The sequence below is a fragment of the Nitrosospira sp. Nsp1 genome (assembly GCF_900100985.1).
GTDB lineage: Bacteria > Pseudomonadota > Gammaproteobacteria > Burkholderiales > Nitrosomonadaceae > Nitrosospira.
Genome location: NZ_FMUF01000004.1, coordinates 1 through 115,343, shown reverse-complemented (window position 1 = coordinate 115,343; position 115,343 = coordinate 1). Strand labels below are relative to the sequence as shown.

90 protein-coding genes, 3 tRNA genes and 1 pseudogene (1 of these 94 running past the window's edge) are annotated in these 115,343 nt (G+C 53.5%); 48 read left to right on the top strand and 46 right to left on the bottom strand.

Annotation, left to right across the window (positions count from 1 at the left end; all coding sequences use genetic code 11):
- From egtD to BLP78_RS03785, 4 genes are all read left to right on the top strand, one after another.
- On the top strand, positions 1-359 hold the final stretch of the coding sequence (gene egtD / locus BLP78_RS03800) for an L-histidine N(alpha)-methyltransferase (RefSeq protein ID WP_090456663.1). The gene continues 628 nt to the left of window position 1, outside the view; the window shows 359 of its 987 coding nt (coding positions 629-987); the start codon falls outside the window, past its left edge; it ends in the stop codon at positions 357-359.
- Between the two features lie 172 nt (positions 360-531).
- The gene (locus tag BLP78_RS03795; protein ID WP_090456661.1) at positions 532-1,281 is read left to right on the top strand and encodes a TerC family protein; all 750 of its coding nucleotides are present in this window, start codon (positions 532-534) and stop codon (positions 1,279-1,281) included.
- 184 nt (positions 1,282-1,465) lie between these two features.
- Complete coding sequence (gene mnmC, locus BLP78_RS03790; protein ID WP_090456659.1) at positions 1,466-3,352, top strand: bifunctional tRNA (5-methylaminomethyl-2-thiouridine)(34)-methyltransferase MnmC2/FAD-dependent 5-carboxymethylaminomethyl-2-thiouridine(34) oxidoreductase MnmC1; 1,887 nt, start codon at positions 1,466-1,468, stop codon at positions 3,350-3,352.
- A gap of 227 nt (positions 3,353-3,579) precedes the next feature.
- On the top strand, positions 3,580-3,963 hold the full coding sequence (locus BLP78_RS03785) for a hypothetical protein (protein WP_090456657.1): 384 nt from the start codon (positions 3,580-3,582) through the stop codon (positions 3,961-3,963).
- Between the two features lie 216 nt (positions 3,964-4,179).
- On the opposite strand, the gene BLP78_RS15135 is transcribed toward BLP78_RS03785, so the two are convergent.
- Together BLP78_RS15135 and BLP78_RS15905 are read right to left on the bottom strand one after the other, a co-directional pair.
- Entirely contained in the window at positions 4,180-4,395 is a 216-nt protein-coding gene (locus BLP78_RS15135; RefSeq protein WP_025041609.1) for a hypothetical protein, read from the bottom strand.
- A gap of 797 nt (positions 4,396-5,192) precedes the next feature.
- Positions 5,193-5,327, bottom strand: a complete 135-nt coding sequence (locus BLP78_RS15905; RefSeq protein ID WP_256330016.1) for a hypothetical protein — start codon at positions 5,325-5,327, stop codon at positions 5,193-5,195.
- Between the two features lie 185 nt (positions 5,328-5,512).
- On the opposite strand from BLP78_RS15905, the gene BLP78_RS03780 reads away from it, so the two are divergent.
- The 5 genes from BLP78_RS03780 (at position 5,513) to BLP78_RS03765 (ending at position 8,295) form a co-directional block, all read left to right on the top strand.
- On the top strand, positions 5,513-5,710 hold the full coding sequence (locus BLP78_RS03780) for a hypothetical protein (RefSeq protein ID WP_090456655.1): 198 nt from the start codon (positions 5,513-5,515) through the stop codon (positions 5,708-5,710).
- Positions 5,707-6,369 carry an ATP-binding protein gene (locus BLP78_RS15760; RefSeq protein ID WP_218118913.1) on the top strand — a complete coding sequence of 221 codons (663 nt, stop codon included), beginning with the start codon at positions 5,707-5,709 and terminating at the stop codon, positions 6,367-6,369. The genes BLP78_RS03780 and BLP78_RS15760 overlap by 4 nt, the downstream gene beginning before the upstream one ends.
- Before the next feature lie 11 nt (positions 6,370-6,380).
- Positions 6,381-7,472, top strand: coding sequence for a DUF4263 domain-containing protein (locus BLP78_RS15755; protein WP_218118912.1), 1,092 nt, complete (start codon positions 6,381-6,383; stop codon positions 7,470-7,472).
- A gap of 239 nt (positions 7,473-7,711) precedes the next feature.
- Positions 7,712-7,972: a type II toxin-antitoxin system Phd/YefM family antitoxin gene (locus BLP78_RS03770; RefSeq protein ID WP_090456653.1), complete on the top strand. Its 261-nt coding sequence runs from the start codon at positions 7,712-7,714 to the stop codon at positions 7,970-7,972.
- Complete coding sequence (locus BLP78_RS03765; protein ID WP_090456651.1) at positions 7,972-8,295, top strand: type II toxin-antitoxin system RelE/ParE family toxin; 324 nt, start codon at positions 7,972-7,974, stop codon at positions 8,293-8,295. The genes BLP78_RS03770 and BLP78_RS03765 overlap by 1 nt, the downstream gene beginning before the upstream one ends.
- Positions 8,296-8,599: 304 nt before the next feature.
- Here BLP78_RS03765 and BLP78_RS03755 read toward each other — a convergent pair whose 3' ends face one another.
- Positions 8,600-9,253 carry a PEP-CTERM sorting domain-containing protein gene (locus BLP78_RS03755; protein WP_090456647.1) on the bottom strand — a complete coding sequence of 218 codons (654 nt, stop codon included), beginning with the start codon at positions 9,251-9,253 and terminating at the stop codon, positions 8,600-8,602.
- A gap of 658 nt (positions 9,254-9,911) precedes the next feature.
- A tRNA-Arg gene (locus tag BLP78_RS03745) sits at positions 9,912-9,988 on the bottom strand.
- 345 nt (positions 9,989-10,333) lie between these two features.
- On the opposite strand from BLP78_RS03745, the gene BLP78_RS03740 reads away from it, so the two are divergent.
- Entirely contained in the window at positions 10,334-10,690 is a 357-nt protein-coding gene (locus tag BLP78_RS03740) for a DsrE family protein (RefSeq protein WP_090456643.1), read from the top strand.
- A 52-nt stretch (positions 10,691-10,742) separates the two neighbouring features.
- Here the strand turns inward: BLP78_RS03740 and BLP78_RS03735 are convergent, their stop codons facing one another.
- The 8 genes and pseudogenes from BLP78_RS03735 to BLP78_RS03700 form a co-directional block, all read right to left on the bottom strand.
- Positions 10,743-11,753: a zinc-dependent alcohol dehydrogenase family protein gene (locus tag BLP78_RS03735; RefSeq protein WP_090456641.1), complete on the bottom strand. Its 1,011-nt coding sequence runs from the start codon at positions 11,751-11,753 to the stop codon at positions 10,743-10,745.
- 110 nt (positions 11,754-11,863) lie between these two features.
- Positions 11,864-12,025 (bottom strand): annotated as a pseudogene (locus tag BLP78_RS03730) (ATP-binding protein); the annotation flags it as partial.
- 87 nt (positions 12,026-12,112) lie between these two features.
- Complete coding sequence (locus BLP78_RS03725; protein ID WP_090456639.1) at positions 12,113-13,063, bottom strand: efflux RND transporter periplasmic adaptor subunit; 951 nt, start codon at positions 13,061-13,063, stop codon at positions 12,113-12,115.
- A 26-nt stretch (positions 13,064-13,089) separates the two neighbouring features.
- Entirely contained in the window at positions 13,090-15,090 is a 2,001-nt protein-coding gene (locus tag BLP78_RS03720; RefSeq protein ID WP_176752775.1) for a preprotein translocase subunit SecA, read from the bottom strand.
- Complete coding sequence (locus BLP78_RS03715) at positions 15,083-17,230, bottom strand: PqqD family peptide modification chaperone (RefSeq protein ID WP_090456634.1); 2,148 nt, start codon at positions 17,228-17,230, stop codon at positions 15,083-15,085. The genes BLP78_RS03720 and BLP78_RS03715 overlap by 8 nt, the downstream gene beginning before the upstream one ends.
- 24 nt (positions 17,231-17,254) lie before the next feature.
- On the bottom strand, positions 17,255-19,105 hold the full coding sequence (locus BLP78_RS03710) for a GAF domain-containing protein (protein ID WP_143002885.1): 1,851 nt from the start codon (positions 19,103-19,105) through the stop codon (positions 17,255-17,257).
- Positions 19,106-19,219: 114 nt separating this feature from the next.
- Entirely contained in the window at positions 19,220-35,530 is a 16,311-nt protein-coding gene (locus BLP78_RS03705; RefSeq protein ID WP_143002884.1) for an Ig-like domain-containing protein, read from the bottom strand.
- A 115-nt stretch (positions 35,531-35,645) separates the two neighbouring features.
- Positions 35,646-36,164 (bottom strand): PEP-CTERM sorting domain-containing protein, encoded by a 519-nt coding sequence (locus BLP78_RS03700; RefSeq protein WP_090456628.1) that lies wholly within the window; start codon positions 36,162-36,164, stop codon positions 35,646-35,648.
- A 454-nt stretch (positions 36,165-36,618) separates the two neighbouring features.
- On the opposite strand from BLP78_RS03700, the gene BLP78_RS15130 reads away from it, so the two are divergent.
- Positions 36,619-36,996, top strand: a complete 378-nt coding sequence (locus tag BLP78_RS15130) for a hypothetical protein (RefSeq protein WP_143002883.1) — start codon at positions 36,619-36,621, stop codon at positions 36,994-36,996.
- Positions 36,997-37,232: 236 nt separating this feature from the next.
- Here the strand turns inward: BLP78_RS15130 and BLP78_RS03690 are convergent.
- A tRNA-Ser gene (locus tag BLP78_RS03690) sits at positions 37,233-37,325 on the bottom strand.
- A 116-nt stretch (positions 37,326-37,441) separates the two neighbouring features.
- A complete protein-coding gene (locus BLP78_RS03685; RefSeq protein ID WP_090456624.1) occupies positions 37,442-38,671 on the bottom strand; it encodes an aspartate kinase in 1,230 nt (409 codons plus the stop codon).
- A gap of 597 nt (positions 38,672-39,268) precedes the next feature.
- Between BLP78_RS03685 and BLP78_RS03680 the strand changes: the two genes are divergently transcribed.
- On the top strand, positions 39,269-39,553 hold the full coding sequence (locus BLP78_RS03680) for a helix-turn-helix domain-containing protein (protein ID WP_025041617.1): 285 nt from the start codon (positions 39,269-39,271) through the stop codon (positions 39,551-39,553).
- A 95-nt stretch (positions 39,554-39,648) separates the two neighbouring features.
- Here the strand turns inward: BLP78_RS03680 and BLP78_RS03675 are convergent, their stop codons facing one another.
- Positions 39,649-40,452, bottom strand: a complete 804-nt coding sequence (locus BLP78_RS03675) for a radical SAM protein (RefSeq protein ID WP_090456884.1) — start codon at positions 40,450-40,452, stop codon at positions 39,649-39,651.
- A gap of 311 nt (positions 40,453-40,763) precedes the next feature.
- Here BLP78_RS03675 and queD point away from each other — a divergent pair, with 311 nt between their 5' ends.
- The 3 genes from queD to BLP78_RS03660 all read left to right on the top strand — a co-directional run bounded on the left by queD (position 40,764) and on the right by BLP78_RS03660 (position 43,238).
- Positions 40,764-41,225, top strand: coding sequence for a 6-carboxytetrahydropterin synthase QueD (queD, locus tag BLP78_RS03670; RefSeq protein ID WP_025041620.1), 462 nt, complete (start codon positions 40,764-40,766; stop codon positions 41,223-41,225).
- Positions 41,226-41,326: 101 nt separating this feature from the next.
- A complete protein-coding gene (locus BLP78_RS03665; protein WP_090456621.1) occupies positions 41,327-41,803 on the top strand; it encodes a peroxiredoxin in 477 nt (158 codons plus the stop codon).
- Positions 41,793-43,238 (top strand): PhoH family protein, encoded by a 1,446-nt coding sequence (locus tag BLP78_RS03660; RefSeq protein WP_090456618.1) that lies wholly within the window; start codon positions 41,793-41,795, stop codon positions 43,236-43,238. Before BLP78_RS03665 ends, BLP78_RS03660 begins: the two co-directional genes overlap by 11 nt.
- A gap of 131 nt (positions 43,239-43,369) precedes the next feature.
- On the opposite strand, the gene dnaB is transcribed toward BLP78_RS03660, so the two are convergent.
- The 7 genes from dnaB to rnr all read right to left on the bottom strand — a co-directional run bounded on the left by dnaB (position 43,370) and on the right by rnr (position 49,683).
- Complete coding sequence (dnaB, locus tag BLP78_RS03655) at positions 43,370-44,758, bottom strand: replicative DNA helicase (protein WP_090456616.1); 1,389 nt, start codon at positions 44,756-44,758, stop codon at positions 43,370-43,372.
- Positions 44,759-44,990: 232 nt separating this feature from the next.
- Positions 44,991-45,446, bottom strand: a complete 456-nt coding sequence (gene rplI / locus BLP78_RS03650; RefSeq protein ID WP_090456614.1) for a 50S ribosomal protein L9 — start codon at positions 45,444-45,446, stop codon at positions 44,991-44,993.
- An 11-nt stretch (positions 45,447-45,457) separates the two neighbouring features.
- Positions 45,458-45,742: a 30S ribosomal protein S18 gene (gene rpsR, locus BLP78_RS03645; protein ID WP_090456612.1), complete on the bottom strand. Its 285-nt coding sequence runs from the start codon at positions 45,740-45,742 to the stop codon at positions 45,458-45,460.
- A gap of 35 nt (positions 45,743-45,777) precedes the next feature.
- Complete coding sequence (priB, locus tag BLP78_RS03640) at positions 45,778-46,074, bottom strand: primosomal replication protein N (protein ID WP_025041626.1); 297 nt, start codon at positions 46,072-46,074, stop codon at positions 45,778-45,780.
- Between the two features lie 12 nt (positions 46,075-46,086).
- Entirely contained in the window at positions 46,087-46,464 is a 378-nt protein-coding gene (gene rpsF / locus BLP78_RS03635; protein WP_025041627.1) for a 30S ribosomal protein S6, read from the bottom strand.
- 140 nt (positions 46,465-46,604) lie between these two features.
- Positions 46,605-47,390 carry a 23S rRNA (guanosine(2251)-2'-O)-methyltransferase RlmB gene (gene rlmB, locus BLP78_RS03630; protein ID WP_090456610.1) on the bottom strand — a complete coding sequence of 262 codons (786 nt, stop codon included), beginning with the start codon at positions 47,388-47,390 and terminating at the stop codon, positions 46,605-46,607.
- A gap of 97 nt (positions 47,391-47,487) precedes the next feature.
- Positions 47,488-49,683: a ribonuclease R gene (gene rnr / locus BLP78_RS03625; protein WP_090456608.1), complete on the bottom strand. Its 2,196-nt coding sequence runs from the start codon at positions 49,681-49,683 to the stop codon at positions 47,488-47,490.
- An 80-nt stretch (positions 49,684-49,763) separates the two neighbouring features.
- On the opposite strand from rnr, the gene BLP78_RS03620 reads away from it, so the two are divergent.
- The 5 genes from BLP78_RS03620 (at position 49,764) to BLP78_RS03600 (ending at position 56,669) form a co-directional block, all read left to right on the top strand.
- A tRNA-Leu gene (locus BLP78_RS03620) sits at positions 49,764-49,850 on the top strand.
- A 1,296-nt stretch (positions 49,851-51,146) separates the two neighbouring features.
- Entirely contained in the window at positions 51,147-51,920 is a 774-nt protein-coding gene (locus BLP78_RS03615; RefSeq protein ID WP_090456606.1) for a PEP-CTERM/exosortase system-associated acyltransferase, read from the top strand.
- A 163-nt stretch (positions 51,921-52,083) separates the two neighbouring features.
- On the top strand, positions 52,084-52,533 hold the full coding sequence (locus tag BLP78_RS03610; RefSeq protein ID WP_256330014.1) for a substrate-binding domain-containing protein: 450 nt from the start codon (positions 52,084-52,086) through the stop codon (positions 52,531-52,533).
- A 79-nt stretch (positions 52,534-52,612) separates the two neighbouring features.
- Positions 52,613-53,749, top strand: coding sequence for an OprO/OprP family phosphate-selective porin (locus BLP78_RS03605; protein ID WP_256330013.1), 1,137 nt, complete (start codon positions 52,613-52,615; stop codon positions 53,747-53,749).
- A gap of 28 nt (positions 53,750-53,777) precedes the next feature.
- Complete coding sequence (locus BLP78_RS03600; RefSeq protein WP_256330012.1) at positions 53,778-56,669, top strand: bifunctional diguanylate cyclase/phosphodiesterase; 2,892 nt, start codon at positions 53,778-53,780, stop codon at positions 56,667-56,669.
- A gap of 182 nt (positions 56,670-56,851) precedes the next feature.
- On the opposite strand, the gene aroC is transcribed toward BLP78_RS03600, so the two are convergent.
- Positions 56,852-58,024 (bottom strand): chorismate synthase, encoded by a 1,173-nt coding sequence (aroC, locus tag BLP78_RS03595; protein WP_090456880.1) that lies wholly within the window; start codon positions 58,022-58,024, stop codon positions 56,852-56,854.
- A 78-nt stretch (positions 58,025-58,102) separates the two neighbouring features.
- On the opposite strand from aroC, the gene BLP78_RS03590 reads away from it, so the two are divergent.
- The 3 genes from BLP78_RS03590 to BLP78_RS03585 are packed head-to-tail and all read left to right on the top strand — an operon-like array spanning position 58,103 to position 59,290.
- The gene (locus BLP78_RS03590; RefSeq protein ID WP_090456600.1) at positions 58,103-58,291 is read left to right on the top strand and encodes a hypothetical protein; all 189 of its coding nucleotides are present in this window, start codon (positions 58,103-58,105) and stop codon (positions 58,289-58,291) included.
- 11 nt (positions 58,292-58,302) lie between these two features.
- A complete protein-coding gene (locus tag BLP78_RS15900; RefSeq protein ID WP_256330011.1) occupies positions 58,303-58,560 on the top strand; it encodes an alcohol dehydrogenase catalytic domain-containing protein in 258 nt (85 codons plus the stop codon).
- On the top strand, positions 58,538-59,290 hold the full coding sequence (locus BLP78_RS03585; RefSeq protein WP_256330010.1) for a zinc-binding dehydrogenase: 753 nt from the start codon (positions 58,538-58,540) through the stop codon (positions 59,288-59,290). Before BLP78_RS15900 ends, BLP78_RS03585 begins: the two co-directional genes overlap by 23 nt.
- A gap of 74 nt (positions 59,291-59,364) precedes the next feature.
- Here BLP78_RS03585 and BLP78_RS03580 read toward each other — a convergent pair whose 3' ends face one another.
- Positions 59,365-60,834, bottom strand: a complete 1,470-nt coding sequence (locus BLP78_RS03580) for a M17 family metallopeptidase (RefSeq protein WP_090456598.1) — start codon at positions 60,832-60,834, stop codon at positions 59,365-59,367.
- A 304-nt stretch (positions 60,835-61,138) separates the two neighbouring features.
- Here BLP78_RS03580 and BLP78_RS03575 point away from each other — a divergent pair, with 304 nt between their 5' ends.
- Both BLP78_RS03575 and BLP78_RS03570 read left to right on the top strand, forming a co-directional pair.
- Positions 61,139-61,933, top strand: a complete 795-nt coding sequence (locus tag BLP78_RS03575) for a thymidylate synthase (protein WP_090456596.1) — start codon at positions 61,139-61,141, stop codon at positions 61,931-61,933.
- Positions 61,930-62,490 carry a dihydrofolate reductase gene (locus tag BLP78_RS03570; protein ID WP_090456594.1) on the top strand — a complete coding sequence of 187 codons (561 nt, stop codon included), beginning with the start codon at positions 61,930-61,932 and terminating at the stop codon, positions 62,488-62,490. Before BLP78_RS03575 ends, BLP78_RS03570 begins: the two co-directional genes overlap by 4 nt.
- A gap of 62 nt (positions 62,491-62,552) precedes the next feature.
- Here BLP78_RS03570 and BLP78_RS03565 read toward each other — a convergent pair whose 3' ends face one another.
- From BLP78_RS03565 to apbC, 3 genes are all read right to left on the bottom strand, one after another.
- Positions 62,553-63,728, bottom strand: coding sequence for a type III PLP-dependent enzyme (locus BLP78_RS03565; RefSeq protein ID WP_090456592.1), 1,176 nt, complete (start codon positions 63,726-63,728; stop codon positions 62,553-62,555).
- Positions 63,729-64,138: 410 nt separating this feature from the next.
- A complete protein-coding gene (gene dcd / locus BLP78_RS03560) occupies positions 64,139-64,705 on the bottom strand; it encodes a dCTP deaminase (protein WP_025041641.1) in 567 nt (188 codons plus the stop codon).
- A gap of 103 nt (positions 64,706-64,808) precedes the next feature.
- Positions 64,809-65,897, bottom strand: a complete 1,089-nt coding sequence (gene apbC / locus BLP78_RS03555) for an iron-sulfur cluster carrier protein ApbC (protein WP_090456878.1) — start codon at positions 65,895-65,897, stop codon at positions 64,809-64,811.
- Positions 65,898-66,147: 250 nt separating this feature from the next.
- Between apbC and metG the strand changes: the two genes are divergently transcribed.
- The 11 genes from metG (at position 66,148) to BLP78_RS03495 (ending at position 82,100) form a co-directional block, all read left to right on the top strand.
- On the top strand, positions 66,148-68,340 hold the full coding sequence (metG, locus tag BLP78_RS03545) for a methionine--tRNA ligase (RefSeq protein ID WP_090456588.1): 2,193 nt from the start codon (positions 66,148-66,150) through the stop codon (positions 68,338-68,340).
- Positions 68,341-69,137: 797 nt separating this feature from the next.
- Positions 69,138-71,012 (top strand): TonB-dependent receptor, encoded by a 1,875-nt coding sequence (locus tag BLP78_RS03540; protein WP_256330007.1) that lies wholly within the window; start codon positions 69,138-69,140, stop codon positions 71,010-71,012.
- Between the two features lie 77 nt (positions 71,013-71,089).
- Positions 71,090-72,262: a molybdopterin-synthase adenylyltransferase MoeB gene (moeB, locus tag BLP78_RS03535; RefSeq protein WP_090456585.1), complete on the top strand. Its 1,173-nt coding sequence runs from the start codon at positions 71,090-71,092 to the stop codon at positions 72,260-72,262.
- A 185-nt stretch (positions 72,263-72,447) separates the two neighbouring features.
- The gene (locus BLP78_RS03530) at positions 72,448-72,891 is read left to right on the top strand and encodes a M67 family metallopeptidase (RefSeq protein ID WP_090456583.1); all 444 of its coding nucleotides are present in this window, start codon (positions 72,448-72,450) and stop codon (positions 72,889-72,891) included.
- A 116-nt stretch (positions 72,892-73,007) separates the two neighbouring features.
- Complete coding sequence (locus BLP78_RS03525; protein WP_090456873.1) at positions 73,008-73,283, top strand: MoaD/ThiS family protein; 276 nt, start codon at positions 73,008-73,010, stop codon at positions 73,281-73,283.
- Between the two features lie 31 nt (positions 73,284-73,314).
- Positions 73,315-75,201, top strand: a complete 1,887-nt coding sequence (locus tag BLP78_RS03520) for a CoA transferase (protein ID WP_218118911.1) — start codon at positions 73,315-73,317, stop codon at positions 75,199-75,201.
- Positions 75,198-76,871: a class I adenylate-forming enzyme family protein gene (locus BLP78_RS03515; RefSeq protein WP_090456579.1), complete on the top strand. Its 1,674-nt coding sequence runs from the start codon at positions 75,198-75,200 to the stop codon at positions 76,869-76,871. The genes BLP78_RS03520 and BLP78_RS03515 overlap by 4 nt, the downstream gene beginning before the upstream one ends.
- The gene (locus tag BLP78_RS03510) at positions 76,865-78,067 is read left to right on the top strand and encodes an acyl-CoA dehydrogenase family protein (protein ID WP_090456577.1); all 1,203 of its coding nucleotides are present in this window, start codon (positions 76,865-76,867) and stop codon (positions 78,065-78,067) included. The genes BLP78_RS03515 and BLP78_RS03510 overlap by 7 nt, the downstream gene beginning before the upstream one ends.
- A 373-nt stretch (positions 78,068-78,440) precedes the next feature.
- Positions 78,441-79,646: an MFS transporter gene (locus BLP78_RS03505; protein ID WP_090456575.1), complete on the top strand. Its 1,206-nt coding sequence runs from the start codon at positions 78,441-78,443 to the stop codon at positions 79,644-79,646.
- Positions 79,640-80,788, top strand: coding sequence for a glucuronyl hydrolase (locus BLP78_RS03500; RefSeq protein WP_256330006.1), 1,149 nt, complete (start codon positions 79,640-79,642; stop codon positions 80,786-80,788). Before BLP78_RS03505 ends, BLP78_RS03500 begins: the two co-directional genes overlap by 7 nt.
- Positions 80,789-80,810: 22 nt before the next feature.
- Positions 80,811-82,100: an amidohydrolase family protein gene (locus BLP78_RS03495; RefSeq protein ID WP_218118910.1), complete on the top strand. Its 1,290-nt coding sequence runs from the start codon at positions 80,811-80,813 to the stop codon at positions 82,098-82,100.
- 6 nt (positions 82,101-82,106) lie between these two features.
- Here the strand turns inward: BLP78_RS03495 and BLP78_RS03490 are convergent, their stop codons facing one another.
- From BLP78_RS03490 to BLP78_RS03480, 3 genes are all read right to left on the bottom strand, one after another.
- Complete coding sequence (locus tag BLP78_RS03490; RefSeq protein WP_090456573.1) at positions 82,107-85,199, bottom strand: efflux RND transporter permease subunit; 3,093 nt, start codon at positions 85,197-85,199, stop codon at positions 82,107-82,109.
- Positions 85,200-85,258: 59 nt separating this feature from the next.
- On the bottom strand, positions 85,259-86,464 hold the full coding sequence (locus BLP78_RS03485) for an efflux RND transporter periplasmic adaptor subunit (RefSeq protein ID WP_090456571.1): 1,206 nt from the start codon (positions 86,462-86,464) through the stop codon (positions 85,259-85,261).
- A gap of 107 nt (positions 86,465-86,571) precedes the next feature.
- The gene (locus BLP78_RS03480) at positions 86,572-87,258 is read right to left on the bottom strand and encodes an ABC transporter ATP-binding protein (protein ID WP_090456569.1); all 687 of its coding nucleotides are present in this window, start codon (positions 87,256-87,258) and stop codon (positions 86,572-86,574) included.
- On the opposite strand from BLP78_RS03480, the gene BLP78_RS03475 reads away from it, so the two are divergent.
- Both BLP78_RS03475 and BLP78_RS03470 read left to right on the top strand, forming a co-directional pair.
- The gene (locus tag BLP78_RS03475; RefSeq protein ID WP_090456567.1) at positions 87,257-87,940 is read left to right on the top strand and encodes an arylesterase; all 684 of its coding nucleotides are present in this window, start codon (positions 87,257-87,259) and stop codon (positions 87,938-87,940) included. The genes BLP78_RS03480 and BLP78_RS03475 overlap by 2 nt on opposite strands.
- Positions 87,941-88,239: 299 nt before the next feature.
- Entirely contained in the window at positions 88,240-88,737 is a 498-nt protein-coding gene (locus tag BLP78_RS03470; protein ID WP_090456565.1) for a universal stress protein, read from the top strand.
- Positions 88,738-88,796: 59 nt separating this feature from the next.
- Here BLP78_RS03470 and BLP78_RS03465 read toward each other — a convergent pair whose 3' ends face one another.
- Positions 88,797-89,597 carry an outer membrane protein assembly factor BamD gene (locus tag BLP78_RS03465; protein WP_090456563.1) on the bottom strand — a complete coding sequence of 267 codons (801 nt, stop codon included), beginning with the start codon at positions 89,595-89,597 and terminating at the stop codon, positions 88,797-88,799.
- A 1-nt stretch (position 89,598) separates the two neighbouring features.
- Here BLP78_RS03465 and rluD point away from each other — a divergent pair, with 1 nt between their 5' ends.
- From rluD to BLP78_RS03420, 9 genes are all read left to right on the top strand, one after another.
- Entirely contained in the window at positions 89,599-90,597 is a 999-nt protein-coding gene (gene rluD, locus BLP78_RS03460) for a 23S rRNA pseudouridine(1911/1915/1917) synthase RluD (protein WP_256330043.1), read from the top strand.
- Positions 90,598-90,613: 16 nt separating this feature from the next.
- Entirely contained in the window at positions 90,614-91,348 is a 735-nt protein-coding gene (pgeF, locus tag BLP78_RS03455; RefSeq protein ID WP_090456867.1) for a peptidoglycan editing factor PgeF, read from the top strand.
- A 143-nt stretch (positions 91,349-91,491) separates the two neighbouring features.
- Complete coding sequence (locus BLP78_RS03450; RefSeq protein WP_090456559.1) at positions 91,492-92,298, top strand: ZIP family metal transporter; 807 nt, start codon at positions 91,492-91,494, stop codon at positions 92,296-92,298.
- Between the two features lie 109 nt (positions 92,299-92,407).
- The gene (gene rimO, locus BLP78_RS03445; protein ID WP_090456557.1) at positions 92,408-93,751 is read left to right on the top strand and encodes a 30S ribosomal protein S12 methylthiotransferase RimO; all 1,344 of its coding nucleotides are present in this window, start codon (positions 92,408-92,410) and stop codon (positions 93,749-93,751) included.
- A 186-nt stretch (positions 93,752-93,937) separates the two neighbouring features.
- Complete coding sequence (locus BLP78_RS03440; RefSeq protein WP_090456555.1) at positions 93,938-94,417, top strand: cytochrome c; 480 nt, start codon at positions 93,938-93,940, stop codon at positions 94,415-94,417.
- A gap of 716 nt (positions 94,418-95,133) precedes the next feature.
- Complete coding sequence (locus BLP78_RS03435) at positions 95,134-96,270, top strand: ABC transporter permease (RefSeq protein WP_090456553.1); 1,137 nt, start codon at positions 95,134-95,136, stop codon at positions 96,268-96,270.
- Between the two features lie 11 nt (positions 96,271-96,281).
- Positions 96,282-97,064 (top strand): ABC transporter ATP-binding protein, encoded by a 783-nt coding sequence (locus BLP78_RS03430; protein ID WP_090456551.1) that lies wholly within the window; start codon positions 96,282-96,284, stop codon positions 97,062-97,064.
- Between the two features lie 9 nt (positions 97,065-97,073).
- Complete coding sequence (locus BLP78_RS03425; protein ID WP_090456549.1) at positions 97,074-97,979, top strand: MlaD family protein; 906 nt, start codon at positions 97,074-97,076, stop codon at positions 97,977-97,979.
- A gap of 1 nt (position 97,980) precedes the next feature.
- On the top strand, positions 97,981-98,622 hold the full coding sequence (locus BLP78_RS03420) for an ABC-type transport auxiliary lipoprotein family protein (RefSeq protein WP_090456547.1): 642 nt from the start codon (positions 97,981-97,983) through the stop codon (positions 98,620-98,622).
- An 85-nt stretch (positions 98,623-98,707) separates the two neighbouring features.
- Here BLP78_RS03420 and BLP78_RS03415 read toward each other — a convergent pair whose 3' ends face one another.
- The 12 genes from BLP78_RS03415 to BLP78_RS03360 all read right to left on the bottom strand — a co-directional run bounded on the left by BLP78_RS03415 (position 98,708) and on the right by BLP78_RS03360 (position 110,209).
- A complete protein-coding gene (locus BLP78_RS03415) occupies positions 98,708-99,388 on the bottom strand; it encodes a DUF4197 domain-containing protein (RefSeq protein WP_090456545.1) in 681 nt (226 codons plus the stop codon).
- A gap of 84 nt (positions 99,389-99,472) precedes the next feature.
- Positions 99,473-100,417 (bottom strand): lipoyl synthase, encoded by a 945-nt coding sequence (lipA, locus tag BLP78_RS03410; RefSeq protein ID WP_090456543.1) that lies wholly within the window; start codon positions 100,415-100,417, stop codon positions 99,473-99,475.
- 163 nt (positions 100,418-100,580) lie between these two features.
- On the bottom strand, positions 100,581-101,255 hold the full coding sequence (lipB, locus tag BLP78_RS03405) for a lipoyl(octanoyl) transferase LipB (protein WP_090456541.1): 675 nt from the start codon (positions 101,253-101,255) through the stop codon (positions 100,581-100,583).
- A gap of 41 nt (positions 101,256-101,296) precedes the next feature.
- A complete protein-coding gene (locus tag BLP78_RS03400) occupies positions 101,297-101,617 on the bottom strand; it encodes a YbeD family protein (protein ID WP_090456538.1) in 321 nt (106 codons plus the stop codon).
- 162 nt (positions 101,618-101,779) lie between these two features.
- Positions 101,780-102,655, bottom strand: a complete 876-nt coding sequence (locus tag BLP78_RS03395) for a D-amino acid aminotransferase (RefSeq protein ID WP_090456536.1) — start codon at positions 102,653-102,655, stop codon at positions 101,780-101,782.
- 98 nt (positions 102,656-102,753) lie between these two features.
- Complete coding sequence (locus BLP78_RS03390) at positions 102,754-103,893, bottom strand: D-alanyl-D-alanine carboxypeptidase family protein (protein WP_090456534.1); 1,140 nt, start codon at positions 103,891-103,893, stop codon at positions 102,754-102,756.
- 88 nt (positions 103,894-103,981) lie between these two features.
- Positions 103,982-104,257 (bottom strand): hypothetical protein, encoded by a 276-nt coding sequence (locus BLP78_RS03385; RefSeq protein ID WP_256329998.1) that lies wholly within the window; start codon positions 104,255-104,257, stop codon positions 103,982-103,984.
- A gap of 201 nt (positions 104,258-104,458) precedes the next feature.
- The gene (locus BLP78_RS03380; RefSeq protein ID WP_090456532.1) at positions 104,459-105,982 is read right to left on the bottom strand and encodes a helicase HerA-like C-terminal domain-containing protein; all 1,524 of its coding nucleotides are present in this window, start codon (positions 105,980-105,982) and stop codon (positions 104,459-104,461) included.
- Between the two features lie 95 nt (positions 105,983-106,077).
- A complete protein-coding gene (locus tag BLP78_RS03375; RefSeq protein ID WP_090456530.1) occupies positions 106,078-106,989 on the bottom strand; it encodes a CobD/CbiB family protein in 912 nt (303 codons plus the stop codon).
- A gap of 208 nt (positions 106,990-107,197) precedes the next feature.
- Entirely contained in the window at positions 107,198-108,076 is an 879-nt protein-coding gene (gene sucD / locus BLP78_RS03370; protein WP_090456527.1) for a succinate--CoA ligase subunit alpha, read from the bottom strand.
- A gap of 1 nt (position 108,077) precedes the next feature.
- On the bottom strand, positions 108,078-109,277 hold the full coding sequence (gene sucC, locus BLP78_RS03365; RefSeq protein ID WP_090456525.1) for an ADP-forming succinate--CoA ligase subunit beta: 1,200 nt from the start codon (positions 109,275-109,277) through the stop codon (positions 108,078-108,080).
- A gap of 146 nt (positions 109,278-109,423) precedes the next feature.
- Positions 109,424-110,209, bottom strand: a complete 786-nt coding sequence (locus BLP78_RS03360; protein ID WP_090456523.1) for a Stp1/IreP family PP2C-type Ser/Thr phosphatase — start codon at positions 110,207-110,209, stop codon at positions 109,424-109,426.
- Positions 110,210-110,407: 198 nt separating this feature from the next.
- Here BLP78_RS03360 and nirK point away from each other — a divergent pair, with 198 nt between their 5' ends.
- A complete protein-coding gene (nirK, locus tag BLP78_RS03355) occupies positions 110,408-111,799 on the top strand; it encodes a copper-containing nitrite reductase (RefSeq protein ID WP_176752773.1) in 1,392 nt (463 codons plus the stop codon).
- A gap of 66 nt (positions 111,800-111,865) precedes the next feature.
- On the opposite strand, the gene BLP78_RS03350 is transcribed toward nirK, so the two are convergent.
- The 3 genes from BLP78_RS03350 to BLP78_RS03340 form a co-directional block, all read right to left on the bottom strand.
- Positions 111,866-112,759 (bottom strand): hypothetical protein, encoded by an 894-nt coding sequence (locus tag BLP78_RS03350; RefSeq protein WP_090456520.1) that lies wholly within the window; start codon positions 112,757-112,759, stop codon positions 111,866-111,868.
- A gap of 328 nt (positions 112,760-113,087) precedes the next feature.
- The gene (gene pepA, locus BLP78_RS03345) at positions 113,088-113,903 is read right to left on the bottom strand and encodes a flocculation-associated PEP-CTERM protein PepA (RefSeq protein WP_090456518.1); all 816 of its coding nucleotides are present in this window, start codon (positions 113,901-113,903) and stop codon (positions 113,088-113,090) included.
- A 707-nt stretch (positions 113,904-114,610) separates the two neighbouring features.
- Positions 114,611-114,859 (bottom strand): hypothetical protein, encoded by a 249-nt coding sequence (locus BLP78_RS03340; RefSeq protein WP_090456516.1) that lies wholly within the window; start codon positions 114,857-114,859, stop codon positions 114,611-114,613.
- Positions 114,860-115,343: the final 484 nt, after the last annotated feature.

The following is a 115,343-nucleotide window of genomic DNA, read 5'->3' as shown; positions in this document are numbered from 1 at the left end:
CGGCGTATAATGACAGCGCTGGAATAACCGCTTCGTTCAACAAGAATCTTCTCGTGAGAATCAACCGCGAACTTGGCGGCCAATTCGAACCGGATTCTTTTAGCCATGTATCTTTTTGGAACCGCAAAGCCTCCCGCATCGAATTGCATCTGGAAAGCACACGTCCCCAATCCGTCAGAGTCGACGCGCTGGATACCACGTTGCAGTTCTATCAAGGTGAGCGCATTCATACGGAAAATAGCTATAAGTATACAATTGAGCGCCTGAAAGACCTGCTCCAGTGCGGCGGCTTCGAGGTGGAACATACCTGGACCGATCCTCATTGCTGGTTCGCGGTAAGCCTGGGCGTGATAATATAAACGGCATTTTTTGGCTGTTTCCCGCGCTGTAATAAGCGCTCCGCAGTATAGCGATCAGAAAAATCAGCGTAATAAGCTAGCGATGAACTTCATGATGACACCCAGCAAAAGCCGGGCAGCAAAATAGTGCGCCAATCAAGGCCGGCATTAACCATGACCATGAGGGAAATTGATGCTTGAGTGGGTAACGAGTCCCGAGTCGTGGGTAGCATTGTTGACGTTAACTGCGCTGGAAATTGTTTTAGGCATAGACAACATTATTTTCATTTCGATTCTTGTCGGTCGTCTTCCTGAAGCTCAGCGTAATTTCGCAAGAAGAATGGGGCTGGGCTTGGCAATGCTTACCCGTCTTGGCTTACTGTTCTCCATTACATGGGTAATGGGTTTGACTGAACCGTGGTTTACCGTACTTGGCAATTCGGTTTCCGGCCGGGATATCGTGCTGATCGGGGGGGGGATGTTCCTGCTGTTCAAAGCGACGCATGAAATCCATAACAGTCTCGAGGGCGCAGGGGATAACGCCAAAAATATCGCCGTTACCAGCATGGGCATGGTGCTGATACAGATTGCCATCCTGGACATTGTATTTTCGCTGGACTCGGTCATTACCGCTGTCGGGCTGGTGGAACATATCACATTGATGGCCATTGCCATCATTCTGGCAGTGCTGGTAATGTTGATGGCGGCTAAGCCCATCGGTGATTTTGTCGAGGATCACCCGACCATCAAGATTCTTGCTCTTTCGTTCTTGATACTGGTAGGGATGACGCTCATCGTCGAAGGTTTCGATGTCCATATCCCGAAGGGTTATATTTATTTTGCGATGGCATTTTCGGTCGGTGTGGAATTTCTCAACCTTCGAATGCGTAAAAAAACTGCGGAGACGATAAAATTGCACAGGCAGATAGATAACATCGAGTGATTGCCGAATCTGGTATGTAAGTACCGCGTATCGTTTGATCTTTATATTTTCTGCGTTTCCGCTTACGCCATCCGTTGATGTGATAACTGACCTGGCCAAGTTATGTTGAATCCGGCTAATCATTCCCTTCAGCGCAATCCATTCAAGCTCGCAGCTTGAATGGATATTTAAACTCCTTCCGCTGATGCTCGATTGGCAGAACGGCCAACCGTTTTCTTCCCGCTTCGGCGACATCTATTTCTCAAGAGATTCCGGTGTGGCGGAAAAACGCCACGTTTTTCTGGAAGGCAACCGCCTGGCTGAGCGTTTTGCATCATTGCCAAGCGGGGATGGATTTGCCGTCGGCGAGACAGGGTTCGGCACGGGATTGAGTTTTTTATGTACGTGGCAGCTATTCGACGAAGTTATCCCATTCCCATCCAGACGCAGCCTGGATTTTTTCAGCGTCGAAAAATATCCGCTCTCTGAGCGGGAGCTGAACGACGCATTGGCACAATGGCCGGCGCTGCAAGGCTATGCCAACGAACTCATCAAGCGCTGGCGGCGCCGCGTACCTGGCTGGAATCGGTGGAGCTTCGGCGAAGGCCGAGTACGCCTCACGTTGGTAGTGGACGATGTCGCCAAGGCGCTGCCTGAAATCTGCGGCGGGATCGACGCATGGTTTCTGGATGGCTTTTCACCCGCCCGTAATCCCGAAATGTGGACTCAGCAGGTATTCCAGGGCATCGTGCAGGCCTCCCGGCCAGGTGCGACGTTTGCCACCTATACCTGCGCCGGCCACGTACGGCGCGGCTTGGAGCAAGCCGGGTTCCAGGTAAGCAAATCACCCGGCTTCGGCCTGAAACGTGAAATGCTGCAGGGCGGCCTTCCTGGGTCGCCCCCTGCTCGATCCATTCCGGCAACAGCCATCGTCATCGGCGGGGGTGTGGCCGGTTGTGCCGCTGCTTCAGCGCTGGCGATGCGCGGCGTCTCCGTTAAGCTGATCGAGCGATCGCCTGCGCTGGCCGCAGGGGCATCGGGCAACCCCAGCGGCATACTGCACACCCGTCTGGCCGCCGGTATGAACTCGCTGCAACGCTTCGTTCTGGCCTCCTATGGGCATGCTCTCGCCCTGCTCGATGAAAAGCTGCCCATAGATGGCATCGTCCGGGCTGAATGTGGAGAACTGCAACTGGCATTTTCAGCGGAAGAAGCCAAACGTATCGACAAACTAGCGGCACTCGATTGGCCGCCACATGTATTGCGGCGCGTAGATGCGGCTGAAGCGTCGCTGCTGGCGGGCATCGAGCTGGCATGTGGAGGGCTGTGGTTCCCCGCCGGAGGCTGGGTGGTTCCACCGCGGATGTGCGCGGCATTGGCGTCGAACCCAGCCATCGCTCACTTCACCGCCCATCGTGTCGAATCATTGACAGCGGTGGATGCCGGCTGGCGTGTGGAGGGGAAGAACCAGCGTGAACAGGCTTGGTGCCATGAGGCTCAGCTAGTGGTCGTTTGCACTGGATATGAGGTGAAATCGTTTGCTCCGTTGGCAAGCCTGCCGCTGACGCCGGTACGGGGGCAAATCACCGCATTACCCGCGACATCGCATAGCCGTAATCTGCGAACCATCGTTTGTACCGGCGGCTATCTGCTCCCCTCAATTGCAGGCGTACATATGATGGGTGCGACGCACAGCTTCAATGATGAAACAATTGATTTGCGCATAGCCGACCATGCCAAAAATTTATCCCGATTGACAGAAATATCCGCAGTATTAGCCAGATCGATGAATACGGATTCGTTGGACATTAGTCAGCTTGACGGCCGTGCATCGGTAAGAGCCTCTCTCCCCGGCGCAATGCCGCTGGTGGGAAAATTGTCGCCTGGGCTATATACCAGCCTGGGCCATGGCACTCGCGGCCTGATAAGCGCGGGACTTTCCGCCGAATTGATCGCATCGGCATCCTGTGAACAGTTGCTGCCCCTGCCATTGGCTGTGGTTAATGCGCTTGCTCCTGTCGCAAAGCGTGCAAGAGAGACTTCACGCCATATAGCCAGCCCAACGATCGGGATACGCTCATCGGGAACTTGAATAATCTGCCTTGGGTTTGCGACTGGCGGCTGGCGATAGCGGGAGGTGTACTTTGGTCCAATGGGCAACGCACTTTAAAACCCTTAAAATACGCATATCTCTCCCGGACATGCTATGGCATTTGGACAGTTCCGCCTGAACTTACACCAGGAACCAGGACCTGATCTCAGCCATTCCGCCGATCTGCGACGGGAGAGCAGTTCTAACCCCGCTTACAGAGGAGCCTTATGAAAGCCAAACCCAAGCGTGAATCGCCGCAAGCCGCACAAACCCTTCAGGCAGCACAACCGCTTATACCGATCAGTTACTGGACGAGTGCCGCCATTGGCATTACAGCCTATGTATTTGAAGAGTCCGAAGCCGCCATACACCAGTCCGGCCTGGTGCCTGAATGGGTGAGTTATCCGGCAGAACGCGCGGGCAACGGAATTGCTGTACCGGCACATCATCTTTTTCCCAATTACCTGAAGCTTCTGAGGCTGGAAAGCGGGCGATTACGCCTCATAATCGACGTCCGCGCCGTACTGAAAAAAGATATGAGCTTCCAGTGCTTTCTTGGAGGCTTGCTGGCAGATACCAATCTTACTTTAGTCAAGAAAGAATCTGCATGAGCCGGACACGACTATAAATCAAATACGCATTCGAGCTAATTCAACGCTTAAAAAAGGGGTCAGGCTTTTGCCTGACCCCTTTTGATTTGAAGACCCAGCAGATTCGAACCTGCTATCCACGATTTATAGCCGGCAAACGTCCGCTGCCTTGCTTTTCAATTAATTATCTATATCGACTCAACAATTACCAGCTAAAGCTGGTAATCGTTGAGTTGTTTATTCTTTCAATGTCATCCTGATTCTCGCCTGGGCGTCTGCCTTATTAAGGGCCGAAATCTGCCGCCCGAAAGCATCGCGGGTTTTTCTGTCGGCCTGGGCGCTCTTGATGCTGCGCTCGCAGCGCCATCGCTTGCCCGTCTTCGTAACGACCAATCGCATTTCGCTGCGGTCATGGGGAATGTGGCAGTGGTAGCAATAAATGGATGTAGGCATGGTTGAATATGAAGGTTATTGGAAGTGTCGCTCTGAGGAACGCCGCTAGCCCAAAAAAATCAGGGATTAGGCAACATGCCTAATCCCTTGTTATGGCTCTTGGGATTCAGACCACGAATACCTTGGTTCGCACCCAGCTCGGCTGCTATATAATAGCTATTATATATCAATAACTTATATAATAGCAAATGCACCATGGATTTCCGGATGATGATATGTAAGCTATTGATATATAAATATTTCCATGCGGTGAATAGTATAGCAAAAACCGTATTGCCGGAAAATTTTGAAAGACGTCTGCAGTAGCTAAAGCTGATCAAATAAATAAAAAAGTGACATAAAAACGCACCCCCACTACCTGTATGTTGGCCGATTTCATGGTTCGGGCAGCCACTAACACTTTAGAACCGTAAGCGACTGGCGACGTACAGATTATTGAACACGTGGACAGGATTGCTTGTACCCTGCATGGGCACATTCCGCACTACGCAAACGGGGCGGTGGTTCGGTCAGTTTATTGGCGAGACTACTCTCTTCCGGTTATTTTCTATGTACTATGTAATTTTTGATTTTAAAAGAATTACAAGGAAATACCTTTCTGCACAGACGCTTTACAGGCCGCCTCAGCCGCAAAACTCCGCCATTTCGATTCCGCATCGCAGCAAGGATGTAGCAGTCATCCCAAATCTAATTGGTTGTCTAGATAAGCTCTAGCTTGTTGTCGTGCGCGGGTTTAAGATGGTTCTCCCCGGAGTGCGAATGGAGCGATGGTTTAAAGCGCATCCACCAGTTTTTGGTTAGTCATCATGTACTGCTTCTTTGGCTATCGGCTTTCTCAACATGTAATCGATCAAATGGTTGTCGAGATGACAGACCACTAAAAAGAAACAGGTCGCACGGAATTTGGAGCGGGCAGCGGGGATTGTTTTCATCACATATCGTTCAGTACTTGGTTTATTGGATGGTTCTAAAAAATTCAGATCCTTATAGCATTTTAATAATGACATTCCAATCAGTGCCACTGCGACACTGACCTAATTAGGTCAGTGTTAACGCTATACCAGTAGAATAATATGACTCATGTTCTTTAATTGAAAATTCCCCGAAGGCGCGGGAGATGAATGCTTTTCAAACGTACAGCGCCAAGGGTATTTTTTGCTCTGGTTTCTGGTTCAGATGGAAGGCATGGAAAACAGGACTGAAAGAGCATAAACAAATGAAAGAAGCCAAAACAATTCAAAAATTAGCTTTCGGTTTCGAGAATATTAGCATTGGAATTCACGCTGTTTACTGTATCCAGGGAACATGCCAATGAGTCAATCTGATCTGCACTTTCGAGTGGATTCCCGCTTGGCCACGTTACTCAGCCAAGAGTATTCGTCATCCGAAAGAGCTCTGAAAGAACTGATCGACAATGCTTGGGATGCCGATGCCGAGCAAGTCTCGGTGACATTACCAAAGCCATTGAGCGATGCGCCCATCATCATCTCGGATGATGGTTGCGGCATGACCGAAGAAGAATTGCGTCGCCACTATCTTTTCATCGCGAGGGATCCTCGTTCACGTCGTGGCGACCGAACCGTTGGCAAGAAACGTTTGATCAAGGGGCGCAAGGGTATCGGGAAGTTCGCGGGCTTGATGGCGTCATCAGTGATGACGTTGGAAACGCGAGCACGAGGTCGCCTTTGTAGCTTTACCTTGCGTCTGGAGGATCTTACACAGGCTGATGATATCGAACATTTGAACATCGCCTTTCGGAGCGAATCGTGTTACGAACAATTACATGACACCACCATCACACTGACGCACCTCCATCAGGGGATGGCATTTCCTGATGCCAACAAACTGCGTCAGGTATTACTCCAGGACTATGGTCGCCAAAACGACTTCCAGATTACCGTGGACGGCAAGCGCCTTGATGTGGACGATGTATCGGGTAGTTTTTCGAAGTTGAACAGGAGTTGCCAAAGGTAGGGAAAGTTAAGTTGCGATTTGCCATCAGTGACGGGAATGCCGGCTTGCGGCAGCCCGGGATCATCCTGCGTGTGGATGGCAAGTCCGTTGGCAAGCCAGGTTTCTTTGGTCTTGATAAGCGTGACGACTTTCCACCGAGGTTGTTGCGCAAACTCTACGGAGAGGTGAATGCCGATGGCCTGCGCGACCACATTACTGCTGGATGGGATGCACCGGTTGAGAACAGCGAACTTTTAATGGCAGTAGAGGCGTATGTACAACCCATTCTCCAGCAAGCTTTCGAACAGCAATACCGGCGCGACATGCAGTTGGCCCAGGCGCGGCTACAGAAGGCGATTCAGACTCGCTTGGCGGAATTACCGGAACACAAAAGACAATTTGCCGATCGTGCAATCAGAAAGGTACTCGACAAATACTACGGGGAACCAGACAGCAAGGTTGAGCCTATCGTCTTTGTATTGCTGGAAGCACTGGAGCGTTCCGACTATCGCCTACTGCTGGAGCACATTGCAGATTCGCGGCCACGCGATGTCGCGGCAATTGCGGAAGGGTTGAATGACTTTGGGCTCGCCGAAATGGCGTATCTGGTCGAACAGGCTAGCGCACGCTCGATGTTCTTGGATCAGCTTGAGCAACTGGCTTTGAATACTGCGACTTCCGAAGCAATCATGCACAAAGCATTGGAACGCAACTTATGGGTATTCGGTCCGGAATTTTCGCTTTTTAGCACCAACATCACTTTGAAACGCCAGATAGAGGAATACCTTCAAAAAAAATATGTAGGCAATAAAGCTGATCAGCGGCCCGATTTGCTACTTAATCAGAATCTGAATGGCGAGTATTTACTGATTGAGTTCAAACGACCAAGCCATTCTCTGAATCATGACGACTATATTCAAGCCATTGCCTATCGGCATGATCTTGGAAAACATATTAGCGCGACGATACGAGTACTTTTGATCGGGGGCCGTCGTTCGCCAGACTTTCCGCAGATCAACCGTGAACCCGACGTCAATGTTGCGGTGTTTGACCAACTAATTGCAACTGCTCGAAACCAGTTGCAATGGCTGTTGCGCGATAAGACTGGAATTGCACCGACGTAGTCGCTCCTGAAATACCTTCCGGACCCGCATAGATGTTGATGTTTTGGTATTCAAAAGGCGGGGGATTTGTCGGAATCAAGGCTGCCATCCACTGATTTCTGGTGAATTCTGATGAAACCGAAGAAGCAAGAACGCAGCGGTTGTGATGATCTTTTCCAAGATGCGGCTGGAGCAGATAAAGGGGTTTGATCATAATGATCAAATAAATTATAATGATCGAAATTAGGAGGAGAATTGCAGTGGACACAATTGCGGCTGCCGATGCAAAAACCAATTTCGGTGCTCTGCTCGATAAGGCGCAACGCGAACCCGTGACGATTTCCAAGAACGGTCGCGCCGTTGCTGTCGTCATGTCGGCCACAGCCTTCGAGGACCATCAGCGGCTTAGGCTCGAATTCTTGCGCCAGGAAGTGCGCAAAGGCCTTGATGAGGCGGAACGAGGAAGCGTCATATCAGGCGAGCAGGCCTTTGCGGAACTCGATAGAGAGCTTGTGGATTAATGCCCCGCTTTGAGTTCACCGCAAAAGCTGTTGAAGATTTAAGAGAGATTGGCCGCTATACGAAACAGGCCTGGGGTATTGCTCAGGCACGCCGTTACCGGGAAGAACTCGAACTTGCTCTGAGAAAACTGAGCCTGTCTCCACGCGTCGGGCTTGAACGGGACGAGATAGCGCCGGAAGTGCGCTCCTTTACCGTCGCTTCCCATATTGCTTTCTACCTTCCTCGGAAAGATGGGATTACTGTTCTGCGGTTATTGCACCCGAACATGGATGTCGAACGCGCTTTTGATCTCCGCACTGAAAAATCACAGGAGCGCGCGTGATAATTTCCAGTATGTGTCTTGAGGACCTGCCAGGAAGGCGTCGATGATATCAAGCACACTTTCGAACACCAGAGCGAGAGCAAAAGCCCCGACGAGCTTGTTCCCCTCACACAACATTGCCCGGGTATGCGCCCCTGCACGAAGGGCAATTCAGTCAGGTCGAAGGCCGACTTGAAAGCATCAAACCCGCCGAAGCGGGTCTGTATGCGGCTATCCTGCAAAGTGCAGGGTTATATCTTGAGTTGCAACAATCCATGCACCGCGAACCGGTGCCGGGAGCTCAACGACAGCGGGGATACACCGACTAAACGTCGTGCTTCGTGTTTCTACGTCGTACTATAGCACCCATCAACCCAAGCCCTGCAAGCAGCATGGCGTAGGTTTCCGGTTCAGGAACCGGGCTAACCGTCGGTGTCTGGGTAATGGTAAAGGTGTAAGTGTTGCCAGTACCCGGGTCGAACGGTTTCAGGCTGAAACTCGCATTCGCGGTCTCTCCTACCGCCAGGGTTCCGGTAAAGTTAAGGTCGCGTGGCCCACTCGAATTGAAGGGAGAGGATTGATTCACGGAAGGCGAGTCGAGCGTGAAACCACCCAGGGTTGATGAGTTGAAGCTGGTGAAAATCACGCCGTTGCCTGGGATATTCGTGGGTTGCGCAATGCTGAGGTGGAAGTCGCTAAAAGCAGTTGACGTATTATTGGTGATCGACTCGATAATGTTATAAGAACCGCCATTGCCAACAGAGTGAGCAACGGTAAAAGTCAACGTAATCGGGTTGACGCTGCCAAATACTTTGGAAAGATCAAGGCCTTTGTCATCGGTGGAACTGGCAAGGAAGGAAAAGGAGCCCAAACCGGATCCGCTCGCGGTGATGTCAGTTATGACAGCAGATGCAGAGGCAGTGGAAATTGATCCACCAAAGATCAGGGCAGCGATAACTGATTTTGTTCGTATGTTCATTTGCTTCTCCATGAAGAATTAAGACAATCACCCTCCCGGGCGAACCCAGGGTACGTTCCTGACTCCCTCGGATCAGTTGCAGTAATTCTGCGCTTTAATCAAAGAATTAAAATAGCCCAACTGGTTCTAGCATATAGCTCTGTTGAGCTACGCCGAGCGTTCTGCCATCGATATTCTTTATGGGAATAAAGTTGCACGCAGCTCTGCTGGAGAACTACTGGGCGCGGTAGTGGAGATAAAGAGCTAATAGCATTGGGCTTCTGGATATTGCCGTGAAGATTTGCCACGAACGGGATGGCAAGGATGAAAAAAACAGGCTGACGAACTGGATCTGGATTATTGACACACCTGCTGACGGAAGAAGAATGGTGCAGGGCGGAAACGCAATTGGGAGTATTTGCTCGAAGCGGCGCTGCGTGAGGGAGAGCCTATTGAGGCAGATGAATAGCTTTGGAAAGATGGGATGCTGAAGCTATGGCAAGGATCGAAGCGCGAAAAAGAATCTCGACCTGAGCTCGAATCAGGGACCTGGATTTAACAGTCCTTAAACTATAAGTCGATGCTAATCCAGCAATTTCTTGGCTTACCCATAAGTTTATCCATGAAAATACAAAGAAAAAATGGATTAGAGCGGTGTGGCTCTAATCCATTGATTTTATGGCGCGCCCGGCAGGATTCGAACCCACGACCCCTTGGTTCGTAGCCAAGTACTCTATCCAACTGAGCTACGGGCGCTGAAGCTGATCATTTGCGCGGAAGATTGGCGATTCGCGTCGCCATATTTCCATTTCCGTGCGTGAACTGATTTATTATACCAGAGCGATATACCCTCAGGTCAAAGCTATTTTTTACTGACCCCGAGTTTGATGGGTCGCAAACCCATTCGGAGTTGGCGCCTGAAACGCTCGGGGCTTATATAGGCTAAATACAGCAGCAATCAAGCGATAGCCGATAACAAATACGCCAGCCAATATCTTCTTTAACGGTATGTTTTGCCTGATCACGCTCATGCTAAAGTATCGGAACGAACGCTGCCTGACCCCAAGGTTTTTGAACCGCTACGAATAAAAGGATATCTTTATGCAATTCATCATCTCTGGAAGTCACGGAACCGACGATCCGACCATGGCAACCCTGCCTTTCATGGCTGCAAAAGCCGCACGGGAGCAAGGACATGACGTAATTCTATTTCTGTGGAATGAGGCCGTGACGCTTGCGCGCCCTGGGATCGGCGATCACATAACGGGTGTAAATTTGCCGCCGCTAAAAGATACTTTAGTGGCTATACAAACGGCAGGCGTCCCCATCTGGGTGTGCGGTGCTTGCGCTGTTGCGCGAAAGATTGGCGAACCCGATCTTGTAACCGGCGCGCTGATCAAAAACATGGGAGACTATATCAAGGCCGTGGCCGAGCGTGATAAGTGTGTCGCTTTCTGATGTTCTTTCTGATGTTGTAAGCCGGACGACAACGCAACTCATCCTGATGGACCTAAAATTCGGGAATGAGCACCGCCGCACCGGTTAGCTTTCCTTCACGCAGCCTCGTTAATGCTGTATTCGCCTGGCTGAGCGGCAACGATTCCGTGGTTACCCTGATTGGCACTTCTGGCGCCAGCGCCAGAAATTCTTCGGCATCCCTGCGGGTAAGATTGGCGACCGAGACCAGACGCTTTTCACGCCATAGAATATCGTAGGGAAAACTGGGGATGTCGCTCATATGGATACCCCCACAAACGACAATCCCACCCGGACGAACCGCTCGCAACGCGGCAGGCACCAGCGCGCCTACCGGTGCAAAAATGATAGCCGCATCGAGCGCTTCGGGTGGCACCATGTCCGAGTTGCCTGCCCACTCAGCACCCATCCTCCCGGCGAAATCCTGCGCCACAATATCCCCAGGACGCGTGAATGCAAACAATTTCCGCCGCTGATGAATCAGAATCTGGGCCACGATATGGGCGGCGGCGCCAAATCCATAAATTCCGACCCGTTCCGCATCTTCCGTCATCCTGAGCGCACGGTAGCCGATTAGTCCGGCACACATCAGGGGCGCCGCTTCGACATCGCTATAAACGCTAGGTATGCGAAAACAATAACGCGCGTCGGCGACAGTGTACTCGGCATACCCGCCATCGATCTGATAACCCGTGAATTTGGCGGTAATACATAAATTCTCCTGCCCACTGCGACAGTACCGACAATGGCCGCAGGTCCATCCCAGCCAAGGGATGCCGATCCGTTCGCCGATAGAAAAATTATGAACATTTGCGCCACAAGCCACCACTCGACCGATAATTTCATGCCCCGGAATAATAGGTAATTTTGGATCGGGCAATTCGCCGTCAACCACATGCAAATCAGTGCGGCAAACAGCACAGGCTGCAATCTTGACAAGCAGCTCATCAGGACCTGGTTGTGGGCGAGGCAAGCAGCGCATCTGAACCGCTTGGCCCGGCCCCTCCAGAACCATTGCATGCATGGAATCGTTTAGCGTAGACATGTCAATATCAACTATCAATGCCAAATATCGATGATGAGCTTCTGTCGAGCCCGGCCATTACTGATCCAACCAAGCCTCTTTGGTCGGCGGTACAAGCACGCGACCAGTAGGCCGAACGTCAAATTACTGGTAACAATCAAGCTGCCCTTCTCGTAGCGGGCTGCGATCACCTGGAAGAACAGATTGGCTTGTTCACGGTTCATGGGCAGATAGCCGATCTCGTCGATGATGAGCAGGCGATAACTGTTGATGGCCCGGTGCATGACGCCCTTGAGTTGATTTAAGTTTGGTAAAGTGCCTGTGAAGACCAACCCCGAGGAAGCGCACGGCGCGAGCGCCGTGGCTGATTTGAATACCGCTCATGGGCTATTTGTAGCTCCAAAAATCGATTGTTTTCGTTCCATAGTTCGCTGGTGAACAGCCTGACCTGCAACACGCGGGTTTACTCCTGGCAAACTCACTTTGCACTTTATGCCAGCGGGTAGCTTGGAATCTCCATTGGGAATTTCCATTCGCACTCCAAATGTGCCGCTAGCTGTATCTATGACTTTATCTACGATTTTCACTTTAGCTTTGTATGAACTTCCCATAGATGGTGCTTCTGGAAACACCTCTAGTAATTGTCCTGGTTTTATCTTTCCATAGGCTTCGAGTGGCAAAAGCGCTTCTACATGCAAAACAGTAATATCCGCCACTCGTAATATGACTTTTCGGTTTTCACTCCTCGCATCCGTCAACTCTCCGGGGTGCATCATGCGATCGACTACTACTCCATTGAATGGGCTCTTTACAGTCCGTAGCCGTAGCTGTTCGCTGGCGCGTCGATATTCCAGCTCCGCTACCCGTTTATTATCGAGCGCCTCACGCAGTTCTGCCTCAGCTAGCCGCTTCTCCGTCGCTGCTTCATCACGATCCTGTACCGATACAAATTTTTGTGCAAGTAATTGTTCGCGACGACTATGTTTTAGTGATGCATACTCGGACCGGCTTTCACTAGCCTGAATTGCGCCCTCCATAGTTGAACGGTATTTCGCAAGCTCCATTGTGGCTTTTTCCAAGCCGGAATCCAGGGTTACAAGTACTTGGCCAGTGCTGACACTCTCACCACGGTCCACCCAAATTTTCTCGATAATTCCAGTCATGCTCGGCCTGATATCGACCATTTGGCGGGCCTCGATCAAGCAATCGAATTCGGCCGCTCCGGCAGAAGTCATTCCGCAGTATCCGCAGACAAACAAAACTTGTTTGATAAAGCGCTTGGGATTCCAGCGCTTTATTCCTATTGTTAGCTTTTGACTATTTGCGAGCATATGTATATAGCCGTTGTATATAGCCGTTACTCTCCACGCCCTGCAAAAGCAAGCATCCTCGACAGCTTCTGGTCTTCGATCACTGTCTGACGACGGATCTGGGAATAGTGCCGTTCTGATGAGTGTTGCACCAACTTTCGCAGTAGGTTTGCTTTCGTGCCAGTAACCACATTACTAAAACTTGATTTGCTCATAATCATACGAACCATGTTCCCGGAAAACATGGTAAATAATTCATCTTCCAGAGAAACAATGGACTCGTAGCTTCCCTGGTCCCCTTGGCGCCCGGCGCGCCCATAAAGTTGTCGATCAATACGTGGCGATTCGTGAAATTCCGACAAAATTACGTGCAGTCCACCCTTATCCGATATGCCGGCTTCCAGCTTAATATCAGTACCACGTCCTGCCATATTCGTAGCGACTGTTACACGGCCAAGGTATCCGGCATGCTCAACGACAATTGCCTCGTCCTCATCCTGACGAGCATTAATCACACTATGCTCAATTTTCTGTTCCTTGAGCAGGGCGCTCAAATGCTCTGAAGCGGCTACCGAACGAGTTCCAATCAGGACTGGACGACCTTCATCGTGAACGCGCCGTATGCTTTTCATGACAGCGTCCCAGCGCGTCGTGCCGCTGAGAAATATCTTTATCCCCAGATTCCTGCGCTGTACCGTGCGATTTGTGGGGATCCGCAGTACGTCCAGTCCGAATATGGCACTTAACTCGCCAGCCACCTCAGTTGCCGTACCGGTCATGCCGCCAAGCCGCAGGTACCGTCTAAAAAACCGTTGATAGGTGATACGTGAAATCGTTTCACGCCGATCGGTAAGGGCGCATCCTTCCTTCACCTCGATCATTTGGTGCAATCCACTTTCCCAGGTTCGATCCGCCATGACTCTCCCGGTATACTCATCCACTATCTGTACCTTGTTATCCATCAGGATGTAGTGTTTGTCGCGCTCATACAGCAGTTGGGCTGCCAAGGCCTGCTCGATCAACTCATGCCGTGCGCGCGCTACCTGCCAGACTCCCGGAAGATTGCCACATAGAACCGTGACCTGATCACGGCCGGTACGAGTCAGTTGGATAGATTTATCAGAAGCAAAAACCTGAAAATGCAGTTCATCTTGTAGTTGCCGGGAAAAATCCAATGCTCTCTGATAATCATCGGCACCCTGCTTGCCAGATACGCTGCTGGAAATGATGAGCGGTGTTCGAGCCTCGTCGATGAGTACACTATCTGCTTCATCGACAATCGCAAAAAATAACCCGCGCAAGAAAGTTCCTGAGCCCGCTTCCTGTCCGAACAGGCGAGCCGTCGCCCGGCGTGCACCGGAGGCATCGTCGGCGGAGGAAATCCGGTCGCGCAAATAATCAAATACCAGATCCTTATTGACGCAATATGTAACATCACAACGGTAAGCATCGCGGCGAGTCTCCATGTCCTGGTCGGGGACGACCATTCCGACGCTCAGGCCAAAGAATTCATATACAGGCTGCATAAGCTTGGCGTCACGCTGGACAAGATATTCATTTACCGTAATCACATGGACCGGCAAACCTGCCAGCGCAACCGCTACCGCAGGCAGCACAGCGGTAAGCGATTTGCCTTCACCGGTTTGCATTTCCGCCAGTTTGCCGGCTAACATCACACGCCCGCCGATCAATTGTACCGGAAAGTGCCGCAGTCCCAATTTACGCCCGCAAACTTCCCTTACCAATGAAAAAACTTCAACCGCCATAGCGTCGGTCAACCCCTGGCGGGCAATGTTCACCCGGAGATCGTTTACACACGCATTCAGCTGCACTTCACTCAAATCTGAAAATACATTACCCCGTCGCATAACCTCATCAGCAAAACTTCTCAAGCGTTTAAGTCGAAGACGGGATGTCAATAGTCGCGTTTCGCCAATCGCCGAACCTAAAAACCGATCCAGAGCATTATCAAATGTATCCGGCCGCTCCGGATAAGGGCCCGGAGCGAGATTGATTATCTTCCAGTCAGCAAATAAGGCTTTAGACATTAAAGTTGGATAACAAGAGCTGGCGCGCTGCCCGATACCACCGGAATGCAAAGGGCTCGGGGGCCAGATCAAAACGGACATGTGCACGCGCCCCTAGCGACACGTCTCCTACTGATGAAGGGAGCAGTAAATCGAATTGGAATACCCGCACGAGCGTTTGGGTTCCGTTCCGGTCACGCGGATCAGTGGCATGGATTCCACCATGCTCGAGCGCCAATGCTTTGCTGGGAAGCTGGTCGCGTCCGCCGGGCACTTCTCGCAGTACGTTCGCCGCGTAAGTATCGCTCAGGCGATCAATCAGCTTAAGCTGTACGCTTCTAAGCCCTCCGCGTACGACATCGATATCATCCTGGGTAAGCACCACCCGGACAGTTCGTATTGGTCCCTCCAATACGTACCCCATGAGCTCGCCTTGTTGCATGAATTTACCGGGTAAATCGATTGCGCGCGGAACCACCAGCCGCCCGGACGTCCGGGCTTCTACCGCCAAGCCCTCAATGCGATTTTCAACCCTCGCGAGGAACGCACGTTCCTTTTTTAGTTCGTCATGGGCAATTGCTGCCTGTAGACGATCATCAAGAAAAGCTGATGAGTACTCAACTTCCAATTGTTCCACTCGCGCCCGCTGGGATACCAGTTGCATAAAGAGATCGGGATCATCGGATTCGATGACGATATCTCCCTTATTGACCTGCGTGCCCGAGTTCACTACCAACCGGTGCACAAACCCCGCGGTGTGAGCCCGAATCTCGGCGTCTTCCGGCACCCAGATTACGCCTTCAGCCTGACGGTGAAACGGCATGGGTACTACCAGCGAGAATAGGACTATGAATGTGGTACACCCCACGGTGACATTCACCGCGCGGCGCCGCTGACGATGAAGTGCGGGGCTATAAAATACATGATGAATCCCCTTCACAACTGGAATGACCAGCATGCTGGCGAGACTCCATAGGGCAAGAATGACCCCGATGAAGAACAATTCACCAACGATAAATACGATAATTGCGAATGTTACAAATAACCGGTATATAAATGAGGCGACCGCGTAAAATGCAAGCCATAAACGTTCCCCCTTTGTCTCCGTGGCCTGCCGTGCATCCTGTTTCCCAAACGCATAACGCTGAACGAGATAACCGAGATATTGATTGGCGCGGCTGCCAAGGTTCGGAATCTCGATCAGGTCGCTAAGGATGTAATAACCGTCAAAACGTAATAAGGGATTGCCGTTAAAGACAATGGTGGATAGCCCGGCAACAAAAATCACGTTAAAAGCCAAAGCGTGGATTACCCCGTGTTCAACCACCAGCCACACATAAATGGCCAGCGCGGCCAGGAACAGCTCGACCATCATACCGGCGGCACCGACCATAGCGCGGTGCCGCTTACTGCGGAACGCCGTTGCGGCGGTTGCATCCACATAAGGAACCGGCATCAGTACGAGTAGCATGATCCCCATTTCATGTACTTCACCGCCACCCGCCTTGGTCGTATAGGCATGACCCAGTTCATGCAATAGTTTTACGATGGGAAAAGCCAGCCAAAGCGCCAGCAGGTTGCTGGATGACAGAACCCGATCACTCAGGTTCTGCGTCAAATCATTCCAGTGGGATGCCGCCATGATTAAAGCCGGTGTCACTACCACCAGCCAGAGGACGCCACCGCGCCAGGTGAAGAGCCATTTAAGATACGGATAAGTAAGATTGATGAAACGATCCGGATCCCATAGCGGGAAACGGATCGACATCGGGTTCAGGAAATTCTTCATCCACTTCGAGCGCCGTTGCTTGACTCGACGTTGCGATAGCTCCAGCAGATCTGGTGGCACATTGCTTTGTAGTATATCCGCCATGTGCAATTGGGTAAGCAGCTGAATCATGTCATCCTGGGACGGAGCCGCTTCATCCAGCTCCTTAGCGACCAGCACCCAGATTTCCTCAACGGTATGTTTTCCATCCATCAGGCTCATGGCGTAATACGCACCCGGTGAAAAGCGGTGCATGCGGCCTGTCGCCGAGTCCTGCAATACATACCAGGCTTGGCCCCTGAAGCGCTGGCGATGGACTTTGGCATGCGCGCGCAAGATCGGCTTCAGACCGGCTACGCGATACCAGGAACTGCTCAGAGAAGATCCAGCCACTGTGTGCTTCCTATGGATTCAATATCATGGCAACCAGTCCCAGATCAGCATGCGCAACCAATCGATAAATCGATGCGTCCATATCCAGATAAGCTTGCGTTCCCCGACATTGATTTTTCCCACGCCTTCCATCCCTGGGCGCAGTCGCGGTGGAGCATGTTTGAGTTTGGCCTCGACACGAAAATAGTTATGCCCTTCTTCCGCTTCAGCGACGGAAATATTGGTCACATCCAAAGGCATGGACTCGGCCGATATACCGGATAGAACAATCGTGCCCTTCTGCCCCGCAGCCACATCACGAATATCCCGCTCATCGACTCTCAGTATGACCCTGTAGGCATCGAGCGGTGCAACTTCGAATAGCAGCTTCCCTCGTTCCACCGGGCTGCCGAACATCTGACTAAGATCTCCAGTAACCACAATTCCGTCAAAAGGGGCGACGATGGCGGTACGCGCCAGCTTGTCTTCCACCAGGGTAAGCTGGGCCTCCGTTTGTGCGACTTGAGCCGCCAGAATGCGAACCTGCGGTCGATCGCGCTTGGCCAGGGCATCGCGATATTTACGATCATTCTGCTCAAACTCACTCGACCATTTTTGGCGCTCCACCACCAAATCACGATCATCCAGCTTGGCAAGCAATTGTCCCTGTTTCACGGTCTGACCGGCGCGTATATAGGCTTGAGCGATGTAGCCTTCAAATGGCGCAACGACCGAACGCTGAACTTCGCCTTCCAAAACTGCTTTGGCGGGAACCCGGTATTCAGCGTCAAATACTGAAATAAAGATCAGAAAAGCCAACAGGGAACCGGCAGCGTAGCGGAAACTCGGACGACGGGGGTCCGTCAGAGCCTGAGCGGCTGCGCGTAACTGCTGCGCGGAGCGACCCGCAATCCAATGGGTCGCATCCTCTTTCATTTCCAGGATGGGGCCGATCAACGACGCCGTGGCCTGGCACAACTCCACATCCGTGAGTGTAAAACGCGTTTCGGCCCGCTCGAACGTGATCACGCCCACACCGCGCCCCCCGGTGCGCAGCACTACGGACAGCACAGAACCTGCCTTGGCTATATCCTTATGTGCCACCGCAATGCCTTTAAGCAAGCCTTCGATCGGCGGATATGCAATGGTTTTACGCTGATCGAGCGCCTCATCCATGGCATTTTCAATCTCGGCCACAAACTGACTTTTTTTCTCGAACCAGGCGGAATTGGAAAGCGCCACCAGGTGAATCTGATTTTTTCTCTCGATGCCAATCGCGATTCGCCTGCATGCAAGACGTTTACACAATTCGCTTGCAATTGCGAGGGAAGCATCTTCGAGCTTTACATATTCTCCCGCCAACGCGGCGATATCCAGGGCTACCGCCGCACGCTCAAGTTGCCGGGTATCGTCAGCACTCTTCTGGCGCCAGAAATGAGATTCGAACCATCCCATTCCCCAGCTTAATTGCTGATTTATCTTTTGTAATGCGGCGGCGGGACGCTTGCTGACCTCCAGCGCCACTGCGCCGTGTAAACGTCCATCTACCTCGATGGGGTAGGTAATGAGGATCGTCTGATCGGTTTTTCCGGGCTGAGTGGCGCCTGCTCGTCCGATCAGGCACTTCTGTGCGGCATTGCCAAGATGGGTCACATCCCGTGTCCCATGGGGCCATATGCCTGCCGGAACAAAAGTATTCGCTGATTCTTCTATTACAAGCAAACCCGACTCAACCCCATCCAGCATTCCGCACAGACGGCCAAGCCATGCCTGTGAAGGGCCCTGTCCTGGTTGGCGTACGCCAGAAATGCCACGTAGCGTCATCTCATCCGGTTGAGGCAACTCAGCAGAAACCGGCGCAGTCGAAGTGTTCGCGTTTGGCTCGGGTTGCGTCAATTAACTATTCCGCTTGATGCCACCATTGATCTTATTTCACACCACAATGGTGTACACCAATCTTGCATAGAGAAAGCCAATTTCTCCAGTCTCGGATACCCTCAAAACCTGTCTTCAAATTCCCACGATCCTGTACACCACGCCATTGGTTGAGGCGACACGCAGGGAGCCGTCGGGGGCGAAGGCTAGCCCGGAGATCTCGCTGTTATTGACGCCCTGGGAGGCCAGATCGAGCCGGCGCACCTCGGTGCCGGTGCGGGTGAGTTCCACCAGTGTTGCGCTCCCGGAATAGCTCCCCAGCCACAGGTTGCCGGTGACCGGATCGATCGCCAGGCCGGCCCAGTTGGAGATGTTGAACGGCACTGCGAAGCTCGCGATCTCCGCACCGGTGGCCGGGTTGATCTCGGCGATGCGGTTGCCCGCGCTGCGGCCATCTGTCACGAACAGGTGGCCGCTCGCGGCGTCAAACACCCCGGCGGTGAGATCGTAGTTCTGCGCCAGCGCGAGGCTCGCGATCACTGCGCCATTTGCCGGATTGACGGCGATCACCCGGTCGGGATTGGGATAGCCGTTGAACAGCACCAGCGTGCCCGCGGGCACGCTGGTGCCGTTGAGGCTCATCGCCTGGCCCAGCACCTGCAGGCCCGCCACATTAAATACATAAGGCGTGCCGAAGTCATTGTTCAGGGTAATGGTCTGCAGGATGGCGCCACTGGCCGCATCGATGCGCAGGATGTGGCCGGGATTATTGTTGTCGCTCACCCAGAGCGCGCCGCTGGAGGGGTCCACCGCCACATCGCCCAGCGCGCCTACCGCCGCTGTGTCGCCCGGGCGCAGCAGGTTGAGATCCAGCGCCGCCGAGGTGCCGCCCGCGGTGGTGACGGTGACGCCGCCCAGGCCGTGGCGCGGCAGAGTGTTCGTATCCAGATAGGCGCGCCCGTTCTGCGCGCTGAAGTCATTGTTGTAATACACATCTGCCGAGCCATTGATCTGGCTGTCGGCTACCGTTGCCCCGATAAAGTTGTAGCTGCTCGCCCCTTCCACGAAGCCCGAGCCGTACAGGGACAGCGCGGCGTTCTGCACATCGAAGCCGGTGAGCCTGGGCACGATCTGCAATAGCGGCTGGCTGGCCGAGCCGAATACCTGCAGGCTAGCTACGCCGTTGGCGTATTCGGGAATGAGCAGCGTGGCGCTGCTGCCGTTGGCGGCCGCGCTGGTGGGGTTCAGCTGTGTCATCCGCGCATTGCCGCTGATATCGGTCCAGCGCAGCAGTACGTCAGTGGCGGTGGACAGCCCCGCGCCTTGCAGGGTGATGGCCTGGCCCGGATTGGCCGAGGCCTCATCCGCGTCCGCGGGCGTGCCGCTCAATGCCGTGGCGCCAATGCCGCTCAAGTTGACGCTGTAGCTGGCGCTGGCCCCGCCCGCGGTCTTGATGCTGATGGGGCCGAAGGCGCTGCCGGAGAGTGGCACGGTGACCTGCACGTAGCCGTTGGGGATGAAGCCGATGCTCGGGTCATAACGGAACTGCACATCCGCCCCGGTGTTCACCCCGGCATCCAGCACTACGTCACTCCCAAACCGGTATTCGCTGTTGTTGCTTTCAACAAACCCCAGCCCGCTGATCAAAACCGTCGCGCTGCTGCCATCAGCCGCCACACTCTGTACCTGTACGTCCGTGATCACGGGCAGAATCTGCAACGCCAGCGCGCTGGCGTTGCGGTCACCCACCACGCGCACCGTGCCGGTGATGGCATTCAACGGGACCGCCACCTGGATTTCGGTACCCCCGGCATTGACGGTGGCCGGCCGTGCAATCAGCTGGCTGCGGTTGCCGTTATTGTCCACGGTCTCGAATACCACATCCGTACTGGCGTCCAGCCCGGTTCCCTGGAGCTTGATGGTCTGGCCGGCCACGGCGGATGCCTGGGCAGCATTGGCTGCCGTGCCGCTGCTGGCACTGGCCGTGATGCCGGTGATGCTCAAACCGAAGGCTGCGCTGGTGCCGCCGATGGTCACGACCTGGATCGGCCCGGTGGGCGCGCCTGTAGGTACAGTCAGGCTGAGGGTGGTGTTCCCGGCATCCGGTCCGGTATTGCGCGATGAATCGTTCAGCCGCTGGTTGCCGAACAATACGCTGGTCGCCCCTTCGGCAAAGCCGCTGCCGCTAAGCGTCAGGCTGCCGCCGTTGTAGAGACTGTTGAGGCTGGCGCTGATATCGCTCAGCGTGGGCACGATCTGCAGCAATACGCCGCTGCTGTCGCGTGCAAGACGTACGGTGCCGGTGGTGGCGTCGGTGGGCACGACTACGGTCAGGCTGCTGCCATCCGCGGCCACGCTGACAGGGATGACGGTCCGCTCAGCCAGGCGGCCGGAACTGTCGATGGTTGTAAACAACAACCTGTCACCGCTTTGCAGGCCTATGCCTTGCAGGGTAATGGTCTGACCGGTGTTGGCCGAGGCGATTCCATTGCTGGCGGGTATGCCACTGCCGGCAGTGGCGCTGATGCCGCCCAGATGATGGGTGCCTGCGCCCTGATGCTCCAGCGTGAGCTTGTAGGCGCCGGTATAGGAACTGGCGGTACCGCTGCCGGCAGTGCCGGGGTTGTAGCTGCTATTGCCATGACCGCTGACGCCGACGTAATAGCTGCCGGCGGCCGTAATGGCAGTACGCAGCGCAGGTGTGCCGCTGGGGTTGAAGCTTCCCGCCACCAGTTGATTGCCCGCGGCGTCGAACACGCGCACATGGGTATAGTTGCTGGAGCCATCCATGACCAGAGACAGCACAGTGCCGGCAGCGAGATCGACTCGGTAGAAATCGACATCCTTGGCTGCCTGGGTGCCGTCCCCGACGGTGCCATTGACCACGAGGCGCTGGTCGACCGGCACTGCAAGGGCAGCAACCGTAGCCAGGGTATCGCCGGCTTCGCCCGGGGAAACACTGGTGCTGGTGGTAATGTTGGACGGCTGGCTGCGCAGCACGGCGCTGCCGCCACTGGTGGAGACAGTGATGACGCCTGCTGTCACCCCATTGGGCACGGTCAGGGTCAGCAGTTGCTGATCCGCCGAGCTGCTGCCGATCCCCTCGAACACGGTGCGCACGTTGAAGCTGCCGGTGGCGCGGCCATCGACCTGCACGATCAGCTCGGAGCCGACCAGACCGGTGCCTTCCAGCATCACGGTGTTGCCCGCCACCACGCTGCCCCCGAGCGACTTGAGGGTGGGCACTATCTGCAGGTCGAAGCTGGCATTGCTGCCCAGCACCGTGACCTTGCCGGTGCGCGCGAGCGCGGGCACTTCGATGCTCAGGCTGGTGCCGCCGCTGCCCGGCGTGCCAGTGCGGGTGATGGTTCCCAGCGCACCGCTATCATCGATTCCCGTGAACTGCACCAGGGTCTGGCTTGTAAAGGCCTGGCCGGTAAGCGTGATGACCTGGCCGGTATTGGCCGAGGCTTTGGTGGCATCGGCCACGATGCCGCCATTCGTCAATGAGGCAAGCCCGGTATAGAGAACCGTTGGCTGCGCACCGAAGGCCGCACCGGCGATCTGGGCGTAACCCCCCTCGGTGGTCACGCGAAGGGGACCATCGAGCGTGCGTGGTGCAATCACGCCGAGGGTGTCGTTGCGCGCGCCGCTGACATCCAGTCCATTGACCGCTGCGCCATTGAAGGCCCTGCCGCCGATGGTGAGGGTGCTGGCCCCTTCCATGAAGCCCGAGCCGATGAGGCTGAAGGCACTGTCGCTGCCCGGCCGGCCACTCAGACCAGTGAGGGTGGGCACAACCTGCAGGCGTATGCCATCGCTGGCGCCATAGGTCTGTACCGATTGCGCGTTGGGGTAATAGTTGGCAAAGGTTTCCCGGAAGATCTGCTGGCCATCCGCCGTGATCTGGATGAGATCCGGACCCGCGGTGGGATGGCTGCCTTCCCAGCTATCCAGTACGTACAGATCGAAGTTCAGGGTGTAGGTCTGCCCGGCGGTCAGCCCGCTCAGGTTCAGTACCTGGCTGGCATTGCCGAAGCGCCCGGAGAATTCGCTGAAGGTGCCCAGGCCGTTGCGGTCGGTGGCCTGGTTGCTCCAGTTGGCCTTGGCGCCACCTTCGAAGGTATCGGCAAATACAGTGGTTGAGCCTTGCTTGACGACGACGTTGTCGATGCCCCAGCTCTCGTCGTTGATGTCCTGAAGCCCGCCGTCGGCGAAGCGCAACACAGCGGTGGCGCCATTCGCGGTGAAAGTGGCAGTAACCTTGCGGTAGATGGAATCGTTGTAACCGGTGAAACCGAGGTTGCTGGCGCCCGCATTGACGACCTTGATGTCGCCGGTGGCGGCCAGATCGGGCACGAGCACCTGCAGGCGCGTGCCTGCGGCGTCCACGGCCAGGGGCCTGACGGCGATCACACTGGTGTTGCCGTTGTTGTCACGGGTGTTGAACAGGACCTGCGTGCCCGATCCGAAGTTGCTGCCGCGCAGTTCGATGATCTGGCCCACATTGGCCGCAGCCACCCCACTCTGCGCCGCCACGCCATCGGTAGCCGTAGCGATGACTTGCGTGAGCGTGGCGCGTTGGACAGGGGCATCACGGGCAGGATCAATCCTGTACACCACGCCATTGGTTGAGGCGACACGCAGGGAGCCGTCGGGGGCGAAGGCTAGCCCGGAGATCTCGCTGTTATTGACGCCCTGGGAGGCCAGATCGAGCCGGCGCACCTCGGTGCCGGTGCGGGTGAGTTCCACCAGTGTTGCGCTCCCGGAATAGCTCCCCAGCCACAGGTTGCCGGTGACCGGATCGATCGCCAGGCCGGCCCAGTTGGAGATGTTGAACGGCACTGCGAAGCTCGCGATCTCCGCACCGGTGGCCGGGTTGATCTCGGCGATGCGGTTGCCCGCGCTGCGGCCATCTGTCACGAACAGGTGGCCGCTCGCGGCGTCAAACACCCCGGCGGTGAGATCGTAGTTCTGCGCCAGCGCGAGGCTCGCGATCACTGCGCCATTTGCCGGATTGACGGCGATCACCCGGTCGGGATTGGGATAGCCGTTGAACAGCACCAGCGTGCCCGCGGGCACGCTGGTGCCGTTGAGGCTCATCGCCTGGCCCAGCACCTGCAGGCCCGCCACATTAAATACATAAGGCGTGCCGAAGTCATTGTTCAGGGTAATGGTCTGCAGGATGGCGCCACTGGCCGCATCGATGCGCAGGATGTGGCCGGGATTATTGTTGTCGCTCACCCAGAGCGCGCCGCTGGAGGGGTCCACCGCCACATCGCCCAGCGCGCCTACCGCCGCTGTGTCGCCCGGGCGCAGCAGGTTGAGATCCAGCGCCGCCGAGGTGCCGCCCGCGGTGGTGACGGTGACGCCGCCCAGGCCGTGGCGCGGCAGAGTGTTCGTATCCAGATAGGCGCGCCCGTTCTGCGCGCTGAAGTCATTGTTGTAATACACATCTGCCGAGCCATTGATCTGGCTGTCGGCTACCGTTGCCCCGATAAAGTTGTAGCTGCTCGCCCCTTCCACGAAGCCCGAGCCGTACAGGGACAGCGCGGCGTTCTGCACATCGAAGCCGGTGAGCCTGGGCACGATCTGCAATAGCGGCTGGCTGGCCGAGCCGAATACCTGCAGGCTAGCTACGCCGTTGGCGTATTCGGGAATGAGCAGCGTGGCGCTGCTGCCGTTGGCGGCCGCGCTGGTGGGGTTCAGCTGTGTCATCCGCGCATTGCCGCTGATATCGGTCCAGCGCAGCAGTACGTCAGTGGCGGTGGACAGCCCCGCGCCTTGCAGGGTGATGGCCTGGCCCGGATTGGCCGAGGCCTCATCCGCGTCCGCGGGCGTGCCGCTCAATGCCGTGGCGCCAATGCCGCTCAAGTTGACGCTGTAGCTGGCGCTGGCCCCGCCCGCGGTCTTGATGCTGATGGGGCCGAAGGCGCTGCCGGAGAGTGGCACGGTGACCTGCACGTAGCCGTTGGGGATGAAGCCGATGCTCGGGTCATAACGGAACTGCACATCCGCCCCGGTGTTCACCCCGGCATCCAGCACTACGTCACTCCCAAACCGGTATTCGCTGTTGTTGCTTTCAACAAACCCCAGCCCGCTGATCAAAACCGTCGCGCTGCTGCCATCAGCCGCCACACTCTGTACCTGTACGTCCGTGATCACGGGCAGAATCTGTAGCAAAAATGTCCCGTCGGCAAAAATCGTTTTCGTATTGCCCACCTGTGAAAACACCTGGATCTCGCCGGTGATCGCATCCAGCGGCACGTTGAAATACGCGACGCCCAGCACAGTATCGAAGCGGCTGGCTGCCACATCACGCGTGGTTTTGTTCCCGTTCGCATCGATGACATTAAATGTGGTGCGGGCAGAAGCGGGATCGAAGGGCACAGGCAAGCCGATTTCCTGGCCCGGATTGGCGGAAGGCGCCTGCGTGATTTCCGGGACGCCGCTGCCCGCGCGGATATCGCTGGCGGGACGAATACTGAAATTGCGGACGATGGGTGCAGCGAGAGCATTGCCGGCGCTGTCGGCGACTACCGACGGATCGATGCGTAGCTGGTAAGCTCCGGGCAGCAGGTAGCCATTGGGCAAAACGGATATCGATTGGCCGAATGAACGCGTGTCCAGCCGCACATCTATCGCTTTGTCGTCCGCCGTGCCTGCAACACCATCCAGGCCGATATTTATCAGCTCGATGCCCGTCAGATTCAGCTTGGACAGGTCCAGCGGTTCATCGAACGACACGTCGACCGAGCGGACGAAGAAGACACGCGCTCCTTCATCCAGGCTCATCTTCGTTACCTGGGGTGCAAAGGTATCGGGAACCACGTCCAGCACCACGGCGTCGGACAGGGTCGAGTTGCCTCCGGTGTCGGTGGCGCGAACCTGGATAGTCAGCTTGTTGCCGCCTTGGGCAATGGTCGGAGCTTGCGCGAAAAGCTCGAACGGAAAGGCAGCATCGTTCGATACTACCTTTCCATTGACCAGCAGCTCGACATTACGCACCTGAACATCATCGGTCACGGTCGGGATGACATTTACCGTACGGCCTTCCAATATCTGGATGCCCGCCTTTTCCGGATCGACAACGACGCCATCCACCTTGATGGATACCGTAGGCGCGACCCCCTTGGTATCGAAACCGATGTAGTTGACGATCTGCAGTCCGGATGTGCCGTCGGCGACGAAGGCAAGGCCATTGGCGAGCACCACGTCCTTGGGAGCGTCCGGCAGGCTGATGCGGGTGATGAAGCTGCCGGTATTGGCAGGGTCATTACTGCTGCTGACATCCAGTGCATAGATCTGTTCGCCGCGAGGACCGCGCAGGTTTCCGGCGGTGACCAGCAGCCCGGAGCCTGTGGCAGCCAGCGACTGGCCAGCTATGTTGGCGGCATCAATGCCACTGAGCAATTTCAAATCTGCAGCATTGGCGACATCGACAGTGCTGTATCCTTGCGTGAAATTGGTCGTAGTGCCGACGTAAGCCACGCTGCCGCCCACGAAGAGCTTGCCACCACCCGCAGCGAGCACCAGCGAATCACGCAGGGTTAGAAAATCGCCATCGATGGTGATGGAGCGCAGCGTGCGGCTCGCATCCATGGTATAGAGCGTGCTGCCTTCGAGCGCCAGGCCGGTCAGCGTCGCGCCACTGGAATTGCCCAGATCCAGCGTCTGGCGAATGTCGCCCGTATTCAAATCCACTATCGCGATATCACTGCCCGTAGCCACGTAAGCGAGACCATCACGCACTTCCACGCTGGTGACTGGGTCAGGGAAAGCAAGAGTTTGACGCAGGACGGGCGAGGTCGAATTCGAGACATCGACGATATGCAGGCCGCCTTCGTTGGCTGCCAGAACAGCCAGACCGCGCGTTGAATCGACTGCTACATCGTTATTCGTGCCCGACAGATCGAGTTCCGCCAGTACAGTGGGCTTGGTGAACTGCGATACGTCGACTACGGCTAGACCGGCAGTGCCGGTCGCGACGTAGGCGATAAGCCTGGATGCATCAGAGGTAGATCCCGCGACCATTACTGCTTCGGCTGCGCCTTGAAAGCTGGTTGCGGATACTATGCCGCTGGGAATTCCAAGACCCCCGAGAGGATCGAGACCCTGCTCGATCTCCACACGATCAGAAATGCCATCGGAGTCTGTATCTGAGGAATTTTGTGATGTGCGAACTATATACTCCGCAAAATTAGGAACACCATCACCATCCGTGTCTGTCGGTACAGGTATTATTCCCGGGTCCATTACATAGCTCTGAACGAAGGTTAACCCCGAGGCAGCGCCTTGTATTGAGTGGCCGATAAACCCCATGCTCAACGGATCAAGTATCCATAGGAAAGCAGATCTGTTTTGGGGAAGAGATATCTCAATACTCCCGTTGTTATCAGTTTTACCAAAAAAAGATTGAGGAAAACCTGCAGCATCTACTATATCAATTCGATAATGCAATTGACGATTAATCTTCATTTCCGTAATGGTGACAGAGGATTGTGCACGTCCGCTGCGCTGCTGAACTTCTTCCGCCAGTACCCGTAAATTTATGCCATCGGGTGCTGGTTTCTCCACATTTCCGCGCCGATTAACTTCTTGCATTAGGACGATTAGATCCCCAGGAGAAAATATTTGGATTCCCCCAATGGAGAGTTCTGGAGGCGCATCTCCTCGTGCTTGGAATAAGGCCTCCAAGATTGAACTTGAACATACTTGTCCTGCTGATGGCCCAGAAGTGTAAAAACTATAGGTTTCGCCTTCGAAATTACTAACAATTCTAATGAATTCTTGCTGCTGACTTTCTGAAAGTGAATTTACGCTGATGGCCGTTACAGAATCGTAGGCTCTAACAAAGTCATCTAGCGACCGAGGTGCCGGCGAGGGAGATCCGAAAAGGGGATGATCATTGGCATGATTCGGATTCAGTTCCGCAATAACCATATTTCCAAACTCATCCCGATACGCAACAGCGGCATGGTCAAAACCTGCTTGAGAACCATCCACGCCGAGGCCGAACGAAAATGCACCTGTCAAGCTTGGCCCGATATTCCAGTATTTATCAGCGCCGACAATCGCTATACCATTTTTACTATTATCCACGGCCGCATAAATCGCATCTCGGTTTGCGCTAGCTTCCTTTATATTAGCCCCGCGGAGACCACCGCCTTTAGTAGCATATGTCCCTGAATCGGCATCAGTGGAATAAGTTTCTTTGGACAGTGGATCAAGGGCCGCAATAGCTGTGTCATTAAATCCGTTCGAAATTACATCTCGGACAGACTGGAAGGTTCCCTTTATAGCGAGGATAAAGCTTGGTAGCGTAATCCCATGCCATCCCGGCGCCATTATTCCTGAGCCTTCATCCGAAATGACGGTCTTCCCGTCTGCAGATACGGTCCCCGTACCATTAATTACCAACATTCCCGTCGTATGATCGAAGCTAAGGATGTTGAGCTTGGTGCCGGGATCAGCATTGAATACGTTCGGGAAAGTGATCTGTACCGGTTTGTTAAAAGTGTTGACGCCCGGCGCCTGAATGGTAATGTCGAAGCTGTGCTGCAACACTCCCGGCGGGAGCATGTCGCGCACCAGCTCGGGCGGCACGGTGTTGATGCCGATCTTGACGTCTTCCACCGGCTTACCGTCGAACCCGACGGCGCTGCCCGGTGGAACGGTCAGCGTGAGCTGGCTGCGCTGCTCATCGGTCAAATCGGGGGCCGACTTGGCATCCACCGTTACTACTGTGGTCTCTGTCTGGCTGACTTGCTGAAGAGACGAGGTTTGCACCCGGGGTAGGTAGACTTCGCGCCGTTCCGCGTTCGCAAGCCGCTCCTCGTTGGAGCCCATGCTGCCCATGACAGTATTGGTCACGCCCGGGAGCAACTGTGCCGACATGACCATCTCGGGGAAGAAAATCCCGTCCGGTGCATTGGTGGCGGTGCGACCATCCACGGCAATCTTGACTTCCCCCACCGGCACCTCGGTCAGTTCGAAGTTGCCGTTGGCGTCGGTGTAGACCACCTTGTCTTCCAGGCCGATTATGTAGACCTTGGCGTGCGCGATGGGGTTGAGGAACACATCGTCCGGGGTATGGATGATGCCATCCAAGCCGCGGCGGATGTCGTCGAAGGTCATCGGCAGCAGGTCGGCGCCGGGATCCACCACTTTGCCGACCAGCCTGGTATTGGCGACGATCGTGCTGCTGACGCTGGTAAAACTCCAAGTCAATTCACCGCCGGCCGTGCCATTTCCATCCCCATCGAGGAAAGACCCATCTGCCTGGGCGCGAATGGCGGAACCATCCAGGTGCAGCGTGATGTTGGATCCGCCCGGCATGGGTTTGTCGAAGAACAGCCAGGCAAAGCTGCCGTCCAGCGCGGGCACAATGGTGGTGTCTAGCTTCGCGCCATCCGGCCCGGTGGCATAAAAGGTATCGGCGGTCAGCGTGTTGGGGTTGACCTCGCGCGAAAAAAATACCTGCGGTCGGTAGGTGACGCCTACATCGCCGCTGCCCGCAACAGGAGTAACTCGCGTGACAGTGAACGGTGAGAGTGCCTCGATCTTGACCTCGCGCGTGAGGCTCGCCGAGTTGCCGGCCGCATCCCTGGCGTTGAGCACGAGGGAATGGTCACCGATGCCCAGATTGCGAAGGATCAGTGATTGATCAAAACTGCCCGTGGTTGCATCGAAGCTCAGGCGGTGTTTCTGCCCGCTATCCACGGTGTAGAACAATTCCACCAGCTGAGTGCCGGTCGGATTGGCCGTTCCAGCCACCCTGCTGCTGGCAGAAAGCGTTGCGCCATCGGCAAGGCTGGTCAGATCGAGTACGGGCGCTTGAGTATCGAGGGTAAAGCTGCGGTTGAATCCGGCGGCGAGGTTGCCGGCAGCGTCGCGTGCCAGGATCGTGACCGTGTGGCTGCCGTCCGCGCTGCCATCGACGCCAAAAGCGGTAGAAATGGTGAATTTGCCATCCGCATCCAGCGCAAGATCTGTCAGTTCTCCACCATCGATGCGGTACTGGCTGCTTGCCACCCCCGAGAGATTGTCCAGGATCTGCCCGCTGAGCGTGAGGTTGGTTTTGACCGCCGCAGGCGTATCCGGGACGACGACGGCAGGGGCCTGGGTGTCCTCGTTGAGCGCAAAGCGCGCCAGCACCGCATCCGCCACCTGATGGCCCAATTCTTTTCCAGCCTGATTGGTGAATTCGTAATGAATGCCGCCATAGACGCGGCTGCGGCCCGCTTCTTCCGCGGCCGCATCGAAGTTGTCGAAGCTGCGTGTGACGCCGGGCAGGGTATAGGCAGTGGTGGAAAAAGAGGTATCCGTCCCGAAGACATGGCCGAGAATGCGCGCGGCAGCGGCGCTGAACGTGGAATGTCCGGAAGCATATTCGGGATGCGAGGGGGTGATGAGTAAAGGCGTCCAGCCCGCCTGCTTGACAGTGGCCGCGTTGTTGTCAAGATCGGCGTTGTTGATGGCTGTTTCTGGGCGCCACAGGCCGTAAGTGTATTTCGCGTCCCAGCAGGCGATGGCTGCATCGGCCAGGCCGACGTTGAGCATGGCAAACAGCCGGGCGTTGGCGCTCAGGCTATTACCCTGAGTCTGCGCGATTTGTTCCGCAATTTGGTTCCAGTGACCGGGCGGCGTGTAGCTGCCCGTGCCATCGGCCCAGAACTGGGCCTGCTGGGTCTGGTCAGCGGTGCGGGTTGTACTGGTGGCGCTGCCCACGCTGCGGATTTCTTCCACGGATTGCGCATATGCCGCAGAGTCGAGAGCCGGAGGAGGCGCGGAGCGGAACTCGTCGGGGCTGGTCAGCGCGAAAGGCATGACGTTGGCCCAATTGGGCTGGTCGGCGACCTCGAACATGGGGCCGGTGGGCCGCCATTTGCCGAGTTCGCCGCTGCCGGGGTAATCCACAAAGGCGTCAGAGCCATCGTTGCTGCGCAGGGCAAGAATGATATCGGCAACGGCTGTACCCAGCGCAATACCCGCATCCTTTTCCGATCCTTCCGCGACCTTCGTCAGGGAATCAGCCAGCGCAGCATCGAAGATCCCTTTCTGTCCAGGATATTCCGAGCTCAATACGCGATGAGCGGCTGAAGCAACCGCGGCATCGGCGGAGACAGATCCCTCGACTGTGCGCTTAACGAGATACGCCTGAGTGCCGTCAATCGCGGCGAGGCTATCGTATATGGCCAGGCTCACCATGGCGAGCAGACGGGTCGCGATGGGCGGATCGGTCACATCGAGACGTATTGCTTCGAGCGCCTGATGGTTCCAGAATAGTGCCTGGTCCTGCGTCACCTCTCCAGTGCGTTGGAAGGTGATGCTGCGATCCGAGGTATTTCCTGCGGCGTCGGTAGCACGCAGGGTAAGGACGTTGGCGCCATCCCGCAATACAATACCGGCCAACTGGAAATTGCCCAAGTTGTTTGCAAGCGCTGAAATCGATGTGCCCACTACGGATATGCTGGCGCCGGGGTCGGAACTTCCCACCAATGTCACGTTGGCTGCGTTGGTAATATGGTCCCCCACCGTTCCGGAATCGGAAGTGATCGCGAGGTCGAACGCTGGCTGGGCGGGCGTAGCGGTATCGAGCGTGAAAGCGACATTGATCTGCGCGGAAGCGTTTCCTGCCGCATCGAAAGCCTGCAAATGGAGAGTATGGCTGCCGTCAGTCAATGTACCGCCAAAGATGGATTCCAGCCGCGCAAGATCGAGTACGAATTCGCCGTTGTTGGCTATATAGCTGACGATTTCCCTGTATTGCGCGGCGGGTGTGGCGTCGAACCCCGCGAGCAGGCTGGCTATGGCTACATTGTCGCTCGCCGTGCCGGAGATGCTCGCGTTGGAGGTGATGCCATCCGTCGTGCTGGAGCCGGTATCGCTAGCCAGAGCTGCATTCAGTTGCGGCAAGATGGTGTCGCCGCCGTTGGGTATCTCGGCGCGCGTGATCGTTTGGCTGAACTCACTGCTGTTGCCTGCCACATCGGCGGCCCGAACGGTGAAGTTGTTATTGCCCAGTGCAAGGGGCACCCCACTGAATGCAAACGCGCCTTGGGTGTCGGCTACTGTGTAGAGGGGTGCTTCGACCAGATCGATGCGCGCACCAGGCGAAGTAGTCCCTGTCAGAACCACGGTCTCGTTGGTCGTTGTGTTGTCCCCAAGCGTGCCCGTATCCGACTGGGACGCGAGACCAAGCGTCGGGATCGATGGAGCGGTCGTATCGATGGTCAACTGCAGAGCGGGAGACGCGTTGCTGACGTTGCCGGCCAGGTCTTCCGCCATCGCGCTCAGCGAATAGGCTCCATCGGCCAGCGTATCCAGTTGGTATTGAGTCTCCGGCCCGGATCGGATGCCATTGACCAGGATGGCATTCATATAGAGCCTGATGGCAACTTCGCTTTCCGCGCTGACATCGATCCTAGGCGCCGCGATATTGGTAATGTTGTCATCGGCTGCGCTGCCGCTATCATCTCCTGCCGCGAGGCGTACGCTGGGCGAATTCGGCGCGCTGGTGTCCAGGGTGAATTGCAGGTCGAAACTCTGCGAATTCCCGGCTTTGTCTGCGGCGATGAGGTGCAGGGTGTGCGTCCCGTCAGCCAGTGCTGCGCTATTGATTACCGCCAGTTGAGCGGGGCTGAGGGCGAGGGTGCCGTCCGCTTGCACGCTGCTGAGGATTTCCTTGTATTGCCCTGAAGGGGTGGCATCGAAACCTGCGAGCAGGCTGGTGACGGCGACATTGTCGCTGACCGTGCCGACGATGCTCGCGTTGGAGGTGATGCCGTCTGTTGCGCTGGAACCGGTGTCGGTGGCCAAGGCTGCATTCAGCTGCGGCAGGACGGTGTCGCCACCGCTGGGTATTTCGGTGCGCGTGATCGTTTGGCTGAACGCACTGCTGTTACCCGCCACGTCGGTGGCGCGCACGGTGAAGTCGTTATCACCCAGTGCGATCGTCACACCGTTAAAACTGAATGCACCTTGGCTGTCTGCTACTGTGTTGAGGGCCGCTTCCACCAGATCGACCCGCGCGCCGGGCGAAGTGGCGCCCGTCAGAACCACGGTCTCGTTAGTCGTTGTGTTGTCGCCAAGCGCGCCTGTATCCGACTGGGCCGCGAGGCCAAGTGTCGGGATCGATGGAGCGACCGTATCGATAGTCAACTGCAGGGCGGAAGATGCGATACTGACGTTGCCAGCCAGGTCTTCCGCTGTCGCATTCAGCGTGTAGGCGCCATCAGTCAATTTACCCAGCTGGTATTGGGTTTCGGGCCCAGACCTGACTCCGGCAACCAGTAGCGCGCTCATATAGAGTCTGATGGCGGTTTCCGCTTCCGCGCTGACATTGATCCTGGGCGCTGCGATATTGGTAATGTTGTCATCGCTTGCCGTGCCGCTGTCATCCCCTGGCGCGAGGCGTACGTTGGGTGAATTCGGCGCGCTAGTGTCCAAAGTGAATTGCAGGTCGAAACTCTGCGAATTCCCAGCTTTGTCTGCGGCGATGAAGTGCAGGGTGTGCGTTCCGTCAACCAGCACTGCGCCATTGATTGCCGCCAGTTGTGCGGCGGTAAGTTCGAGATTGCCATCCGGCTTTATATTGCTGAGGATGTCGGTGTACTCGGAGGCAGGTGCGGCATCGAAGCCGGCCTTGAGCGATGCGATACCTCCTGCATCCGTGACTTGTCCCCGAACGGCCGAGTCGGATGTAACACGATCATCGGCCAGGTGGCCGGCGTCATTGGAGAGCGACCCACTCACGCTGGGTTTTGTGATATCGATCGTGGATGTATTCAGTTGCGGCAGGGATGACGGTGTAACAGCCAAACCCCCGACTTTTACCAGATTGGGGAACGCGCCCGCAACGATATGCGATAAGGTGTCCAGGCTTCCCCCGATGAGGAGTTCCTGAATCTTGCCGGGAGTGCTCCCCGTTAATGTGTCGTTGCCATCGTTGAATATTCCGTTACGAGGGTCTACACCAACCCAGACGTGCGACTCGACCATGGAACCGGTGACGCGGAAACGGCTGATTACGCCGGCGCTGAATTGATCACCAGTACTTCCCGTGCCCCCGAGCGCGCCGTCGCTGCCCAGGTTTGCACCCACGATAACGCGCGCCTGATTGAGGTTGCCACCCACCTGGAGTGCCTGCAGCGATGGCGTGGAAAGTTGTCCGCTTGCGTCGCCCCTGGTGGAGAACAGTGATAACGGTCCTGAAAACGCGGCCTTCCACGATGTGGCCGTCGACTGCGCCGCCACTTGGCTTGCACGACCAAGCACGATCCAGGACCCGCCGTCGAGGGCGCCCCCGATTTGTGCGCTGCCAAGGGTATAGGATGTCGCAGGGGCGCCCGACAAGTTGACATCGGCCGAGAATACCCCAGTGACGATCAGCGTGCCCAGGGAAGATGCGTTGATGGATGCGGGAGCGGAGTCAAATGCGAGCCATTCCTTTACCGTTACCGTGCTGAGAGGAGTTGCGCTTGTCAGCACCAGTGAATGCACATTCCCCGCACTGAACGCTGTGGCTGGACCACCACCTTGTATCAGTAATGATGAAGATCCCTTTACGTCACCCAGAGTAATGCTCTGTACGCTGCCTGCAACACGAGCGTTACCCTGAAGATCCAGGCTGGGGGCGAGGATGGATTTGATATTGCCATCCACTGTCAAACCTGTTAAAAGCGAGTGCGCACCGGTCGCGGTGGCGGCAAGTACGCTGGTCGCGTCGGTTGAGAAAAGCGATAATGCCAATCCCTCTCCAGATCTGCTTACCTCACCCCATCCCGGACCGGTCAGCGAGAAAATAACGGTGGTACCGTTGCTATCGGTGAGACTGAGCGATGCGGGCGCGGCATGACCGGGAACCTCCCCAAATCGCCAGGCTACATTCAACGTTCCGTTTGCTACCGAGACGTTGTTGGTCTCGCTGCCTTCCGGAACCTGCTGGTCCGGATCTACGGATGTGATGACTTTGTAATGGCCAGGTGCACTGAGCTCGTCGACCGAGATTGGCACGGTAAAGTTTGTGGATGTGCCGGGTAAAAGTGCGCTGGATGAATTTGTTACTGTGCCAATGAGCGTATCGCCTATATCCGGCTGTGAGTCCTGGGATGCGAATAGCCTGACGGTAAGAGGTGTTGCGGGGGCATCGCCTTGATTGGTGATGCGTACGGAGATTGAAGCCGATTCCGCCACTAGAAAGTCTCGATCGAGGGAGCTGTCATCAACTGAGCCTATCAGATCCGCACTCAGGAGGAGCCGCGGTTCCAGCGCCTCAAAGAGCAGGGTCTTATGTAGAGGCGTAAACTGCATATCCGTGTCGCAGCAAGTTCGTTCGCGCGTAACCCCATCGAGCAAATGATCAAGCAGTCGACTGACACGATTTTTTTTTCGTTGTCCAAGTTCGCCCGGACGCACACGCTCCTTTTCAGCTTTCTTAGCCACGATACCCCTTTAAAATAACGTATTGATTGTCGTAAGCGGCTGCAGTGGCCGGTACGTAGGTGTAGTTGCTTTTTTTCTCAGTGCAAACTCGCAATTCCTGCTATAGCTATTTCCTTCAATATCTCCTGCGGATCATGGCAAAAGCTGCCAAGCCAACTGCTAATAACACCAGGCTACCTGGCTCTGGAACCGTTGCAGATGTAGTTGTACCTTTTCCAGTCACAATAAAATTATCATCAAATATTTCAAATGACTGCGAACCTGGAACCCCTGCTCCGATCCAATCAAAGCTGACTATGAAGTCGGCCGGTAACATGCCCGTACCGTCAATGGTCGAGGAGAAAACACCATCGGTATTGAAAGCAAGATCTGGATCCAATGAATAAGTTAGCCAACCCGACGGTGCCGCATCGACAGAAAGAGCAGCAAAATCCGATGGATCAAATAATACATTCAAGCCTTCGAATGCATCCAGTGAACCGGCAACATGATAGGTGAGCTGCCAGCGATCGAGTCCCGGCACGCTATCTGCCAGATCGGACGCCGTATACGTTACGGTTAATACCGACGCACCGACAGCTTGTACCGTCAGAGCCAATATGCCACCTAGAATAAACCTTGAAAGAAATCTCATTAATGCCACCTATTTTTATTATCTTCAATCATGAAACAGAACCTCCTTACCTGAACTCCGACTGAGCGTTTCGAGACAATTTTTGTGTAAAAATTCTCGACATCATTGATTTCCTGTCGGGCAAATCTCTGAAAACAACACATAAAACATGGTCACGTTGAAGAACGCTAGTGATTCCCTGAAAATGAAACGGGAGACATAAGAAATCCGTGGTTTTAGACCAATGTTTCGGTATTAAATAGTGAAGCTTTTTTGCCCTAGCGCAGGACAAGCATTATTCATACCAGATTCAAAAACTTTTTCTTATCATGGTATTAAGAAATTACAGATGGATTTGCTCTGATAAAATGTAAAGTTTGCTGACATTTTGTAATGAATTCGGCGCGTCAATGCTGATCATGCAACCTGAATAATATTATTCGTTCCGCATTTTTAATAATTAAAACTGAACCAAATGAATCCTGTGGTTATTATCTCGTTGCTTTTTTTGAATGCTGTTGCATGGGCGCAGACTGATGCGTTTGAGCAGCAGCGACAGGATCGGCAAAAGAATGAGCAGACGCTGAAGCGTCAACGTCAGCAACACCAGAAAGATTCTCAGCAACAGCATGAGTTTCAGCAGCAGCAACGCCAGCATCAGCAGCAGGAAAACCAGCGTCAGGAGCATCAACTAAAGCGTCAGCAAGAGCTGTTCCGCCGCCAGCATGAACAGCAATTGGAGCGACAGAACCAGCGCACTCAGCAGGAGGAGAAATTTGAACAGTGGCAGAAAGAATATCGCCAGCGGCAACAACGGAGGCAACAGCAGAACAATTCGCGGTCTGACTATTAATCTCTTAAAACACCGGTAACTATAACTATTGGGTAGATTGAGAAGTGAGTCAACCCGGCTTTTCCAGACACATTAGAAGGAAAACATGTGAACGAAAGTGTCATATGGAGGAGAGCAATGGAAACAGAATCCTGAGCGTAATCGAAAGCGATTCGGCAAGGAGTTCAAACTGGAAGCGATCAGGATTTTGGAACTTGGACATAAGCCTGCCACTCAGCTTGCTTTGGAGCTGTCATTGGCGGAGAGAGAGGGATTCGAACCCTCGATAAGCTTTTTGAGCCTATACTCCCTTAGCAGGGGAGCGCCTTCGACCACTCGGCCATCTCTCCACAAAGCACAAAGCAAAAAACGTAAAGCCACACTAGGATAGCGGTTTACAACTCTACGGTCAAACGTCGGGGCGTGTATTTGACGTCACGAATTGCATACCCGGTTGCTCGAACGGTTATGGCGCCTGATCCAGTTCAAACACCTTATGCAGCACGCGTACGGCGAGCTCCATGTATTTCTCATCCACCACCACCGAGATTTTTATTTCAGAGGTGGAAATCATCTGGATATTAATTCCTTCTTCCGCCAGGGCTCGAAACATCCTGCTGGCGATACCGACATGCGAGCGCATTCCGACACCCACTGCCGATACTTTGGCTATTCTTTCGCCGCCAATGACGCCACGCGCGCCGATATGGGCCTGAACCTGGTTCTCCAGGATATTCATGGTCCTGGAGAATTCATTACGGTTTATCGTAAATGAAAAATCCGTCAGGCCGTCATGGCCGACGTTCTGGATGATCATATCCACATCGATATTGGCATCCGCGACCGGGCCGAGAATCTGATAAGCGATACCAGGACGATCCGGCACACCCAGCACGGTAATCTTGGCTTCATCCCGATTAAATGCGATACCGGAAATAATCGCATGCTCCATGTTCTTTTCTTCCTCGAGAGTAATCAGTGTGCCCTCTCCTTCTTCCTCGAAGCTGGACAACACCCGTAAATTAACCTTGTATTTACCTGCGAATTCGACGGCACGAATTTGCAATACCTTCGAGCCCAGGCTCGCCATTTCAAGCATTTCCTCGAAAGTAATGGTCTTGAGCCTGCGAGCTTCAGGCACGATGCGCGGGTCGGTGGTATAAACGCCATCCACATCGGTATAAATCTGGCATTCATCGGCCTCAAGTGCTGCCGCTAATGCAACCGCTGTCGTATCAGACCCGCCACGGCCCAAAGTGGTGATACTGCCGGCTTCGTCCACGCCCTGAAACCCGGCCACCGCCACCACATACCCTGCATCGAGATCCCTGCGTATTTTATCCTCATCGATTTTCAATATCCGCGCTTTAGTGTGGGCGTTGTCGGTAAGTATCCTCACCTGGGTCCCGGTATAGCTTTTCGCCTTGATGCCCATATCCATCAGCGCCATCGATAACAGCGCGACAGAAACTTGCTCTCCAGTCGACACCATGACATCCAGTTCGCGCGGATCGGGATGCGACTGGAATTCCTTGGCTAAAGCAATAAGACGATTGGTTTCCCCGCTCATGGCAGAAACCACCACCACGACCTGGTGGCCACGGGATTGAAACTTCGCTATGCGCCGCGCGACGTTCTTGATGCGCTCAGTGCTGCCGACCGATGTACCGCCATATTTTTGAATAATAAGTGTCACGATTACCCGGCTTCTATGTTTGGAATAACGAACCTTGCCGCAAGCAAAACTGGATTATATGCCGGATCAATTTACAGCCGGTGATGGCAAGAGCTTGCCTCAGAGAATATAGTTTTTTATTTTTTGGATTTTACCTCATTACCGGAAAGAAAACTTGGAACAATTCCAGATAGGCAAAGCAAGCGCCAATTTCTTCCGTTCAGTCGCGGGAACTCGCAACGCGATCGCCGTTTACGACGGTGACTCCGTTCATTTACGCTATGCAGGTCAGTTGGAATTTGCGCCGCTACTTATGGTGAACCCGACAGTAATTCCCTAATGAAGACAGGGGATTCAGCCATTCGCTCCATCATATCTCCTTCCTTTCGCACCTCTCATCCCCGCGAAGCGCCATACGCTTGCGCCGAGGGTAACCCAAGGCTCCCCAAACATGCCAAAATGATAAGTATGAAGGTCCGACAAAGCCTGGCGAGGGGAAAAACCGACGCACTTAATACTTGCATAGAATAAAAAAACGAATTAAATTTATGTATGTGCAATAATTCTATAACATAACCTCAACAATAACCTTTTACCATAACCTGTGAGAGCCGACCCATGAAACTCTTCGAAGAAATATCCAATCCTCGTGAAATCCGCCGCAAATTGGGTCTTAACCAGCATGACTTCTGGAGCAAAGTCGGTGTCACTCAAAGTGGAGGCTCCCGTTACGAAAGCGGGCGGAATATGCCCCGGCCGGTAAGAGAGCTCGTGCGGCTCGTACATATGGAGCATATCGATCTCACCAAGATCAAAAAGGATGATCTGGCCGTGGCTGCATTGCTGAAAAGCCAGAATCCCGATTTGTACAAGAGCCTGAAGAAAGCGGCCAAGGCAAAGTAACAGTCAATATACTCGTCAAGGTACAGCCATTACGCTCCGGTTTGGTTAATGTCATTGAATATCGATGCGAAAATCGGGAAGGCGAGAATTGGAATTCACGGATTCAGCTTGACGGTGAGTCCGAGGGCGCGGATTTTCGTCGAAAATGACTCCATCCACGCCTGACCGATGTTTGTAAGCCTCGGTGCTTCCGGTTGCAGGGACGGGCGTGCAAGCCCATATAGCAATACCCCTTTGAGCAGCCATCCTCCTTGCAGGAATTTCTCTATAAATGTTAGATAGGCGTCCGATTCCAGCTGAGTGGGCGGCAAGCCATCGATTTGAAACACGCAGGTTTGCAGCCAGGTAGGGCATAAAAACGCAGCCAGTTCCAGGTTTTCACGAACCTGCTTCAGGCTCATGCTTGTATTGTTGATGGATCGCCTCCCCTCCCGGGTAACACTATCCAGCTTGAACCAGACCTCGCCGTTGAGCGCTGCCATACGGCGCAAGCCCGCCTGTACGCCAGGCCGCTCAATCAGGCTGCCATTGGTGATCAACACCAGCTTAAGCGCCTCGGGCAGGTCGTAATCGGCTTTCACGCGTCCGATCAGTTCCACCGCCTGTTCAAACTCCCGGGCACTGGTGGGTTCGCCGTTGCCGGAAAATGCGATGTCGTTGATGCGCCGCGCTTCCGGCGGTACTTGTGCCTGCATGAAGTTGCCGTGCAGAATTTCATGCAGAAACGTGCGCAATTCCGCTTCGAGCCTGGTCAGATCAATTACCGGCGCCGTTCCGCGTTTGAGCTCGGGAACCTGGCAATAAATGCAGCGCCAGTTGCATGCATTGTTGGGATTGAGGTTAATGCCTATCGAAACGCCCCCGGCGCGGCGCGACACCACGGGATAGACGTAGGTCATCCCCGCGACATCGCGGCTGTGGTCCTCGACATGCAATCGTTTAGTTCGCTGCAATGTTACAATTCCGATAATCCTAAATCCGGTAGTTGGACGGGGAGAAGTGTACTGTTTTTGGGGTGTAGGGCAAGGCGCAACGACGCGGAATGGTCGTTCCATTCCAAGAAGTTGCAACGCAGCCATGTGCCCCAGAAACTGTGCAATTCTCCCCGTAGCGCCCTCACCCGGAAGGTGAGCGTCAAATAATATGAAATATTGTCATTAATCACAACACTAACCTATTAAATGAGCGGTCAACTACCGGATTTAGGATAATGTTAATTACACGCAGGCTGGAATTCGATGCCGGCCACCGCATACCTTCCCATAATAGCAAATGCCGTCACTTGCATGGGCATCGCTACGCTATTGAAATCACCTTGTCCGGAGACATCATCACTGAAGCGGGCGTCGCCGAACAAGGGATGGTAATGGATTATTCCGAAGTAAAGCGCATCGCCAACACCGTGCTGGTGGACAAATGGGATCACGCATTCCTGGTATATTCCGAAGACGTAAAGTTATTGCAATTTCTTCAATCTCTGGAAGACCATAAAACAGTCGTGCTGGATACGCCACCCACGGCGGAAAATCTCGTGCTCACCGCATTCCGGATACTGGATGCGGCTTATCAGGATACCTATGGCAACCACCTTAGGCTGGAGCAGGTGCGCTTGTTTGAAACGCCCAATTGCTGGGCAGATGCCACGCGAGCCCAGGTATTGAAGATGCGCTGAATAAGTCTTGCGGCTTCGACATTTGCTTTATGCCATCTTTTTGTTACCATGCAAAATGAAAAATTCTGCAGACAAGTCTTTTTACCGTGAGCCCCTCTCCCATGCTAAATCAGCCCGTTCCCGATTTTGAGCTTCCTTCCACCAGCAATAAGGTATTCCGCCTATCCGAGGCGTCCAGAAAAAACCTCGTAATTTATTTTTATCCGAAAGACAACACGCCGGGATGCACCACAGAGGGTCAGCAGTTTCGCGACGCTTATGGCGAATTTAAAAAACTGGACTGCGATATTGTAGGTATCTCGCGAGACAGTATCAAGTCGCACGAAAATTTCAAGGCGAAAATGGAATTCCCTTTCGAATTGCTGAGCGACAGCGACGAAATCGCTTGCAAGCTGTTCGACGTCATCAAGATGAAAAATATGTATGGCAAACAGGTCCGCGGCATAGAGCGGAGCACCTTCGTCATCGATGCGGACGGGATCCTGCGGGCGGAATGGCGGAAAGTCAAAATTGATGGCCATGTCGAGGAAGTACTGGAATTCGTGAAGAACCTGGGCAGAGAAACTCATGAGTCCTAGAAAACCGGCTTCATCTACAGTTTCTCCCGTTACCAAAATCACCCGTTTGCGAACCAAGCCCAAGTTGTTCGTGCTCGACAGCAATGTGCTGATGCATGATCCCACCAGCCTGTTCCGTTTCCAGGAACACGATATTTATATCCCCATGGTAATCCTTGAGGAGCTCGACAATAACAAGAAAGGAATGTCGGAGGTGGCGCGTAACGCGCGCCAGACCAGTCGTTTTCTGGATGAGATCGTCAGCAGTGCGGTAACCGATATTGATCAAGGTATTTCATTGCAGCCGCACGGCAGCAAGAGCGCAACCGGACGGCTGTTCCTCCAGACACAGGCGATCACCAGCGTTTTGCCCATGCGATTGGCCAGCGGCAGCGCCGATAACCAGATCATCGGCGTCGTGAAATTTTTGCACGAAACCTATCCGGATCGTAGCGTTGCGCTGGTGTCCAAAGACATCAACATGCGTATCAAGGCGCGGGCGCTGGGGTTGGCGGCAGAGGATTACTTCAACGATAAGGTCCTGGAAGACACCGATCTTCTCTTTTCCGGGATACAGGAATTACCCACGGATTTCTGGGACAAACACGGCAAGGAAATGGAATCATGGCAGCAATCCGGCCACACGTTTTATCGCGTCAAAGGCCCGCTATGCGCCAGCTTTATCGTCAATCAGTTTGTTTATCTGGAGCATGACAAACCGTTCTATGCCAAAGTCACCGAGCACAGCGGCAAAACCGCCGTTCTGCAGACGCTCAAGGACTACACTCACCAGAAAAATAATACGTGGGGGATCACCGCACGCAATCGTGAGCAGAATTTTGCGCTCAATTTGCTGATGAATCCGGAAGTAGATTTTGTCACGCTACTGGGGCAGGCGGGGACGGGCAAGACGCTGCTCACACTCGCCGCTGGCCTGATGCAAACGCTTGAGCATAAAGTTTATTCGGAAATCATCATGACGCGCGTCACGGTGCCGGTAGGTGAGGATATCGGCTTTCTGCCGGGAACCGAAGAAGAAAAGATGACGCCGTGGATGGGCGCGCTGGAAGATAACCTGGACGTCCTCAACAAAACGGACAGCAGCACGGGAGAATGGGGCCGCGCCGCCACGCTCGATCTGATCCGTTCTCGCATCAAGATCAAGTCGCTCAACTTCATGCGTGGGCGAACTTTCATCAACAAGTTTCTGATAATCGATGAGGCGCAGAATCTTACGCCCAAGCAGATGAAAACGCTCATTACCCGCGCCGGACCGGCGACCAAAGTGGTGTGCCTGGGCAATATTGCCCAGATAGATACGCCTTATTTGTCCGAAGGAAGCTCGGGATTGACTTATGTGGTGGATCGATTCAAGGGATGGAGCCACAGCGGCCACGTAACGCTACAGCGCGGTGAACGTTCCAGGTTGGCCGATTATGCGACTGAGGTCTTGTAGCTTGCAAGCATGTATAGCTTGGCTTGATTAAGGCTCGGAACAAGCCAGCCTGCACCTCTGTGTTCCCTCAGATTACCGGTGCAGTCTCTGAATGAAATTCAGGTGCGCTCGTACGCGTTATTCGGCAGTTCTCAATAATGTCCGGATTTGGCGCAGCTCTCGAATCTGGTGTATTCCCCAAGGAAGGTAAGATCGACTTTGCCAATCGGGCCGTTCCGTTGCTTGCCTATGATGATTTCAGCGATTCCCTTGTCTTGCGTATCCGGGTTATAGACTTCATCCCGATAGATAAAAAGAATCAGGTCCGCATCCTGTTCAATGGCTCCGGATTCGCGCAGATCGGACATGATGGGGCGCTTGTTCGGGCGCTGCTCAAGGCTGCGGTTCAATTGCGACAGCGCGACGACAGGCACTTGCAGTTCTTTTGCCAATGCCTTCAGCGAACGGGAAATCTCGGAAATTTCAGTGGCCCGATTCTCGCCTTGACCAGCTGAGGACATCAGCTGCAAATAATCGACCACGATCAATCCCAGTTCGCCATGCTGGCGATGAAGCCGCCGCGCCCGCGCTCTAACCTCCAGCGCATTCAGCGCCGCGCTTTCATCGATGAAAAGTGGCGCCTCGCTCAGCTTGCCCAGCGCATGCGTCAGCTTGGACCAATCCTCATCCTGCAAGCGGCCGGTGCGAACCTTGTGCTGATCCAGGCGCCCTACCGAGCCCAGCATGCGCATTGCCAGCTGCGCTCCCCCCATTTCCATACTGAATACGGCGACGGGTTTCTCCAGTACCAGCGAAACATGCTCGGCAATGTTGAGCGAAAAGGCGGTTTTGCCCATGGAGGGCCTACCCGCGACAATAACCAGGTCACCCGGTTGAAAGCCGGAAGTCTTCTGATCGAGATCATGGAATCCGGTAGCGATTCCGGTCACATCGCTGGGATTATCCTGATTGTATAGTGTCTCGATACGCTCCACGACCTGCTTGAGGAGCGGTTGAATATCGATAAAACCCTGCTTTCCCCGCGCCCCTGCCTCGGCAATCTCAAACACCTTGGCTTCAGCTTCATCCAGCAGGGTCGCAGCGGAGCGCCCTGCGGGACTATACGCGGAGTCCGAGATCTCCGAGCCGACCTGAGCCAGTCTGCGCATCACTGCCCGTTCGCGCACGATTTCCGCATAACGCCGAATATTGGCTGCGGAGGGCGTATTTTGAACGATCACACCTACATAGGCCAATCCACCTACGTTTTGCAGCTCAGCTGATATTTCAAGCGACTCGGCGACGGTCACCACGTCCGCGGGTTTGCTATGCTCCACCAGTTTGCAAATGTGGCGATAAATGAGCCGATGGTCCTGCCGGTAAAAATCATCCTCGGTGATGACGTCAGCCACCTTATCCCAGGCATAATTATCAAGCATCAACCCGCCCAGTACAGACTGCTCCGCCTCAACCGAATGTGGCGGCATTTTGTAGGATTCAAGCAACTGATCGTTGGTGGCTGCGGTGCGGAATTGAGCCATGGGATCCGGGTGGCGTTACGGGGAAGGGGAAGATTTTACCATCCGTACGATATGGATATACGGAAAAACGAGAAAAGGGCTATAAACAGCCCCTGGGAAACCTCTGAAGAAATCCCCTGTCGAGCCCCTGGTTGTCAACGCTGGGTCGGCAACCAGGACTTGAAATCAAAGGATCATTCAGGGGTATTCAGAACCATCCTGCAGGAGTACCCTGGCGCGGATGGGCGTACTTTCAGGAAGCAGCCTCGCCCAAAACGGAGACAACAATATTTGCCAGTACTTCACTATGCAATGCGATCGTGACAGGGTGGTCTCCCACCTGCTTCAATGAACCTTGGGGCATGCGTATCATTGCCCGTTCAATCTCGAAGCCCTGGGCTTTCAATGCCTCCTCGATATCGGCGTTGGTAACTGAACCGAACAGTTTGCCGTCAACGCCGGCCTTCTGGCTAATCTGCACCATTAATCCGTCCAGTTTTTCCGCACGCGCCTGAGCAGCAGCCAGCACATCCGCGTGGGTTTTTTCCAATTCCGCGCGCTTCACCTCGAACTCGGCAATGGCTGCCTGCGTTGCCCGCTTTGCCTTGCCTTGCGGAATAAGGAAATTCCGCGCATACCCGTTTTTGACTTTGACAACGTCACCCAACTGGCCGAGATTGAGAATTTTTTCCATCAGTATGATCTGCATATCGTCGCTCCTCAGTGCAAATCGGTGTAAGGAAGCAATGCGAGAAAGCGCGCGCGCTCAATAGCAATACTTAGCTGGCGCTGATAACGCGACTTGGTACCGGTAATGCGGGCCGGAATGATCCTGCAGTTTTCATTGATGAAATCTTTCAATAACTCGACATCCTTGTAATCCACGGTTTTAATGCCTTCCGCGGTAAACCGGCAGAATTTCCTGCGCTTGAACAACGGGCGGTTGGCCTTTTTGTCCTTGTCCTTGTCTTTACCATCTTTACGTCTTGAAATAAAACGAGCCATGATTTTTCCTGTCTTGAAATGAGGGCCTGAATAATTTAAATAAGGTCAACTTTGTTCACATGCAGCACCAGCTGCAAGCTCATCCGGCTTTTTTTTGCCAGAAAACCCGCGAGTTTCACCAGCGTATCGGGCGCTATGCCCGCAATGGCTTCAGCCATCTGTGCTAGCGCCACTGCCGAAATTTCGCACTCCACCTGGCGCGGCTTATCTGCTTCGATCTGGCGGGAGACGTGGCTAATCTTGAATTCCGTCACCGCCACCCCCGCCGGTGTGTAACGCAAACTACCGATTTCGATAATCTTTCCGCAAATTACAGTCTGGTTGCAGTTCAATTATTGCCGGGCCTACGTCGCGAGAGTGGTTTCTTTAAGCTCCTCCGCTGCTGGCGCGGCTGACCTTGGTTTTTCTTCGCGCATCATCGGCGAAGGCGTCGTTACCGGCCCGCCCATTTTAGTGGTGAGATGCCGCAATATCGCGTCGTTGAATTTAAATGAATGATCCAGTTCGTCCAGTGTTTCCTGATCACATTCGATGTTCATCAGCACGTAATGCGCCTTGTGAACCTTCTGGATCAGGTAGGTGAGCTGGCGGCGCCCCCAATCTTCCAGGCGGTGAACCTGTCCGTTTCTCGCAGTAACGATTCCGCGGTAACGCTCGATCATCGCGGGAACCTGCTCGCTCTGGTCAGGATGGACGATAAAAACGATCTCGTAATGTCGCATGCAATCTCCTCATGGATAGAGCCTCCCGCGATGCGAACACGGTGAGGCAAGGGTTGAAAAACCGGGTACTATACTGAACCGGGAAAGAAATATCAATTGGCAAAGGCATTTAAACAGGCATCAATGAAGCTCGGATAGTCTCACGCGGGCGCGACAGTGGCTTTTGTAGCAGCCTCCCCAGCGGCTTCCTGGCTAGTGCGCTGCCGGCGAGTCTCGAAGAGGCATATGCCGGCGCTGACAGAAACGTTCAGGCTTTCGACGCTGCCCAGCATGGGGATGGCAACAAGGCGATCACAGACCTCGCGCGTCAGCCGGCGCATACCTTTCCCTTCCGCGCCAAGCACCCAGGCAACAGGCCCCTCCAGCTTCACAGAGTTGAGATCGATGTCCGAATCGGCCGTTGCTCCGATTATCGATATACCGCGCTGTTTCAGCTCCCGCAACGTGCGAGCCAGATTAGTCACGGAAACATACGGCACGGCATCGGCTGCACCACTCGCTACCTTATGCACCGTGGCGGTGAGCCCTACGGCACGGTCCTTCGGCGCGATCACGGCATGAACGCCAAAGGCATCTGCCACCCGCAGGCAGGCGCCCAGATTGTGCGGGTCCTGTATGCCGTCCAGCACCAGAAGCAACGCAGGTTCAGTCAGCGTGTCCAGCACATCGTCTATATCCACATAACTGCGAGAGGCGTCTATATTCGCCGCCACGCCCTGATGGCGCGCACCACCGGCCATCGCCGCAAGCCTGGTGTTATCGCATGAGATCAACCGGACCTCCTGGGTTTCGGCAAGCTTCGCCAAGTCACGCGCGCGCTGGTCCCGGCGCTCGGCATCGAGAAAAATTTCCTTGATGCTGGCAGGATTTTGCCGCAGTCGGCTGGTAATAGCGTGGAAGCCGAATATAAGGCGTATATGGGACATCTATAAATAGATCAATTGAGTAAGTAGATGGGTCAGGAATGTAGCGACTCCGGCTGATCGGAGCCCAATCTATCCTGCGCTCCGGGTTAACGCCGAGTTAACTCTGATCTCCCGTATCGCGCGAACTGGTTCCGGCCAAGACAAAATCGATCTTGCTCGACTCCAGGTCGACTCGCACCAGCTTGACGCTGAGTCGGTCGCCGAGGCGATAACGCTTGCCGCTGCGCTCACCCAGCAACATGTGCTTGCCGGCATCGAAATGGAAATAGTCGCTGGGCAATTCCGAAATATGCACAAGCCCTTCCACATAAATACCATCCAGCGCCACGAAAAGGCCAAAGCCGGTTACGCCGCTGATCACGCCTTCAAAGCGCTCGCCTATTCTGTCCTGCATGTAATAGCATTTAAGCCACAACTCTACATCGCGACTGGCATCGTCTGCACGGCGCTCTGTCTGTGAGCAGTGCACACCCAGTTCATGCCAATCGCCGGGAGAATACGTTCCGCCATTCAATACTGTCTTGATCGCACGGTGCACCAGCAGATCGGGATAGCGCCGGATAGGTGAAGTGAAATGGGTATATGACTCGTATGCAAGCCCAAAATGGCCAATGTTGTCCGGGCTGTAAACCGCCTGGCGCAAGGATCGCAACATCACTGTCTGCAAGAGCTGCGCATCCGGTCTATCCTTGATTTTACTCAGCGTCCTGGCGTAGTTTTTAGCGCTCGGCTCGTCGCCGCCGCTTAGCTGCACGCCGAATTCCTTGAGGAAATCACGCAGGGCAAGCAGCTTTTCCGGGGTAGGGCCTTCGTGGATACGATAGAGCGTGGGTTGTTTATGTTTCTGCAAGAAATCCGAGGCACACACGTTCGCCGCCAGCATACATTCTTCGATCAACCGATGGGCATCGTTGCGCTTCACGGGAAGAATGCACTCGATTTTTCCCTGATCGTTGAAAATCATCTGGGTTTCAATCGTTTCAAAATCGATTGCGCCCCGTTTGCCTCGCGCCTTGAACAACACCTTGAATAGTTTGTAGAGCAACTGAATGTGCGGAAGAAGGCTCTTGTATTGCTGGGCATCCTCACCCTTGGGATCTTCCAGCATCGCTGCCACTTTGGTGTAGGTCAACCGTGCCTGGGAAAACATGACTGCGGGATAAAAACGATACTCCTGAAAATCGCCCGCTGCATCAATGCTCATCTCGCATACCATGCACAAACGCTCCACCTGCGGGTTAAGCGAACATAGACCATTTGAAAGCACTTCCGGCAACATCGGAATAACGCGCCGCGGGAAATAAACCGAGTTGCCTCGATTCAAAGCCTCGCGATCGAGCGCATCCGTGGGGCAAACGTAGTGGCTGACATCCGCAATGGCTACATATAGCTTGTAACTTTTCCCGTCGCGCTCGCAATACACCGCGTCGTCAAAATCGCGTGCGGTTTCCCCATCTATCGTCACCAGCGGTAAATGACGAATATCCTCCCTATCGGCCAGATCCGCTTCCAGCACGCTATCGGGGAATCTGACTGAACGCTCTTCCACTTCTGGTGGAAACTGATGGGGCAAATCGTGTTTCCGGAGAGCAATTTCGATCTCCATGCCGGGGGCGGTATACTCACCCAGAATCTCGACGATGCGGCCGATGGGCTGCGCGTTCTTGCTGGGCTGCTGGATGATTTCGACCATCACCACCTGGCCCGCCCTGGCGTTCATGGATTCTTCCGGCGGGATCAGAATATCCTGGCTGATACGCCTGTTCTCCGCCTCCACGAACAAAATGCCGTGATCGGCGTGCAAGCGGCCAACCAGTTGAGTGACGGCACGCTCCAGCACCTCCACAATAGTGCCTTCCCTGCGTCCACGCCTATCCACCCCAATTTCGCGCACCATCACACGATCGCCATGCAGCGCCTTGTGCATTTCCTTGGCGCTCAAAAACAGATCCGGACTACGATCGTCGGGTACCAGGAAGCCGAAACCATCCGCATGCCCCTGGATCCTCCCCTTGATAAGATCGAGCTTGTCCACCACGCAGATATCGCCCTTCCGGTTACGCATAATCTGACCCTCGCGTAACATCGCGGAAACACGGCGACTGAAAATTTCGTTTTCTTCGTCCGTAATTTCCAGCAGGCTCTGCAATGCTTTCTCATTCACGGGAACGCCATGCTCTTCCAGAATCTGGAGCATGAATTCGCGGCTCGGCAGCGGATGACCATATTGAAGCTTCTCGCGCTCAAGATGAGGATCAAGATCGCGGAGTTTGCGTTTCTTCTTAATTGACAAAGCAATGGTTTCCTATAAAATTGCGACCTCTGCCCCGCACCCTGTATCGTAAGTCCCACTCCGGACAGGATGCGAGCATTGCCCAGATGGCGGAATTGGTAGACGCACTAGGTTCAGGTCCTAGCGGTGGCAACACTGTGGAGGTTCGAGTCCTCTTCTGGGCACCAGGTTATATTCTTCAAGACCCCTCTCTCCGGCGTGTTCATTGCCTATCAGGCATGTTACGCCTATCACTTGATTCAACTATTGCGGTATTCAATCCACTCCATTTGCTGCCTGCTCCGTCATTTTTCCGTCAGGAATTTCATTGCGGCGTATATCAGGAAACAGGGCAAAGGGCGGTACGTCGAAATAGACAAAGAAGACATTCGGAAGCACGCTACTTCTGACTCAAAAACAGAAGCGCTAAATAAACGGCTGATGCCGAGGTCTTGATTATAGCAGCGAGTATCGCCACTTCTCGAACAAGCGCTGAACTTGCCGGAACTGTGTCGTCTGACGAAATCATTGCAAGCGGTGAATCGCCACTCGCAAACACCAGCAGTGTGACAGAAATGCATCAGTCTTGAAATAGTTCTCTTGTATGTATCCTGTATCGGCCCTATATTTCTTATGATAAGCGGGTTGATCAGACTTCTATCAGCCGAACTGTGCCGGATCAAGTAATTTCTAGCTGTAAAATCTTACAGCTATCCATGAACGCCAATCCATTGTCTCATAGCGTACTTACCTGCCATTCAATAGATGGCCGAATCATGGCTCTTTAACAGAAGAAAATCTATGCCATCCAGGGCTTTAACCGGACTTCAATCTCTAACGCCGGCGAATGGAGCATGTCGGAACATTCATAGCCGGACTTAGCGCGGAATTGCAATTGGTGATGACCAACCCGATTTTGCCGCCGCGCGCCGCAAAGCGCCGTTTCCCGAGTTCCTTGTCCTGAATATTCCGTCTGCTATTTCCCATCTTCAAAAGACAGCGGTAATGCCACTAAAACCAGATCCTGCATCCTTCTTATGACGATTGCAAAACAGGCCTAATTTTTGCCGTATGAAACCCTGCGAGAGAAAACAGAAAGCGGCAATCTTATTCCTTTCAATTCACATTGGAATAAAGTGAAGCAGATTTTCGTCGTTAACTATGTAGCGACTCACTCGAAATCAGTGTCTATCGCACATGGCAAAAAATTTTCTATCCTTTATAAACGATATGCATATGCATGGCTTGTTTCCCCCACACTCATCGATAAGCGATGCCCCCGAAGCGGGCCGATTTGCGCAGAAAACACACTCTGGCCCTTGCTTTCCAATCTTTGGCAAAAGCTTCTTCATCATGAAACCGGCGGCTGGAAGGACGAGCGAACGGGGCTCAGCCGGACTGACCCGCCTTCTCCGGTCAGTTGATCAGCAAAGAAATCTCATAAGTAATGGATTGCGAGCGACGTTACTTTTGGGCTCTTCCAAATGAACGACGTCGTGGCCGCTTTCAACGAATATTTCGAAATTATCCATGTCGATTCTCCGGAATTGCTACGTGAGGTATTTCGCCTGCGCTATCAAGTGCTATGCATCGAGCAGCGTCTTCCCGGTTTTGACGTGTCCTGTTATCCGGAAGGGTACGAACGCGACAGCTATGATGACCATTCATCTCATATTCTTCTACAGCACCGTTCCTCTGGTGATTATGTAGGAACAGCACGTCTGATATTGCCCGATCCGGTGAATGTGGAAAAACCATTTCCCATCGAGCAGCATACCCAGTTTGATCCGGCACTTATTGATGTCCATGCGTTACCGCGACGTAATACAGCCGAAATATCGCGCCTGCTTATCGTGCGACGGCTTCGCCAACGCAGAGGTGACAATGAGAAAAAACCTCAAAGGGAGCTTGTTGCAGGGAATAAGCGGCGCTTTCCTCATCCCATCCTGGCGCTTGTTGTTGGCATCATACAAATGTCCGCTCAACACAATATCACACACTGTCTTTCGGTAATGGATCCTTCATTGAACAGATTATTAGCTCCCTATGGACTGCAGTTTGATGCCATCGGACCATTAGCGGACTATCACGGCCCACGTCGACCCTACATCATTGACCTGATCAAAATGCTGGAAACCATTTATGTACACAATAGCGAGATATGGGAATTGATTACGAATTACGGCAGCGTCCGGTTAGGGCCTCTAAAGCATACCTGCGAAATATCGTCGCTGGAAATGTCAATAGCGAGACTTTAGAGTAGAGATGTAGAGATCACTTAGAAGTCAATCACTTCTATCACAACCAGGTGCGTTTCTCAATTGCGCCCACTCTTTTATTCTGCCAGCTATCTCAACGGTGGGGGCTTCAGCCCGGCTGCGGTGCGCAAATGGCATGAATGACAGATCAATAATTTAAACCGTGACAATTAAAAAAAATACCGGTCGTCTTATCCTGCTCTTATATCTGCTGCTCAGCATGCTGTGCACTATAAGCATTGCTCGGGCAACGGATCACTATGAGGTCGTGACTCACCCCGGAGTCAGCGAGAAAACGATTTCCAGGAGCACCCTACGCGCCATCTTCGGAATGCGCCTCCACGAGTGGCCGGACGGCACGGCCATACGGATATTCGTAATGCCGGACGACGCGCCTCTACACGCCATCTTTGCTAAAGAGGCACTGAATGTCTTTCCCTACCAGCTTCGCGCCGCCTGGGATCGATTGGTATTTTCGGGAACCGGTCAAGCCCCCAATACAGTAAGTTCTCCTCAGGAAATGCTTGCCAAGGTCGCCAGCACGCCTGGAGCAATTGGTTATTTAACTAAATCCAGGATGGACGGTAGTGTCAATGTACTCCAGATCAAATAGCCGCTCTCGCAGCCGTTTCCTGATGGCTATCAGGCTCGCTCTCGTGCCGTGCGTGCCGGGCATCCTATGGAGCTGCGCTGTGCAAGCTGAAAAGTTGCCGCAAAATCTGCAAATACATGGCTTTGCAAGCCAGAGCTGGTTGAAGAGCTCCGGCAACAACAACGTTTTCGGAAAAAGCGCTTCTGATGACGGCAGCTTTGACTTCAGGGAGCTGGGATTGAACGCTTCGATGAGGCCACTACCCAAGCTGCAGTTTTCGGCACAGATGCTGTCGCGCTGGGCGGGCAAAGGCAGCCCCGGCAATATCCGGCTGGATTACGGTTTTCTCGATTACACAATGTTCTCCGGCGAGAGCAATCAACTGGGAATACGCCTGGGCAGGATGAAAAACCCAATCGGCTTCTATAACGATACCCGCGACGTACCCTTCACGCGGCCAAGCATACTGCTGCCACAATCCATTTATTTCGACCGCACGCGCAAGCTGGCATTAGCCGCAGATGGCGCACATCTATATGGCGAGCAACGCTCCGATATCGGAAACATTTCATTTCAGCTAGGGGTGGCACGCCCATTGGTCAGAGGTGCGGAAGCAGAGGTAGCCTTGTTGGGTTCGGATAGATCCGGCAGATTCGTGTCGGAAATGTCTTATATCGGCCGTGTCGTTTATGAGCTCGACGAAGGTAGATTTCGCTTAGCATTCAGTGGATCGCAACTCAATATAGGATATAACCCGACAGCAAGTGATCCAATTCAAGCCGGTTCTATCCGCTTTACGCCGCTCGTTTTCTCGGCTCAATATAATGCCGAGCGTTGGAGCCTCACTTCCGAATATGCCCTACGCCATTTCGAATTCAAGAATTTCGGTGTAGCGCCACTCACATTGGATTTCTACGGGGAAAGCTATTACTTTCAAGGTGCATATCGTTTTACTCCTGAATGGGAGGCCGTAATTCGATACGACGTGCTTTATACCGACAGGAACGATCGTAGTGGAAGCAAATGGGCTGCGGCTTCCGGACGCCCTGCACATAACCGCTTCGCCAAGGATATAACTGTGGGGCTGCGCTGGAACGTCACGCCCGAGTTCATGCTGCGCGCCGAATATCACCGGGTCAACGGTACGGGCTGGCTCTCTACCCTTGACAATCCTGTTCCTGGCGATCTGTCCCAGAACTGGAATCTCTTCTCAATCCTCGGTTCCTATAGGTTCTAGCGATAACTTGATGGAGCATAATTTCCATATGAACAAGGTTCAGCCCGACGGCACGGTACGCTCCGCGCCGCCCGGATTTCTGAGCCTGAAATGGAAAGTTCTGCTGCTGAGCAGTTTGATATTGGTCTTTATCGTAGTCTCATTCACTGGAATCACTTATTTGAGCCTGATGAGCGATTTTGAGTCTCAAAGGCGCGCGCAGCACAAGCGTTATGCCAGTGAAGTTGAAGGTTTGATAGATCAGATCTCGAAAGATCTGCATCAGCTTGCTGAATTGCTTCCTTTCCTGGAAGGAATGGGACCAGACCTGCTGGCGGCCAATGGAAAAAACATCGCCGAAACATTCGATCCATATTGGGCATCATTGCAGCTTAATAAGGGTATCGAACTGATACGTTTTTATGATAACTCCAATCAGTTATTGGCAAGCTGGGGTATTCCGGAATCCGACACTCATGAAGGCGTAATGCTGAACTGGATTCGTGAAGTGAATGTGCGAGAACAGCCTATCAGTTCTCTGAACTGCCAGAAAGAATGCACTCAGTTCGTGGTGGTACCTCTGCTGGTAGAGGGCAAGAGTGTTGGCGTCGTCATCATCGGCGCACCTCTGATCGATGCCGTCCTGGGATTCAAGGATGTTTCCGGTGCTGATATCAGCTTGCTTATCAGAGAGCACGACGGTGACAGGAAGAGCACCGAGATGATAATTCCCGGCTGGAATGTTCGGATTGCCGCACACAGCAAAGAAATGAATACTGCAATTCTCACTAAAGTCGCGGAGCGGTATCCCGACTTCAGCCACCTGGAAAACGGCGTTCAGATTGCTTGGGATGACCAATATCTGCAAATCAAACCGCTTTCCGTGAACAAAATAGAAGAGCTCGATAAGGCGCAGTTTATTGTCGTCACCGATATCACCTCCACCATGCATACCATCCAAAGTTCAACACAGCAGAACATAATCATCGGGGCGGTGGGGCTCATGCTTTCCGAGCTGTTATTATTTTTCATTCTCAGCAGGCCATTGTCGCGGCTCAAACATATCGCCTTCACGCTGCCGCTTCTGGCCCGGAGCAGCTTCAAGAATTTCCGGTCGGAGCTTCATACCGATGGCCAGAAACCATGGCTGAAAGATGAAATTGGCATGCTTGATGAAACAGCCGTGGCCCTATCCTATCAACTGGAGAAACTTGAAGACCAGGTCGCCGATCGGACTCAGATATTGGCGAGGAAGATGAATGAATTAAGCAAGGAACGGGATTTCATCACAAATCTGCTCGACATCGCGCAAGTCATTGTAATGACGCAGAACGCCGGCGGTGAAATTCTCACACTAAATGCTTACGGCGAAACGCTTATCCAGTATATGGAAAAGGAGCTGCAGGGAACACCGTTCATCAATCTCCTTACGCCTGATGGAGATATGCGCGATCTTCCCACCTACCTTGAGGAGGTACGCTCTGACCAAAGAGACCAATTGCGTCATGAAGCCAACGTCCTATGCAGGGATAAATCGACAAGGCATATTCTCTGGTTGCATTCCCGCCTGACTCGACATACCGAGAATGACCCGGCAATGCTCTCGGTAGGGCTCGATATGACCGAACATAAACGCACAGAAAGCCGACTGGCATGGCTGGCTGACCATGATCCCCTCACCAACTTGTATAACCGGCGCCGTTTTCAGGAAGAACTGGAGCAAATGCTGAATCTGGCAGCCCGCTATGAACATTCGGGCGCGCTGCTATTCTTTGACCTGGATCAGTTCAAATATATAAACGATACGAGCGGACACCAGGCAGGCGATGCTTTGCTGAAAATGATCGCGCACATGTTGCATGGCAGCGTACGCAGCGTAGACATACTCGGACGTCTGGGCGGCGATGAGTTTGCAGTGATACTGCCTCAAACCACGGCGGAGGGAGCAATAGAAGTCGCAAAAAATGTTCTTGTTTGCCTGAATCAGGGAAAGATCACCATAAACGGCCGAAGCCATAAGGCGTCGGCCAGCGTTGGTATTGCGGTTTTTCCCGAGCATGGAAATAACGTGCACGACTTATTGGCGGCGGCGGATCTCGCCATGTATCAAGCCAAAGAAGCGGGACGAGGTGGCTGGCATCTGTTTTCAAACGAGGAAAAGACCCGGGAGCGCATGCATACCCTCGTATATTGGAAAGAAAAGATCGAGCATGCGCTTTTGAATGAACGATTCTTGTTCTATTTCCAGCCCATCATGCATATCGCGAACAAGACCGTTGACCATTACGAAGTGCTGCTACGCATGCTCGACGATAATGGAACCGTGCTTGCTCCTCAATATTTTATACCGGCAGCAGAGCAAACCGGCCTTATCCATGCCATCGATCATATGGTTTTACGGAAATCCATTGCTCAAGCGGCGGAAATTCAACACAACGGGCTGCGTGTCCGCTTTTCGATAAACCTTTCAGCCCATGCATTTCATGATCCCGAATTGCTATCGATCCTGGAGGAAGCTTTCACTCAATATAACGCGGATCCTTCAAACTTCATGTTTGAGATAACCGAGACGGCGGCGTTAGAAGACTTGTCCGCAGCGCGAGAGCTCATGGAAACGATTAGAAAGCTCGGCTGTAGCTTTACACTGGATGATTTCGGCGTCGGCTTCTCTTCGTTCTATTACATACGGCAGCTTCCCATCGATGTGGTGAAAATCGATGGTTCGTTTATACGCAATCTGGCGGACAGCCCCGACGACCAGATACTGGTAAAAGCGCTATGCGATGTGGCACGGGGATTCGGGAAGAAAACAACGGCCGAGTTCGTGGAGAACGCAGCGACTCTATCCCTTCTGGAGAAAATGCATATAGATTACGCGCAAGGCTTTTTCATAGGAACGCCGATCCCCGCGCATGATTCGCCGTTCAAGGAATTTTTGTAGGCGTAGCTTGCATTCTTTCGTGTTCAGCCTCGCTTCGAGAAATACAACGCTGGAGCAACGGCAAAGAATCAAGCAGTGGCCGGTTCAGGACATTACAGGGCATTAGCGCCGGATCCGATAGACGGAATTATTGCTGGATCGTGGAGGCGATGAAGAGAAACGGCTGACCCGCATAACCCATCTCAGGCTTCTTCAGGGTCGGGGTTTTCCGTCAATGCCGGTTTTAACTCGGCGTTGGCTGAACCGGCTTCTGCAAGATTGATTTTACCGGGAATTTTTGGCGTTTCGCACGTTACATCCGCATTTTGCGCACGATGGCGCAAGGCGTGATCCATCAGTACCAGGGCCAGCATTGCTTCCGCGATGGGTGTGGCACGAATACCTACACAGGGGTCGTGCCGGCCGTGAGTTTCCACCAGGGCCGGATTCCCGGCCTTATCCACCGAGCGTCGTCCCAGGCGGATGCTGGAGGTCGGCTTGACAGCGATATTCACAACGATTTCCTGACCGGTAGAAATCCCGCCCACTATACCGCCCGAATTGTTGCTCAAGAATCCGCCGGGCGTAATCTCGTCGGAGTGTTCGGTTCCCCTCTGGGCCACGGCGGCAAACCCGGCGCCGATTTCGACACCTTTTACCGCATTGATGCTCATCATGGCGTAAGCGATTTCCGCATCCAGGCGATCATATACTGGCTCTCCCCAGCCTACCGGCACGCCTTCCGCCACGACACAGATCTTCGCACCGACGGAGTCGCCGGATTTGCGCAGCTTATCCATGAATTCTTCCAGGCTGGGCACCCGATCGGGATCAGCGGCAAAAAATGGATTTTGCCCAACCTCATCCCATCGTTTGAACGGAATTTCCAGGGGCCCCAACTGCGCCATGAATCCGCGTATTACCGTGCCATATCTCGTATACAGCCATTTCCTTGCAATCGCCCCTGCCGCAACCCTTACCGCGGTTTCGCGGGCAGAGGCGCGTCCACCGCCTCGGTAATCGCGTATCCCGTATTTTTGCCAATAAACGTAGTCCGCATGCCCTGGCCGAAAGGTGTCCATGATTTTGCTGTAATCCTTGCTGCGCTGGTCCTCGTTCCGGATCAGCAACGCAATCGGAGTACCCGTGGTCTTGCCCTCGAACACCCCGGAGAGAATCTCGACTGTGTCCGATTCCCGCCGCTGGGTCACGTGGCGCGAGGTACCGGGCTTGCGCCGGTCCAGATCCTGCTGGATATGCTCGGCGGATAACTCCATCCCTGGCGGGCAGCCATCGACGACGCAACCTATCGCGGGACCATGCGATTCGCCAAAAGAAGTAACGCAAAAAAGCTTGCCAAGGGTATTGCCGGACATTTTATTTTCTCGCCAGATCAATGCTTCGAGTTTAACATATCCCTCGTATTTCGCCATTTTCACCCACGTAATCCGATCATGGAAAAACCTGATCCCGACAAGATAACAGGCCCTGGTGGTTTGACCTTGCGCCAGATTCATACACAGGTAAAGCTAAGCACGACTCGTGATCAACGGGAAATCGCTCAGGATGAATCTGCGCAATCGCTCACCCGGTGGCAACGATTGATCCGCTACGCCTGGACCAGGAAAAGAGGAAAAACATGAGGGCCGTGCTGATGAGTACGCCGGGTGCACCGGATGTACTGATATCGGCCGATATACCCATACCCGCACTCACCGATGCATCCAGCGTGCTGGTAAAATTGCACGCTGCAGGCGTAAACCCGATAGACGCCAAGGTGCGCAAGCTCAACATTTATTACCCGGATAAACTGCCTTCGATTCTGGGCTGCGATGGCGCAGGGGTGGTGGAAGCGGTAGGTAGCTCAGTCAGTCGCGTACGCCCAGGGGATGAAGTGTTTTTTTTTTCATAACGGCTTGGGCGGCGCACCGGGAACCTATGCCGAATACACGGTTGTGCAGGAAGATTATCTCGCATTGAAACCGGAGAATCTGACCATGCCGGAAGCTGCCGCTGTACCGGTGGCACTGATTACCGCGTGGGAAGCATTGATAGACCGCGGCGATCTGAGGAGAGGCCAGTCAGTACTGATTCATGCGGGTGCGGGCGGCGTCGGCCATATTGCGATACAGTTAGCTCACCTCTTTAACGCACGTGTTGCCACCACCATTTCGAGTCCGCAGAAGGCCGAGTTTGTGCGATCGCTAGGTGCCGATCTGGCAATAGACTATACCCGGCAGGATTTTGGTGAAGCGGCGTTAAACTGGACGGATGGGTTGGGCGTGAGACTGGTATTGGATACGGTGGGTGGCGAAACTTTTTGCAAATCGTTCGCCGCAACCCGCATGTACGGCAGCGTAGTAACACTGCTCTCGACCACTTGCGACATCGCGTACACCAATATCGCACGGCTACGCAACCTGAGTATCGGTTACGTACAGATAACCACCCCGCTCTACTTCGGCTTGCACCCGGCACGTGTCGCGCAGACTCGCATACTCGAGCGCGGCGCAAAACTGATCGAGCAAGGCCTGCTCAAGGTTCATGTTGATCAGGTGCTGCCGCTGGACCAGGCAGCGGAAGCACACCGACGCATTGAAGCGGGGCATACCCACGGCAAGATAGTGTTGCAGATTGTTTGAACAGCCAGCAGATTCAGCCAGAGATGCATTGATCTACCTGTGAACGCGCTCCAGGCGTTTACTGGAGAACCTGTTCAGGGATTTCCAAGCATCTCAACCCCCCATGCTACCCCAAAGCCGGTGACGTCGCTTCCTACGACGCCCAATCCACTTTTGCTATTGCTGGCGGACAGATCCATGTGCAGCCAGGGTACATCGTCCACGAACCGGTTGAGGAAGCGGGCGGCGAGAATATGATCGGCCTCGCCCTCCAACGAGCACTGCTTGATATCGGCAATTTTGCTTTCCAGTTCCGCATCATAGTCGGCATCCATCGGAAATGCCCAGATTCGCTCGCCCGTCGCTTTTCCGGCGGTTAATGCTTTCTGTACCAGATCCTCCCGATTACTGAAAATGCCACTATAATGCGATCCGAGCGCGACGTGCATGCTCCCGGTCAGCGTCGCAAAATCGATCATCACATCGGGCTTCTGCCTTGCCGCCAGAGTCAGCGTGTCCGCCAGTACCAGCCGTCCTTCTGCGTCGGTGTGGATAATCTCGACAGTGGTGCCATTCAGGGTCGTTATGACGTCGTTCTGTTTGTAGGCATGCGGGCTGATGTGATTTTGAGCAATGGCGAGCCAGCAATCGATATTCACCAACAGATTGGCGCGAGTTGCAGCTAATAAAATCCCTAACGCAACTGCCGAACCGTTCATATCCTCATGCATGCCGTGCATGTGGCGGGCCGGCTTCAAATTATGGCCACCGGTATCAAAGCAGATGCCTTTTCCCACCAGCGCCACGGTTTTGTTCGCCTTCTTCACGCGTCGTTGCAAATGCACGATGGCGGCATCTTCGGGATCGCTACCCTGCGCCACGGCAACAAACGCTCCGGCACCCATTTTACGCAGCGCCTTGACATCGAATTCCTGATACTTCCAGCCTTCGGTGCCAGCGAGCTTCTTGACATGCCTGCGATAGAGCTCCGGCGTTAATTCGTTGGGTGGCAGTATCGTAAGTTCACGCGTCACCAGATTACCTTCCGCTTTGGCGGCTAATAGCGCAAAGCTGTCCGCTTCCTTATGGCCGTGCACGACAATTCGGGCGAGCGGCCGCCGCCGCGTGTTTTTTTTGTCTGTTTTCCGGGAAGGCAGCACCGGGCCATTAATCCAGGCTGCATATATTGCCAGATGCGCGAAAGCGCGCCTTTGGTCATCATTGCCATAGACCGCAAGATTTATTTCCGCAGGGGTTTCCTCCAGCAACAATTGCACGGCTTTGCGTATGGATGTTTGCTGCTCGAATACAGACTTGCTCAAATCCACCGCCACCCAAACGCATAAGGAACCGCTCTCGATATTGGCTGCCACTGGATTACCCGCGATCTCCCCCAACTGCATTTTTCGACGTGATAATAAGGTTTCCAGTATATTTTTCCCCAAAAAATCAGGCTTATTCCGAAGCTTATCCGATGGGGCGGATTGCGGCAGTACGACCAGAATATGCGTTGCCTTGGTAGACGAGCTTATGGATGAAGCGTTTTGTGTCAATGATGCAAGCATTGGCTGTCCTCGAAATAAGTTATAAGCGATACTCGCAGCCTGTCGGACTCAAAGGAAATCGGCTGCAAAAGCGTCTGGCTGGTTCATATTTCGCTGCTTTTTCGACCAATAGAATAACTATTGGTCTTCAAAATCCCCAAAATCTACCCTCACCCAGTCACTTTTTCGCTGCGATTCTTCAAGTCCGACAGGCTGCCAAGTATGAATGCTATTATAATACAGGGAATTGTCTTGAATTCTCTATGCAGGTTCCGTTGATCCAGACTTTCTCCTATCATTCCCATCGTTCTATCGTTCGCCCGTAATGCGCCAATATCTTGAACTCATGCAGCACGTGCTCGAGCACGGACACAAGAAATCGGACCGCACGGGTACGGGCACGCTTTCCGTATTTGGCCACCAGATGCGCTTTACCTTATCGGAAGGCTTTCCGCTGGTGACGACCAAGAAATGTCATTTGAAATCCATCATTTACGAACTGTTGTGGTTTTTGCGCGGTGATACGAACATCCGGTACCTCAACGACAACGGCGTTTCCATCTGGAACGAGTGGGCTGACGAGAATGGCGATCTGGGCCCGATATACGGCCACCAGTGGCGATCCTGGCCAGTCGAGGGCGGAGGCCATATCGATCAGCTTACGCAGGTAATCGAGCAGATCAGGCATACTCCTGATTCGCGGCGCATGCTTGTTTCTTCCTGGAACGTGGGTGAGCTATCCCGGATGAAATTGGCACCGTGCCATGCCTTGTTTCAGTTCTATGTGGCTGACGGCATGCTCTCCTGCCAGCTTTATCAGCGTAGCGCCGATATCTTCCTGGGTGTGCCATTCAATATTGCGTCGTACGCCCTGCTGACCTTGATGGTAGCGCAAGTCTGCAATCTAAAACCTGGCGATTTCGTGCACACCTTGGGGGATGCGCACCTTTACCTCAGCCATTTGACGCAAGCCCGGGAACAATTAAACCGAAAGCCGAGGCCTCTGCCCGTGATGAAATTGAATCCGGCGGTCAACAGCATTCTTGATTTCAGGTATGAGGATTTTATGCTGGAAGGTTATGACCCTCATCCGGCCATCAGGGCGCCAGTCGCGGTATGAGCGTTCGACTCTCCGCTTTGGTGGCAACGGCACAGAACCGAGTCATCGGCAAGAATAACGAAATGCCGTGGCGACTACCGCCCGATCTGAAGCGCTTCAAGACGCTTACCATGGGGCACCCCATTATCATGGGGCGCAAAACCTATGAATCCATCGGCAGACCGCTGCCCGGGCGTACCTGTATTATTGTTACAAGCCAAACCGGGTACGAAGTTCAGGGCGCTATCGTCGTGCATTCAATAGCTGAAGCGTTGAGAGCCTGCCACGATGACAAAGGAAACGAAGATAAGCCTGTAGCGACGCGTGATGCGGAAAGCTTTGTTATCGGCGGGGCCGAAATATTCCAGCAAATGTTGCCGCTGTGCGACCGATTGTATGTTACAGAAATTCAGAGGGATTTCGATGGCGACGTGCTATTTCCCGAATTCAATCACGAGGAATGGAAGGAAACGTCCCGGGAAAAACACCGCTGGGATGACAACGGCCTGAAATACCATTTTGTGGTATTTGACCGAAAAACAGGTAAGGGAACTTATCCCGGCGGTTATACTGGATGATGCTGAAACAGTGACGGGACCACTCGTTGGGTCCCCATCACTGTTTATCCGACAATCAGCAGTTAGAGAACAACCACATCCGGTAGTGGAAAACCATTGAAATTGCTGGCGTAGGCAGTCGTGTAAGCACCGGCATTGGGAATATAGATGAAATCCCCTTCCTGGATATCTTCCGGCAGCATTTCATCACGCATCAGAATATCCACCGAATCGCAGGTCGGCCCGGCGACACACCATGGAATGTCGTGCCCGCTGCGGTCGGAAAGAATTTCATAGCGTAGACCTTCGGTGACTTCGATCACGCCGCCAAACATACCTGCGTCCCAATACATCCAGCGCTTACCATTGCGGGTGGCTGTGCCTACCACGCGACAAACAAAATAAGCTGCATCGGATACCAGATAACGCCCCGGCTCGGCCATGATACGAATTTCCTTCGGCAGATCCGCGATGGCCGCATTCACCACCTCGCCTATTACCTCTATTGACGGAATGGGCTTGATATGACGGACGGGATAGCCGCCACCGATATTGAGCAGGCGGGGGGATAAACCAACCCGGCGCATGTCCGCAAAAACCTTTTTGGCGCGTTCGATGCCCACTCGCCAATTCTGCGGATTACGGCATTGTGAGCCCACATGGAAAGTCACGCCCGCAAGATCGGCCTTGAGTTTTACCGCTTCATTGATGATGCCCTTGATCTCGGCGGCGTGCGTACCGAATTTTCCGGCCAGCGGCCAATCGCTGCCGATGTTCGGCGTGTCTATGCGCAGATACATCTTTGCATCAGGCTTGACGCTCACAATCTTGCGTAGTTCCTCGACACTATCCAGCACATACCATTCCACACCTTTTGATGCCGCATATTCCAGATAAGCGCGCGACTTCATCGGATTACTGTAATAAATTTCTGCAGCGGGAACGCCTAGGCTGAGCAGAAGATCCAGTTCCGAAATGGAGGCGATTTCAAACCCGACGCCTTCCTCGATCAAAGCGCTGAGTACGCGCGGATCCGGATTCGCCTTCACCGCATAGTGCGGCTGCACCTGTGGCATGGCAGTTTTGAATCGGCGGGCTTTAGTACGGACAATATGGCTGTCAACCAGCAGAAACGGCTTGCTGTAGCCTTTTTTCAAGGCTGCCTGGACATGTTCAAAATCCAGTCTGACTTCGGGATGGGTGTCGAATATTTCTTCGGCGTCTACTTTGCGCCGTAGGGCCGTGGTACGCATTTGCATGAGAGTCTTCCTCTTTAAAGACGCTACGTGACGGGAGTATGAATATTTACCAGATCAGCCGGGACGAAGTAGTTTGCTTTGCTTTTCATGATGACCTCCTATTCCTGATTACACATTCGTAAAAAAGCGGATTATAAACTTCATTCCGCTGGAATCAAGCGTTTTTTTTAGCTCGGAAAAAAATCATATACCCATCGGGAATGGTCGCAAAAGAACCGCCTTGGCAACTCGTCATAATTGACGGCGCCAGGAGAGAATTCACACGCCACAACAGGGTTTAATATTTATTTACAACAAAGACTTACGATTTTCATGGGAACACATCGGGCATAAGGCGAGGTGATCGACCTCTGCTGCATTTATTGCAGGTATCGGACAATTGGCCGAGGTGCGGCCATTGCTGCAAAAAATCAGATTTTCGGTAGCGTCACACCATGCTGCCCCTGATATTTTCCACCCCGATCTTTATACGAAACCTCGCATACTTCATCGGACTCGAAGAAAATCACCTGAGCCACTCCCTCATTCGCATAAATCTTTGCGGGAAGCGGTGTCGTGTTGGAAAATTCCAGTGTGACATAACCTTCCCACTCCGGCTCAAATGGGGTGACGTTGACAATAATGCCGCAACGCGCATAGGTGGATTTGCCGAGGCAGATGGTAAGCACATTGCGCGGGATGCGGAAATACTCAACGGTGCGCGCGAGTGCAAAGGAATTGGGCGGGATAAGGCAAACGTCGCCCTTCACGTCGACGAAAGAATTCGAATCAAAATTCTTGGGGTCGACAATAACGGAGTTTATATTGGTAAACAGCTTGAATTCATCCGAGCAACGGATATCGTAGCCGTAACTCGATGTCCCGTATGAAACGATCCGGTGGCCATTGGCGTGCTTGACCTGATTGGGCTCGAAGGGCTCGATCATGCGGTGTTCCGCCGCCATGCGGCGAATCCACTTATCCGACTTTATGGTCATTTTTAAAAAGAAGAAGAGAATGCCGGGAGAATGTCAGTCGTGAATGGGATGAGCGTAGGCAGACACACGCACCCTCATCCATTCGTTTGTTTTCCTGGGGAAATCAAGTATCCTCGATTACGATCTTCGCAAACAGCGCGGAATGATCCAGCGATAATTCATCGACCTTGACTGCGATGCGACGCGCAATGCTGCGATAAGTTTCTGCTATCCTCCCGCCCGGGTCTGCGGCAACCGTCGGCATACCGGCGTCGGTATGTTCGCGGATTTTTATGTCGAGCGGCAAGGACCCAAGAAATTCGACCTCATAATCCTTGCACATTTTCTCCCCACCACCGGCGCCGAAAACATGCTCCTCGTGACCGCATTGTGAACAGATGTGAGTGCTCATATTCTCGACAATTCCGATAATGGGAATACCCACTTTCTGGAACATCTTCAGTCCTTTGCGTGCATCGAGCAGCGCAATGTCCTGAGGGGTGGTAACGATGACGGCACCCGTAACCGGCACTTTCTGCGCAAGCGTCAACTGGATGTCGCCGGTTCCCGGCGGCATGTCCACGATAAGATAATCTACATCTTTCCACCGGGTATCGTTCAACAACTGCTGCAATGCTTGCGTAACCATCGGTCCGCGCCACACCATCGGCGTTTCCACGTCAATCAAGAAACCGATTGATATGGCCTGAATGCCATGTGCCTTCATCGGTTCCATGGTCTTGCCGTCGAGGGATTCGGGACGGCCGGCAATGCCCAGCATCTGGGGCTGCGAAGGGCCGTAAATGTCGGCGTCGAGGATGCCGACGGAAGCGCCCTCCGCGGCAAGCGCCAGTGCCAGATTGACCGCCGTGGCGGACTTGCCCACCCCACCCTTTCCGGACGCTACCGCGATGATATTCTTGACCCCCGGAATGAGCTTTACGCCACGCTGCACGCTATGAGCTACGATCTTGCTCGTGACATCGACATTCACATTACCAATACCGGGAATACTTTTGAGCTTGTCAACCGTCTGCTTGCGTATACTTTCCACCACGCTTTTTGCCGGGTAACCCAGCACGATATCAAGCGAGACATTATCGCCCTCTATTTTGATATTACGCGCTTCATTGCCGGTTACGTAATCCTTACCCGTGCTGAGGTCGATAATTTCCCTGAGGACAGACTGTATTTGCTGTTCCGTGATAGGCACGTCTGCATACTCCTTTATCTGCGGCACTAATGATGACCTCGAATATTAACAAATATCAGGGTCGAGAGTCTGCCGAGATGAAGATAAAGCGTCCACCCGTCCCAGAACCGGCCGGAACCAATTCTTATAGCTTGAAGAAAACAGGGCTCACTCCGCCCTGGTCAATAAACAACTGTTTCCTTCAGTTCAACAGGTTGCCGGGCTTACAGTTTGTTACAATCACGTTTGGTGCAATCTCTATAGGCAATTGATGAACAAGCGAAAAATTCTGGTTACTTCAGCGCTACCCTATGCTAACGGCAGCATCCATCTCGGGCATCTGGTGGAATACATTCAGACCGACATCTGGGTCCGTTTCCAGAAAATGCAAGGCCACGAGGTACATTACGTGTGTGCCGACGACACTCACGGCACGCCGATCATGCTGCGCGCCGAACAGGAAGGCATTACGCCCAAGCAGTTGATAGACCGCGTATGGCAAGAGCATAAGGCCGATTTTGATGGCTTTCATGTTGATTTTGACAATTATTACACCACGGATGCGCCCGAGAACCAGGCATTTTGCGAGGATATCTATCGTCAGCTCGAAGCAAAGGATCTGATCGTCAAGCGCTCCGTCGAGCAGTTTTATGATCCGGTGAAGCGGATGTTTTTACCGGACCGGTATATCAAGGGAGAATGCCCGAATTGCCATGCCAAGGAACAATACGGCGATTCGTGCGAGGCATGCGGGGCCACATATTCGCCCACCGATTTGATCGATCCTTACTCCGCCGTTTCGGGAGCGAAACCGGAACGCCGCGCTTCCAAACATCACTTCTTCAAGCTTTCGGATCCCCGTTGCAAGGCTTTTCTCAATGGTTGGGTTTTTGAATCGTTTTCGAGCCAGTCCGGCGCCAACTCCGAAATGAAGCCACGACTCCAACCCGAAGCTGCCAACAAGATGAATGAATGGCTTTCAGCGGGCTTGACGGACTGGGATATTTCTCGTGATGCGCCCTATTTCGGCTTTCCGATACCCGGTACCGCCGGCAAGAAATTTTTCTATGTCTGGCTGGATGCACCCGTCGGCTACTTCGGCAGCTTCGAAAATTACTTCAAACAGAAGCAAAAATCTCAAGCCGAGATCGATGAATTTCTTCGGCCCGGCGGCAACACCGAAATGGTGCATTTTATCGGCAAGGATATTCTCTACTTTCACGCACTGTTTTGGCCCGCGATGCTGGAATTCTCGGGCTATCGCACGCCCACCCAGATCTATGCTCATGGGTTCCTTACCGTCAACGGGCAAAAAATGTCGAAGTCGCGCGGGACATTCATTACTGCGGACAGCTATCTCAAACAGGGCTTGAATCCGGAATGGCTGCGCTATTATTACGCCGCCAAGCTCAACGACAGCATGGAAGATATCGATCTCAATTTCGATGATTTCATCGCGCGGGTCAACAGCGACCTGATAGGCAAATACATCAATATAGCCAGCAGATGCGCCGGATTTATCACCAGGAAATTCGACGGGAGGCTTACGCACACTATCTCCGAAGCGAACCGGAAATGGTTCAATCAGTTTCTTTTCTGCCAGCTTGGCGAAGGGGATACGTTCCTGGGGCGTCATACCTCCATTGCAAATTTTTATGATCGCAGGGAATTTGGCAAAGCCATAAAGGAAATAATGCTGGCAGCGGACGTTGCCAATCAATACGTGGATCGAACGAAGCCATGGCTTCTGGCAAAAAATGATGAAAACGACCGGGAATTGCATGAGGTGTGCAGTGTTGCGTTGAACATGTTCCGCATTCTCACCGTTTACCTGAAACCGGTCCTGCCGAAACTTGCCGCACAAGCGGAGCAATTTCTGGGGGTAAGCCCTCTCATCTGGAAGGATGCAAATTCGCAGAACAGGCTGTTAGCAGACGGCCACCGGATCAATGATTACAAACATCTGATGACTCGCCTCGACGCCAAACAGATCGAGATGCTTATCGATGCCAATAAAGAAAGCCTGAAGCCAACAGTACAGCCACCACAAACCACACAAACCGTGCAAGCGGTGGAAAAAAGCCCAGTCGCTCCCTCCATCCCTGCAACGGGTGGAACGGGTATCAATAGCACCGCAGCGGCATCCATTACAATTGACGATTTCGGCAAGATCGACCTCAGGGTGGCAAAAATCATCAATGCCGAACATGTAGAAGGCGCGGATAAACTATTGAAGCTCACGCTGGATATCGGAACGGAGCAGCGTACCGTCTTCGCAGGAATAAAATCCGCCTACGATCCTGAACAGCTCACCGGCCGCCTGACTGTCATGGTAGCCAACCTTGCGCCACGCAAGATGAAATTCGGCATATCCGAAGGGATGGTGCTGGCCGCGGGTGATGGCGATGGGCCTTATCTTCTCTCTCCCGATGAAGGCGCACGGCCGGGAATGAAAATAAAATAGCGCTGCGGCTGGCGATAAAGAAAAAGATCAAGCGTCGAGATTGAAGGTCATACGCTCGAGCGAAATCATAGGCCGCACATGATTCCCGAGCGCGTCTATTATGCCATATGATTTTTTGTAACGACGTGGCAAACATTGCTTCACTCCGGCCGATTCACAAAAATCCCAAAAATTCGGCCCACTGACTCAGTGCGCTGATTCGTTCCCAAGCGGGATCGCACTCCCCTACCTCTAGCACTCCAGCAGCCTCTCGGACTTAAAGGAAATCGGCTGCTAAAGCGTCTGGCCGGTCCATATCCTCACCCAGTCACTTTTTCGCTGCGATTCTTCAAGTTCGAGAGGCTGCCAGGGCATCCCAAACCCATAAAGTCACTCTTGGCCACGGCTATTCTCGGTAGTACCTATTTGAAATTTTTGAGTAAAGCATAGCGCTAGAACGCATGTCGCCAGCGGGTGCGGCAATATGCCACATGCGACAATATGCCACATTCCTAATTTCATAAATTTGTTTTACATTTCCCATCAGCATGCATATGAGCGTTTGCGGTAGCGCTCCGGGAGGCTGGGATCAGCCTGGCATATGGTGCTTCCCGACCTCGCCGCCGTAAGCTGTTGGCACCGCGAAAAGCACATTCCAATTGATGACGACAACATACTACAAGTCGTTACAGGATATGGTAGTGACATTATCCGGCTGCGTCTTTTGACGCAACCATTCAAGAAAAAGAATAAAAATGAGAATGAGAAATATTGCATTGACCATAACGTTCGTAACAACAGGTTTTTCAGGATTTACGATGGCACAGACTACAACGCAATCCTCCACTACCGCGCTGACTCCAGTCGTTGTGACGTCCAATCCGATCATTGATCGCGTGCGCATCGATCCGTTTTCAAGCACATCCGCGGTGGTTACCGAAAGCCAGCTTCGCGATCAGAATGCGTTCGATCTCGCGGCCGCGCTGCGCCGTACCCCAGGGGTGCAAATATCACGCTACAACCCGGTGGGTGCTTTTGGTGGCGATCAAGGCGGCGCGGTCTTTATACGCGGAATGGGTGTCAGCCGGCCCGGCAGTGAAATCAAGACTTATATTGACGGTGTTCCATTTTACATGGGCGTCTGGAACCACCCATTGCTCGATCTATTGCCGGTCAATGGCATGCAATCCATCACTGTCTACAAAAGCCCCCAACCTCAAATCAACGGTAATAACTTTGCGTCGATCAATCTGGAAACCAAGCGCGCAACCGAGGATGGCATACAGGCAGGCGCAAGGATTTCCGGAGGCTATTTCAACACCTTTATCGAGCAAGCGGATCTGGTTGGCCGCAAAGGTGATGTGGATTTCATGCTGGCGCAAGGTCACGCCCAATCGGATGGCCAGCGACTCAATGCGAGCGGCGAACTGAATAATGTGATGGGCCGCATCGGCATGCGGCTGGGTGCAAACTGGTCGGTTGGCACAAGCTTTCTTTTTGTCACCAACACCGCCCGCGATCCAGGCGATAACCGGTTGCCGAGACCCGCGGTGGCGCCGCAATACAATACCCAGGCAGGATTGGTCTCCGCTTTTATATCGCATCGTCACAATGACTGGCGCGGTGATCTACGTTTTTATTACAGCAAGGGGGAAGGTAACTGGCTGCATCAGTCCGGCCTGGATGGGGATACGCTTACCAATTTCGAAACGATAGGCGTGCGCTGGAAGGAGCAATTCTCTCTATGGAAGGGCAGCGCCATTGTTGCCGGACTGGACAGCGACTGGATTTCGGGCAATGCGCGATTCAATAGAATCGCCCCGGCGCCACAGGATAGTTTTAATGCACCTGCTTTCCGCGTCACGTCCCCTTACATAGCATTGAGCCAAACGATCGAACTGGGTAAAGGCTGGTCGCTTGTGCCGGCGGTTGGCATCCGGGTCTATGACCACAATATGTTCCAGACAAAGACGTCGCCACATGCGGGTCTCTCTTTGATATCAGACTGGATCATCCTCTTCGGCAATGTATCGCGCGGTATCAATTATCCGGGATTGGAGGCCCCCGTACTTTCCTCCGTGATACCCGCTCTGGGGCAAAGCTGGAGACAACTTGCCGCGGAAGAACTCAATCACGCCGAAGTCGGCTTCAAACTGAATCCTTTCGAAACAACACAGATTGATGTCAGCATATTTGCCGATCAGGTAAAAAACCGCTACATCTTCGGCTTCCCGCCCAACGTTCCGCCGCCCCCTCAGTTTCTGAATCTGGGCACCTATACCATACGCGGTACTGAAGTTTCGATTCGACAAAACATTACGCCCAACTGGACGGTTTTTGGCGGAATGACATTGCTTGACCCCAGCATCGATAATTTGCCGTATACGCCAAAGAGAGCGGTCACGGCGGGCTTGAATGGGCAAATGGGACCCATTCGCCTGACGATCGATACCCAGTACCAATCAAGCGTACTGGCACTCAACCGGCCGCGTGCGGCGGGAGCTGTCAACAGCGAGAGCGTTCATTCATTTGCGATCATGAATGCCCGTGTTTCTTACCAGTTGCCGCAGCTTGGCAAAAGAGGCGAAATTTTCGTGGCCATGGAAAATCTTCTGGATACCCGTTACGCCTATCGTCCGGGGTATCCCATGCCGGGGCGCTGGGGGCAGATCGGCTTTTCCGCAAGCTTCTGAATGACGAGAGCAATGGATTCCTGTTGAACCCGCCGAATGTCGGTATGAACTTCGTGAATTAAACGTGGAGGTTTTTTATGCAATTATTACCATTAGTACACCCTTCGGAAGAACTAACCAGAGACGAAGTTTCACGGTACAGCCGCCATCTGCTGATCCCCGATATCGGTGTGGAAGGACAAAAACGCCTCAAGAACAGTAAAGTGTTAGTGATAGGTGCCGGTGGTTTGGGATCACCTGTGCTGCTGTATCTCGCGGCAGCCGGCGTCGGAACACTGGGAATCATCGACTTCGATGTCGTCGACGAATCCAATCTGCAAAGGCAAATCATTCATGGGCAATCGGATATCGGCAGGCTCAAGTCCAGGAGTGCGAAAGACTCGGTTAACGAGTTAAACCCCCATATTCACGTCCAGCTCCATAACGAACGCCTTGAAGTGACGAATGCCGTAGAGATAATTTCAGGCTACGACCTGGTTGTGGATGGGACGGATAATTTTTCTACCCGGTATCTCGTCAACGATGCCTGCGTGCTTGCGAAAAAACCATACGTATGGGGATCCATTTTTCGATTCGAAGGACAGGCCTCCGTCTTCTGGGAGGATGCGCCGGATGGAGTGGGCTTGAACTATCGTGATCTGTACCCCGAGCCACCCCCATCGGAGATGGCGCCCTCATGTGCCGAAGGTGGCGTGTTAGGCATTCTCTGTGCCTCGATCGGCGCGATCATGGCGACAGAAGCCATTAAATTGATCACCGGCTTAGGCGAAACCCTGCTTGGACGACTTGCCGTCTATGACGCGCTGGACATGACATACAAATTCATTCCCTTACGGCGCGCACCTGTGAGAACGCCTATAACCGGATTAATGGATTACCAGGAATTTTGCGGAGTGAAGCCGGTAGCCATAGAAAACATGACTAACCCCTTCATAATCAGTCCACTGGAACTCAAGAAAATGCGGGATAGCGGTAAGGATATGCGGCTCATCGATGTTCGTGGAATCGAGGAATGGAACATTGTCCGCATAAAAGGCGCCAACCACATTCCCAAAAATAAAATCATGACCGAAGAGGTTTTATCTCAACTCAACAAAGAGGATTTCATCGTAGTGCATTGCAAAATGGGCGTCCGTTCGAGAGATGTTCTCGTGGAGATGAAAAAACAAGGCTTCACCAACGTCAAAAGCCTGGACGGTGGAATTCTAGCGTGGATCAGAGACGTCGATCAGTCGTTGCCCAGTTATTAGCCGAGCGGCCGGCAAAGGGGCTGACCGCTATCCCTGTCGCGGTCGCTTCCCCAGGCTGGCATCCAAATCACAAACAAAACAAATCGTTATTGGTTTTAGACCGGATTCCGGGCCCAAGTCTGGAATAACGAATCTTCGTGTTTTCCCGCTGCCTGAATAAACAATGTCATGGAGGTTAAAAAAATATGCTGACCATACACACCAAACTCGTTGAGGCAATGATTGCTCAAGCACATAAAGATCACCCCATCGAGACCTGTGGAATCATCGCTGGTCCGCAGGGATGCAATCTTCCATTGCGCCTGATCCCGATGCGTAACGCGGCTCGGTCGGCGGTATTTTTCAAGTTCGACCCCAATCAGCAATTGCAGGTCTGGAGAGAAATGGAGGCACGGGACGAAGAACCTATCGTTATCTATCACTCCCACACTGATACGCAGGCCTATCCAAGCCGAACCGACGTCAAGTTTGCGGCCGAACTTCGCTCCCACTACGTCATCATTCCAACAGATCCCATTTACGGGGACGAAATTCGCAGTTTCCGGATTTGTGACGGCATGGTGACCGAGGAGCGAGTCAGAATGCTGGACTCATATAAATCGGAATGGGAACTGGCAATGGTGGCTTGAGCGACCTGCATGGGTCCCGCGCTCTAATTTTAACGCTTAAAGGCAAAATCAAGTCCAGCCACATCAGATCCAATTGCGGTTTCTTCAAAATCATAAAATCAGAAAAAGGAATAAGCATGCACGTCACCGTAAATATCCCAACCATATTAAGACCACTTACCGATAATCAAAAACGCCTCACAATTACCGGTTTCAGCGTACTCGAAGTCATTGAACACATGGAGCAGCGGTATCCCGGCGTGAAAGAGAAGCTGATCGCCGGAGGAAAGGCACACCGCTTCATCAATATATACGTGAACGACGATGACATTCGTTTTGCCAACGGCCTTTCAACCCGCCTGAGCGACGGCGACTCGTTAACCATTTTGCCTGCGGTTGCCGGTGGGTGCTGAACCGGCCTTACTCCACACATGAGGAATGAGTATGAATCGCCCATTAACCAACTGTGCAATAACGGGGCCGCTAAAAAGCGCTGCCCCGGATTTTGCCGCGATAGTGTCATCGCTTCTATACCAGTCCGGTGCGCTGGGCATGAAAATCGAGGCAACCGAAAATTGCTCAAACAATGCAGCACTTTCTTTTGAATTCAAGACCCCGCATACCACACCCATAGCATGTAATGTAACCAGATGGGGTGATAGCTCCAAACAAGCTTCCGTGACGGAAAATATCATGCAGGCGGCTTGCGGATTGATGTCGGTACATGGACGGGCCAACGGCAGATCCCAAGCGCTGGGGTTGAATTACGTTTCCACCCTGACCGCCGCTTTGGCGCTTCAGGGCGGAATTAGCGCTTCCATTGGCCAACTGCGCGGCCTCTCGGTATCGAACAGCGACGTCTCGATGGCATCCGCAGCCCTGTTAAGCATGGGGCAGTATATCGCGGGCGCAACGGCTTCAGAGTCTCACGAAAACTCAGGGCCAAACCACGTCTCACATCCGGCTTGTTTACCTTTCATTTCGCTGGATGGCGTCATCTTTGAACTTGAAACGCTTGACGCCGGGCCTTGGCAAAAATTCTGGTCCGAGATCGGTGTAAGTTCAGCAGTCGCCGGCAAAGGATGGACTGCTTTTTTGCTGCGGTATGCCAAAGCCATTTCCCCTCTGCCTGATGAGTTATTCAACGCAATATCAAATATTACGTATCACCGCATCTCCCGGATATGTGCCAGAACCGGTATGGCTATTTGTCCCGTGCGATCCATCAATGATAGAGCCCAGGACGAAGACAGCCAGCATGTTTGGCGTCAGGGCCCGTGGGAGTTTCTTTTCGAGACCAATCCCAAGGGCGGATGGTCAAGCCATTCCACCGGTAATTTACCGTTAAGCGGACTCACCGTCATCGAATCATGCCGGCGTATTCAGGGCCCTCTTGCCGGGCACCTGCTGGCGCTCCTGGGTGCGGAGGTCATCCGGATAGAGCCACCAGGCGGAGATCCTCTGCGAGGCATGCCACCAATGGCAGGTGATTGTTCAGCACGATTCGATGCGCTCAACCGTTTTAAAACTATTCGAGAAGTCGATATCAAATCCCTGGCGGGACAAACAGAAGTCAAGGAACTGGTGCAACGTGCCGACGTCTTTCTGCATAACTGGGCGCCTGGCAAAGCGGTACTGTTAAATCTCGACCATGAAGATCTGGCCGCAACCAATCCATCCCTGGTTTACGCCTATGCCGGCGGTTGGGCAACGGACAGCGCGACACATTCTCCCTCCAGCCAAATGCCCGGCACAGACTTCATGGCGCAAGCCTACTCCGGGATCGCCAAAAAGATCGCGGAAACCTCCGACACACATGGCGGGTCCTTATTTACGATACTCGATGTGCTCGGAGGCGTTGTTGCGGCACAAGGGATCACTATCGCGCTGCTCAATCGATGTATGAATAATATGAGCGCGAAGGTCACGTCATCGTTAATGAGCGCGGCAACGCTTCTGTGTGCGGATGATTTTCAGCGCCTATATGCGTTGCCGAGCTCCGGTCCAGCTCCAAAAAGTATTATTGACGCCATCTATGCCACCAAGCGGGGGAAAATTGCGGTTGAATGTCGCGATTTAAAGACTGCAGTCCGATTAGCCGAAGCCCTGGGTACCGCTATCGTTATTGAAGAAGACGATTTTCAGGATTGCTTGAGCGACTGGTTCCTTTCGAGAACGGCGGATGAGTGGGCAGGTATCCTTGAACATGCAGGCGTCCCCTCAGCCGTTGTCATTGAAGACCTTGCAGACCTGCAAACCATGGCACATCTGCAGCCGACCCTGAGCCCCGGGGCTTATACGAAAGTCAATTCCCCCTGGAGTTTCAAATGAACCATTCCGGGATCACGGATCTGGTTCCTGCCGAGGTTCGCAGCCTGTGGGCCCGGAATGGAACCTATCCCAATAAATCGTTGTACGAGTTGTTCCGCGAGCATGTGCGGCAGCATCCCGACACCCCGGCGGTGATGTCCCTCGACCACACCATCACATACGCAGGGTTATCGAACAAGGTGCTTCGCCTTGCTGCAAGTTTCAAAGCGCTGGGAATCGTTCCCGGAGATGTCGTTGCATACCAGCTCCACAACAGCTGGCATAGCTGTGCCATCGATCTCGCGGCTGCGGCGCTTGGTGCGATCGTAGCGCCCTTCCCTCTCGGACGCGGTCGCCTCGATATCCAGTCTTTGCTGAGAAGGTGTGATGCACGTGTAATTATTATCGAAGGGCAATACGCCAAGATCGACCTGTGCGAACTTATCGAATCGCTGCGCCCCACCCTGTTGTCACTTCGTATTCTCATCGTTGATGGTAAAGCCACCCGGGAAGGCTGGCACACGCTGGATGATCTATTTCTAGCCGAGCCCATTGAAACTGATAAGTTGCCGACAGTTTCCCCCGATTCGCCCGTTCGCTTCCTGATCTCATCCGGGACGGAATCCGAGCCAAAATGGATTGCTTATTCTCACAACGCACTGGCTGGTGGACGGGGACGCTTTCTGCAACACATACATCCAGATGGAAGTTCCTTCAAAGGCCTTTACCTGATGCCGCTGGGCACGGCATTTGGTTCAACCGCGACATTTGGTATTTTATCCTGGCTTGGCGGATCCGTTGTCGTCCTGCGGCAATTCGATGTCGCAGCTGCCATTCAAACTATTGCGGAACTGAAGCCTGCCTATATATTTGGGGTGCCGACAATGTTTCAGCGCATCGCCGCCGACCCGGCATTATCGAAAGCCGATACTTCCAGTCTGGTCGCCATCATCAGCGGTGGCGCGAAAATCGATCCCGCCTCGATTCGCCGCTGTACCGATGCGTTTGGATGTGGTTTTATCAGCCTGTACGGTTCAGCGGACGGCGTTAATTGCCACACCGCGCTTGACGATGATCTGGAAACCGTTTTTTTTAAGGCGGGCCGGCCTCATCCCGACGTTTGTTCCATCCGGATAGTGGATGACCAAAAACAGGAAGTTCCGCAGGGTTGCGTCGGTGAAATCACGGCCAGAGGCCCGATAAGCCCAATGCAATATGTCAATGCGCCCGACCTGGACGCCCTATATCGAGACGAGGATGGATGGGTTTATACCGGAGACCTGGGACTTATTGACGATGATGGGTATCTGGTGCTATCGGGGCGTAAAAAAGACATCATTATTCGTGGCGGCGTCAATATCAGTCCTGCGCAAATCGAAAACATTGCCGTTTCCCATCCGGCTGTCGTGAGCGCTGCCTGTATACCGGTTGCCGATCCGGACCTGGGGCACCGCGTTTGCCTCTGCCTGGCATTGCGGGATGGAGCAGAACGTCCCTCGCTATCGCAATTCACCCGCTACTTGTGCAACCAGGGTCTGGAGACCACCAAGCTTCCGGAATACTTGCGCTATTACCGGCAGTTACCGCTCAGCCCGGCGGGAAAGATCGATAAAAAACAGTTGACCGCGGAAATAGAATTTACCCGACCTATCGCTGACCCGGGCGTTGCTCACGGGGCGAACCAATGTTGAGCCCACATGAAAAATCAAATCATACGGAGTCGGCGAGAGCGCTGTCGAGCAAGGTGAGAAAGTTTGTCGATGAAATGATTATCCCGAACGAATCACGATTGGCTCAAGACGGCGAAGGGTCAATCCGACTGCATTCGGAACTGACTGAAAAGGCAAGGCATGCCGGACTATGGGGTTTATTTTACCCGCCCTCGCAGGGTGGAAAAATAGCTTCACTTGAAGACTACCTGATCGTTGCCGAGCAGGAGGGACGAACGGAATTCTCCCCGGTAATCTTCGGCAGCCACTCCGCGCTTGATGCACATATGCTCCTGAAATTCGGAACCGATGAAGTCTGCAAGCGCTTCCTCGAACCCATGGCCCTCGGGAAAGCTGCCCCCAGTTACGGCATGACGGAACCGGGGCATGGCGGGTCCTTTCCCGGCCTGATAACGACATGCGCATACCTGTCAAACGGGAGCTGGACTATCAATGGCAGAAAATGGTTTGTCAGCAATACGGACCGGGCGACATTCATCACTGTGCTGGCACGTACTGGCGGGGAAGACATCGCGCTCGGCAAAGCGCTGTCGATGATTGTCGTCCCGACTGATTCGCCGGGATTCAGGATCGAGCGCCGGATCACCATGATGGGCCGCTCGCTGGATCAAGGCGAGATTTCTTTTAGCGACGTACAGGTCCCTGAGCATAATCTGTTGGGAACCTGCGGCAGCGGTATCGAATTAATGGGTCAGCGTCTGAGCGTCGGCAGATTGCTTCGTGCGATGAACTGGGTGGGACTGGCGCAGCGATGTTTCGACTTGATGGGGGCTCGAATCAATTCGGAGCGCGGCAGATCTGCCCGATTACCGGAGAAACAGTTGGTGCGCCAACATATTGTCAACGCGTATCAGGCAATTGCGAGTGCGCGTGAACTGATTCGGGTCGCCGCGAGAGGCGTCGACGCCCAGCGTTCAAATAATGTCGAGATCAATATCGCCAAAATAGCAGCATCACAAGCTTTGTGCATCGCATCGGACTCGGCGGTACAGATTCACGGCGCTGAAGGCGTCAGTGATCTGACCCCACTTTCGGGTATTTATAGAATCGCACGCACGTCACGCATTCTTGACGGTACAGACGAGTCGCTTATCAGTTCCGTGGGCCGCCGACTCATCAATTTATATGAAGAAGAGGGCACATATCATTTTGCCTGATTCAACCTAAATCCGGTAGTTGACCGCTCATTTAATAGATCAGTGTCATGATTAATAAGAATATTTCATATTATTTGACGCTCACCTTCCGGGTGAGGGCGCTACGGGGAGAATTGCACGGTTTTTGGGGCACATGGCAGCGTTGCAACTCCTTGGAATGGAACGACCATTCCGCGTCGTTGCGCCTTGCCCTGCACCCCAAAAACCGTACACTTCACCCCGTCCAACTACCGGATCTAGGTTCAATTTCTGCAAATCCGTCGAATTTCTCCAGCGACTTATTGTGCGGGTGCAGCATGCAGCGTGAGTGTCGTTACCCGCTTGTATCGGCATATGCGAGTCGACATCCATTCGGCAGCGCAAGGTGCGAACCATGCCGGTAACGACACGCGACGCTCGGCATGCAAGCATTGCGGGCATTTGGCTTCGAGTAGTCCTGGTGTTCGCGATGACCTTGCCAATGCTGATTTTATATGCCATCAGTACGCTTGGGCCCCTCATTGGCCATGACTTGCGCTTTGAGCCCGCATTACTGGGTTATCTGATAATGAGTTCATTTGGCCTGGCAGCAATTTTGTCGCTGTGGGCGGGAATTTTCGTAGACCGTATTGGTTCACGTTATGCATTGATAGCGCTTTTCTTCACCATCGCATCGGCTTTTACGCTGATGGCATCGGTTGAAAATTTTTATGGCTTGGTCGCGGCCGCCGCTGTTTGCGGCATCGCCCAGGCCCTTGCAAATCCGGTCACGAATTTACTGATCGCGCAGCAGGTTTCGTCGGAAAAAAGAGCACAGGTCGTAGGACTCAAGCAATCCGGCGTTCAGGTCGCGGCCCTTTTCGCCGGCCTGGTGCTTCCCGGCATCGCAATCCAGTATGGCTGGCGTGTCGCATTAGGCATGATTGTGCCGGCGGCAATATTGTTCGGGATAACGGCGCCTTTCGTCACCCCTAAAATACACGCAAGCACGGGCAGGGGATTCATGTTTTTGCCGCCGAATTCGCTGTTGCTGCGGCTGATGGGCATTCAGTTCTGCGTGGGCATATCGCTCTCCGCTTTCGTCACATTCTTGCCTACCTTCGCTACCCAGCAAGGCATGCCGCTATCCATGGCCGGCACCTTGATCGCCGTTTTCGGTGTAATGGGAATAATCTCGCGCATGGTATTGACTCCGATGGGCGCAAAACTTGCAGACGAATCGCTACTTTTACTCGTACTGATCGCTATTGCGGCTTGCGCGGTGATGGCGACGATGCAAGCGGGGCCGGCAAACCTTTGGTGGCTGTGGATTGGTGCAGCGGGCATGGGGCTCACCGCGGTAGGCACTAACGCGATCGCGATGAGCATGCTGATCAGAGATCCAGCTTTTGGTCCTGTAAGTGCCGCGTCCGGCCTCGTGTCGGCTGCTTTCTTCGGCGGTTTTGCGCTGGGCCCGCCGCTTTACGGTGCCTTGTCCAATTATTCCACCGGCTTGCCGCTTGGCTGGAGCATGCAGGTTAGCTCGCTTTTACTCGCATGCGCCCTATCTTTGGTATTGGCGTCCGCCCGTCGCCGCAAAGTACAGGCACCCACTTGCTGATCCTTCATCAACCGGAATTCGGTAGTACCGATATGGCTTACGAACCGCTATTAAGCCGTAAAGAATTGATAAATACGCTTGAATTGATGATGCGCCGCATGGAGATCATTGACTCTCACGTTATGGGCGGCTTTCCCCTTTATTCACCGGGACATACTGATCGTTGGATTGTCTCCCCGGGTGGTTCCTGGACCGGAGGATTCTGGGGGGCATGGTGGTGGTTGCGATCGCGACTAACCGGATCAGCCGCGGATCAACGCAAAGCATCGGATATCTGTCAGCGCTTATCCTCGAAAATCAGCGTCGATTCCGTTAATCGAAGCCTGATTTTTTGGTATGGCGCATCCTTGGGAGCGCTCTGGTTTGACGATGCCAATGCACGCAAGCTTACAGACGAAGCCATCGCCGCACTTGCGGCTTCCTATGATCCGGAAATAAATTGCATACCCCTTGGTACCGGTATGGGTGGCGGAGAGAAAGGAAATAAACTCGTTACGACAGATACCTTTGCTTCTTTAATGCAGCTTCTCGGCGGCAGTAGCGGCAGTGATTACGCACACATCTCGCAATATCATGCAAATACGATATTGACGGCATGTCACGCAGATGATGGCGTATTTCATTCTGTTGCACATTTCGAGCAAGGACATTTTCGTCCCTCCGATCGAGCAGGCATGTGGTCTCGTGGTCAGGCTTGGGCCATGTTGGGATTGAGCCGGGCTGCAGCGCGATGGGGAGAACCCTACTTGACTCATACTCAGTCTGCCTGTGAATATTGGAAGGGTTCTCGTCCGGAACCTCTGCCTCCAAACCGGCTCGACAATCCCTTGGGTCTTTCCGATCCCTCGTCTACCGTGATCGCGTCTCTGGCAATGCTGTCGCTGGCTGATCTTGTACCGGATGGAACTCCATGGCGCATTCATGCCCATCAACAGGTCGCTGCAATCGTTCGCAGCCGATATTTCACGGGCCTTGACGAAAGTAAAACAACGTCAAACAGGACCACTCCGGGAAAATTCGGGGGCTGCTGTTACAAAACCAATGAAGGAAAGGATGCGCTGGTCGAATCGGCCTGGGGCAGCTTTTTTCTCATGGCGGCACTCTGCGTGCTTATTGGCGCCATCGAACCGAACCACTGCTAAAGGATCTGAAATGGGATATGAAATGATGAAATACATGCGCTTCCGCTTGATCAGCCACATGATGTCCTGTTTATTGCTGATCCTGACAATCTCTGTTTCGTCCGAAGCCGTCGCCGAGGAAACGGAGCACGAATCTGTTCTGCTGCACGCGGCAAGAGTTTTCGATGGCTATAACATCAGAACCAACACGTCGGTATTAGTGATAAATGGGCGAGTTGCACGAATTGATACGCGTGAATCACTCGAGTCCAGTCATGTGAAGGTCATCGATCTGGGCGATTCAACGATACTACCCGGCTTTATCGAACTGCATGCGCATCTTTCGTTTCAAAATATTCCGGCCGATACCGTCCTGAAGCATGGCATTACGACCATCCGGGATGTCGGCGGGCCCCTACATAAGCCATATGGCGGAGATGGCGCTTTACGTGTACTCACCTCCGGACCAATAATTACCGCACCGAACGGCTACCCTATCCCGATGTTGGGAGATACCAACATCGCAACAGCGGTTTCAACGGAAGAAGAAGCACGCACAACCGTCCGCGATCTTATCAGGGGAGGCGCTGTCGTGATCAAAGTCGCGCTGGAACCCGGCGGTGAAGCGGGCGCTCCGTGGTCCTCCGGTCACGGCCATTCCAGTCATGGTCATCATGATCCAGCGGTTGCCGAACACGTGGAAGCCCGGCATCCACATGCGCATGATTCTTCCCATGCAAAACATGCATGGCCACTGCTGCCGGAAAATGTCGTCAGAGCGATCGTGGATGAAGCGCATAAAAACAATCGTCAAGTGACAGCACATATTGCTGAGGTGGAAGGCGCGCAAATTGCAATCAATGCAGGTGTTGACGAGTGGGCCCACATGCCATGTAACGTTATTCCCGAATCGCTGCTAAAACAGGCAGTGGCGCAGAATGTAAAAATAGTCGGTACGCTGGATACGCTATCGAAATGTTCCGGGATTGCAGGTAATGCCCGCAACTGGGCGGCGCTTGGAGGAGAACTTTTATACGGCGCCGAAATTGCGCATCCGGATATTCCGAGGGGTATCGATGCGCAAGAGCTTATGTACATGATGCAAATGGCGAAGCTGGGCGTAATGGACGTGTTGCGTGCTGCGACTTCGAAAGCAGGCCAGCATCTGGGTTTGCCGCTGCTGGGTACACTGCAAAAGGATGCGCCTGCGGATATCATTGCAGTCCGGGGAGATCCTGCTCATAACCTGAAAATCCTGGAATATCCTGATCTCGTTATATCCGGAGGCCGAATTGTAGTAAATAATTTCAAGAACCCGCGTGTTTCGCCATGATCGTCATCAATTTTTTCCGATGGCCGATTCGTGATCGCCCTCCAGCTTGAGCGGTCCCTCGCCGGAAAAACGGTCCAGGTAAAGATAGATCACCGGCGTAATGAAAAGCGTAATGACTTGTGAAAACAGCAAGCCTCCTACCACGGCAAGTCCCAGAGGCTGACGCAGCTCCGCACCCGCACCCAAACCGAGCGCGATCGGAAGCGCGCCCATCAGTGCTGCCAGTGTAGTCATCATTATCGGCCGGAAGCGCAACAGACATGCGGTCCGGATCGCCTCATACGGCATCAGGCCGTCGTTGCGCTGGGCATCGAGCGCAAAGTCGATCATCATGATCGCGTTCTTCTTGACGATGCCGATCAGCATCAGGATACCGATCATGGCGATAATCGACAGTTCCATATTGAATAACCACAGCATCCCCAGCGCACCGACAGCGGCGGAAGGCAAGCCGGATAGAATCGTGATCGGGTGGATATAGCTCTCGTATAGCACGCCAAGCAATACGTAGATTACCAGCAACGCGGCAACAATCAGGACTACCTGACTCGCTTGCGACGACTGGAACGCCGCGGCGTCTCCCGCATAGCTGGTAAGAATACTGGCTGGCAGATTCAGCTCGCGCTTGAACTGGTCAAGATGGGCGGAAGCATCGCCCAATGCCGCTCCGGGAGCCAGATTGAATGATATTGTCACCGCTTCGAGCTGGCCCGCATGATTGATTGCAATCGGCCCCACTTCACGCTCGACCGTGGCAACGCTCGATAACGGCACCAGCATGTCATTCTTGGCGCGCAGATAGATCTTGCCGAAAGCGCTCTCGTCGAACTGATGCTCAGCGGCTACCTGCAAGATAACCTGATAGCTATCGCTGGATGTATAGATCGTCGAGACCTGGCGCTCGCCGAAGGCGCTATAGAGCGCGGCACGAATATCGGCCATTTGCACGCCCAACAGATTGATCTTGTCGCGATTGATATTGAGCCGTGCCTCCAGGCCCTTCAATTGCGCGTCGCTGGTGACATCCCGAAAGATGGCATCCTCACGCATGCGTGCGATAAGACTATCGGCCGTGGCACGCAACTCTTCGGCGCGCACGCTGCGCATGACGTACTGATAGCGGCTTTTGCTCGTGCGGCCGCCAAGCCTGAGATTCTGGATGGGGTTGATAAAGACGCTTACACCCGGGACCGCGCGCACATCCCGGCGCAACTCTTCCATTACCTTCTCAATAGACTTGCGTTCGCTACGCGGCTTGAGGGTCATGAACAGGCGTGCGCTATTGCTTTCGCTGGCGTAAACAATCACGGTGTCGACTGCGGGATTGGCGCGAATCACATCATCCGTACGTTGCAACAACTCGGTCATGGCCGGGAAGGAAATATCCTCGACAGCATCCACTGTGATCAGCGCCTGACCAATATCCTCATTAGGAAAAAAACCCTTGGGCAAGACCATGAATAACACGCCGGTGGCAACGAAGGTGCCAAATGCAATGCCCAGCACCGTGCGGCGGTGAATCAGCGCCGAATCGAGCAGGCGCTCATAGGTCGCCAGAACTTTATTGAATCCACGATCGAACCATTCAGTCCATCGCAGGCTGAAGCCTTCGGCTTCATGCCGGGCAAGGTAGCGGCTGGTCATCACCGGCACCAATGTAAGCGATACGACAGCCGACATCAGAACAGCGATTCCCACAACAGCGGCAAACTCATGAAAAAGCAGACCAATCACGCCGGGCATGAAGAAAATAGGAATAAAGACGGCGACCAGCGAGAGTGAAATGGAAATGATGGTAAAGCTGACTTCCTTTGAACCCTGGAGCGCCGCCTGCAGAGGCGGCATTCCCTTCTCGATATGGCGTACGATATTCTCGAGCATCACGATGGCATCGTCTACCACCAACCCGACCGCGAGAGTGATCGCCAGCAGAGAAATGTTGTCCAGGCTGTAATCGAGCACACGCATCAGTGCGACTGTCCCCAATAGCGAGATCGGCAGTGACAGCGCAGGGATCAATGTAGCGGAAGCCTTGCGCAGGAATAAAAAAATCACCAGCAGGACCAGGACAATAGTGATTGCCAGCGTGACCTGAACATCATGTATGGAGTCGCGAATGGAAACTGAACGATCGCTGGTCAGCCTAAGTTGAACAGATGACGGCATCTGGGCAATCAATGCCGGTATTGCTGCCTTGACCGCATCGACTGTCGCCACGGTATTGGCGCCTGGCTGGCGCTGCACCGAAAGTGTAATCGCCTGCTCTCCATTAACCCAGCTCGCCGTCTTGAGCGATTGCACGCTGTCTTCAACCTGTGCCACCTCGGAAAGTCTTACGGGATTTCCGCTGGGTGACGTCGCCACGATCAGTTTCGCAAACGCAGCGGCGTTGCTGAGCTGACGATTGGCCTGGATGGTGAGTGCCTGGCGTGGTCCTTCCAGCGTGCCAATCGGAGAGTTGGCGTTGGCGGTTTGCAGTGCGACAGCAATATCATCGAGAGTCAGATCGCGCACTGCAAGCGCTTCGGGATTCACCAGCACGCGCACAGCATATTTTTTCTGGCCATTGATTTGTACCTGCGCAACGCCAGGCAATGTGGACAGCGTTGGAGAAATAAGATCTTCGGCAAAGCTGTTCAACTCCGGCAGCGACATGGAAGGCGACGTCAGGGCCAGAAAAATAATCGGGGAATCGGCGGGATTGATCTTGCGGTAGGACGGCGGCGTGGTCATTTCCACCGGGAGGGATCGCTGCGCCCGCAATAATGCTGCCTGTACGTCGATGGAGGCACTATCGATATCACGGTCCTGGTCGAATTCCAGAGTGATTGCGGTATTGCTCAGCGTACTTGTCGAACTGATTACCGAAAGACCCGAGATAGCAGAAAACTGCCGCTCAAGCGGGGCCGCCACCGAAGAAGCCATTGTCTCCGGACTTGCACCCGGCAGCACTGCGCTCACGGAAATGGTTGGCGAGTCGTAACTTGGCAGTGCGGCGATGGATAAGCCGCCATATGCAATAATGCCGGCCACAACGGCGGATGCTGACAGCAGTACCGTCATTATCGGGCGGCGGATACATAATTCGGAAAGATTCATTGCTTACTAATGCGACCGCTTTACCGGCCGGCTGGACACGCTCGGGTATGCTGGTTCGCTCATCTGGCCTGCCTGCCTGTTTGCTCCATGCTCAGGCCCATCCCAGGCCCATTGGCCTTGGTTTCGGTCACAATGCTGCCCGGCCTGAGATTCTGCGCACCTTCCACGACAATTCGCATCTCTGGGGCTATGGCGTCTCCTTCTATTACCGCAAGCCCATCCTGGACCAGATTTACATTGACCGGAACAGAACTTACTTCATTGTTGCCACCGACTACATAAAGAAATCTTCCCTGAGGACCATTCTGTACCGCCTGCACCGGAACGGTGAACGCGCCCGCCAGCGTGCGCGGTGAGAGCGTCACCGTGACGAACATGCCGGGCCAGAGATGTTTGTCCGCATTGGGAAACTCTGCTTTAAGACCAATTGTGCCGCTTGCCGTATCTACCGCATTATCGACAAAAGTAAGCCGCCCCGTTCTCGCCTCTTTCCCCGCGGGACCGAGCTGCACAATCACAGGTACTTCGCCTTTGGCGCGCGCCTGTTGCAGAGGCACGAACTCGCGCTCCGGCAAGGTGAAATTGACATTGATCGGATCGACCTGCGTGATGCTCACTAACGCATCGGTCGGTTGCACCAGACTTCCCTGATACACGGGGATAGCGCCGGTCCGCCCGGCAATGGGCGCAGTGATCACGCTGAAACCGCGCGCAACAAGATTGGCCTGCACGGTGGCCTGATCAACCACAAGCTGGCCGCGCAGCGCGTCAGCCTGATTCTCTGCCACGTCGAGCGCAGCCTGCGAAATGAAGTTTTGCCGATACAGCTCGCGCTGGCGTTCAAGGTTGCGCTCGGCGTTTCTCAGGTCAGCCCTGGATTTTGCGAGTTGTCCTTCGGTTTTGCTGAGATTGGCATCCTCGGTACGTGCATCAAGCGAAAATAGCGTCTCACCCTTTTGCACGAATTGCCCTTCCTTGATATGCACTGCCTTAATGACCGCGCTAAGCTGAGGCCGAACCACAACCGTTTGCTGCGCGGACACCGTGCCGTTTGCGGTCAGTCTCACCGGTACATCGCTCTGCGCAACCGCTGCGGTCACGACAGTCGTCACCTCAGCCGGCTTGCTCTTCGCTTCAGTCGAAGCACCGTGGTTACGCCAGACCCAGGAACCGGCGATCAATGCCGCCAGCACAAGGCCGGATACCATCAATTTCCGGCGAGACCCGGCGGGTCTTGCAGGTTTTGTTCGAGAAATGACTTCCATGGCAATGTCTCACTTACCTGCAATTGAACCAGCAGCAAAAAGCGAAGCAGTATGCCATAGTCCCATTATTGTTTCCCCGCACCAATCATGCACCTTGCTACATTCCCTCAATCCACGATCCTCCCCCCGGCCAGGCGTATCCGCCACGCACAACGGCTTGAAATAGCTTCGTCATGCGTCACGAGAACCAAAGTGGTGCCACGCTCGCGGTTCAGCTCAAACATGAGCTCGATGATTTGCGCCCCTGTGGTGGAGTCGAGGTTACCGGTCGGCTCATCAGCCAGCAACAATTGCGGTTGCGTCACGAAGGCGCGTGCAATAGCGACACGCTGTTGCTCACCGCCGGAGAGTTGCCGGGGATAGTGCGTCAGGCGCATTCCGAGGCCGACTCGTTCAAGCAGCTTCAGCGCGGCAGCCTCTGCATTGCCTGTACCGATCAGCTCCAGCGGCAGCATCACGTTTTCAACTGCGGTCAAGGCAGGTAACAACTGGAATGACTGGAATACGAACCCCAGCATGCGCCCGCGCAGCGCCGCTCGCGCATCTTCATCCAATAAAAAAATATCTTCTCCGTAAAGATGAACCTTACCGCTGGAAGGCGTATCTAATCCTGCGAGCAGCCCCAGCAGTGTCGACTTGCCCGAGCCTGACGCCCCCACCACAGCAACCGAGTCACCTGCATTTATCTCCAGATGGATATTCTCCAGAATGGTAAGCTGTTCACTGCCCGTACTTACTTGCTTGGTCAACCCGATTGCCTGCACAATAGGCCGCACAATAAAATTATCTGTCATGAAAAATTTCCTGGTTATTCTGTATATCCTGTCAAGTATCGGAGTTGCTGGCTCAGGCGCGGCAGCACCGCCGGAGCCTGCGACCACAGCCGGAACCACTACTATCATGGTATTTGGGGACAGCTTGTCTGCTGGCTATGGCCTGCCGCACAATGCGGGATGGGTCAGTCTGCTGAAGAGGCGGCTGCAAATAAAATCGCAGGCAACGCTGATCAACAATAGCATCAGTGGCGAAACGGCGGCGGGAGGACGAAATCGGATCGGGCAAGCGATCAAGACCCATCGACCGGACATCGTAGTCATCGAGCTTGGCGGCAATGATGGGTTGCGAGGGACGCCTATCGAATCCATCCGTGATGATCTCGAAGCCATCATTGAAGCATGCTTGCGAAATAAAACCGCGGTACTGCTGGCCGGGATGCAATTGCCGCCTAATTATGGCATAGCCTATACGCAAAAGTTTCAGGATATATACCCGCAACTGGCTAAACGCCATGGGCTCAAACTGGTGCCGTTCCTGCTGGATGGATTTGGCGACAAACGGGAATTTTTTCAGGCAGACGGGATACATCCAAGTGCCCAGGCGCAAGAAAAAATTGTGGATAATGTGTGGAAAATCTTAAAGACGATGATCAAATCCCCCGAAGCCGTTGCTTATGAAGAACCTGGAACTTCACGCTGATCAGCTACTCGGGTTACCAGCGATTATACTTTCAATAATCCAAATCCGCATCATGCTATTCCAGGTATTGCAACCGTTTGACCAATTTTAAACCCAGATAATCCATTAGGACGCGAGATGGTGGCGAGGCAGGTTGCGAGACAGTTTTGCCGGTTGAGAGAAGTCCATAGCCTGGTCTATGGACGCCGCGCAGGTAGCAAAAATGGCCGCAAACTGACCGCCAGCACTCGCGTAGGCTCGCAGAGCCGCCTAATGAATTATCTGGGTAATATAGTCTTTTCCTCTCCCCGGCTCGCACCATGAATAATGGAAACTATCGGCATATTTTACTCGCAGTGGATTTTTCGGAGCACGGAAACCATGTCGCGCGGAAAGCAGGCTATTTAGCAGCGCTATTCCACGCCAAATTGAGCATGATTCATGTGCTGGATGATATACCCATGCCCGATACAGCGTATGGAACCGCAATTGCCCTGAATGAATATTCAACCTATGAATTGCTGGAGGCGGAAAAATTCAAGTTGAAGCAGGTCGGTGACCAACTGAATGTGGATCCAACCCGTCGATGGATGGTTTGGGGCGTGCCTGGACAGGAGATCGTACGGATTGCCGAGCGGGAGCATATCGATCTAATCGTCGTGGGGTCGCATGGCCGTCATGGCCTTGCCTTATTGCTGGGATCAACAGCAAGCAGCGTGCTGCATCATGCCGGATGCGACGTCCTAGCAATTCGTTTGCAGGATGAAGCTGCGCACGAACGCCCATCGGAGGATGTGGCGTTTAACCCGTTAGGCTAGCAGCCGGTCGGACTTAAAGGAAATATCCAAGACTGCCCGCCTACCGCCGATGCCTGGTATTACCAGAATCTCCACCAGGGTTCAGCGCTTTTTCCAGTTGAATCCTGGAAGAACCGGCTATCGGGGAAATTCTTTTTCATCACGCGATGCGCATCGTCACGCAAATCGGTCATACCCAGCGCATCGTACGATTTCATCATGATGAATAACGCTTCTTCCGTAGCCGGCGTCTGCGGGTATTCCTTCAGCGCATATTGAGCACGGTTGGCAGCGGCAACGTAACCGCCCCGCTTGATGTAATAACGTGCCACCTGGACTTCATTCAAAGCCACCACGTTAACCAGATGCTTCATTCGCTGTACCGCATCGGCCGCGTATTTGCTTTTGGGATAACGGGACACTAATTCCTTGAAATTTTCAAATGATTCGCGTGACGCTTTCGGATCACGCTCGCTCATATCCTGATTGAGAATTTTTTCCGACACGATGCCCATCAATCCGAGATCGTCATTGAAATTCGACAGGCCCTTGAGGTAATACGCATAATCGACATTGGTATGATTGGGGTGAAGCTTGATAAAGCGGTCGGCAGCCGCAATAGCCGTGGCCTGTTCACCATCTTTATAATAGGCATAGGCGACTTCAAGCTGCGCCTGCTGCGCAAAGCGGCCGTAGGGATAACGTGCCTCCAGCGCCTCGAATAGCTTGATGGCACCTCCATAATTCCCTTCGTTCAATTCCGACTTTGCTTCAGAGTAGTACTTGCTTGCGGACCAATTCTTGGAGTCCTTCACCTCTTTGGACAACAGCCCGCATGCGGATAGCAGCAACACCAGAAATAAAGCTACACTACGTGACATGATGAGTTATTTGGAAACCAAAAATGGATTTGGCCATTATAGCGCAAAGCCCATACGGTCTGAATCGACTGAAACCACGATCGAGCTGATAATCCCCCGGCATTTTGCCGGAGCGCGACTTGACCAGGTTCTGGCGCAATTGTTGCCTGATTGGTCTCGCAACCGCCTGCAGGCATGGATACGGGAAAAACGTATCAGCGTTGATGGTAGAGATGCTATTCCCAGACAAAAAGTGTGGAGTGGAGAAAAGATCGAGGTCAAGCCGGCGCATTGCTCCATCGAAACCAGCCACGCGGCCGAGGCTATCTTGCTGGATATCGCCTACGAGGATGACGAACTGATTGTCATCAACAAGCCAGCCGGGCTGGTAGTTCACCCTGGCAGCGGCAATTGGCAGGGAACCATGCTGAATGCGCTGTTGCATCACGCCGCGCAACTGGCCGCAATACCCCGCGCCGGCATTGTTCACCGGTTGGATAAGGATACCAGCGGCCTGCTGGTCGTGGCGAAAACGCTTGAAGCCCAGACCAGTCTGGTGCGGCAACTGCAAAAGCATACTGTAACGCGCGATTATCTGGCGCTGGTGCTGGGCCAGGTGTCGGTAGGGGGATGGGTCGATGCCCCGGTAGGACGGCATCCGGTACAGCGGACGAAAATGGCTGTGATTGCGAGCGGCAAAGAAGCGCGCACCCATTACCGCGTACAGGAAAAATTCGACGAAAGCACTTTACTCCAGTGCAGCCTGGAAACCGGACGCACCCACCAGATCCGTGTGCATATGCACTCCATCGGTCATCCACTTATGGGAGACCCCGTGTATGGCGGCAAACCCAAAAAGAGCATTCTCGAGGCCATGCAGCTGATTGGTTTTTCGAGGCAGGCACTACATGCGCAAAAGCTGGAACTCACCCATCCACAAAGTGGCATGAGGATGGGCTGGGAGGCGCCATTGCCCGAGGACATGAGCAGCCTCCTGCTGAGGCTGCGGCAACACCAATGATCGATTCATGAGCGATATGAACGATTGGATCACCCCTGACTGGCCCGCGCCGAGCAATGTCAAAGCGCTGTTCACCACGCGTAATGGTGGGGTCAGCAGTGCACCTTATGCCAGCCTCAACCTGGGCGATCATGTTGGCGATGATCCATTAATCGTCAAACAAAACCGCACCCTGCTACGCCGGTTTTTGCCAGGCGAACCGGGATGGCTCAAACAGGTGCACGGCACGGAATCGATAGACTTTGATGAGCATGATTGCACATCCTCATGTGAGAGCGATGGAGCGTTCAGCCGGCGCCCGGGAGTTATCTGCGCAGTACTCGTGGCAGATTGCCTGCCGGTACTATTGTGCGACCGCGCAGGCACCATGGTTGCCGTAATTCATGCCGGCTGGCGCGGAATGTCCGAGGGGATTATCGAACGCACCGTATCGGCAATAGGTACGTTGAGCAGTCCGCTCATGGCCTGGCTCGGCCCGGCAATCGGACCCGATCATTTCGAGGTTGGTGAAGAGGTACGCAAGGTCTTTATCGAACGCGATGAAAAATCCGCTTTCACCTTCATTTCCCGCAATAATGGCAAATGGTTAGCCGATCTTTTCCTGCTGGCGCGACAGCGACTGACGAACGCCGGCGTGGCGGAAATTTACGGTGGCGGAGAATGCACCTTTAGCGACCCGGCAAGATTTTTTTCTTATCGTCGCGATGGCAAGACCGGACGCATGGCGGGACTGATCTGGCTGGAGCAATAGGTCAGCGTTGGAGCGCCAGGGAAGCGCGGCTGAAGCGGATTATGAATATGCCATCGCAGGTTCATTGCAGCCCTACCGCGCTATCGCCTGAATTCACGTCTTGCAAAAGCGTATAATCCCGCATTTTTCACGAATCGCAGTAAATGTCCATTCTTGCCTGGATCATAGTCACCAGCCTTTTCGGCGGTATGTTAAGCGTGCTGTTCGCCGCCGCGCTGACGCTTAATACCCGCGCCTCGTGGGTGCAAATGCTGGTCTCATATGCTATCGGCGCGCTGCTGGGGGCCGCTTTTCTCAATGCGCTGCCGGAGGCGCTCGAGCTTTCAAAAAATCCGGCGCAGATGACCGGCACAGTGCTGTTCGGTATCCTGTTATTCTTCATTCTGGAAAAACTGGTATTGTGGCGCCACTGCCATGCGGAAGAATGCGAGGCCCATGATCGTCTGCCCGGCGCTGCCATCGTTGCAACACCGAGCCATGATCAACATGATCATGGCCGTAGCGGTATGATGATCATGCTGGGCGATACGTTTCACAATTTTGTCGACGGCATACTCATTGCCGCGGCATTTATGGCGGATGTGCAATTGGGCATTGTTACATCCATTGCCATAATTGCCCACGAAATCCCGCAGGAAGCCGGTGATTTTCTGATTCTGCTCAATTCGGGCTATACTCGCCGGCAGGCACTTCTCTTTAATCTTTTTTCCAGCGCCGCCACTTTGCTCGGGGGATTGTCGACCTATTTCATGTTGCAAGACATGAACCACTTCATCCCCTCGCTGCTGGGGCTGGCTTCGGCCAGCATGATTTATGTGGCAATGTCGGACTTGATTCCCGGGTTGCATAAGCGCCCGGAAATCGGCGCGACTGTCCAGCAGGTCGCACTCATCACGCTGGGCATCAGCTCCATTTGGCTGGCTGGCAGCCTCTTCACTCACCCAGCATAATTTGTAAATATTTGGAAAGTCTTGATGCCGACCTTCAGGCCTGGACATAATTCTTCTGACTGTTTTTCCTGTTTATCTCGAATTTCATTTATTCTTAGAAATCCCTCACATGGCAGCTCTCAAGCAACTTCCCCCCAAAATCGGCTTTGTCTCGCTTGGTTGTCCCAAGGCGCTGGTGGATTCCGAGCAAATCCTTACTCAACTGCGTGCGGAAGGCTATGAAACTTCCTCTACGTACGAGGACGCCGATCTGGTGGTCGTCAATACCTGCGGCTTCATCGACAGCGCAGTAGAAGAATCGCTGGATGCCATCGGCGAGGCACTGGCGGAAAATGGCAAAGTTATCGTCACTGGCTGCCTCGGCGCCAAAGGCGGCGGCGAGGTGGTAAAGCAAGCCCATCCGCAGGTGCTGGCGGTTACCGGTCCCCATGCTTTGCCGGAAGTCATGGCGGCGGTACACATGCATCTACCGCAACCGCACGATCCTTACACCAGCCTGATTCCCCCGCAGGGAATAAAGCTCACGCCCAGGCACTATGCGTACGTCAAGATCTCGGAAGGTTGCAATCATCGTTGCACCTTCTGCATCATTCCTTCCATGCGCGGCGATCTGGTCAGTCGCCCCATCAACCAGGTCATGCAGGAAGCGGAGAATCTGGTCAATGCAGGCGTAAAGGAATTACTGATAATTTCGCAAGATACCAGCGCTTATGGCGTGGATATGAAATACCGCACCGGCTTCTGGCAAGGCAGGCCGCTGAAGACCCGCATGACCGAACTGGTTCGCGCGTTGGGCGAATTTGGCGTTTGGGTACGGTTGCATTACGTGTATCCCTACCCGCACGTCGATGAAGTGATCCCTCTGATGGCTGAGGGGAGAATCCTTCCCTACCTCGACGTACCGTTTCAGCATGCCAGCCCGCGCATTTTAAAGGCGATGAAACGTCCTGCCAGTGCTGAAAACAACCTGGAGCGTGTCAGGCAGTGGCGTGAGGTATGCCCGAATATCACACTGCGCAGCACCTTCATCGTCGGCTTTCCCGGCGAGACTGAAGGGGAGTTCGAACAGCTTCTGGAGTTTCTCGAAGAAGCGCAACTGGATCGCGTCGGCTGCTTTGCCTACTCTCCGGTGGAGGGCGCTGTGGCGAACGCGCTACCCGGCCATGTTCCGGAAGAGATAAAAGAAGAACGGCGCGCCCGCTTCATGGCGGTACAGGAAAATATCAGCACCACGCGCCTTGCCCGGAAAATCGGAAAACGTATGACTGTGCTGGTGGACGAGGTACAGAAAAATAAGGCCGTCGCCCGGAGCACGGCCGATGCGCCTGAAATCGATGGCGTGGTTTACGTCGATAACGCAAAAAACGTGAAGCCCGGTGAGTTTATGGAGGTCGAGATTATCGGCTCTGATAAGCATGATTTACGGGCGAAAGCGGTGAATACATCATCCTGAATCCGGTAGCTGAACGCTATAACCGAAAGGATTTTTCGTACCTCTTTTGTATCCCGCAAGCTTCACCTTCCTGGTGAATTCACTACGAGCGGATTCAGGTTAATCGGTTTTTGCGTGTTAAAAAACCCGACAAAACTCGACCATCATTGGCTGGGTTCAAATCTTATACGTTACCGGAGATGAATTTTGAGAAATATTCTTGCCATTGCACTGATCCTTATCGCCTCTACTGCAACCGGGAATGAGGTTGATACGCGTCGAATCCTTCCGCTTACCGAGCATCAACGGGATCACGTGCTCACGGAAATGCGCGCCCTGTTATCGGGAACGCAGAATATCCTGGATGCGCTTTCTGAAGAGAATATGACCGTGGTGGCGCGAGAGGCACGCTCGCTTGGTGTCGGGATGGCGCATAAAGGCGAAGATCATCTCAAGGCTGTATTGCCGAAGGAATTCATGCAGATGGGCATGTCGGTCCACAAGGCCTTCGATCAGATCGCTGCCGACGCAGAGTCTATGCAAGATCCCAAGCATACCCTACGGCAAATGAGTAAAGCGATGCAAACATGCAATGCGTGCCACGCCAGCTATCAGATTCGCCTGAAGGAGCATTCGACGGGGCAGGAAACGCAATCCTCTCATCATCAGCATCAGCATCAGCATTGATGAAAACCGCCTAGTCAAAGGGGTTTCGGACTATTGCGTATCTCGCTCCCAAAGCGAGGCCTGACACGAAAAACAATATTTCCGCATGCTATCCGCTTCAGGACAGTGATGAGGCAAAAAAAATAATCAGAGTCAGAGTACGATCTCATTACTGAAATTCACTCCAAACCCTGATTATGCGATTGTTATTATTGTTGAATTATTGTTATTGTTGTTAGGTGCCTCCCCTTCACTTCTTTACTGCTGCGCTGCCAAAAAAATCCAGCCGGATTGACCAGCCTTGTCAGATGCGTGGCGATCCTTCGCATTACCTGCCGATTTGATCTTTCGCTCTATCTAAGCATTTTCTATGCCAGCTACTATAGCTAAAATAAAACAGAGGGTTATACACACAATCCGAACAGTGTGAATATTAGTGTAAGAATTTTCGGCATCTATCGCATTGGCGTCGTATCATGGTAATGTGACTGGAATTACCATTCTGGAGAAGAGCGTCGGATGATTGCCTGTGATCTTTTCGTCATGATGCACTGTCAAATGAGCTGAAAACCCAGAGTACCAGAGTACTTTACCGGCGCCCACTTGCAAAGTTCAGATAACGGATTCATGCAGACGAACGATTCGCTTTGCTTTTACAAAGGGCTAGAATAGAAAACAATAAGCAGGCCTGCGCAGGCCCGATATTCTATCATTAGCATTGTCCAAGGACAGTCACCATGCCGGAGAATGAGGGCAGCAATTCGTCAATAGTATTGCGCCGCGTAACCGGTGAGGATGGCGCGCCGCGTTTAATGCTCACGGGGAACTGCACTCTGACGGCCCTTGGAAAACGGCTTCAGCCGCTATCCGCTGAACTTGACAATGAAGCAGCCGATCCGGAGCTACGCTGGGACCTCACCGGAGTCCAGCAAATGGATGACGCAGGTGCTGTTGTGCTGTGGCGAGCCTGGGGCAATCAACGCCCCCGGCATTTGCGGCTGCGGCGCGAGCATGAAAGGCTTTTCAATCGGCTGGAAAAAATACCTGCCCCGCCCGCGCCTGTGCCGCGCGATTTGCTGTGGTCGATTACAGTCCTCGGAAATGCAGTTTTTCTGCTGTGGGAGCATTTGACCGGCCTCATCATTCTATCCGGCCAATTATTACTGGATACGATTTACCTCGCCGGCCATCCTGCACGGATCCCCTGGCGCGAAATATCCGCGAACCTGTATCGCACCGGTGCCCAGGCGTTGGGTATCACCGCGCTGGTGGGATTTCTCATCGGTATCGTGCTGAGCTATCTTTCTTCCAAACAATTGCAGATGTTTGGCGCGGACATATTCATCATCAATATTCTCGGCATCAGCATCGTTCGCGAGCTCGGCCCGGTGCTGGCCGCCATATTGGTCGCAGGACGCTCCGGCTCATCCATGACCGCGCAACTGGGCGTCATGAGGGTTACCGAGGAGCTTGATGCACTGACTGTGATGGGTATACCTCACAGTCTGCGTCTGGTACTGCCCAAAGTCATGGCGCTGGGTATCGCGATGCCGCTCGTAGTGTTATGGACGAGCGCCATCGCTTTGATAGGGGGAATGGTGGCTGCCGAGGTCCAGCTAGGGCTTGGCTATCAGTTTTTCTTAAGCAAGCTTCCTGATGTGGTAGCCATTGCCAATTTGTGGCTGGGGCTGGGCAAAGGCGTTGTGTGCGGCATGGCGATCGCGCTAATCTCCTGTCATTTCGGCCTGAGAATCAAATCGAATACTGAAAGCCTGGGTGAAGGAACGACGAATTCAGTCGTCACGTCGATTACCGTTGTTATTATTATCGATGCGATTTTTGCTGTCGTTTTTTCCAATGTGGGAATAAGGTAAGGCGATAATTGATGACGAATGGAAACTACGTTATCGCGGTTGAAGGACTGTATACCCGCTTCGGCACGCATGTAGTACATGAAGATATTAACCTGTGCGTACGTCGCGGCGAGGTCCTTACACTGGTTGGCGGCTCCGGCAGCGGCAAGACCGCTTTGATACGACAGATGCTGGGCCTGGAAACACCCGCACAAGGTACAGTCAGGATTTTTGGCGAGCCCGTGCATGGTCGACGGCACGAACAGCTGCAATATATGCGCAACCGCTGCGGGGTATTGTTTCAGAAAGGCGCCTTATTCAGCGCATTATCGGTATATGACAATATTGCATTGCCCATGCGCGAGTTGCGGACACTTGACGAGGACATGATACGTAACCTGGTTATGCTCAAACTTAAAATGGTGGAAATCGACACAAAACACGCGATCAGAATGCCTGCCGAGCTTTCCGGCGGCATGATCAAACGCATCGCGCTGGCACGGGCCATGGCACTGGATCCCGAATTGCTGTTTCTGGACGAGCCTACCGCCGGGCTTGACCCTGAGCTGAGCGATGGCTTCGTCAAGCTGATCCAGACGTTGCGTACCGAATTGACGCTGACCATCGTCATGGCAACGCATGATGTGGAAACGCTGGTCGCACTTTCCGACCGCGTGGCGGCCCTGGATGAGCAGCGCATGGTGGCGCTTGGAACGCTTCGGGAGGTGATCAATACGAAGCACCCATTTATTACAAAATTTTTCTGCGGTGAGCGTGGCAAGAAGATACTGGAAAATAATCGCAATAATTTATAGGGGATTATTATGGAAAACCGTGCCCATGCCCTTGTGGCGGGTTTATTCGTAATTTTTCTGGGTGCAGCCATAGCCGCCGTGGCCATGTGGTTAACTGGCGACACACTGACGCGTGATAAATACTTGCTGGTATCGGCGTTCCCCATTACCGGGCTCAACTCCCAGGCAACGGTACGTTACCGTGGATTAACTGTGGGCAAAGTGGAGGATATCCGCCTGGATCCGAAAGATTCCCATACCATTCTTATCCGTATTGCTGTAGACAAGGATCTCCCGCTGACCAAAAACGCATATGCGCAGCTTGGTTATCAGGGACTGACAGGCCTTGCGTTTGTGCAATTGAATGACGAAGGCGGCAAAGCGGAGAGGCTGAAAACCGATTCGGACAATCTGGCACAGATTCCCTTTCGCCCCTCCGAGCTGGATAGCATAACCACTTCCGCGCAACGCCTGCTCAGCAATGCCAACGGGCTGGTGGAGCGGCTGAATCTCGTTTTTGACGATCAGAACCGGGCACGGTTTACACGTATACTGGAAAATACAGAGGGGGCGACCGGCCAGATGCGCCGCCTCATCACGCAGCTGGAACCCGGGGTCAGGAAATTGCCGGGGTTGGCCACCGATGCAAGCTCTGTACTGAATCATACTGACCAACTGGTAACCGGGCTTAACCAGATCACAACCAAATTGAATCAGCAGGGGGGGGCTATCGACAACCTTTCTCAAACGGCCGACGAGCTTACCGGCACCATGCATAAACTGCATGGCGTGGCTGAAGGGATCACGCGCAACTCCCGCAACGTGGATCGCGTTCTTCTGCAACTGGAAGAGCAACCCGGGAGTCTTCTGTTTGGCAGATCGCCGCCGCCTCCCGGTCCGGGAGAAGAGGGTTTCGTATCTCCTGGGGGAAATTAAAATGAAAAAAATCCTGGTTCTGGCAATGGTAACGCTCACCGGATGCGTCGCGCCGCGGACGCAAACACCCACGGCGATATATGACTTCGGCTTGCAGCAGTTTACGACCCCAGCCAATAATGCCGACGCATCGGGCAATGTACGGCTACAGGCAAGTCTGCTGGTGGCGGAAGCAGCAACGCCAGCCTGGCTGGACAGCACAGCGATTCATTATCGTCTGGCATATCATGATCCTGCACAAGCTTATGTCTACGCCAGCAACCGTTGGACTTCCCCTCCCGCGACATTGCTCACCCAGTGGATCAGGAGTCGAATTGCCGGGATCAGCGACGGCGGAGTGATGAGCACCGCCGATAGCGTGCAGACAGATTATATTTTGCGCGTGGAACTCGAAGAATTTACCCAGGTATTCGACACCACCGACCAAAGCCGGGCGGTGGTAAAATTGCGCGCCAGCCTCATCAACCGTGGTACGCGTTCGCTGGCGGCGCAACGTAGTTTCCATATCGAGCAGATGGCACACGCGCCCAACGCCACAGGCGCAGTGCGGGCGTTAACGGAAGCGAGCGATAAGCTGATCGGGGATCTGCTTGGCTGGCTTGTCGAGGAACTGCCGGAGGAAAAGAATATCGTGACGTCCTGAAAACCTGGACGTCGAAAAAACCTGGTGGATTGAAACGCAGAAGATCTTTTTAAAATAATTTTCGGTAATCTTCTACAAAACTGAATTATTTCAGCGACCCAAAGACTCGCTGGAGTAACTTACTGCCCTGGCCCATCGGGTCGCTGCGGATGGCGCGTTCCTCCTCGGCCATCATCAGATAGAGCCCGTCCAGCGTTTTTTGTGTAACGTAGTTTTCAATATTTGCATCCTTTTCCCCAATCAAACCCAATTTCGCGCCCTTTCCCGCGAATTCGTTGTATTTCTTGATCAATCCTACCTGATCCGTTGCATTTTTTACGATCGGCAAAAATTTTTGAGACAACGCGTCTGAAGTCGTTGTACGAAAATACTGTGTTGCCGCGTCGTCACTACCAGTCAATATGGCTCTGGCATCTTTCACGGACATCTTTTGCACCGCGTCCATCAGCAGCGGCCTGGCTTCGGCTGCTGCTGTCTCCGCCGCATGATTCATTGTCACGATCAAACCGTCGGCATATTTACTCATGCCCAGAGTGCGCATGATGCCCTCCACTTTCTGCAGCGCCCCGGGCAGCGGTATTTTAACCTTGGGGTTATTGAGAAACCCATCCGCTACCCCGAGCTTGTCCACTGCCACATCCGCACCCTGAGTGAGTGCTTGCTTCAGCGCACCCGTCGTATCTTCGTCGGAAACGGGACCGCTTCCCGTAGCACAGGCGGGAATAAAAACGACAAGCCAGATAATAAATACAGTGATGGTACGCATTTGGGCAACTCCTGTTGGGTGCGCGCTACTTGCTGGCCGTAAAGTATCCTGGTCGTTTACAAAAAAACACTATGGAATTATCGGTTATCGGATACCGGCCTCATGCGCCTGCTGGTCGGCATGGTAGCTGGAGCGTACCATGGGGCCGCACGCCGCATTGCTGAAGCCCATTTCAATGGCGGCGCGTTCCAGTTCCTTGAATCCTTCCGGCGGTACGTAGCGTAATACAGGTAAATGTCCAATGCTGGGTTGCAGATATTGGCCGATGGTGAGCATCTCGACATCGTGTTCGCGTAAATCGCGCATTACCTCAAGAATCTCGTCGTCGGTTTCCCCCAAACCCAGCATCAAGCCCGATTTGGTCGGAATATCCGGAAAATTCACCTTGAAGTCTTTCAGTAATTTGAGCGAATGTGCGTAATCGGCGCCTGGGCGGCACTGCCGATAGAGCCGCGGAACAGTTTCCAGATTATGGTTCAATACGTCCGGAGGACAGGCAAACAATTTTTCCAGGGCAACTTCCAACCGGCCGCGGAAGTCCGGTACGAGGATTTCTATTTTTGTCCGCGGCGAATGGGCCCTGACCTCACGTATGCAATCTACAAAATGCTGAGCGCCACCATCACGCAGATCATCGCGATCGACGCTGGTGATGACGACGTATTTCAGCTTCATGGCGGCGATGGATTGCGCCAGGTGCAGAGGTTCCTGCGCATCCGGTGCCAGCGGCTTACCGTGCGCCACATCGCAGAACGGGCAACGGCGAGTACAGAGGTCACCCAGGATCATGAATGTCGCGGTGCCTTTGCCGAAACACTCGCCGATGTTGGGGCAGGAAGCTTCTTCGCATACGGTATGCAGTTTCTGTTCCCGCAGGATACGTTTAACCTCGTAGAACTCCTGGCTATTGGATGAGCGTACCCGTATCCATGAGGGTTTACGCAACACCTCGTCGGCGGATTGCGGCAGAATTTTGACGGGATTACGCGCGGTCTTGGCCGCACCTTTCTGGCGAGTTTCAGTTGTCATGGATAAAACGAATTATTCCTCTTGGTGGGGTACATAAAAAGTGCACATCTGGCGGATATTCATTGCAAGTTTCCGGTATGCGTTCCGCCTCCGGATTCCGGCGCTGTAAATTACTTTCTTGCATGTAAATCAAATGCTGCACGAACATTTTCCGCATCTATCGTCACGCGTTGGCTTGTGCCTGAAATATCGAATTCTCCATGCCTGCGAGTCTGGCCTGCAGCTTTTCGGCGAGCTTCCCGCACAGGGTTTCCAATCCATCGGTTACGCCAAGATCTCTGGTTTGCGTTACCCGTAATCCGGAATAACCGCACGGATTGATCGCCGCAAATGGAACCAGATCCATGTCGACGTTGAGAGATAATCCGTGATAACAACAACCGTTTTTTATTTTCAGCCCCAGCGCTGCGATTTTTGCGCCCCCCACATACACACCGGGCGCGTCCGTGCGACCTACTGCGTCTATGCGATAGTCCCATAGCAAATCCACCACCGCACTTTCGATTTTCCTGACCAGTTCGCGCACGCCAAGTTTGAGGCGGCGCATATCCAGCAGCAGGTACGCGACAATTTGGCCAGGACCGTGGTAGGTGATCTGGCCGCCGCGATCTGTCCGAATGACGAGAATACCGTCGTTATGCAGCAGGTGTTCCGGCTTACCTGCCACACCCTGAGTGTAAACCGGCGGGTGTTGCAGCAACCAGATTTCATCAGGCGTATTCTTCGTACGGGAACCGGTAAAGTCCTTCATCGCTTGCCAGGTGGAAAGATAATCCGTCAGACCGGCATATCTGATTTTAATGTTTGAGCTTCCCGGTTCAAACCGTGGGGGATACATGCTCGAAAAAGTATTCGGGGTTTCCAGAACGCGCGGCCTCGTTAAAGTACCATTAATACCGACGGATGATCGCATAGTTCCCGATATAGCGCATCCAGTTGTTCGCGGGAAACGGCACGTATCGTACAGGTGAGACTCAGATAGGTATTTTTCTTGCTGATCCTGACCTCCAGATTCGTCTCATCATAATCGGGCGCGTGGCATTTTACGATCATCAGTACTGCCTGAGTAAACTCCTGCCGGCCATGTTCCAGCGATGCCGCGCCGGATAGGGAACCCGGCAAAGACCCGACGCGCCCTATGATTTTAATGGGAAAATCACAAGGGTATTCGATTAGCGTGGTTTGCTCGGACGAGCTCATAGGTTGCGGCTTCCTAGCCCGGATGTTTCATAAATTTGCGTGATGATTGCGCAGGATTTTGTTTTATAGGGATATTTTGTGAAAGAGTGGCGTAGTTATTCATACGCCCGACTGAACGAAATTTTCATACGAAATAAAAGACCAGCGAGGGCGCGCGTCAATTTATGAAACATCCGGGCTAGATACTGGAAGGTTGCCTCGCATCACATTGTGCTTATAGCGCTGGTAGAGCCGGTACAGTAATGCGAACATCGCGCCCGGTTTTCCCTCGCCCACCGGTTTACCGTCGAGGCGGGTGATCGGCATGATTTCTTTAGTCGAGGAGGTAAGCAAAAGTTCCTGGGCGGTACGTACTTCATATTCAGAAATTGCTCGCACTTCATACGGAATTTTTTCGGCCGCCGCCAGCTCAAGTACGACGTCATAAGTAATACCCGGCAGCATGAGATGATTTTTCGGCGGAGCCAGCAGAACGCCATTTTTTGCCACAAAAATGTTGCTGGCCGCCCCCTCAGTCATAAAACCTTCCCGCAACAGCACTGTTTCCATTGCGCCCGCATCAACGGCCATCTGGCGCAGCAATACATTGGGTAACAGTGAAATCGCCTTGATGTCACAACGTAACCATCGGTTGTCATTGGCTGTGATAGCGGCAACGCCGGCAGCGAGTAATTCCGCCGGCGGCGCCAGCAATGGATTACTCATGATGAACACGGTGGGCACCACCCCTTTTGGAAAGGCATGATCCCGCCGCGCGACACCGCGGGTAACATGCAAGTAGACGTACTGATCGTCATGTTCATTGCCAGCGATGATTTGCTCCAGCAAGTTGCTCCATTCGCTGTCCGAATGCGGGTTTTGCAGCCGAATCCCGTCAAGGCTGTGCTGCAAGCGGAGCAGATGCTCGGCCAGGCGAAAAGCTTTGCGAGAATAAACAGGAATTACTTCATATACACCGTCGCCAAAAATGAAGCCCCTGTCCAGCACAGGAACACGGGCTTCCTCGATAGGCATGAAATCACCGTTCAGATAAATCATGATGAGCCTTGTTCGTAAAATCTGCTGCGGAGCGCACTCGTCCAACGCTAATTAAAGATCAACCGCATACTATCCCAGGCGCGGCCAAAAGTCCAACGCTAATTAAAGATCAACCGCATACTATCCCAGGCGCGGCCAAAAATATTCGCGGAATTCACCGTTTCCAACGCCACCAGCGGATGTTCAGCTACGGGTTTGCCATCGAGCGTAAATTTCGCCCTGCCCACTTTTTGTCCTGCAGTGATGGGAGCAACCAGAGGCTGTTTATATTCCACCCTGGCTTTCAGCTTATCGGCCTGATATCTGGGGAGCGCGAAATAAACATCATACCCGAAACCTGTCCTGAGTTTGTCCTGCGCACCTTTCCACAACTGGATGGCTATCACTTCCTTCTCCTTCGGATACAGCCGGACGGTATCGTAGAACTGGAAGCCATGATTCAGCATACGCTGGCTTTCCATGGCACGCGCACTATCGGAGGCCGTTCCCATCACTACCGAAATCAGTCGCCGCTCGCCACGCCTGGCCGACGTAATAAGGCAATAGCCCGCGGCTTCGGTATGTCCGGTCTTCAGCCCGTCCACGTTGGGATCAAGCCACAGCAGACGGTTACGATTAGCTTGCGTGATTTTGTTGTACGTATATTCACGCAGGGAATAAAGCGGGTAGTATTCAGGAAAATCCCTGATCATGGCAGCCGCCAGCAGGGAGAGATCGTAAGCCGTGCTGTAATGCTCGGAATGCGGCAAACCGGTTGAATTGGCGAACCGGGTATTTTTCATGCCCAAACGGCTCGCCTCCTTGTTCATTATCTGTACGAAGGCACTCTCCGAGCCCGAGACAGCTTCGGCCAACGCTATGCAGGCATCGTTGCCGGATTGAACGATCACGCCGCGCATTAATTCATCAACCGTTACCGTCCTGCTGGGTTCGATAAACATGCGGGAACCCTGCGCGCGCCAGGCGTGCTCCGACACCGCCACGCTCTGCGTCAGGGTGATGCGTTTCTGGTGGAGCGCGGAGAAAACCACATACGCTGTCATCAGCTTTGTAAGCGACGCGGGCTCGACACGTTCGTGAACATTCTGACCGAACAAAGTCTGCCCGCTTTGAAAATCGGTGAGAATATAGGATTTGGCAGCCACCGATAAGGCCTGCGGGGCCGCGGAAAGCTGAGCTTGCTGTGCCGTAGCGGGTAAGGCCAACACGCACAGCAATAGAGGAAGTAAACGTCTCATTGATAGCGGCAAAAAACGCCATTATATCCCAGCCACATCGATCGCGTTACCGGGGTACGGATTGCCGGCAATTTCGCGGCATCCGATTCTATTGTCGGCCGCCGCAAATGCTAAAACCGTCGTTCCAACCCAGTTTATATTGGGCATCGGCTGCAAACCGGCTTTTGTTCTTGAATCCGAAACGCGTTTTTTTTGCAGTCTCGCAGCCATCGATATAGCCATCCTTGAAAGCTGGCGAGTAACCCGTGAGGTTGTAGACGGGTCGCGTGGTCGCAGGCATGGGTCCCGGCGGGCGCTCGCTCTGTCTCGTAGCCGCACAGCCTGCGAATGCCGTAACCAGAAAAACCGCCACGATCAAACGCATCGCCCGCTCCCCTTTAATTGATAGAGATATGATACCCGTACCACTCCCAGGCGAAAGATAGCACCAGGGGAACGACAGAATCCTGCATTCCTGCTCGTTCGTATCTCGGGCAGTCTTCGTATCAAGCAACCTGCCGGGCTACGCTATGCTAAACCAATCTGCTTTCGGCAGTTCAGGCGGTTCAGGATACGGTTGTAATCGTCAACGCCTGCGCCCACCCCCGAAGATGCCACCCAAAACGCCTCGAAAGATCTCGCGGCCGACCTGCGAGCCAGCAGAGCGAGCTGCGCTTTTGGCAAGCGTATCGAGAATGCCGGGGTGACGGCCCCCGCGCGGACCTGTCTTGCCGAGCAGCATATCGCCCAGCATATCCATCATGCCTCCGCCGGCATCCGTTGAGCCCGTCCTGGCCGGCTGTGGATCTGCCTCACCTTCGGCATTCTGTTTTACGGCTGTACGGCTCCTGATTATTTCGTATGCCGATTCGCGATCCACTATCTGTTCATAATGACCGAAAATAACCGACGATCTGATGATGGCCGCGCGCTCCGTATCGGTAATGGGGCCTATTCTCGATGCCGGCGGTAAAATAAATGCACGCTCAACCATGGTGGGACGGCCTTTCTCATCCAGAAACGACACGAGAGCTTCGCCGACAGCGAGCTCGGTGATTACCTTTTCGGTATCAAAATTCGGATTGGCACGCATGGTTTGGGCTGCGGACCTGACTGTCTTCTGGTCTCTCGGCGTAAACGCACGCAATGCGTGCTGCACTCGATTGCCAAGCTGGCCTAAAACGCTTTCGGGGATATCCAGCGGACTCTGCGTGATAAAATATACCCCTACTCCCTTGGAGCGTATCAATCTCACCACCTGCTCAATTTTCTCCAGCAATGCCCTGGGTGCTTCGCCAAACAGCAAATGGGCCTCGTCGAAGAAAAACACCAGCTTCGGCTTCCCTTCATCGCCAATTTCGGGAAGGTGCTCGAACAGCTCCGATAATATCCACAGTAAAAAAGTGGAATACAACTTGGGCGAGTTCATCAGCTTTTCGGCGGCAAGAATATTGATCGTGCCACGCCCATTGCTGTCGGTTTGTATCAAGTCGCTTATGTCGAGCATCGGCTCGCCGAAGAAGTTATCTCCTCCTTGTTGCTCGATCTCCAGCAATGCGCGCTGAATGGCCCCTATCGAGGCCGCTGAAACGTTGCCATACTGGACAGTGAAATCCTTCGCGTTTGCACCGATGAATTGCAGCATGGCGCGCAGATCCTTTATGTCAAGCAGCAACAGTCCGTTGTCATCCGCTATCTTGAACACCATTGTCAACACGCCCTGCTGCGTGTCGTTCAGGTTGAATAGCCGCCCCAGCAACAACGGTCCCATATCTGAAATCGTTGTACGGACGGGATGGCCTGCTTTTCCGTAGACGTCCCAGAATGTAACCGGGCATGCCTTCCATTGCGGCTCATCAAGCTGGAGATGCGAAAGCCGTTCCCTGAGTTTCGGCGAACCCTCGCCTGGAGCGGAAAGGCCCGCCAGGTCGCCTTTGACATCAGCCATGAATACCGGCACCCCGATTGACGAGAATCGCTCGGCTAACACCTGCAAGGTGACGGTCTTGCCGGTGCCGGTCGCGCCGGTAATCAGCCCATGCCGATTGGCGAAGTTGGGTAGCAACCCGATCGTATGATCAGAACGGGCAATTAATAACGGGTTCGTCATGAAAACCTCGGGAATTGGCTTAAGAATTGGTTCGGCATTACGTCAATGCATCAGCAATGTTGTTTTTATGCAATCTGGCAACCGGCTCTTCTTCCCTACCCTGCCCAACCGGCAATGTCGAGCATCAGAAGCAGCAGAAGCCACAACACCAGGGTACGCCAGACCAGGCCTACCGTACTTTGCAGAAAATCCACATCGGCTTCTTCGCCTACACCCAGTTCGGGACGATAATGTGTACCACCGGCTTCTTCCGACGGATCACCCAGACAAACCCCAAGGGCGCCCGCGCCACTGGCGAGGATGATGCCCTGGTTCTGGTCTACCCATGATGCCGCCTGCGCACGCCAGCAATAAACCGCATCCTCAAAATTACCTGCAATGGCGAAGCTCAACGCAGTCAACCTTGCCGGGAGCCAATCGATTATCTGGAATGCTTTTGCGGCAAAATCCCCAAAAGCGTCCGGGCGGTCGCTCCAACGTTCCTCCAATAATTCCGCCAGGCGATACAACACCGGGCCCAGCGGTCCCGGCAGGACGGCAAAGCAAACAATAATCCCAAATACATAACGGTGCGAATAGACAAGCCCCCTCTCGATGGTAACCCGCGCGATTTCCTGGCTGTCGAGCTTGTCCGCTTTGACTCCATGCAGTTCCTTCAGTAACTTGCGAGCGAGGAGCAAATCCCCATTTTTGAGCGCATCCTTGATTTCGGTGAATGAATAGCTGAACTGGCGAAATCCCATGGTGAGATAAAGCGTAATTACATTCCATGCCCACGCCAGCAAGGGGTTGAGGCCATGCAACAAATAGTAGACCCAACCCCAGAGTATCAGTACCGGCGCCATTGCGGCGATCCAGGCCGCTATGCCGTGGCGGCGCGCGCCGGTATTGAAATATTGCTCCAGCCAATCCGCATAGGAGAGAAAGAGCAAAACGAAACGATTGCGATCACTGCCTGGACGCCACTGGTCCAGCAGGAAAGCGGAGATCAAGGAGAAAAAGGTCATTGCGAAAAAATCATACAGGTTTCTGCTACTCCGTTCTTATCCCGGATATTTCATAAATTTGCGTGATGATTGCGCAGGATTTTGTTTTGTGGGGAAATTTTGTGAAAGAGTGACGTAGTTATTCATACGCCCGACTGAACGAAATTTTCATACGAAACAAAAGACCAGCGAGGGCGCGCGTCAATTTATGAAACATCCGGGTTATATATCATCGCAACACTGATTTGAGCAACTTGCCCATCTCGGCAGGATTGCGCGTTACTTTAATCCCGCACTCTTCCATGAGGGCGAGCTTTTCCTGTGCCGTGCCCTTACCACCGGAGATGACCGCGCCGGCATGCCCCATGCGCTTGCCCTGCGGCGCGGTAACACCTGCAATAAAGCCCACCAATGGTTTCTTCATATGCTCCTTGACCCAACGGGCGCAATCTTCCTCATCGGAGCCGCCGATCTCACCCACCATCAAAACCGCATCGGTGTCATCGTCGTCATTGAACAATTTCATTACATCAAGGTGCTTCAGCCCATTCACAGGGTCACCGCCAATGCCGATACAGGTGGACTGGCCCAATCCCTGCTCCATCAGCTGCGCCACAGCTTCATAAGTGAGCGTGCCGGAACGCGATACCACACCCACGCGCCCTTGCTTATGGATGTAACCCGGCATAATGCCAATCTTGATTTCGCCGGGGGTGATAATGCCCGGACAGTTGGGGCCGATCAGCCGGGTTTTCCGCCCCTGCATCTTGTGGCAGGTACGCAGCATGTCGCGGACCGGAATACCCTCTGTAATGCAGATTACCAGGTCCAGCTCCGCGTCCACGGCCTCGTCAATAGCGGCGGCGGCGAATGGCGGCGGCACGTAAATAACGGAAACCGTCGCGCCGGTTGCCTGTTTCGCTTCCCGAACGGTAGCGAAAACTGGAATGCCTTCGAAATCCTCGCCTGCTTTCTTCGGATTCACGCCCGCGACAAAACAATTTTTTCCGTAGGCATAATCCCGGCACATGCGAGTATGAAACTGCCCGGTTTTACCGGTAATACCCTGAGTCATGACACGGGTATGGCGGTCGATGAGGATAGCCATACTACACCTCTTTTGTTGCAGATTCTGTTGCCGGCGCCATCGACTGTGCGGCCATGACAGCCTTCTCCGCAGCGTCCGCCATATTCCCTGCGGAAATTATCCGCAGTCCGGATTCACCCAGGATTTTTTTGCCCAGATCCACATTGGTTCCTTCGAGGCGCACCACCAGCGGAACGTTCAGCTTCAGCTCCCGCGCCGCCGCCACCACGCCTTCTGCGATCACATCGCACTTCATGATGCCACCAAATATGTTTACGAGTATGGCTTGCAGCTTGGGGTTGCGTAACATCAGCTTGAATGCTTCCGCCACCTTTTCGGCGGTAGCGCCCCCGCCGACATCCAGAAAGTTGGCCGGATTTCCGCCGTAGAGCTTGATGATATCCATGGTTGCCATCGCCAGACCCGCGCCGTTAACCAAGCAACCGATGTTGCCGTCCAGGGAGATATAGGAGAGACCATGCTGGGATGCCTCGATCTCCGCCGGGTCTTCCTCGTCCAGATCCCGCAGGCCAGCAATATCAGGGTGGCGGAAGAGCGCGTTGTCGTCGAAACTCATTTTCGCGTCGAGCGCGACGATATGATCCTCGGCGGTAAGTATCAACGGGTTGATTTCGACCAATGAGGCGTCCGTGCTGTCGTAGGCCTGGTACAAACTCTGTAAAAGAGCCCGTGCTTCTTCCACTGCTGTTTCCGCGATCCCGATCTTGCCGGCAATGTCGCCAGCCTCCTGGGCGGTTAGCCCGATGATCGGATCGATCAACACCTTGTGAATCTTTTCCGGGTTCCTGGCCGCAACCTCCTCGATATCCATTCCTCCTTCGGAACTGGCCATCAGGCAAACGCACCGGCTACTTCGATCAACCACCAGGCCGATATAAAACTCTCTTCGGGTATCAATCCCCTGCTCTACCAGAAGACGCCGGACAACCTGGCCGCGCGGGCCGGTCTGATGCGTAACCAGCGTCATGCCCAGTATCTTTTCAGCGAATTGCTTTACCTCATCAAGCGACCTGGCTACTTTTACGCCACCCCCCTTGCCACGCCCGCCGGCGTGAATCTGTGCTTTAACCGCCCACACGCCACCGCCCAGCTTTCTGGCAGCCTCGACCGCTTCCTCAACACTAACACAACCGATTCCCAGGGGCGTGCTAACGCCAAATCCCCGCAAAATCTGTTTAGCCTGGTATTCGTGGATTTTCATGGCCTCTCCAGTAACGCGGAAAACCAAGTATATCCTATTCGTTTAGCGACGTTGCATGAAGAAGGCAGCAGTTTCGAATGAGCCAACACGAACACTGAGCTCGCGACAGGGTTATCCCTATCGAATTGTCGGGTTATATGCCGATATCATCGATCGGCGCGATCGCTGTCTTTCTTAACGGATGAATCCGCTGAATCCCGATCGATATTTACTTCACATAGTATTACCGTGACATTATCTCTTCCCCCTGCAGCAATAGCCGCCGCGATCAGCTCTTTGACCTTGTGCTGGATCGATATCGAGGAAAGCAGGATCTCCTGGATCGCTGAATCCGCGACCATATCCGTCAGCCCATCCGTACATAGCAAAAAAATGTCATGGCTGAGCCCCGCACCCTCCAGAATATCGAACGACACCGATGGATCTATCCCAAGCGCTTGCAGAATGATATTTTTCCGCGGGTGATGTTTCGCTTCCTCCGGTGTCAGTGTTCCATTGTCCACCATGCGCTGCACCAAGGAATGGTCTTTGGTCAACTGCCGCAAGATGCCATCCCTCAGCAAGTAGATCCTGCTGTCTCCGACGTGACCGATAACATATCTGTCCCCATCAAACACCAGAAGATCGCCGGTACATCCCATCCCTTCGTCATCTGGATACTGTGCGGTATGTTCGAATATCCGTTCATTTGAACACCTGAAGACTTTTCGGGCAAGTTCATGGTCTGTTTCCCTTAAAGAAGGAGCACGGCTGCGAAAAACAGCCTGCGCCGTTTCAATAAAATAACGACTGGCAATTTCACCCGCCGCCGCGCCGCCCATCCCGTCCGAGATTGCAAAAAACCCGGCTTCAGGCATAACGAGGTAGGCATCCTCATTATTGCTGCGTAACAGTCCGATGTCAGTTGCGCCTGCCGAGATCAGCTTGACCATATCGTATCCAGGGAATCCACAGTCCACAGGTCCGGGCAAAACATCCGATAGCGCCCGATCAATTACTCATGCCATTTGACATACCGGATGGATATACAGTTCTGATTAAAGCAGGTATTCTTACCGGGAAGGCGGGCTTCATGGAAGCATCCCACAGTACGGGTACTGCATAATGTCTAACTTTTCAAAAGAGAAAGCATGCGGGCACTGATTTTTCTGTTGGCGACGGTTTGTATATCGAGCTTCAGCTCGATATCGTTTGCCGCCGAACACAATCATGGCGATGCCGTCACTTACACGCCCGATGTTACCTTTACCTTGCGCACCGACATCGCGGACGGCAAACTGGTCTTTATCGGTGAAACCGATGCCATTGCGAGCAAGATCAACCCCGATCTGAAAGTACCCGAAGGTGCGGTTGTCCAGATCAACCTGATCAATGGCGACGGCGCCGTCCACGACATCGCTATTCCCGACTTCAGTGTGAAGTCCGGCAATATCACGGCAAAGGGCGCAGCCACTACGATAGTATTCCGTGCAACGCGCACCGGCAAGTTTGAATACCTCTGCACGCTGCCTGGCCATAAGGCCGCCGGCATGTTCGGCCAACTCATCGTGGGTACCCCGGAGGAGCAGGCAAAAAGCAATGCAATAGATGTTGCACAGGATCCCCATGCGGTAGGCGAACCTGTCGGTAACCGAGGGCCAAAACACGTGATGCTGGATCTCGAATCCACCGAGATCGAGGGTCGGCTCTCGGATGGCAGCACCTATAAATACTGGACCTTCAACAACAAGGTGCCGGGCCCGTTTGTGCGCATAAGGATGGGCGACACAGTTACCGTCAAGTTGCGCAATGCAAAAGACAGCGCTCATATCCATTCGATAGATTTTCACGCGGTTACGGGGCCGGGCGGAGGCGCAACAGTCACCCAGGTTGCGCCCGGTCAGCATAAGAGCTTTACTTTCAAGGCACTGCACCCGGGACTATTCGTTTATCATTGTGCGACTCCCATGGTCGCTCAGCACATCGCAAATGGCATGTATGGAATGATTCTGGTTGAACCGGAAGGCGGCATGCCGGAGGTCGACAGGGAATTCTACGTAATGCAGGGCGAGCTCTACACCGCGCAACGGCATGGCGCCCCAGGCTTGCATGAGTTTTCGCTCGAAAAACTTCTCGCCGAGAATCCGGGTCACCTTATGTTCAATGGAACCATGGATGCGCTCACGAAAACGTACAAAATGAAAGCCAATGTGGGCGAAAATGTGCGGATATACTTCGGCGTGGGTGGTCCCAATCTAACCTCGAGTTTTCACGTCATCGGGGAAGTATTCGATAAGGTATATGACCACGCTTCGCTGACCAGTCCGCGGCTAACCGACGTACAAACCACGCTTGTCCCGCCTGGGGGCGCCACCATAGTGGAGTTCAAAGTGGATTATCCGGGCCAATACATACTGGTCGACCACGCGTTGTCGCGCATGGAGAAAGGGCTGGCGGGTTTCCTGACGGTCAATGGCAAGCCAAACCCGGCAATATTCAACAGCAGCGAAAAAACCGGCGTTACCTCCGGCCGTCAGGAATAATGCCGACGGCGACGGCAGGGACGAAATAGCTTCAAACAAAAGAGCTGCAGCCAAGGGTGGTTTCGATCAGCGAAAGGTTCCTAAAAAACCATGCGTATGATCGAAGGAGTCAACATATTCCCCTACGATCTCTCCAGCGTCATTGATGCCAAACGCGCGTGTATGTTTTGCTCGCGGAACGTTAAATGTTTCCACGCCACGCGCTTCCGTAAATATAAATCCCCGGTCGATCCCGTCCTTGGTATAGGTTCCAACGTGCCTGACCTCATCCGGCGCATCGGCATCGTTGATGCCGTAAGCACCGCTTCTGGTAGCGCCTGGGATAACGATGCGCTCGGCGCTCGCAATGTCAGGTCCCGACAAATAAAAAGCGTTGAATTCACCGGTGGCCTCCTGTAGGGTTCCTACCATTCTTCGCGTGTTGTTAATGCCGAAGGTTTGCGTCGACAGGTCGTTGAATACACTGATGGGACCACCGGGGCCAGGCGGAAAGGTAAAGCCGTAATTCCTGGCCGCCATGTCCGAGAAGGTGCCGACTATGAGCCCGCCATCGTTAATGCCATAGGCAGTGGGAATCGGAGGATTACCGGGAAAGGATATAACGCCGCCATCCAGCAGAAACGCGCGCTGCCCGAATGCGTCGCGGACGGTGCCCACAATCTCGCCGGGGCCGGAATTATTAATGTCGAAAGCTTTAACCTCAATGGCTCCGTCAACGACAAGCGTGACAAAACTGGTTTGAAGATCCCGCTGGAACCCATTGATATTTCCTGCTTTATCGACATAGTACCCAACAATGGAGGCGGACCCCGCCGGGCTGGCGTTGTTTATGCCACGCGGATGAGTGGATACAGCCCCCGGAACGTCAATATCGGTAAAGACAGTGGGTATACTGGAGCAACCGGCAATTCCGCTTACCAATCCGAATCCAGCGATCCAGACGATTAATTTTTTTTTCATCTTCGCCTCCTCTAGAAAGACCCGTTCCTCGAAACGCTGCGGCTCCACGCAAGCTGCCACCAGGTTTGCGCATCGATAATTGCACGGTCAGCTCTATTAACGATAGCCAAGATTCTGAAAAATGCAAGGACATTAGAGGCTTCGCTCAGGGAGCATATACAAGGTATTGTCCGTGATTTGATGTTCGATATTGGTGCCTTGGCGCGCGAACGGCGGACAAGATCTGCACTGTAACCCCATACCATAAAAAAGGTTAGCAGTTACGCTAACCCTTTCAACACATGGTGGGATCAGTTTTTCCCAAATTTAACCCACCAAATATAATTTTCTAGGCGTTGGGGTGCCATCTTCTTATTGCCGCCATTCCGAAAAGACCGATACCGAGCAAAGCTAAAGAGGCAGGTTCCGGCACAGTATTATCGGAGAAAAATAAATTCGCGACTCCTTGCTGTAATGTAGTGGCGCCGGGTGCGGGATTAAACGGATTGAAGTTTCCGTTTGTCTGAAAACCAACGTAAAACGGACGGGGGGATGTGAAATAAAGTTCCCCACTAGGATCCAAGGCTGTGCCATTAAACAATATGGCGAAGTTGCCAGGATCTAGTCTAGTACTGTCCCCGCTTCCTTCGCCTGTTCCATTGAAGCCCGACATGAGGCGCAAGTCATCCGCGAAGGATGTACGAGTAATACCTCCTGTACCAGTTCCCGGCAAAATTACTGTTGTGTCCGAGTTGGGATCTATATAAAGTTCCAAAGAGCTGCTTGTAGCAGTGATATTAAGAATATTACCCGTGGGACCCGATACCGAGAAAATACCTGAAGAGGTTGCAACGGCATATGCTGTATAGCCTGCGGGCTCTGGACCATTCAGATAGCTGGTAACAGCTCCTCCGCTGCCCAATGTATAACTGCCAAGAGAAAAAATTGTTCTCGCACTGAATGTGTTGGCTCCGGTAGCGGTAAACACTTCGTTATAACTGCCGTTAATCTTATCTGCGTTGAAAGTATTTGCTTGCGTACCAGGGACGCTGCCCTCATTAACTCCGAAAATAGCAAGGGCGAATGTGGGGGTACTTAGACTACAAGATGTGGCAAAAGCAGCTGCAATAGCGATGGTTTTTATTGATGACTCCAATTTCCTCATGGTCTCTCCAGACTGAATTGATAATGTATGTCAGCAGCAACTCTAGTGCTTAGGTATCAGAACAAATTATAAATCTAGTACCTTAGTACTAGCATCGCTAGTCTAAGCAATATCTATGCCGTTATTCTATTCATTTTATAATCAGCCTGTTAAAGCAGATCGCTCCCGCTACAGTGGATGAGGTGTAATAATTTTCGACAGCAATCGGCCATCGCCGGAGTAAAACTGACCCATTTTTGGAGTGAACCCCTCGGAGCACCCATACCGAAAGCGATTAAGGAGGAAATAACCTGCCATGACTAAACAGAACTGAAAAAACCTGACGCCCAGCAACGGCTACCACCGAAACCGTTGACCCAGATCGACGAGACACATGGGCGAGACGAAGCGATCTTCGATGCTTACGCCAGCGGTGGTTACAGTTTGAAGGAGATCGGGGATCATTTCAGACTACATTACTCCCGGGTGAGTCGCATTGTGAAACAGCAACGATTGACAAGAAACAAGACTTGACCCTTATTTTCCGTTTTTATACGAAAGTGAACGCCAAGTCTACGCTGCCTTGGATGGGATGATATCCAGGGAAAGGGCATAGCGGCTGAAACATGGGAAAGCGCATGAGAAAGCGCCCCTGAATCCGGCTTGGAATTCAGGGGCGCCAACAATGAAATCTTTATTAACTTGCACAATAATTGATGGTCGCGGTGTTACTCCTTTAGAACGCCACCATGCTGTCCTTCACTCTGCTGGATTCCCGTATGCTGGGCATCTTTTTCATGACTTATTTCGGGAGGGCAATCGCGGCCCTGTGTCGCCTTCGAATTACCATTATCAGATTTAACCTGAGACTGTTCATTCCCCAAAAGTGCGGTATTAGGTTCTCCAGCCCATGCAGCAGGGAAAGAGAAGCCAACAGTAGTTACCAAAGATAACAATAACAATTTTGCGGTTTTCATTTGAAACCTCCTCTACTCTGCGCAACATGGTATAAATAAATAACCAGCGTCAACCATAATTGGACAGCCTTACTTATGTCCACGGGTTCGCCAACTACTGGAAATTTCCTCCGCTGGCCGTCACGATTATTTATAGTATATAAAACCATTTTTTAAAAGTGGTTTTATAGACGAGCTGGATAAGAGCCTTTTTGAAGTAGAAGCGGCCTCAATTCAACACCTCCTGATGCCAGTATCACGCCGCCGGCAAGTCTGAATAATATTGCAGCTTGATACGCTCAACGTAATTTCTCAGGTTATCCTTCGTCAAGCCATGTTCTTTCAGAAGCGATTCAATCGGGTAGCCGAAAGTGAATTCACCCTGATGTGGCAATTAACAAGACCTGACCCAATACTGTTCGGATAAATAAATATCAGTTACACTTTAGCCATTGTCCTCATGGGAGCGGAGATGGCACGAACCAAAGCAGTTCTGGGAGCTGGG

What these genes read in the sequence shown, in the direction of transcription:
- BLP78_RS03795 (WP_090456661.1), top strand. Translation starts at nt 532, where the DNA reads ATGCTTGAGTGGGTAACGAGTCCCGAGTCGTGGGTAGCATTGTTGACG.
- mnmC (WP_090456659.1), top strand. Translation starts at nt 1,466, where the DNA reads ATGCTCGATTGGCAGAACGGCCAACCGTTTTCTTCCCGCTTCGGCGAC.
- BLP78_RS03785 (WP_090456657.1), top strand. Translation starts at nt 3,580, where the DNA reads ATGAAAGCCAAACCCAAGCGTGAATCGCCGCAAGCCGCACAAACCCTT.
- BLP78_RS15135 (WP_025041609.1), bottom strand. Translation starts at nt 4,395, where the DNA reads ATGCCTACATCCATTTATTGCTACCACTGCCACATTCCCCATGACCGC.
- BLP78_RS15905 (WP_256330016.1), bottom strand. Translation starts at nt 5,327, where the DNA reads ATGAAAACAATCCCCGCTGCCCGCTCCAAATTCCGTGCGACCTGTTTC.
- BLP78_RS03780 (WP_090456655.1), top strand. Translation starts at nt 5,513, where the DNA reads ATGAATGCTTTTCAAACGTACAGCGCCAAGGGTATTTTTTGCTCTGGT.
- BLP78_RS15760 (WP_218118913.1), top strand. Translation starts at nt 5,707, where the DNA reads ATGAGTCAATCTGATCTGCACTTTCGAGTGGATTCCCGCTTGGCCACG.
- BLP78_RS03765 (WP_090456651.1), top strand. Translation starts at nt 7,972, where the DNA reads ATGCCCCGCTTTGAGTTCACCGCAAAAGCTGTTGAAGATTTAAGAGAG.
- BLP78_RS03755 (WP_090456647.1), bottom strand. Translation starts at nt 9,253, where the DNA reads ATGAACATACGAACAAAATCAGTTATCGCTGCCCTGATCTTTGGTGGA.
- BLP78_RS03740 (WP_090456643.1), top strand. Translation starts at nt 10,334, where the DNA reads ATGCAATTCATCATCTCTGGAAGTCACGGAACCGACGATCCGACCATG.
- BLP78_RS03735 (WP_090456641.1), bottom strand. Translation starts at nt 11,753, where the DNA reads ATGTCTACGCTAAACGATTCCATGCATGCAATGGTTCTGGAGGGGCCG.
- BLP78_RS03725 (WP_090456639.1), bottom strand. Translation starts at nt 13,063, where the DNA reads ATGCTCGCAAATAGTCAAAAGCTAACAATAGGAATAAAGCGCTGGAAT.
- BLP78_RS03720 (WP_176752775.1), bottom strand. Translation starts at nt 15,090, where the DNA reads ATGTCTAAAGCCTTATTTGCTGACTGGAAGATAATCAATCTCGCTCCG.
- BLP78_RS03700 (WP_090456628.1), bottom strand. Translation starts at nt 36,164, where the DNA reads ATGAGATTTCTTTCAAGGTTTATTCTAGGTGGCATATTGGCTCTGACG.
- BLP78_RS15130 (WP_143002883.1), top strand. Translation starts at nt 36,619, where the DNA reads ATGAATCCTGTGGTTATTATCTCGTTGCTTTTTTTGAATGCTGTTGCA.
- BLP78_RS03680 (WP_025041617.1), top strand. Translation starts at nt 39,269, where the DNA reads ATGAAACTCTTCGAAGAAATATCCAATCCTCGTGAAATCCGCCGCAAA.
- BLP78_RS03675 (WP_090456884.1), bottom strand. Translation starts at nt 40,452, where the DNA reads ATGACCTACGTCTATCCCGTGGTGTCGCGCCGCGCCGGGGGCGTTTCG.
- queD (WP_025041620.1), top strand. Translation starts at nt 40,764, where the DNA reads ATGTTAATTACACGCAGGCTGGAATTCGATGCCGGCCACCGCATACCT.
- BLP78_RS03665 (WP_090456621.1), top strand. Translation starts at nt 41,327, where the DNA reads ATGCTAAATCAGCCCGTTCCCGATTTTGAGCTTCCTTCCACCAGCAAT.
- BLP78_RS03660 (WP_090456618.1), top strand. Translation starts at nt 41,793, where the DNA reads ATGAGTCCTAGAAAACCGGCTTCATCTACAGTTTCTCCCGTTACCAAA.
- dnaB (WP_090456616.1), bottom strand. Translation starts at nt 44,758, where the DNA reads ATGGCTCAATTCCGCACCGCAGCCACCAACGATCAGTTGCTTGAATCC.
- rplI (WP_090456614.1), bottom strand. Translation starts at nt 45,446, where the DNA reads ATGCAGATCATACTGATGGAAAAAATTCTCAATCTCGGCCAGTTGGGT.
- rpsR (WP_090456612.1), bottom strand. Translation starts at nt 45,742, where the DNA reads ATGGCTCGTTTTATTTCAAGACGTAAAGATGGTAAAGACAAGGACAAG.
- rpsF (WP_025041627.1), bottom strand. Translation starts at nt 46,464, where the DNA reads ATGCGACATTACGAGATCGTTTTTATCGTCCATCCTGACCAGAGCGAG.
- rlmB (WP_090456610.1), bottom strand. Translation starts at nt 47,390, where the DNA reads ATGTCCCATATACGCCTTATATTCGGCTTCCACGCTATTACCAGCCGA.
- BLP78_RS03615 (WP_090456606.1), top strand. Translation starts at nt 51,147, where the DNA reads ATGAACGACGTCGTGGCCGCTTTCAACGAATATTTCGAAATTATCCAT.
- BLP78_RS03600 (WP_256330012.1), top strand. Translation starts at nt 53,778, where the DNA reads ATGAACAAGGTTCAGCCCGACGGCACGGTACGCTCCGCGCCGCCCGGA.
- aroC (WP_090456880.1), bottom strand. Translation starts at nt 58,024, where the DNA reads ATGTCCGGCAATACCCTTGGCAAGCTTTTTTGCGTTACTTCTTTTGGC.
- BLP78_RS03590 (WP_090456600.1), top strand. Translation starts at nt 58,103, where the DNA reads ATGGAAAAACCTGATCCCGACAAGATAACAGGCCCTGGTGGTTTGACC.
- BLP78_RS15900 (WP_256330011.1), top strand. Translation starts at nt 58,303, where the DNA reads ATGAGTACGCCGGGTGCACCGGATGTACTGATATCGGCCGATATACCC.
- BLP78_RS03585 (WP_256330010.1), top strand. Translation starts at nt 58,538, where the DNA reads ATGAAGTGTTTTTTTTTTCATAACGGCTTGGGCGGCGCACCGGGAACC.
- BLP78_RS03580 (WP_090456598.1), bottom strand. Translation starts at nt 60,834, where the DNA reads ATGCTTGCATCATTGACACAAAACGCTTCATCCATAAGCTCGTCTACC.
- BLP78_RS03575 (WP_090456596.1), top strand. Translation starts at nt 61,139, where the DNA reads ATGCGCCAATATCTTGAACTCATGCAGCACGTGCTCGAGCACGGACAC.
- BLP78_RS03570 (WP_090456594.1), top strand. Translation starts at nt 61,930, where the DNA reads ATGAGCGTTCGACTCTCCGCTTTGGTGGCAACGGCACAGAACCGAGTC.
- BLP78_RS03565 (WP_090456592.1), bottom strand. Translation starts at nt 63,728, where the DNA reads ATGCAAATGCGTACCACGGCCCTACGGCGCAAAGTAGACGCCGAAGAA.
- dcd (WP_025041641.1), bottom strand. Translation starts at nt 64,705, where the DNA reads ATGACCATAAAGTCGGATAAGTGGATTCGCCGCATGGCGGCGGAACAC.
- metG (WP_090456588.1), top strand. Translation starts at nt 66,148, where the DNA reads ATGAACAAGCGAAAAATTCTGGTTACTTCAGCGCTACCCTATGCTAAC.
- BLP78_RS03540 (WP_256330007.1), top strand. Translation starts at nt 69,138, where the DNA reads ATGGCACAGACTACAACGCAATCCTCCACTACCGCGCTGACTCCAGTC.
- moeB (WP_090456585.1), top strand. Translation starts at nt 71,090, where the DNA reads ATGCAATTATTACCATTAGTACACCCTTCGGAAGAACTAACCAGAGAC.
- BLP78_RS03530 (WP_090456583.1), top strand. Translation starts at nt 72,448, where the DNA reads ATGCTGACCATACACACCAAACTCGTTGAGGCAATGATTGCTCAAGCA.
- BLP78_RS03525 (WP_090456873.1), top strand. Translation starts at nt 73,008, where the DNA reads ATGCACGTCACCGTAAATATCCCAACCATATTAAGACCACTTACCGAT.
- BLP78_RS03520 (WP_218118911.1), top strand. Translation starts at nt 73,315, where the DNA reads ATGAATCGCCCATTAACCAACTGTGCAATAACGGGGCCGCTAAAAAGC.
- BLP78_RS03515 (WP_090456579.1), top strand. Translation starts at nt 75,198, where the DNA reads ATGAACCATTCCGGGATCACGGATCTGGTTCCTGCCGAGGTTCGCAGC.
- BLP78_RS03510 (WP_090456577.1), top strand. Translation starts at nt 76,865, where the DNA reads ATGTTGAGCCCACATGAAAAATCAAATCATACGGAGTCGGCGAGAGCG.
- BLP78_RS03505 (WP_090456575.1), top strand. Translation starts at nt 78,441, where the DNA reads ATGCCGGTAACGACACGCGACGCTCGGCATGCAAGCATTGCGGGCATT.
- BLP78_RS03495 (WP_218118910.1), top strand. Translation starts at nt 80,811, where the DNA reads ATGATGAAATACATGCGCTTCCGCTTGATCAGCCACATGATGTCCTGT.
- BLP78_RS03490 (WP_090456573.1), bottom strand. Translation starts at nt 85,199, where the DNA reads ATGAATCTTTCCGAATTATGTATCCGCCGCCCGATAATGACGGTACTG.
- BLP78_RS03485 (WP_090456571.1), bottom strand. Translation starts at nt 86,464, where the DNA reads ATGGAAGTCATTTCTCGAACAAAACCTGCAAGACCCGCCGGGTCTCGC.
- BLP78_RS03475 (WP_090456567.1), top strand. Translation starts at nt 87,257, where the DNA reads ATGAAAAATTTCCTGGTTATTCTGTATATCCTGTCAAGTATCGGAGTT.
- BLP78_RS03480 (WP_090456569.1), bottom strand. Translation starts at nt 87,258, where the DNA reads ATGACAGATAATTTTATTGTGCGGCCTATTGTGCAGGCAATCGGGTTG.
- BLP78_RS03470 (WP_090456565.1), top strand. Translation starts at nt 88,240, where the DNA reads ATGAATAATGGAAACTATCGGCATATTTTACTCGCAGTGGATTTTTCG.
- BLP78_RS03465 (WP_090456563.1), bottom strand. Translation starts at nt 89,597, where the DNA reads ATGTCACGTAGTGTAGCTTTATTTCTGGTGTTGCTGCTATCCGCATGC.
- rluD (WP_256330043.1), top strand. Translation starts at nt 89,599, where the DNA reads ATGAGTTATTTGGAAACCAAAAATGGATTTGGCCATTATAGCGCAAAG.
- pgeF (WP_090456867.1), top strand. Translation starts at nt 90,614, where the DNA reads ATGAACGATTGGATCACCCCTGACTGGCCCGCGCCGAGCAATGTCAAA.
- BLP78_RS03450 (WP_090456559.1), top strand. Translation starts at nt 91,492, where the DNA reads ATGTCCATTCTTGCCTGGATCATAGTCACCAGCCTTTTCGGCGGTATG.
- rimO (WP_090456557.1), top strand. Translation starts at nt 92,408, where the DNA reads ATGGCAGCTCTCAAGCAACTTCCCCCCAAAATCGGCTTTGTCTCGCTT.
- BLP78_RS03435 (WP_090456553.1), top strand. Translation starts at nt 95,134, where the DNA reads ATGCCGGAGAATGAGGGCAGCAATTCGTCAATAGTATTGCGCCGCGTA.
- BLP78_RS03430 (WP_090456551.1), top strand. Translation starts at nt 96,282, where the DNA reads ATGACGAATGGAAACTACGTTATCGCGGTTGAAGGACTGTATACCCGC.
- BLP78_RS03425 (WP_090456549.1), top strand. Translation starts at nt 97,074, where the DNA reads ATGGAAAACCGTGCCCATGCCCTTGTGGCGGGTTTATTCGTAATTTTT.
- BLP78_RS03420 (WP_090456547.1), top strand. Translation starts at nt 97,981, where the DNA reads ATGAAAAAAATCCTGGTTCTGGCAATGGTAACGCTCACCGGATGCGTC.
- BLP78_RS03415 (WP_090456545.1), bottom strand. Translation starts at nt 99,388, where the DNA reads ATGCGTACCATCACTGTATTTATTATCTGGCTTGTCGTTTTTATTCCC.
- lipA (WP_090456543.1), bottom strand. Translation starts at nt 100,417, where the DNA reads ATGACAACTGAAACTCGCCAGAAAGGTGCGGCCAAGACCGCGCGTAAT.
- lipB (WP_090456541.1), bottom strand. Translation starts at nt 101,255, where the DNA reads ATGTATCCCCCACGGTTTGAACCGGGAAGCTCAAACATTAAAATCAGA.
- BLP78_RS03400 (WP_090456538.1), bottom strand. Translation starts at nt 101,617, where the DNA reads ATGAGCTCGTCCGAGCAAACCACGCTAATCGAATACCCTTGTGATTTT.
- BLP78_RS03395 (WP_090456536.1), bottom strand. Translation starts at nt 102,655, where the DNA reads ATGATTTATCTGAACGGTGATTTCATGCCTATCGAGGAAGCCCGTGTT.
- BLP78_RS03390 (WP_090456534.1), bottom strand. Translation starts at nt 103,893, where the DNA reads ATGAGACGTTTACTTCCTCTATTGCTGTGCGTGTTGGCCTTACCCGCT.
- BLP78_RS03385 (WP_256329998.1), bottom strand. Translation starts at nt 104,257, where the DNA reads ATGCGTTTGATCGTGGCGGTTTTTCTGGTTACGGCATTCGCAGGCTGT.
- BLP78_RS03380 (WP_090456532.1), bottom strand. Translation starts at nt 105,982, where the DNA reads ATGACGAACCCGTTATTAATTGCCCGTTCTGATCATACGATCGGGTTG.
- BLP78_RS03375 (WP_090456530.1), bottom strand. Translation starts at nt 106,989, where the DNA reads ATGACCTTTTTCTCCTTGATCTCCGCTTTCCTGCTGGACCAGTGGCGT.
- sucD (WP_090456527.1), bottom strand. Translation starts at nt 108,076, where the DNA reads ATGGCTATCCTCATCGACCGCCATACCCGTGTCATGACTCAGGGTATT.
- sucC (WP_090456525.1), bottom strand. Translation starts at nt 109,277, where the DNA reads ATGAAAATCCACGAATACCAGGCTAAACAGATTTTGCGGGGATTTGGC.
- BLP78_RS03360 (WP_090456523.1), bottom strand. Translation starts at nt 110,209, where the DNA reads ATGGTCAAGCTGATCTCGGCAGGCGCAACTGACATCGGACTGTTACGC.
- nirK (WP_176752773.1), top strand. Translation starts at nt 110,408, where the DNA reads ATGCGGGCACTGATTTTTCTGTTGGCGACGGTTTGTATATCGAGCTTC.
- BLP78_RS03350 (WP_090456520.1), bottom strand. Translation starts at nt 112,759, where the DNA reads ATGAAAAAAAAATTAATCGTCTGGATCGCTGGATTCGGATTGGTAAGC.
- pepA (WP_090456518.1), bottom strand. Translation starts at nt 113,903, where the DNA reads ATGAGGAAATTGGAGTCATCAATAAAAACCATCGCTATTGCAGCTGCT.
- BLP78_RS03340 (WP_090456516.1), bottom strand. Translation starts at nt 114,859, where the DNA reads ATGAAAACCGCAAAATTGTTATTGTTATCTTTGGTAACTACTGTTGGC.